This is a genomic window from Burkholderia singularis, from assembly GCF_900176645.1.
GTDB classification, from domain to species: domain Bacteria; phylum Pseudomonadota; class Gammaproteobacteria; order Burkholderiales; family Burkholderiaceae; genus Burkholderia; species Burkholderia singularis.
Window position 1 is genome coordinate 57672 of the sequence record NZ_FXAN01000094.1, and the last position, 93388, is coordinate 151059.

Genomic DNA, 93388 nt, shown 5'->3' on the forward strand with positions numbered 1-93388 from the left:
GTATTCGACGCTCGCGACACCGCACCGCGCATCCAGCGCCAGGTTTGACGCGATGGCCTCGTGCGTCGACGCATCACCGACCACCCATCCGCCACCATGAAAATAAACGAGCAACGGCAAGTTACGCGCGCCTGCCGCAGGACGATAGAGATTAGCCGACAACGTTCTGCGTTCGAGCGGAATGCGGATTCGCTCGCGCCGGACGCCAGCAGAAAGCGGCACGCTGAACGCGGCCGCCACTCGCTCGAATCGCGCGCGAACGGCTGCCGCACCCGCCGTCCTGGGCACCGGAGCAAACGCACGGCTCGCCGCTGCGTAATAATCGATCAGCGCCCGATCGATCCCATCTGTACGCGTCGAAATCATCGTTGCCGCACCCTCATTCGAACTCGGCATGATGCGGCCCGTCGACTGCCGCCCGCGCACGCGCCAGCGCCTCGCCCGCCGCAGCAGCATCGCGAACCTCCGGCCCGCTGCCCTTGAACGGCGGCCGCGCGACAGCACGCGCCGCGCTTGCAGTCACCCGCTCGCCGGGCGCGACAGCTTCCATCACCACCGCGTTCGGCCCAACCTTCGCGCCAGCGCCAACCGTAAATGGCCCGAGAATCTTGGCGCCCGCGCCGACGACGACGCCATCGCCCAACGTCGGATGGCGTTTGGTGCCGCGCCGCAGCGACGTTCCCCCGAGCGTCGCGCCCTGGTAGATCGTGCAATCGTCGCCCACTACGGCCGTCTCGCCGATCACGACACCCATCCCGTGATCGATCAGCACTCTGCGCCCGATCACTGCCCCCGGATGAATCTCGATTCCGGTTAGCAGTCTGCCCAGATAACCGATAAAACGTGCCGGCCAGTGAATGCGCATGCGCCACAATCGATGGGCCATCCGATGCAGTATCACCGCGTGCAATCCGGGGTAGCACGTCAATACTTCGAAACGGCCGCGCGCAGCCGGATCCCGCCGCCGGATTGCGTCAATGTCTTCTCTCAACCTAGCCAATAACATGATCGTCTCCGTTGATAGTCATCGAGTAATGGCTGTTTATTTGCTTTTTTTTCGCTGGCCGCCTGCCGCCCGCACGGCGCCGGGTCATCCAAACTCGCGCAATCCGCAGCGGCGGGCCAGCGTGCTCATTGCATCGAAAAGCTCGTGATAGTCGCGGCATACGCCGATCTCCGGATGCGCCGCTGCAATCAATTCGGGCACGTTGATGAAACGCGCAGCGTCGGCCGCCTTCAACATACCGATGTCGTTGAACGAATCGCCGGCCGCAAATACGGAGTAACCGAGATCCTGCATCGCCCGCACTACTTTCGGTTTCTGATCGTCCAGACGCGCAGCCCAGCCCGTGACCCTGCCGGCCGCATCGAGCGTCAAGCGGTGGCAGATCGCCGGCGCACAACCGAGCTTCGCGGCGAGCGGCCCGAGAAAGTCCCGATACGAATCGGATACGAGCAGCGTGGGCCAGCGCGCGCGAACCTCGTCAAGAAATTCGCGCGCGCCGGGCAAAAGCTCGACCTCGCGCACGATCGACACCAGGCGCTCGATCGACAAGCCATGCTCGTTCAGGCTGCGGATGCGCGCGGCCATCAACGCGTGATAGTCGGGCTCGTCCCGCGTCGTGATGCGCAGTGCCGCAATTCCCGTGGCTTCAGCGATTTTGCCCCACAGCTCCGGCAAAAGCGTTCCTTCGATATCCAAACAAACTAGCATCGGTATCCTCGACAGTTCAGGCGGTTTGCATCGCGGCGACGCCGTCGATACAGCAAAGCACGGCCCGGTGAGCATCGCTGACGGCACGCGATGGCGCACCCGGCGACGGCACGTAATGGTTGTAGTAAGACGCGCCTTCGACGCACGGGCCGAAAATCCACAGGTTGGACGCAACCTCGCCGGCAATGCCGATCGGATGACCGTCACTGTCCGTGCGCACGCCGTCCAGCCCCATCGCCGGCTGTACCGGCGTGACGATTCCCTTTACGTGCAGCGAGGCCAGCAGTGCGGAGCCGGACTCATGCACGCCGGAGCTGTCCACCCGCGCGGCAAGCACTCGCGACACGACACGCGGCCGTATATCGGCAGCGGCGGCGTCGCGGCTTGCGATCGTGTACGAGCCGGTTCGTTCGTCGCGCCGCACGTCCGGATTCACGCCGGGGAAAATCTCGACGATTCCGGCGTCGATCAACGCGACCAGATCTTCGTGCCGCTCTTTCTGCGGGCCGGCAACCATCCGGTTGATCAACGCACTGTACGGCCCATAGAAAAGCGCGTGCGATTGTGCCGAGAATCCGCCGTAATTCGCGAGATCGCGCAATGCATCGCGCAAATCGCGCCAGACTTCGAGTGCCGCTTTGCGGGGGCTCGCAGCGAGCCCCTTGCGGCTTTCCGCGATGTCGTCTTTCAAAAAACTCAGCAACCATTCCGGATAGCGCTGCCCCGTGCCGCACGCGGGCACACTCAAACGCAGCAGCGTGTCAGGATCGAACGGTCCGAAACGCGACGCGCATGCGCTGAAGATGCGCTCGATCGACGCCTGCCCCTGCGCGCCGGTCATTTGCCCGCGCAGTGCGACCACGCTGGCAGGTTCCGCCAGCATCGCAGCCGTCAAATAAAACGCGGCTCGCATTTCATCCTTCATGATCGGCAGCACGTCTCGCACGAAATCGAGCGATCCCGCCCGCCGTCTCAACATCGCCACTCGCTCGGCAGTCAGGAAAACGGGCTTGTGCCGCTCGCGCGTGAGCGTCGTGTCCGGCCGGCTGAAAAAAGGCAGCCCCGAGCGCGAATAGACCAGCATCCGCGGCTCACGTCCCGAGCGGACATAGCGAAGCCCATTATCCGCACATCGGACAAAACGGCCGCCACGACCGAGCGTCAACGCCGAAATCAAATCCGCGCTGGTCAACCCAAGGCCCGCTATCGCGATACGTTCGCCGGCCGAAACATCGGCCAGCAGCGTCTGGGTCGCAGTGCAACCGACAGGTCCGGGGATCACATCGATGAATGCGTCGCCGCTCTTGCGCTTTCGCCCCGTGTGGCCGATGGTGACGAACGCATGCGCGACCTTGCAACGCTCACCGTCGGCGCCGTGCAGCGTCAATCCGCTTGCATCATCCAACGCAACGATATCGATCACCTTCTGCCGATGCAGCACGATCCGCAGATTCGGTGGTGCGAGCGTGCACAAATGCTCGAACGACCATGCGAGATATTGGCCGAGCCGCCGCCGCGGCAAGTAGTCGAGTTCCGATGCCCTGCGTTCGGCGCAGTGCGCATCCCGGTCCTCGCGCATCCGGACGTCGCGTGTGACGCACCACTCATGGAAGGTCGGCCCTAGGCGCTCAAGCCGGCCGCCGGCTGCGCCGAAATCCGCGAAGATGCTCAACTGCCCGGCAATCGTGTTGAGCATCAGGTAATCGGGCTGATCCGGCGAGTGCACGCCTACCCCAGGCACGCCGGGCTCGAAGATGACGGCCGTGACCGAACGATGCGGCCGCTGCCTGGCCGCCCAAACCAGGCGTTCGAGCACGACGAGCCCGCGCGGGCCCAGACCGACGATGCCGATCGCCGTTTCCGAATCCGCGCGGTCTACCATCTCGCGACCTCCGGAAAGAAACCGGGCACGGACAGTGCCAAATTGTCGGCCACCGCGATGTCATAGACCTGCTTGCCGATCGCGAGATCGAGAACGCCCAGACCGAACGGCGAAAACACCGTGGCTCGCGCCGGGTCCAGCGCAATCTCGCCACGAATCAATTGCGCGATCGTTCCGTTGATGAACGTGCGGCCGCCCGACATTTTTTCCGCGAGATGCGGCGACGTGTCGGCTTTCAGGCAATGGTCGACGTCGTCGACGACGTTGTTGGCCTCCATGAGTAACGAGGGCGCAAGATCGCGCAGCGAGATGTTGAGGATCGTCTGGCCGGCGCGCAAGCGGGTCGGCGTATCGACGTATGGCGTGCCAGCGTTCGTCGCGAACACGACCAAATCGGCATCCAGTGCCGCCGACAGCGTGTCGACGCGAACCTTGGCGGCAATACGTCTTGCCGCATGTGCGCTCAACGATTCGGAAGACTGAAGATCGCGATCATGGACCACTACCTCGTCGAACGTCCATTCGTCCGCCACGAACATGTCGAAGATGTTCTTCGCAATGACGCCTGCGCCGATGAAAGCAACCGACGCCGCACGGCGCACATGCCCGGTACACCAGTTCGCGGCAAGTACGGCCGAGGCGGCCGTGCGCACCGCGCTGATCTGCGACGCCTCGAGAAACGCAAACGGATAGCCGGTGGCCGGATCGTTCAATACCAACGTGGCGGACGCACGAGCGAGACCCTTGCCGAGATTCGACGGATAGCTGGCAATCCACTTGATGCCGGTGACGTTGATCGAACCGTCGACCGCTGCGGGCAATGCAATGATCCGATCCGACGGCCGCTGCGGGAAGCGCAGAAAATAGCTGTCCGGATTGATCGTCTGTCCGTCATGATGCGCAAGGTACGCTTGCTCGACCGACGTGATCGCGCGTCGCAACGTCCGGTCCAGAATGCGGCGCACGCTTACGCCTGTTACGACGTGAAACGGCAATGAATCATGTGTCATTGACGCAACTCCTCTACGAATGTGCCAACAGTGAATGAAAAGACGGAATCTGCGAAATATCGCCGTCAAGCGGAGCCGCGCCGAATCGCTCGCGGACCCAGTCGTCGTCATAAACCGTGTCGAGATATCGCTCGCCGAAATCCGGTGAAATGGCAACCACGGTCGCGCCACGCGCGATACGCTCACGCCAGCCGAAGAGCCCGGCCAGCACGGTGCCGGTCGACGCGCCGACCAGCAGCCCGCGCGTGCGCGCGAGATAGCGGCACATCGCAATCGTGTGCGACTCGGGAATCTGTTCCATCGCAAAGATGCCGTCTGCCTTGAAAATCGGCGGCATCCGGCTCGAGCCCAGCCCCGGCAAATAGCGTTTGCTTGCCGGCTGACCAAACGTCACCGAGCCGATGCTATCGACCGCGACGATCCGGGTGCCGGGCCGGTACGCACGGAAGTAGTCGACGCAGCCCATCAGCGTGCCGGTCGTACCCGCGCCGACGAATAGATAGTCGATTTCCGGAAACGCGTTCGCGATAGACGCAGCGGTCAGGCGCCGATGAATCGCCGCATTCGCGGGATTCGAATATTGATTCAGCCATACGTATCGAGCGTCCCGCGCGAGGCAGTCCTGGACATAGGCAATTCGCGTGCCGAGGTAGCCGCCGTTCGCATCCTTTTGCTCGACCATCACGATGGTCGCCCCATATGCCGCCATGATCTTCTTGTTGTGCGCAGACGTGTTCGGATCGACCACGCATGTAAAGCGCAAGCCGCGCGATGCACACACCATGCTCAGCGCAACGCCCAGATTTCCGGACGACGATTCGATCAATACGGTATCCTGATTGATCAATCCCCGCTCATCCAGACTTTCGAGCAAACCCAACGCGGTCTTTAGCTTGATGGAGCCGGCCAGGTTCAGTCCTTCGAGCTTCAGATGCACGTCGGCGGAAACGAGGCCCGCCAGCGTCAGGAACGCGCCGTCGTCGACGAATTCGGCCACCGAGGCGCGCGAGCGGCGCGCGACGACGTCCATGCTCGCAATCAACATGATCGCACCTCCTGCGGCTGCTCGTTGGGCTCCAGCAGCGACGCGAGTATCCGCTCGGCCCGCATCGCCATCAGCGAGAAAGACTGCCCGTCGCCGATACCGTGCGCGCGCTCCGACAAGCCGTTCGCAAAAATTTCGACATCGGCATTTTCCGTCTCGATCCGATAGTCGCGGCCGATCGTGATGCCGCCGTCGCCATCGATCGCAAGCCACGGCTGCAACTCGGCAAGCAGGGGTGGAATCAGCGGTTGCTCGTAACCGGTCGCAATGACGATCGCGTCCACGTTCAACCATGTCACGCTGCCGTTGAACACATCACGCACCGCCACGCGATAAGCCGCGCCATCCCGCTTGATCTCGATTGCCTCCTGAAACACCTGCACATTCAGGCGCTCGCGTCCCGCCAGTTGGTCTTCGTAGACCAGCGAATACAGCGCGAGACTTTCGTCGGGGTCGATACCCGAGTAGTTGGTCGCCTTCACTTCGGCGAGCAGACGTCGCCGCGCGTCGGGCTCGAGATCGTGGAAGTAATCGACGCGCTCCGGTGAAAACGCCAGATTCGGGAAATGGCCAAGCTGCGTGATCTTGAAGCCGCTCGACCGATGCAGCGACTCGATCAAGGCGTCCGGATGACGGCGCAGCAGATCGGCAATGGCCTCACTCGCGCTCTGCCCCGAGCCGACGACCAGCCAGCGCTTACAGTCGGCAAGCGCAGGCGCGGCGACGGCGCTTAAATACTGGGCGGTATGAAACACCCGTTCACCGAGATGCGCGCGAAAGACTTCCGGCACACGCGGATGACTGCCGTTCGCGAGCACCAGCCGCCGGGTGCGCCGCACGCCCTTGGACGTCACGACCTGCAAGCCGGTGAGGCGGCCGTCGGCGGTCTGCGGCAGAATCTGGCGAACCGGTTCGTCGTAAGCCACGTATTGGCTCAACTGCCCCGCCACCCAGCTTACGTAGTCGGACCACTCGAACCGGCTCGCAGGCCGCCCGAGTTGGCTGAACCGGTACAAGCGGCCGTTCTCCTTCAAATACATCGCAAACGAATAACGGCTGCGCGGATCGCGCGGCGTGACGAGATCGCGCAGCGGATGGTGGTTGATGTCGGTGCCGGGCAGCAACAGCTCGGGCTGCCACTGCGTGCTCGACGCGCGTTCGAGAAACGTGACGGCCTCGTAAGGCGGCCTGCCGTTCGCTTCGCTCCAATCGGCGATCGCGCACGCGAGCGCGATCGCGGCAGGGCCGAAACCCACGCAGATCAGATCTGAATCAAATGCACTCGGTAGATCTCTCTTCATTACAGGTTCCTCATATTGACTCATTGGATGCGCCTGCTTCGATCACCTGCTCGAGCATCAAACGCCCGGATTTCAGCGACCAGATCGCATGCGCGGTATCGCGGTTTTGCCGCGCCGAAAACCGGACGCGCGCGACCGGGGTATCGAAGCTCATGTCACCGATGCGTTGCGGATCGACGCCCGGTCCGGCCGCCAGCTGCGCGGCGATATGCAATGCGGCAAACGTCTCCAGCGCGTTGACGCCGGGGTTTTCCGCATACCAGCGGACGTAGCTGCGCGCGAATGCCTCGCCGCGCGCCAACGCATAAGCGGGTGCGAAACCGACGATGCGCACGTGCGCGGCGTCTCCGATCCGCTCGGCCAAGCTCGCCGAAGCAGCGTCGTCGGTCAGGAAGATCGGCTCCGTGCAGCCCGCGTCGCGCCGCTTCAGCACATAGTCGGCGCTCGCCTGCGCACTGCCGACGAAGACCGAGCACGTCCCAGGCGAAGCGTCGCCGTCGTTCAATACGGCAATGCCATGCAACGACGCCGCATCCGCGATATCGGCCGCGAGTTGTTGCCCGTGACGGGTCGGCTCGCAAGCAACGCGCAACCGTCGCCACCCGTTCGACGCAAGATGCGCGACGAGCCGGCTCGCCAGCACGCAATCGGGCGCGCACAGGCGCAGCACGGGCGAGCCGTTGGCGGTCAGCGAACTGGCCGTTGCGGTCGGCAGCAGCAGTAACGTTCCGGATTGCGCGTAGCGCGACACGACAGCCTGCGCCGCATCCGATGACATATGACCGATGACGATGCGCGCGCCGGCCCGCTCGAATTGCTCGGCCGCGCGCAATGCCCCTTCGCGCGTGCCGAGGTCGTCGGCAAACACGAAGCGCAACGCGGCGATTCGCGGATACTCGTTTCTCGCCAGCGCGAGCGTGCGAAAGAACGTGCGTGCATGCGGAGCGGCCTGCAAGTCGTAGCGGATGGCCACGCCGATCGTCGGCGAAACACGCTTCATCTAGACGCCCTCCGCCTGGCCGATCACGCGGATTGCCGAAAAACGGTCCGGCGCGAAAGGCACGAGCAAATCGGGCGTCGCCGAGACCCCATTGCGAAGCCGCTGTGCAATCTGCTGCGCGATAAGCTGTGACAGCGGCGATGCGAGCTTGTAACCGATTCCGTTCATCGCCGTGGCCGCATAGCGCGTCGCCGCGGCGTCGACGAATCCGACGATCGGTCTTCCGTCAGGCGAGTAGCAATCGTGCCCACGCAGGATGTCGATCACCGGGCCGCGCTCCCGCACGCCGGTCATGACGCTCAACCGATGCAGCGCGTCTTTCTTGATCGCATCGCCGAATCGCCATTGGAGCTGCTCGGGCAGGCGCGCGCCCTCCCGGACGCGCGAGCCGGCATGAATCAAACCGCCGCTCAGCGGCACCGCATAGCTGTCCGCGATCGCATCGATCACAGGCAGCTCGAGCGGTTTCGACGCCGCCACCCGCATCAGCGGAATCGAGCGCGCGGTCAACGGCAGATCGCCCAGCAACGAAGCCGACGATGCACCGCATGCAATCACCGCGACACGGGCAAACAGCGTCGCGCCGTCAGTCTCCACGCACACACTGTCGCTGCTCGAGTGAACGCTGCTGACGCCGAGGTTTTCGAGCAGCACGCCGTGATCCTTGACGTAGTTCGCAAGCCCTCCCGCAGCTGCCCGAACATTGCCGATTCCCGCATTCGGTTCATACAGCACGGCCTCGTCCGAACGTGGCTGCGGAAACGACGAGATCGCAGCCACTTCGCTTCGCGTCAGCAGTCGCATCGGATATTCCGCGCTCGCATGCGCCGCAATACAGCGGCGCAGCGACAGATCGGACTCGTTCAGGCCGAGATACAGCATGCCGGTCTTGCGGCGGGTCGCGGCGATCGTGCGCGTGACGACCGAATCGGCGCACCGGAATTCATGGGCCGCGAGCGAAGAGATAGCCGGATCGCGGTCGTAGATGCGCGAAATACCGCCGGAGTATCGGCTCGCGCCGTGGTTACCGGCACTGCCTTCATCGATCAGCGCGGTGTGAATGCCTTGCTCGACCAATGCGGCGGCGATGGCCGAACCGATGATGCCGGCCCCGAGCACGGCGGCTTCCACGCGCAACATGACGTCGTTCGCTTGCAATTGGCGGTCCTCGTTCAGGCTGTCAGATCGAATATTCGGCGGCCGTGCCGTTCACCAGATAGGCGGTTGCATCACGCTCGCCAACCCCATAGGCATCGAAAACCCGCGCGGCAAACTTCGGCATCAGCGGCTTGCCGAACGCGGCAATCGCGACGATCAAGTCGATGTCCAGACGCTGCGCCGCATGCCGCTCGCGCGCGACGGCAATCAAATCCAGCACGACGTGAGCGAGTTGCCGCATCGAGAAACGCTCGGACGATGTCGCACTCAGCCAGCGCTGCCGGAATCCGGCGATCAGCAACGCGACGTCCTGGGGCGCGCTTGGCGTCCACGGCTCGGTCGCGCGCTCGAACGGCAGCGGCAGCGTCTCGAGAAATTCCGTGAATACGGATTGCCGCCAATCGCGAAAGCCCTGCCGGCTGAAATCGCCCTCGCCCTCCTCCGGCGAGATCGACGCGAGGTAGAGCCGCGCACTGTCCGAGCACGATTCGGCGACCAGATCGCGCATCCAGATCGCGTGATTACGGCTCGTCGACAAGTTCAGGCCGTCGAGCGTCAGAAATTGGTTCGGATAGAAGTGCTGACGAATCCGCAATTCCGGCATATTCGCAAGCAGCGTCGGATAGACGATCGCGTGGCTGAATGCGCAGTCGAAACCGAGAAAATGCACGAGACGGCTGTCGTCCGAATGCCAGTACCGCTCGAACAAACCGGGGTCGTGTTGACGAACTTCCGCGTATTCGCGAAATGCCGCCATGTATCCGGCCAGCCCCATGAACCACGTGTGAACGCGCCGGCTACCGTCGGCCGCCAAGTCGAGGCCGCCATCCTCCGGACGTGTCACGCCCCAGTCGTGCAGCTTCGTGTCGATCGTGTCCGCGATCCAATCGCCCATTGGGCGGCGCAACGGCATCTGCCGGAACGTCGAGCGCAACAGCGACTGGAATTTCGGCAAGCGCAAAAAGACGCGCTCGACGGGCCGCCACGTGTGCCGGCCGCCGCAGAGCTTGCAACGGAAGTTGGCCATCTGCTTCGAATCGGGCTCTTGCGCACAACCTTCGCATTGGCTCGCATCCGAATCCGCGCCGCAGTAGTTGCAATTGCCGCGCCCGAATGCTTCGTATCCCCAAACATTGCACGACGGACAATAGGGTTCGTCCGAAATCCTGATGTCGAACGCCTGCTTGTCTTGCGCCGCCCGATAGACGCGACGCACGGCTTCGGCGAAATACGCGTTCTCATAGGGCTGGTGCCAATGGTCGATCTGCACGTCCGCAGCCGCCAGAGTCGCGTTGATCTTCTCGGTATTGGCACGCGCCAGCGCGACCGGGTCGGTTGCCAACTCGCGGCCCTTGCGCAGCATGTACGACTGATAGTCGTCCGAATACGAGATCAGCACGCACTCGTGCCCGCGTTGACGCTGCGCCCTCGCAAATACGTCGGCGGCCAGGAACGGGCCGGCGAGATGGCCGATGTGCAGATCGCCGTTCGGCGTCGGCGGCGTGATGGTAACGACGAATTTAGTCATTCAGGCACCCCGTCTCGTCATTGAGTTCGTTCATATAGCGCTTGACATGCGCTTCGTCCCACCAGATCACGTAAAAATGAAAGTCTTCGTCCGAATCGTTGATCACGTAATGGTTCGTGTGCTTAGGAATCACGACGATGTCGCCCATCTCGAACGGATAGGTCGTCTCGCCGATCACTACGGAACCCTTACCCTTGATCGCGATGAACAATTCCTGGTCGATCTGCGTGTGCGGCTCGCTGACCGTATGGGGACGCACGACGCACCAACCGCCGCCGAACGGCATCGAATATCCGTCCCACGGCAGCAGGCGCTGGCCGTCGAGCCCGTATTCGTGCACCAGCGCGTGCCATCTGATTTTTCGATAAAGATCGAATTTCGGCATGATGTTCATCCACCCTATTTGTGTTGAAGATGAGCTGCCGATTCTGAGCGGGCGCCTTTGCGCGAACAACCGATTGCGCTAATAACTCATTTCCAAGCATTAATGGAAATGCTTGATATGCCGGTTTTAATCGTGGGAATATGCAGGCACGGCCCGATTTGGCATGCTTATCACGCGTGGGCAAACCCGTTTTGTGCAGGGCGAAAACCTGCTATGCTGCCCATCGCCTCAACGCCACATCCGAGCCCGGTGATGCGTTACCCGGATCGCCAGGCACGCACGTTTTTTCACCACCTCGATAACAAAGGAGAAGCCGATGCTGGAACTCAGACCGGGATGTGAATGCTGCGACAAGGATCTGCCGCCGGATGCCGATGCGCGGATCTGTTCTTTCGAGTGTACGTTTTGCGCGGACTGCGCAACCAACGTACTGAAAGGCAAATGCCCGAACTGCGGTGGCGAATTGGTGGCCCGGCCGCGCCGCCCGGCGAACAAGCTGGCGAACAATCCGCCGTCGACCAAGCGGGTGTTCAATCCAGCGTGCGCTCAGCAGCAGCCTTGAGCGCACGCTTCGGTCAAGCTCCCGCGCGATGAGCCGCACGCATGCCCATGCAGCGGCTGCGGCGGCGAAACCGCACCGCGCTCACGCCGCCAGTTCGATCACCTGGCGCCGATAGGCCGACGTCTTGCGCAGCGTCGGCTTGTCGCAAATGAAATCCAGCACCGTGCGGGCGGCATGGCTCAGCATCGAATAGGGTCGACTCAACACGACCAGTTCGCGTTCAATCAATTGCGGCAACACGGCAATCCGGTATGTCTTCGGATTCTCCGGCAATGCCAGTTGCGGCACGATCGAAAAACCCACCCCATTTTCCACCATCGACAAAATGCTGTCGACGCTGGCGATCTTGTAGAAGCTTCGCAAATGCACGCCGTAATTGCGCAGGCTCGCCACCGCCTGAATACTATGCGGGTTGTTCTGCTGAATGAAATTTAGCGACTGCAATTGATCCCAACGCAGCGTGCCTTGCATTGCGATATCGGGTGGCAACACGGCGACGTATCGGTCCTTGACGAACGCGCGCGAAATATACTTCTCTGCCTCCATGTTGGTGACGATCGCGATATCAGCACCAAGCTCGTTGAGCACATCGAGCACGGATTCCTCTCGCTCGGTGTCGTCGAGGATTTCCACCCGGATGTCCGCACGCACCTTACTCAAATCGGACATCAGTTGCGCAAGCAATCCGGTTCCGACGCTGCGTAGCGTCGAAATGCGCACCGGCCGCGACGACAGTGTTTTACCAAGCATGTCGTTGACGATATCGAGCAGATTGCCCGTCTTGATGATTAACTCCGCACCCGCGTCGGTCAGCACGCAACCAGCCCGGGAGCGCACGAACAGGCGCTCGCCGACGAATTTCTCGACTTCGGATATCGCATGACTGATATTGGATTGCGTACAGCCTAATTCAGCCGCCGCCGAACTGAAGCTGCCCGTTTCCGCTACTGCCCTGAACGCATTAAAATGACTTATTCTCATAAATTCGTCAAATCTCTGGCGTAATTTCTTAGATACTGGGGTTATTCGCACTGATTCTTACGCCCAGGAGAAACCGGGCTTTTTCGTAACCAGTACGAAAAGCCGTTTGCGACAGGAATCGAATGCGCGGTCACTTACGCAATCGAATCCCATGTATCGCGATAGCCTCGCCTCGGCCCGGCGCAGGCATCAAAACATCCCTCGAACGATTTCCAAACGATGACGGAAAAAAGCGGTGCCGCCGGCCGGCGAGCGGAGCGCCGGCGCGGCCATGGACGGATCAGAGCACGCCGTCCAATGCGCAATCCAGCAATCGACGGTAATAGTCGGTCGACACCGCTACCGGATTCGTGTTCGAACAACCGTCAGCCACGGCCATCCGGCAAATCAAATCGGTCTGCGAACCGTCTATGCCCAACGTGCGCAGCGTGTGCGGGATGCCGCCTTCGCGGCGCAGCGTTAGCACCCATTGCAGGATCGCCTCGAGCCCCGTGCCGGGCAGATCCAAATAACGGGCCAACCGCTCGAGCGGCTCCTGTGGCATCGCCGCATTCGCGCGAAGCACATACGGCAACAGCACTGCATTGAGCAAACCGTGATGCGCGTCGTACAACGCGCCCAACGTCTGCGCCATCGCATGCACCGCACCCAGTCCTCGCTGGAACGACGCAGCGCCAAGCGCCGACGCAACCAGCATCTGCTGGCGCGCATGCACGTCGTTGCCGTCGCTCAGCACCGCCGGCAGTGCATGCCGAATCAGACGCATGCCTTCGGCGGCAATGCCTTCGGCCATCGGGTGATACACCGGCGAACACCACGCTTCGAGACAATGGGTCAACGCATCCATGCCAGTGGCGGCAGTCAGCCCGGGCGGCAAACCCAGCGTCAGTTCCGCATCCAGAATCGCGACGCGCGGCATCATCTTCAAGTGCAGCATGGTGCGCTTCACGCGCGCCTGCTCATCGGTGATGACCGCTGCGCGGCCCGTTTCCGAGCCCGTGCCCGCCGTGGTCGGAATCGCGATCATCGGCGCGATGCCGGCGGCGTTGATCGTCGCCTCGGGGTTGCCGACGTCCTCGTAGTCCCACAGTTGCCCCGTCTGCCCCGTCATCAGTGCGATAGCCTTGGCGGCGTCGATCGGCGATCCGCCGCCGAGCGCAACCACGCCGTTGCGCTCGCTGCGCCGATATACGTCCAACCCGGCTGCGACGTTGCCCCCGGTCGGGTTGCCCTTGATCTGATCAAACAGTTGCACGTCGATCCCGGCAGCGCGAAATCTCTCGATCAGCGTGCCGGTATACGGCTGCTCCGCGATGAACGGGTCCGTCACTAGCAGCGGTCGGGTGATGCCGTGCTGAAGGCACCAGTGCGGGGTTTCGCGTATACGGCCCGGACCGACCTTGATTGCGGTGGGGTAGTGCCAGTCGATACACGGTACTTCTTGATATGTCATGGTTCGCGCTCCTTGATTGCGACGACGAAATGGTCAGGCATGCAAATGAATCGGCAGCATGCTGACGAGACCCCAGATCAGCTTGACGCCGAATACCGTCAAGCATGCGGCGGTGATCTGATCGATACGTGTCTTTGCGAGGCGATAGACGTGCTGCACGCGGTTCACCGAGAACAGCGTCGCAAGCGTGACGAACCACGATGACGCCAGCACGGCGATCAATGCGATCGCGGCCGGCTTGGTCCACGGCGCGAGACCTGGAATCAACAGGCTGGTGAATACGCTGGTGTAGAAAACCAGTGCTTTCGGATTGGTCAGGTTGGTGGCCAGGCCGAAGCGGTACGCCTTGAACAACGATTGATAAGCAGACTTATCGACTTTCTTCTGCCCCAACGGCTGATGCGCGTTACGCCATATTTTCAGTCCCACATGCACGAGATAGGCTCCTCCCAATAATTGCAGCGCGGGTTGAGTCAAAGGCCACCGCGCAAATACCAGACCGAGCCCGGCGGCGGCGGCGCTTGCCCATAGCACGCTGCCGGACGCGACGCCCAATCCCGTGCAAATCGCATGAAGCCGGGATTCGTTAATAGCGATTTGGGTGATGACGAGAAAATTGGGCCCTGGGCTCGCAATGAGCACGAAAAATACTGCAGCAAGGCTGCATAACACCGCGATTTCCTGCATGACGACGAAGCTCCTTGGAAGAATGGTTTTGATAGAGCCAACGGCTTCAGCTCCGTTGCTCATGTTTGCCGCTCGTCAGCATCGCAACAACTCATTCCATGCATACTTTCTCGCCAGCTATCGATTCTTTTTATGTTGATTTCAGGTGCATAAATGCAGCCAAAAAAATTGCGTCGCGTGTGCCGCCGATGACTTACGCATCCCTTTCATCAATTCGCATTGAGTCGCCGAAATCACGCACCGCGCCCTTTTGCACAAGTTCCAAATGCGGCGGCGTGTGCCGTCGATACGCAATGGTTTTTAGGCACGTTCAGCGCGCCACGGAGAAACCCGGAGGAAATGTTCGATTCGGTCAGCAAGCGCTCGATGATGTCGCGTGCGCGCCCCAGCGCACGGCTGGATCAGCGCGTTCCTTCGAGAGCCGAGCAAAGCGGATGACGGCCGGCTTTCTGCGCGCATGCCCGGCACGATAGCCTGCGCACACCCAATGCCATGAGCCCATCTGTCGATCTCGATCGACCCACAGTGGTTTTCCCTATGTATCCGCCGACAAACACCACTCGGCGCTGAGCCAGGCTCGGAATTGCCCGAGCGCTTGCAGCCAGCTTTTTTGCGCATCGACCGAATGTGAAGGGGCGCGCACGATCGTCGAATCGATCAAACTATTTCCGATTCCTTCGATTGCCCCCACAGGAAGATCAATTGATTCGTCAGTTAATTGTTTATTTAATGAATCTCAAAATCCGAGATCGTCTCCCCCAGAAATAGGGCATCGCGAATTCGATCCGGCACATGCTACCGACGTCAATTTTAATGAGCAAGCGGGTTCTTATTAAAAAATTAGAATGACTAAACGCTATCGTTTGCTAAAGCAGACACCGGCAATACAAGCATGTCCGCCAGGTAGACGCGCCGATCGCAGCATGCGAGCGATCAGGCAAATATCTGATGATTCGGGGAAAATACGGCGGTGTGACAAATGGGCACGGCGCCGTGTAAAGCGGGCAGTTGGCAATGAGCAGCTTTTGATTCATCCGCGCCACGCGGTGAATATCGGGGCCGAGGCCATATATCCGCAGCGCCGGTCATCGAAACGATTCGGCATGCCGGCCATCGCTGCGAACCGACGGCGCCATTGGGCGCCGGCCCCATGGTTTCCCATGCGCCGGCGCCCTCTCACATCATGACGGTTCGTGCTGCGGCGGCACAGCGCCGCCCGCGTTCGAACCGGCCGCCGGCGGCGCCGGCTTCACATAGCGATCGAACCAGTCCAGCATATCGGCAACCAACTGCTCGTTTGATTCGAACGCCGTATACCAGTGTGGCTCATGCGGCAACATCACCAGACGCGCCGTGCCACCGTTGCCGCGAATCGCTTCGTACAGCAGCGTCGCCTGCAGCGGCGTCGTGCCCGGATTTGCGTCGTCCGCGCCATGCACGATCAGCAGCGGCGTTTTCAGCTTGTCCGCATAAAAGAACGGCGACACCTTCAGGTAAACATCCTGCGCCTGCCACACGGTTCGTCTTTCGTTTTGGAATCCAAACGGCGTCAGCGTCTTGTTGTACGAGCCGCTCGTCGCGGCGCCGGCGCGGAACAGATCGGAATGCGCGAGCAGGTTGACGGTCATCAGCGCGCCATGGCTGTGGCCGGTGACACCGATGCGCTGCGGATCGACTACGCCGAGCCGAACCGCCTCGTCGACGGCCGCCTTCGCATCGGCGACGAGCTGCTCGTTATAGGTGTCGTAGGCCCGCTTGGGATCGCCGATGATCGGGAACGACACGTTGTCGATCACGGCATAGCCAGCAAGCAGCAGAAGCTGATAGCCATGCAGCCGCGTAAACGTTTCCTGCGAACCGCTGACCTGCCCGGCCGTCGCGGCGTCCGCATAATCGAGCGGATAGGCTGACAGCACCGCAGGCACTCGCGTACCTTCCCGATAGCCGGGCGGCGTGTATAGCGTAAACGAAAGCTCGAGTCCGTCGGCACGCTTGTATCGAACGAGACGTTTATGAATTTGCCGCACGATCGGCGTCGGATCGCTCAGATGTGTGACAGGCGTGCGGTTCGATGCATAGATCGCCTCGCCCGCGGGCGCGTCGATACGCTCGCCCAGCGAACGCAAAAACAGATTCGGCGGCTCGACCGACGACTGGCGCCAAGTCAGCAGTGTATGCAGATCATGCGGTGCGAATGCGACGAACCACTCGTATGCAGCTTTCTCGCTGCGGAACAAACGCTCCGTTTTCAGCGTGCCGAGGTCGAGCCGATCGAGAAACGGGCGGCTGCCGTCCGGCGACGCGCCCGCGCCACGCAGGAAAATCGCGCCGTCAGCGACGCGGGCAACGCGAAACCCGTTCGGCAACACGCGGCTGACCGGATTGCCGGGGTCCGCGTACCGCTCATTGACGGACATATCCCACAACAGGCGCGGCGCGGGACTCGGCGTATCGACATCGACGATGAAGCTGCGCTGCCATTGGCGGTTCTCGTCGTATTCAGTCAGCAGCGCGAGATCCGGCCGTTCGGTCCACGCGAAGCCCGCATAACGCTGCCGCAACCGCAGCACTTCACGCGGCGCACCATCGAACGGCGCTTTCAGCATCATCACCTTGTCGCGCTCGGGCACGTTGACGTTCCAATCGCCGCTGTCGAGCGCTTCCGCCCAGACCAACGTTGCCGGCTCGGTCGGTCGCCACGAGAAATCGCGCGGCCCGGTCGGCACGCCGCGAATCGGCACGCGGTCCGCGAGCGGGCGCGCCGCGATCCTGCGTGTCACGATCTTGGCGCGATCCGCGATATCCCAGACTGTATAGTCGTGCGGAAAGCGGCTGGCCGTCGTGATGTACGAATAGGGGCGGCGAATCGTCGACACCAGGAGGTGGCGACCATCCGGCGCCGAAGAAAGCCCGTCGTAAAGCGCCGGTTCGCCGAGCAGCGTGACCGCGCCGCTGCGCGCATCGACGAGTGCGAGTTGCGACGTGCCGTAATAATCGAACAGCGCCTCGTCGCGCGCGCTCTTCAGCGTGTCACGCGCTTCATACGTGCTGCTCTGGCCGGAGCGGCCGTCGGACTCCTGCACGCTCGGGCCGGCCAGCGCATCGCCGGCCGCTGGTGCGGGCCCCTGCCCCGGCGGCACGAGCTTGACGAGCAGCGTCTTTTGATCAGGCATCCAAAAGACGTCTCCACCGAACATCGGGTTGAGTTTGACGCCGCGAACCTGATGCACCGCGCCCGTCTCACCGTCGCCGATCCATAGCTCAACCGCGTTCGTCGTCACGTTCGAGAACGCGAACGATCGGCCGTTCGCATTCCATAACGGCTCGCTCGCGCAGCCGTTCGCCGGCAAGTTGACGGGACGCGAGTCCCCGCCGGGGATACGAGCAAGCGAATAAGCCGTCGCGCATTTCGGGATGCCATAGCCGCCTGGCGTATCGTGCCGACTGCGATTGCCCGGCTCGATGCGCACGCCCGCCAGCGGCAGGAACGGTGTTGCGACGCGCGTGATCGACGGATATTCCTGCACCGACACCAGCAACATCCGGTCGGTAGTCGGGCTGATCACGGGCACGGGCGGAAGCGGCGCGCGCATCACGTCCAGAATCGCCTTCGGCGGCTGCCGATAGCCGGACGGCGGCGATGCATTGTCGTTGGACTGAGGCGGAGTTTGCGCACACACCCATGCTGTCGCGAGCGACAGCACGCATCCGGCAAGCGCGGTGCGAATGGAGGGAACGTATCGGTTCATCGTCTGCAATCGCCAATAGTCAGAAAAAAACGGTCAGCCTGCGAGCCCGCGCGCGAGATCGCCGCGGATGTCCACCGGGTCCTCGAGGCCGACTGCAAGCCGGATCAGCCCTTCGGTGATGCCGGCCGCTTCGCGCGCTTGCGGCGTGATCCGGCTATGCGTGGTCGTCGCGGGATGCGTGATCGTCGTGCGAGTGTCGCCCAGGTTCGCGGTAATCGACACGATCGTCGTGCCGTCGATCACGCGCCAAGCGTTCGCGCGCTGCTGCTCGGGCGTGTCGCCCTTCAGTTCGAACGACACCACCGAGCCGCCGGATTTCTGCTGGCGTTTCGCGAGCGCATATTGCGGATGCGACTCGAGCCCCGGATAGAACACGCGCTTGACGGCAGGATGCGCTTCGAGCCATCGAGCAATGTCGAGTGCGTTTTCCGACTGCTTGTTCACACGCAGCGACAGCGTCTCCATTCCCTTGAGCAACACCCACGCATTGAACGCGGAAAGCGTCGGCCCCGCAGTGCGCACGAACGGAAACACTTTTTCCATGATGAACGCCTTCGAGCCGACAAGCGCGCCGCCGAGCACGCGGCCCTGACCATCGAGGAACTTGGTTGCCGAGTGCATCACGACGTCGGCGCCGAGCTTCAGCGGCTGTTGCAGCACCGGGCTGCAGAAGCAGTTGTCGACAACAAACAGCGCGCCCGCTTCCTTCGCGATCTTGCCGATCGCCTCGATGTCGGCGAGTTCGGTAAGCGGATTCGACGGCGTCTCGACGAACAACAGCTTCGTCTCGGGCCGCACGGCGGCGCGCCACGCGCCGAGATCGGCCGGATCGACGAAAGTCGTTTGGATACCGAACTTGCTGAAGATCTGCCCGAACAGGCCGAGCGTCGAGCCGAACAAGCTGCGCGAGCTGACGATGTGATCGCCCGCCTGCAACGCCGCCATGACGACAGACGTGATCGCCGCCATTCCGGAAGCCGTCGCAATGCACGCCTCGCCGCCTTCGAGCGCCGCAAGCCGCTCCTGAAACATCGTGACGGTCGGGTTCGTGAAGCGCGAATACGTGTAGTAGTCCTCGGAGTGTTTGAACCGCTCGGCCGCCTCGGCGGCGTTCGCGTAACAGAAGCTCGATGTCAGAAAGAGCGCTTCCGAATGCTCGTTGAATTCACTGCGCAGCGTACCCGAGCGGACGGCCAGCGTATCGAAGTTCAGGGAGTCGTGCATGTTTCGTTTTCCGTTTTCGAGCGCATTTGCGTCGCGCGCCGCGCGCGGCGGGCAAAGACGAAATGCGCGGACCCAACAAAAAGCCCGCTAATGCGTCGGCATCAGCGGGCTTGGTGCGGTACGACAGCTTATCGACTCAGGCCGGCGGAATACTGCCGGCCTTCGCTTTAGCTGTTTCGGGTCGCCCCGCGTCCGCAAGCTGAAATCAAATCGACGCAAAGTGTCATCGTATCACGCCTTTCCGGTACGCGCGGCCAGCCGCTCATTGCGCCGATAATTGCAGGTTCATCTGCGAACGCGCACCGTCGCTGCTCGAATCGCGGTCGGCCTGCGACGCCGGTGTCAAACGCGCCCGCTCGATCGAATCGAGATACTCGGGAGTGACATCGCCGGTGATGTACACGCCGTCGAAGCACGACGCCTCGAAACTCTCGAGCTTCGGATTGATATCGCGCACCGCGCGGCGCAAATCGCCGACGTCCTGATAGATCAGATAATCCGCGCCGATGATCCGCGCGACTTCGTCGTCGCCGCGGCCATGCGCGACGAGTTCGCCACGCGTCGGCATATCGATCCCGTAGACGTTAGGAAACTTCACAGGCGGCGCGGCCGACGCGAAGATCACTGATTTCGCGCCCGCGTCGCGTGCCATCTGCACGATCTCGTGCGACGTGGTGCCGCGCACAATCGAATCGTCGACGATCAGCACATGCTTGTCCTTGAACTCGATGCTCATCGCGTTCAACTTCTGGCGCACCGATTTCTTGCGTACCGCCTGGCCCGGCATGATAAAGGTGCGGCCGACATAGCGGTTCTTGAAGAAGCCCTCGCGATACTCGACGCCGAGCTTCGCCGCCACCTGCATCGCGGCCGGCCGCGACGAGTCGGGGATCGGCATTACGACATCGATCGGCACGTTCGGCAACTCGCGCATGATCTTCTCCGCGAGATAGTCACCCATGCGCAGCCGCACGTTGTAGACGGGCACGCCGTCGAGGCACGAATCGGGCCGCGCGAGATACACGTACTCGAACATGCACGGGTTCAGGCTCGGGCGCTCCGCGCACTGACGGCTATGGAACTTGCCGTCGTTGTCGATGAACACTGCCTCGCCCGGCTGCACGTCGCGGACGAACTCGAAGCCGATACCTTCCACCGCGACCGATTCCGACGCGACCATCCATTCGGTGCCGCGCTCGCTCTCGAGCTTGCCGATGCAAAGCGGGCGGATGCCGAACGGATCGCGAACCGCGAGCAGCCCGTAGCCGGCAATCAGCGCGACGATCGCATACGAGCCGTGCGCGCGGCGGTGCACGCCCGCAACTGCCTTGAACAACGAATCCGGATCGAGTTCGAGGCCCGTCGTCGACAGTTGCAGCTCGTGCGCGAGCACGTTCAGCAGCACTTCGCTATCGGAATTCGTATTGATGTGTCGGCGATCGATCCGGAACATCTCGTCCTTCAACTGTTCCCAGTTCGTCAGGTTGCCGTTGTGCGACAGCACGATGCCAAACGGCGCGTTCACGTAGAACGGCTGCGCCTCAGCCTCACTCGACGCGGAACCCGCCGTCGGATAACGGACTTGACCGATCCCGGCCGTGCCGGGCAGGCTGCGCATGTTGCGCGTGCGGAACACGTCGCGCACCATGCCGTTCGCCTTGTACATATGGAAATTACTGCCGTCCGCCGTCGCGATGCCCGCCGCGTCCTGACCGCGATGCTGCAACAGCAGCAGGCTGTCATAAATGAGTTGGTTGACCGGAGACTGGGAGATAACGCCTACGATGCCGCACATGGCATGTCCTTCAAGGATACAAAAATCGGTTCGGCTTGCCGCGTATCAAACATGGATGTACGTGGCGAGCCCGTCGGGCAAGAACGGCTTCAGCTCTCGCACGCCTTGCTCGGCGTAGGGGCGCAACAACGCGTCGCGCCAGAAATCCTGTTTCGGCAATTCGGTCAGCCCGCCGGCGGCAACGAGCAGCAGTACCAGCAGCACGCCGCGCACGACGCCGAACATCATGCCGAGCGAGCGGTCGACGCCGCCCAGGCCCGTCGCCTGCGCAATGCGCGACAGCAGCGCATTCGCGACGCTCGCCACGAGCACGACCCCGATCACGATCAGCGCAAACGCGACGACCCATTGTGTCAACGCGCCACCCGGCCAGTTCGCCGGAATATACGGCACCACCGCGCCGACGAAGCGGCATGCGATCAAAAACGCGGCGATCCAGCCCACCAAGCCGAACACCTCGCCGACGAAGCCGCGCCAAGCGCCGCGCAACGCCGACAACGCAACCACCAGCAAAACAGCGTAATCGAAAGCGGTCAGCATCGTCCCGTCGTCCGTGACTGCCGGCCGTTACTGCGTCAAGCCCGCGTCGCGGACCTTGGCGATCGCGGCGGATGCGGCGGCGCGATCGGCGAACGGCCCCGCGCGCAACAGTGTAGCCGTACTGCCATCGGCCTGCTTGCGATGCTCAACATAGGCGGGCACGCCCGCAGCCTTGAGCTTTGTCGCCCAGTCACGGGCGGCCGTATCGTCGTGGAACGTGCCGAGCTGCACCGCGAAGCGCGCACCGGATGCCGACGCGGACGGCTTGGACTCGCCGTTCGCGTCCGCGCTCGCGCGCGCCGCCGGCTCGGCGGACTTCGGTGTGGCGGCCGGGGCGTTGACGGCAGCATCGGCCTGCTTCGCAACGGATTTCGCTGATTTCGCTTTCGCGGGGGCAGCCGGCGCAGGCGCTGTGTCCGCCGGCGCGGCTGTCTCGGACGCCGCAGGCTCGTCCTGCGCGGCGCCCGACTGAGCGTCGGACGCGTCCTCGTCATTCGCGGCGGCCGCCTGATGCGACGGGCGATTCGGGATATCGATCGCGACATCGTCGGTCACGGGCTTCGGATGCGAGTCGAGCACCATCGGCAGCACGACCACCGCGGCGATCACCAGCGCGATCGCGCCGACGAGCCGCCGGCGCGCGCGCTGTTTTTCAGGGAGGGTCGGATCGAGCATCAGCGCATCGGTATCGGGCCGCTCGGTGCGGCGCGCACGACGCTCGACGCGTTCGACACGTTCGCTGCGAACGCTCCGAGAACCGGTTCGCGAGCCGCGCCGTTGCGGCGCGTCATCATCCTTCTTGCCGAACGAGAAAATTCCCATGAATGGCTGAATCCGAAACGACGACCCGTGCGTCAAGCCGGGCCATGGCGGCGGTCCACGACGGGCATCACACCCGCTACCGTGTAGAAGCTGCCGAAAACCACGATTCTATCATTGTCGGATGCACTTTTTAGCGCGCCGATGAACGCTTCGGCCGGCGTCGCATAACGCTTGACGCTGTGCTGCTCGCCGTCGTCGACGCCCGCGCCGTGCAGCACGCGCTCAAGCACGTCCGCCGCTGCCGCACGCGGCAGCGGCAGGTCGGTCAAATGCCAGTGATCGATCACGCCTTTCAGGCGCGCGACGATGCCCGGCAGATCCTTGTCGGCCATCGCGCCGAACACCGCATGCGTGTATGGGTAATAGCCCATGCTGTCGAGGTTTTGCGCGAGCACGGCGGCCGCGTGCGGGTTGTGCGCGACGTCGAGCAGCACGAGCGGCTTGCCGGCCAAAACCTGGAAACGTCCCGGCAGCTCGACGTTCGCGAGCCCGAGCCGGATGTCCTGCGCGGACACCGGCAGCGTCTCGCGCAACGCCTCGAGCGCGGCAAGCGCGGCCGACGCGTTGAGCAGCTGGTTCGCGCCGCGCAGCGCCGGGTAAGCGAGCGACGGATAGCGCCTGTCGCGCCCGACGTAAGACCATTGCTGGCGCTCGCTGCCAGGCTGCGTGACGAAGCGGAAGTCGCGCCCGACGAGCCACAGATCCGCGCCGATCGACTGCGCATGATCGACGAGCGTGGACGGCACGGCCGGATCGCCGCAGATCGCGGGCCTGCCCGGCCGGAAAATGCCCGCTTTCTCGAACGCGATTTGCTCGCGGGTGCCGCCGAGATATTCGATGTGATCGATATCGATGCTCGTGACGATCGCGCAATCGGTGTCGATCACGTTCACCGCATCCAAACGGCCGCCGAGCCCGACTTCGAGGATGACCGCGTCGAGCCCGCGCGACGCGAACAGGTGCATGATCGCCAGCGTCGTGAATTCGAAGTAGGTAAGCGTCACCGGCTCCGGCAGGCTCGCGCGCGCGGCCTCGACCGCATTGAAGTGCGGCAGCAGTTCGTCGTCTTCGACGATCCTGCCATCGAGCCGCGCACGCTCGTTGAAGCGCAACAGATGTGGCGACGTATGGCAGCCGACCTTGTAGCCCGCGCGCACGAGAATCGCCTCGAGAAACGCACAGGTCGAACCCTTGCCGTTCGTGCCGCCGACCGTGATCACCGGGCACGCGAACGCGAGTTTCAGCGCGTCCTTTACCTTGCCGATGCGGGTCAGGCCCATGTCGATGCCGACGGGATGCGCGCTTTCGAGATGCGAAAGCCACGCGTCTAGGGTGGGAAAAGTGTTCATCGTTTCAGCCGGGAATCAGAGTGGCATCGCGGGCGGCGGCAACAGGCTCGAGCGGAGGCCACGTTGGGAAGAACGCTCGCCGCACCTGCGTCGGCGCAGCGGCAGCCAAGCCCGGCCGCGTCGCCGGAATCCGGTCCGGCGCGCCCGCACCAAAAGCAAACGCGCCGCCCGGCGCGAACCAGACGGCGCGCGGGTGCCGTCGCGTCACGCGCGGCGGCATGCGTCACGCAAGCGCGTCGACCGGCTGACGCTGCAGCAGCGCGAGCAACTGCGCGATCTCGTCGCGCATCTTGCGGCGATCGACGATCATGTCGATCGCGCCCGATTTGAGCAGGAATTCGGCGCGCTGGAACCCTTCCGGCAGCTTCTCGCGGACCGTCTGCTCGATCACGCGCGGGCCGGCAAAACCAATCAGCGCCTTGGGCTCGGCGATCACGACGTCGCCCAGGAATGCGAAGCTGGCGGACACGCCGCCCATCGTCGGATCGGTCAGCACCGAGATGAACGGCAGCTTCGCGTCGGCGAGCTTGGTCAGCATCGCGGTGGTCTTGGCCATCTGCATCAGCGACAGCAGGCTTTCCTGCATCCGCGCGCCGCCCGAAGCGGCAAAGCAGATGAACGGCACCTGCTGCTCGAGCGCGTTCTGCGCACCGCGCACGAAACGCTCGCCGACGACCGAGCCCATCGAGCCGCCCATGAACGAAAACTCGAAACACGCAGCCACGACGGGCAGCGTATGAATCGCGCCGCCCATCACGACGAGCGCATCGGTTTCGCCCGTGTCGTCCATCGCTTCCTTCAGACGATCCGGATACTTGCGGCTGTCCTTGAACTTCAGCGTGTCGACCGGGAGGATTTCCTGGCCGATCTCGTAGCGGCCTTCCGGATCGAGCAACGAATCGAGACGCTCCCGCGCGCCGATGCGCATGTGATGATCGCACTTCGGGCACACGTGCTGATTCGCGTCGACATCGTTGCGGTACAGCACCGCCTCGCACGACGGGCATTTGACCCACAGGCCCTCGGGAATCCCCTTGCGGCTTTTCGGATCGGTCTGCTTGATCTTCGGCGGCAACAGTTTGTCGAGCCAGCTCATCGTATGGTTTCCTGTTCGGTGACGGGCCGGACGAACGGCGTCCGGACCCGCGATTCTTTTGCTATCGGTTGGCGCCGCGCACGCGCCGCGCCGCTCGCCACGACTACGCGGCCGGCTTGTCCGCGCGGTCGAGCGCCGCACGCACGCTGGCGATGAACGCCTTCAACTCGTCGGCCGCGCGCGCCGGCTCGGCCTGCTCGAGCAACTGGACGAGACGGCTGCCGATCACGACGGCATCCGCGACGCCCGCCACCGCCCGCGCGGTTTCGGCATCGCGAATTCCGAAACCGACCCCGACCGGCAGCGGCACGCGCGACTTGATGGCCGGGATTTTACCCGCAATGCTGGAAACATCCAGATTTGCGGCGCCCGTCACCCCTTTGAGCGACACGTAATAGATATAACCGCTCGCCACCTTGCCGAGCGCGGCGATCCGCTCGTCGGTCGACGTCGGCGCGAGCAGGAAGATCGGATCGATGCCCGCCGCGCGCATCGCCGCGGCAAAATCGGCCGATTCCTCGGGCGGATAGTCGACGACCAGCACGCCGTCGACGCCTGCGTCGCGCGCGGCGGCGGCGAATGCCGCCGAGCCCATTCGCTCGATCGGATTCGCATAGCCCATCAGCACGACGGGCGTGTTCGCATCGCGCTCGCGAAAGCGCTTCACGTCGGCAAGCACGCTGCGCAGCGTCACGCCTTTCGCGAGTGCGCGCTCGGACGAACGCTGGATCACCGGGCCGTCGGCCATTGGATCGGAGAACGGCACGCCAAGCTCGATCACGTCGGCGCCGCCATCGGCCAGCGCGTGCATCAGCTCGACGGTCAGCGCCGGATCAGGATCGCCCGCGGTGATGAACGGAATCAGCCCTTTGCGGCCTTGGGCGGCGAGTGCGGCGAAGGTGTTCTGAATACGGGACATGAAAAGTTCCTGTGTCGATTCGGAGCGGGCGCGTCAGCGCGCCGCGCTCCGATGCAAAGTGATCGTGCGCGCGCGTTTCGCACGGCACATCGCGGCTCACGCGCCGGCCGGCGCGACCAGCGACGCGACGCGCGCGCGCGCGATCTCGCAATAGCTTTCGTTGATCTCATAGCCGATGAAGTCGCGCCGCTGCCGCGCGCAAGCCACCGCGGTCGTGCCGCTGCCCATGAACGGATCGAGCACGCGGCCGCCCGGCGGGCAGCTCGCGAGCACCATCCGCTCGATGATTTCCAGCGGCTTTTGGGTCGGATGATCGACGCGCTCGGCGTGCTGCCGGTGCAGGCGCGAAACCGACCAGACGTCCTTCGGGTTGTAGCCCAGCTCGAGCCACTTGCTGCCTTCGAACAGCTTGCGCGAGCGCGCCTTCTTCGTTTCGGCGTCGTATGGGATGCGGACCGGATCGAGATCGAAATAATAGCTTTTCGATACCGCGAAAAAACCTATGTTGTCGTGCACCGACGTGAAGCGGCGCGTCGTGCCGCCCATGCTCGGCACGCGCCGGTCCCAGATGATCTCGTTGATCATCGTGAGCTTCGTCTTCAGGAAGCTGAAGATCTCCGGCGCGTACTGCCATGTGCAGAACACGTACAGCGACCCGCTCGGCTTGAGCTTCGGAATCGCCAGCCCCAGCCACTCGCGCGTCCACGCAAGATGCGCGTCGGCCGAGCGCTTGTCGGAGTCATTGCCGTAGTCCTTGCCGAGCCCATACGGCGGATCGGCGACGATCAGGTCGATCGATGCGTCCGGCAGCCGCGCGGCGTCGGTCAGGAAATCGCGGTTGTAAAGTTCGACGCCGGCGGGCAGCACGCGCTCGGGCACGGCGGCGAGCGTCGCCTGCGCTTCGCTCGCCGCGCCGCCGGCCGGGTCTTCGATCAGATCACGCATCGTTTGGATTCAGGATTCAGCTCAAAGCGCGATGCCCGATCGCTCGGCGACCGTGTGCATGTCCTTGTCGCCGCGCCCGGACAGGTTCACCAGCAGAATCTTGTCCTTCGGCAGCGTCGGCGCGAGCTTGGTCGCATACGCGAGCGCGTGGCTCGATTCGAGCGCCGGGATGATTCCTTCGATATGGCAGCAGTCGTGGAACGCGTTGAGCGCCTCGTCGTCGGTGATGCTCACGTACTGCGCGCGGCCGCTGTCCTTCAGCCACGCGTGTTCGGGGCCGACGCCCGGATAATCGAGGCCCGCCGACACCGAATGCGTCTCGATGATCTGGCCGTTCTCGTCCTGCAGCAGATACGTGCGATTGCCGTGCAGCACGCCCGGCGTGCCCGCGAGCAGAGAAGCCGAATGGCGGCCGGTATCGATCCCGTCGCCGGCGGCCTCGACGCCGATCAGCCGGACCGACTCGTCCTCGATATACGGATAGAAAATTCCCATCGCATTCGAGCCGCCACCGATGCAAGCGATCACCGCGTCCGGCTGGCGACCGACCAGCTCGGGCATCTGCACGCGGCATTCGTCGCCGATCACGCGTTGGAAGTCGCGCACCATCATCGGATACGGGTGCGGACCCGCGACCGTGCCGATGATGTAGAACGTGTTCTCGATGTTCGTGACCCAGTCGCGCATCGCTTCGTTCAGCGCGTCCTTCAACGTGCGCGAGCCGGATTCGACCGGCACGACGGTCGCGCCGAGCAGCTTCATCCGGTATACGTTCGCCGCCTGCCGGCGCACGTCCTCGGCGCCCATGTAGACGACGCACTCCATCCCGAAACGCGCGCAGATCGTCGCGGTCGCGACGCCGTGCTGGCCCGCGCCCGTCTCCGCGATCACGCGCGGCTTGCCCATGCGTTTCGCGAGCAGCGCCTGGCCGATCACGTTGTTCACCTTATGCGCGCCGGTGTGGTTCAAATCCTCGCGTTTCAGGTAGATCTGCGCGCCGCCGAGCTGCTCGCTCCAGCGCTGCGCGTGATAGACCGGCGACGGTCGGCCGACGAAATGCTTCAGCTCACGGTTATATTCGGCGACGAACTCGGGCTCGCCCTTGAACTTCTCGTAGGCGGCGCGCAGCTCGCCGAGCGCGTGAATCAGCGTTTCGGCGACGAACACGCCGCCATAAGGGCCAAAATGGCCACGATCATCGGGAAGGTTGTACATGACGTCACTCTCGGTTCAGCGCGCGGCGACCGGCCGGCTTCCGGGCTTCCGGCATGCCGCGCGGGCTGGGATCAGTTGGCGTCCGCGTCGCGCACCGCGCGCACGAACGCCGCCATCCGGGCGCGATCCTTCACGCCCTTCGCGCCCGGCGTTTCGATGCCGCTCGAGACATCGACCGCAAACGGACGCACCTGACGAATCGCGTCACCGACGTTTTGCGCGTTCAACCCACCACTCAAAACGGCCCGACGCGCGAGCTCTGCTGGAATAAGTGACCAATCGAAGACTTTGCCGCTGCCGCCATAATGTTCGACGAGCGTGTCGAACAACAGGCCGCGGGCTGCCGAATAGTGAAGTGCCGATTCTACCAAATCGGCCGGGCGCGCCGACGCGCCGACACGCAGCGCGCGCAGCCACGGCCGCCGCGCGGCGGCAGCCAACGCCGCGCATTGCGCCGGCGTTTCGTCGCCGTGGAATTGCAGCAGCGCCAGCGGCACGGCTTGCGCGATACGCGCCACCTCGTCGGCGCTCGAATTGACGAACAACCCGACGATAGACACGAACGGCGGCACCCGCTTCGCCAACTCGGCCGCCTGCTCGAGCGTCACCGCGCGCGGGCTCTTCTCATAGAACACCAGGCCGATCGCATCGGCGCCGAGTTCGGCTGCCCATTCGACGTCGCCCGGCTGCGACAGCCCGCAGAGCTTGATGCGCGTGCGGTGCGGCAGACCGGCGGCGCCCGCCAGGCCGGCTTCGGACTCGGTTTGGGCCGCAGTTGCCGCTCCGGCTCCGGCATGCGCGGGCGCGCAATGACGGGCGGCCGACGGCGAATCCAGCGTCGTGCCGCCCTGCGGCGCTCCGTTTGGCGCTTCGCCGCTCACGCTTAGCGCGCCGTTTAGTACGCCGCTCGGCGCCCCGTTCGCGCCTGGCCGCGCGTCTTGCACAAGACTGTCCGCCGCGTTGCGTGCCGGACCCGCGTAGTCAATCGCGTCGTGCATCGCAGCCCGTGTGCGGTGTTTCGTGTCCAAGTCGCTCATCATAGTCGTCCGTCAAGATCGGCCCACACGCCACTCCACGGCACGCTGCCGAGTTGCGCGGGGGGCACCGCGAATTCCGCAGGATAGCCGACCTGCGCCAGGTACAGCCCATCAGGCATGAAAGTCGGCGCGGCGCGATTGCGGTCGCGGCTTTCGAGCACTTCGGCCAGCCACGGCGGCGGATAGCGGCCGCGCCCCACCGCGACGAGGCAGCCCATCAGGTTGCGCACCATATGATGCAGGAATGCGTTCGCGCGAAAGCGGAAATGGATGAAATCGCCGTCGGGGCGGATGCCGATCTGATACAGATGCTTGACGGGCGACTTCGCCTGGCATTCGGACGAGCGGAAAGCCGAAAAATCGTGCTCGCCGACGAGACAAGCCGCCGCTTCGCGCATGGCGTCGACATCGAGCGGCGCATGCACCCAGCCCGCACGCGCGGCGAGCATCGGCGAGCGCACCGGGTGAACGTACAGCGCGTAGTAATAGGTGCGCTCGAATGCAGCAAAACGCGCGTGGAACGTATCCGGCATCGGCTTGGCCCATTGCACGGCGACCGTCGAAGGCAGAAACGCATTCGTGCCGCGCACCCACGAAAAATCCGCGCGATCGAGGTCCGTATCGAAATGGACGACTTGGCCGAGCCCGTGCACGCCCGTATCGGTGCGGCCCGCGACCGTCGTGGCGAGTGGCGTCTGCGCGAATTCGGCAAGCGCGCGTTCGAGCGTGTCCTGCACCGTCCTGCCGTGCGGCTGCGACTGCCAGCCGCAAAACGCCGCGCCGTCGTACTGGATGCCGAGTGCGATCCTCATCGCGACAGTTCGTCCAGCTTCGCGAGCATCGCGCGCGCTTCGTCGCGCGTGCCGGTGTGATTCGCTTCGATCACTTCCTGCAGCAACGTACGCGCGCCCGCCAGATCGCCCAATTCGACATACTCGGCCGCAAGTTCGAGTTTGTTGCGCGCGATTTTCGCGAGCGCCTCCGGCGTGAACGCCGGCAACGACGCGCTTGGGCTGGCTGGCAATTCGAGGTCGAAATCGAGGTTCAGCGGGCCGAACTGCGCGACACCGGGCGACGCGGGAGCCGGTGACGGCGCGGGTGCGGGGTTCGATTCGGTGTTCGGTTCGGATGGCGCAATCGGCAAAGCCGACGCCGTCGTGTCGGCCGACATCGCGCCGGATTGCAGTGCGGGGCGTTGCGGGAGCGCACCGGGGTCAACCGGCGCAGCCGGAGCCGAAGGTGCCGCCTGCGACTGCTCGGCCACCGATCCGGCGTCGGATTCGCTCCGCTCGCCACCGTTGGGCACTTCCACCGGCTGCGACTGCGACGGCACGTTCGCATCCGGCACTGCCTGCGGCCGCGCCATCGGCGACGGCTGCGCGCCAGATTCTCCATCGGACGCCAGTGCCGATCCGTGTCGACGCGATTCGCCCGTCTGCGGCTCCCCTGGCCGCTCCGCCTCTTGCTGTCCTGCTGTTCGTAGTGGCTGAGAATCATGCGGGTCAGTCGCACCAACTGGCTGACCTGCGGCGGGTTGACCGTTAGTTGCATTTTGACGAGTCAGAGAAAGACTCGAATCGGCGGGCCGCGATAACGGCCCATGATCCGCATCGGCCGCAGCCGACATGCGCGGCGGCAGCGGCATATCGAGGCTATCGAGCGCGGCGATCGCATCACGCGGGAACACTGGTCGCCATGCATGCGCCGGCTGCTGCGCAGCGTCCGGTGACGCGCCGGAATGCTCGTCGGCGTCACGCGCGAGCGCGCCGCCGCCTTGCTCGTTCGGCTCCGGCGTGGCTGAGCGCGCCGCTGCGAGCGGTGGCGCATCGTGCGATTCGCGCGCCGCTGCCGCCTCAGACTCGGACGCCGCATGCGCGGCGGACCTCCCGCCGGCCCCTTCACGGCGAGCCGCAACCGAATCGTCATCGGCTTTTCTCGCTCCGTGTACGCTGCCGGCAACATCCGGCGCGGCGGCGGCCTCCGGAGCCGGCATGGCAGCCGGCTCCAAGGCGCTCGGCCCGACGGCCTCATCGGCCGACGAACGCTTCTTGCCGCGCCGGCGCAGCGCAAGACCGACGATCAGCGCGAGCGCGGCGGCACCGGCAGCCGCGGCCACGCCAATATCGAACGGCAGTTGATGCACCACGGCCGCGCGCGACGGCGCCGCAGGCGCGGGCGCAACGGCCGGCGGCGCGGACGACGCATCGCTCGACACCGACGCCGGCGTCACCGCAACGGAACTCGCGATCGCCGACGCCGACGCCGACGCCGACGCCGACGCCGGACCCGCCGTATCCTGCGCCGACTGGCGCGCGCCATCGGCATTGACCACCACCGCCGGCTTCGCGTCCCCCGTCGGCTTACCGATCCCGTGCTTTTGCAATTCCATCAGCACGCGATTCTTCAACGCGAGTAGTTGCTGCAAACTGGACGGACGCGCCTGCGACACGCCCACGGCAGCCGAACCGGCGAGCGACGGATTTGCCGCAACGGCCGAAACCGCCCCGTCCGCGCCGGCCGCCGACGTGCCGTTCGGTGCGGGCGTTGGTTGAATCGAACCGTTCCACACATGCGGGCCACCCGTGTCGGGCGAAGACGAAGCTGCGGCAACGCCCGGCGTGGCCGGCTGCGCGTGCGGCGGCACGGCTTCGGCCGCCGACGCCCCGCTCGCTCCCACTGCCGGGCGCGCGGAAGCAGCCGAAGAGGCCGCATATGTGCCATGAGCCGCGGCAGCGCCCGTCACAACGGCATGTGACGCGCCTACCGGCTCCCCCGCCGAGGGCGCCCCCGCGCTACCGGCCGATGCAGTCACCGCCGCCACTGCGCTCTGCGCATGCGCACTGCCGCTCGCCGTCACGCCGCTCGCCGCTGCGCCGCCGGACGCCGCGTGCGCATTGAGCGCCGCGCCCGTTGCATCGAGCGCCGGCACCGTGAGCTGCGCGCCGATTTTGAGCCGGCTCGGATCGCGCTTCATGAAGGCTTGCGGATTCGCATCGAACAGCGCGCGGCCCGCACGGGCCAACACCGCCGGATCACGCGATTGCGTGACGGCAATCGCGATATCGTTGAGCGACTGCCCGGGATGCACAGTGATTGCGAGCGGTGCGGCTTGCTCGGCCACACTGGCCGTGGCGGCCGCGCTCGCCGCCGCATCAGTCTGTGCATGTGCGCCGCTCACGCTGGCCAGCGCGAGAACGGCCATCGCAACGGCGTGCCGCACGCACGGAGATTCGCCGCCCATTGCCGCCGGAGTCTGTAGGAATTGAAGCGTCATCGGCTTACTCGCCGCGGCAGCGCGCGGCCTGGTTTCGCGTTTGGAATAAGACAAAATCGAACCGCAAATAAAAAAGCGTCGCGTGAAACGCGACGCTTTCGGGTTGTATACGCGTCGTAACCGCGTAGTCTACTTTACTTGTCGAGCAGAATGCGCAGCATCCGGCGCAACGGCTCCGCTGCGCCCCAAAGCAACTGATCGCCGACCGTGAATGCCGACAGATATTCGCCGCCCATCGCCAGCTTGCGCAACCGGCCGACCGGCACCGACAGCGTACCCGTGACGACCGACGGCGAGAGATCGCGTATCGACGCTTCGCGCTCGTTCGGCACGACCTTCACCCAATCATTGGCCGATGCAAGGATGCCGTTGATCTCGTCGAGCGGCACGTCCTTCTTCAGCTTGATCGTGAGCGCCTGCGAGTGGCAGCGCATCGCGCCGATCCGCACGCACAGCCCGTCGACGGGAATCGACCCCGCTTCGCCCATCGCCGGCTTGCCGAGAATCTTGTTGGTTTCCGCGCCGCCCTTCCACTCTTCCTTCGACATCCCGTTGCCGAGATCCTTGTCGATCCACGGAATCAACGAGCCGGCGAGCGGCACGCCGAACTGGCTCGTCGGCATTGCGTCGCTCGTCATCGCGGCCAGCACGCGGCGGTCGATGTCGAGGATCGCCGACGCAGGATCGCCGAGCTGCGCCGTCACCGCACCATGCAACGTGCCCATCTGCGCGAGCAGTTCGCGCATGTTCTGCGCGCCCGCGCCCGATGCGGCCTGATACGTCATCGCCGTGATCCAGTCGACGAGGTTCTCGCGGAACAGGCCGCCCAACGCCATCAGCATCAGGCTGACCGTGCAGTTGCCGCCGATGAAATTCTTCGTGCCCTTGACGAGCGCATCCTTGATCACGTTCTTGTTCACCGGATCGAGAATGATGACCGCATCGTCGTTCATTCGCAGCGCCGATGCTGCGTCGATCCAGTAGCCGTTCCAACCGGCCGCGCGCAGCTTCGGGAACACGTCGTTCGTGTAGTCGCCGCCCTGGCACGTGATGATGATGTCGCACTTTTTCAGATCGTCGATGCTCGCCGCATCCTTGAGCGTGGTCTCGTTTTTCGCGAGCGACGGCGCTTGGCCGCCCGCATTGCTGGTGCTGAAAAACACCGGCTCGATCAGATCGAAATCGCCTTCTTCCTGCATGCGCTGCATCAGCACGCTGCCGACCATGCCGCGCCAACCTACGAGACCTACGTTCATGACTCACCCTTTGCTGGAGCTTCCCCGCCTTTTCCGCCCCCGGCGCGACCGCGCGGGGAAACAGGCGGGCACGACGGACGACGATCAGGTTTTCGTGATCGTTTTCGTGATGATGATTTTGCCGGCGACAACGGCAATGGCGCGCGCACCCGCACGGGCTTGTTTGCCGTGGAGTGTCAGGACCGGGGAGATCGGGGAAATTGGCGCCATCGTTCGAGTCTACACAAACCTCGCGGGCCACACAACGGCTAATGCCGCAGCGCACATGGGGTACGAACGCATCGCCTGCGCCGCGCGTTCATACCCTTTTGCCGAAATATTCAAGCCCGCGATTCGAATCGCGTCGCGTCAGAGCGCGGCCACAACCGCGTCGCCCATCTGCGCGGTGCCGATCGTGGTGGCGCCCGGCGTCGCGATATCGGCGGTGCGGCAGCCCTGCTCAAGCACCTTCTGGACTGCGCGCTCCACCCGGTCCGCCTGCTCGGCGCGATTCAGCGAGTAGCGCAGCATCATCGCGGCCGACAAGATCGTCGCGAGCGGATTCGCGATGCCCTTGCCCGCGATGTCCGGCGCGGAGCCGTGCGACGGCTCGTACAGCCCCTTGTTGTTCTTGTCGAGCGACGCGGACGGCAGCATGCCGATCGAGCCCGTCAGCATCGACGCCTCGTCGGACAAAATATCGCCGAACATGTTGCCGGTCACGATCACGTCGAACTGCTTCGGCGCCTTCGCAAGCTGCATCGCCGCGTTGTCGACGTACATGTGCGACAGTTCGACGTCCGCGTATTCCTTCGACACGTCGATCATGATGTCGCGCCAGAACTGCGACGTTTCCAGCACGTTCGCTTTGTCGACCGACAGCAGTTTCTTCTGCCGCTTTTGCGCGGCCTGAAACGCGACGTGCGCGATGCGCCGCACCTCGGGCTCCGAATAACGCATCGTGTCGAAGCCTTCGCGCGCGCCCGCGAATGGGCCATCCGGCGCTTGGCGGATGCCGCGCGGCTGACCGAAATAGATGTCGCCGTTCAGCTCGCGCACGATCAGGATATCCAGGCCCGCGATCAGTTCGGCTTTGAGCGGCGACGCGTCGACGAGCTGCGCATAGCAGATTGCCGGACGAAAGTTCGCGAACAGCTCCAGATGCTTGCGCAGGCCGAGAATCGCCTGTTCGGGGCGCAGCGCGCGTTCGAGCGAATCGTATTTCCAGTCGCCGACCGCGCCGAACAAGACCGCATCCGCTTCGTTCGCGAGCTTGAGGGTCGCATCCGGCAGAGGATGGCCGCTCGCCTCGTAGCCCGCGCCGCCGACGGGCGCGGTTTCCAGTTCGAATTTCTCGTCGAGCGCGTTCAGCACCTTCACGGCTTCGTTGACGATTTCCGGACCAATGCCGTCGCCCGGCAACACTGCAATCTTCATGCGCAATCCCTGATAAAAACGGATGATGACCGTGGAGAGTCGAGCAAAAGGCGCGCGGCCCGCGCCTTCGCGATGAAAACGGCTCGGTTGATCAGCCGATCAGCTTGTTGTCGAGCCACGGCTGCTGCGCGAGCCGCTGCGCCTCGAACTGGCGAATCTCGTTCGCATGACGCAGCGTGAGGCCGATATCGTCGAAACCGTTCAGCAGGCAGTACTTGCGAAACGCGGCGATCTCGAACGGATATTCGCGGCCGTCCGGCGCGCGCACGAGCTGCGCGTCGAGATCGACGCTCAACTGATAGCCGTTGAAAGCATACGTTTCATTGAACAGATGATCGACCTGCTGCTCGGTCAATACGATCGGCAACAGGCCGTTCTTGTAGCAATTGTTGAAAAAGATGTCGGCGAAGCTCGGCGCGACGATCGCGCGAAAGCCGTACTGCTGCAGCGCCCACGGCGCATGTTCGCGCGAGCTGCCGCAACCGAAATTCTTGCGCGCGAGCAGGATCGACGCGCCCTGATAGCGCGCCTGATTCAGCACGAAATCCGGGTTCAGCGGACGCTTCGAGTTGTCCTGGCCCGGCTCGCCGTGATCGAGATAGCGCCATTCGTCGAACGCATTCGGGCCGAAGCCCGTGCGCTTGATCGACTTCAGGAACTGCTTCGGAATGATCGCGTCGGTGTCGACGTTCTCGCGATCGAGCGGCGCGACGACGCCGGTATGCACTGTGAATTTTTCCATGATCGGTCAACCAGATTGGAGGCCGGCCGCCGCCACGGCGACGTTCCGGCGAAATCGAATCGCGGGCCGCGGCCTAAGCGCGCGCCCGCATGCCGTCACTGCGCGGCCTTCTTGATCGCATGGCCGGCGGCGTCGATGTCCTGCCCCATGCCCGCGACGGTGTTGCAGCCGGCGGCCGCCCACGCGAGGCCCGCGAGCGCGAGCCACGCGACGATCCGTTTCAGCTGATGTGCGTTCATCGGCTCACCCCAGCTTGCGAATGTCGACGAAATGGCCTTCGATCGCCGCCGCCGCGGCCATCGCCGGGCTGACGAGATGCGTGCGGCCGCCCTGCCCCTGACGCCCTTCGAAATTGCGGTTCGACGTCGACGCGCAGCGCTCGCCCGGCTCGAGCCGGTCGGCATTCATCGCGAGGCACATCGAACAGCCCGGCTCGCGCCATTCGAAACCCGCGCCGGTCAATATCTTATCGAGCCCCTCGCGCTCGGCCTGCGCCTTCACGAGCCCCGAGCCCGGCACGACCATCGCGAGCCGCACGTTCGGCGCGACACGGCGATTGAGCTGCTTCACGACATACGCGGCCGCGCGGATATCCTCGATCCGCGCGTTCGTGCACGAGCCGATGAAAACCTTGTCGATCTTGATCGATTCGATCGGCGTGTTCGGCTCGAGCGCCATGTACGTGAGCGCGCGCGCCATCGCGTCGCGCTTGACCGGATCCTTCTCGCGCTCGGGATCGGGCACGCGGCCGTCGATCGACGTGACCATCTCCGGCGACGTGCCCCACGTGACCTGCGGAACGATCTCGGCCGCGTTCAGCTCGACGACGCGGTCGAAATGCGCGCCGTCGTCCGACTTGAACGTCTTCCAGTACGCCACCGCCTGATCCCATTGCGCGCCCGTCGGCACGAACGGACGGCCCTTCAGGTATTCGATCGTCGTGTCGTCGACGGCGACCATGCCGGCGCGCGCGCCGGCCTCGATCGCCATGTTGCAGACCGTCATGCGCCCCTCCATCGACAGCGCGCGGATCGCCGAGCCGCCGAATTCGATCGCGTAGCCGGTGCCGCCCGCCGTGCCGATCTTGCCGATGATCGCAAGCACGATGTCCTTCGCGGTGCAGCCGCGCGGCAATTGGCCGTCGACTTTCACCAGCATGTTCTTGCTCTTTTTCTGCAACAGCGTCTGCGTGGCAAGCACGTGCTCGACTTCGGACGTGCCGATGCCGTGCGCGAGCGCGCCGAACGCGCCGTGCGTCGACGTATGCGAATCGCCGCAAACGATCGTCATGCCCGGCAGCGTCGCGCCCTGCTCCGGCCCGATGATGTGGACGATGCCCTGGCGCACGTCGTTCATCTTGAACTGCGTGATGCCGAACGCATCGCAATTCGCATCGAGCGTGTCGACCTGCAGCTTCGACACCGGATCGGCAATGCCGTGGCTGCGGTCCGTCGTCGGCACGTTGTGATCCGACACGGCGAGATTCGCGCTGATCCGCCATACCGGGCGCTCGGCGAGCTTCAACCCTTCGAACGCCTGCGGGCTCGTGACTTCATGCAGCAGGTGCCGATCGATATAGAGCAACGCGGTGCCGTCCTCCTCGGTGCGCACGACGTGCGAATTCCACAATTTGTCGTAGAGGGTCTGGGTCATGGGATCTTCGATATGCGGGGATGGTGTCTACGTACAAGCCGTCAGGATAGAGCCGATTATGCCACGCGACACGCTCGCCATTACGCTCAGAAATCGAAAAAAACCATAAAAAACAGCGAGTTGAGTGGTAGCGCAAGTACCTGTATCAGCACTACCCGGCACATGCGGCGCACGGGCCGCGCGCTGCCGCCACGCTCATCGCCGCAACCGATGCCGCAACGCGTGAACGCGCGCGTCGCCCATGACAATCGGCAGATATCTCGCTAAATATTCATATTTATCGACTATTTAATTCATTTTTCGCCATACAATAGGAAATCAATCAAATAACTCACCATCGGATCGCAGCCATTTTGCGGCGCGATCCGCCGCCATCACACATCACGGGGTTGTTCCGATGAAGTTTCGTTGTACCGCTGTCCTCGCACGCGCCGCAGCCACCGTCAGCGCAAGCGCATGCGTCACTGTCTCGTTCGCCGCGTTGCAGCCGATCGACGAGGCCCCCGTCGCGCAACGCGTGGACCAGACGTGCCGGATTCGGCCCGATACCGGCACCGATTGCACGACCGTGCGGCGCTTGACGATCTTGCGGCCGGTCGGTCGCGACCTGCTGTCCCGCCTCGACTTCGACTATCGCGAGCAGGACCGCTTCGAGCTCAAGGACGCCGCGGTAATCGGCCCGGACGGGCAGCGCACGCCGGTATCCGGCGCGCAAATCGACACGCGCACCGCGCCGAACCCCGCCGCCGGTTTCATGCGCAACAAGCGGACGTCGGTCGCGTTTCCCGGCTTGCGGGTCGGCAGCACCGTGGTTTTCACGACGCTCGAGCACACCGCGCCGCTGCCGCTCGCGCGGCAGTTCCATGAAGCCATATGGTTGCGGCCGATGCCGATCCGCAACGATGCGTACCGCATCGAATACACGGCCGAGCAGCCGATCCTCTGGCGCGCCGAGCAGATCGACGCGTTTCGCGTTGCGTCGTCGAACGGCGGCAAGCGGCTCGTCATCGAGCAAAAGCAGCCGCGCTACGTCAACGTCGTCGACGAGGACGGCACGACTTTGCGCCGCGTGCCGCGCATCGAGTTGGCGAGCAGCCTGAACGCACAGGATCACTTCGGCGCCTATGCGAAGCGCTACAACGAGATTCTCGCCGCGCCGCTGCCCGGCGCCGCGGCGGCCGCGGTTCGCGACGCCCGGGCGTTGCCCGCCGCCGCGCGCGTGGCCGAGTTGATGAAACACATCGATGCGCATTACCGCTATCTCGGCGACTGGCGCGCGAGCGAGCGCGGCTATGTGCCATTCGAACTCGCGCAGATCGAAGCAAACGGCTATGGCGACTGCAAGGACCTCGCGATCCTGCTCGCGGCGATGCTGAACGCGAGCGGCATCGCCGCGCGCCCCGCCTGGGTATACGCGGGCTCGTTCGCGCCATCGCTGCTGATTCCCGGCGCGCAGGCGCCCAATCACGCGATCGTGCGCGCGGTCGTCGACGGCGAGACCTGGTGGCTCGATCCGACCCAACCGGTCCGCCTCCCCGGCCGCACGCCGGCGGCTCTCCAGGATCGCTGGGCGCTCGTCGTCGATGCGGGCGGCGGCGTGCGCAACGAGCACATCGGCGCCGAAGCGCCGATCGTGAGCATCGATGCGACACTGAACAGCCGCCCGAAGCCCGACGGCAGCGCACAAGTCACGGGGCATGCGTATTTCGGCGGCGAGGATCGGCTGGGGCTGATGGATCTCGACCGTGATCGTGGCACGAGCGCCGGCGACCAGGCGCTATGCAAGAAATGGCTCAACGAACCACGCGCGTGCGAGATCAAGCGAATGCGCAGCGACGACGCGCCCGGTGCACGCTACCGCGTCGAAATCGACGGCATCGACGGCCGCGCGCTCGAACAGCTATCGGGCCAGCACGTATACGACGGCGGGAAGCTGCGGCAATTGTGGGAGCAGTATGCCGACTACCGGCAGACCAGCAAGGTCGGCGACGTGTTCTTGCACGACGCGTCGATCATGACCGTCCGTGTGCAGCTTGACGGCGTGAAGCCCGTGCGGCCGCTCGCCGCGTGCGCCGCGCGCTCGCCATGGTATGACCTCGACGTGACGCCGCAAGCCGCGAGCGGCGGCATCGCGTACCGCTATCGCGTCGCGCAAAAAACGCGCTGGCTGAATCACGACGACTTGACGAGCGACGCGTTCGGCCGCTTCCTCGACGACGCCCGGCGCTGCACGGATACGCTGCGTCAAAGCATATCGTTCTGACGAGTACGGGCGCGCGGCGCAAGCCGCGCTCTACGCACCGCCCGCGCACGCCGTGCACGCTCACCCGCGCTCACGCTTACATGCGGCTGCCCATCTGCTCGCGGCCCAGCGCGGTCAGATCGTCCGGCCGCGCCCGCCCGGCAAAATCCGTCTCGAAGTGATCGGCCGGAAAGTCCGGCGGGCTTTCACCCTGCACGAAGCTCGGCCATTGCCGCCGTAGATACGCATCGTTCTTCGCGCAAGCGGGAGCGGCCGCGATATACATCACGTTGCTATGGCCAGTGCCACGATGCGTATCCTCGACCGCGTGCACCACGTCGCCATGCCAGAACACCGCATCGCCAGGCTGCATCGGCGGAATCGGCACGAGCGCGTCGAGCAGCAACGCATGCCATTCGGGCAGCATCGACAGTGCGCGCCCAGGGCGAGCGCCGCACAGATCGTCGTCCGGCACGTCGTCCTGTAACGCGCGCAGCATCACATAGGCCATCGCGTTCGCGATCGGAATCAATTGCAGCGTGCCGTCGCCCGGCCCTTGCGGCGTCAGCGCAGTCCAACCCTGGAACGTGCGGAACATCGAACACACCGCCGGCGACGCAATCTCCTCGACGTCCGGCCGGAACGCGCCGTCGAACGGATCGTACTCGCGCCAATGGCCGGCAAGCACATGCCGGTACACGCGGCGGAAATTCGGACCGAGCCAGCGCTCGACCGAACCGCCGTCGACATGCGGCGACAAGCCCAGCGATGACGAGCCCGGCGGCCGGCGGCGAATGCGGTCCGCATACGCGGGCACGCGGTCGGGATCGAAATGCGTGCGCCCGTCGCTTTGCGCACGCCACAGGCGATTCAGGAACACGCGCACGCGCGTAAGCTCCGGCGACTGACGCGCGTCGACTTGCGGCCGCGACCAGTAAATCCCGTAGATCTGCGGCCGGCTCGACGCCAGCGTGCCGAAATATTTGTCATCCGCGCGGCGCAGCAGCTTGTCGTCGAGCCGGTTCGATTCGACGTAGCGCGTGATTTCGTCGTTCCAGTCGCTTGCGCGCCGCGCATCGAACACGCCCCGGATCACGCATGCGCCGCGCGTGCGCAGCGCCGCGACGGCCGCGGGATCAACGCGCTGCGCCGCGATATCCGCGTAGCGCAGCACGGGAATCGTGTCGGCGCCGCGGTCCCGATCGCTGCGAATCGCATCGACTTGGCGCGCGATCTCGCCTTCCAACTCGCGAAACACCCGCGCCCGGCCAGGCAGCGCGGCGCGCAACGCGGTTTTCGCCGTGCGGATCGCGCTCGGCAGATCGTCGTCGATAACAAACGGCATTGATGTCTCCTTCGTTGGGCTGAGTGCGTGCCGTGAGCTTAGGTCGCGCGGCACAGCGAAAGCGATGGCATTCCGACGAATTTCGATACTATTGCGTCAATGGCGAAGATCGGCAGTTGGCCGCGTAGCGGGCAGGTTCACGGCGACAGATGCGCCCCCGATTGTTGCCGCTGGAATCGCGAAAATACGCGCCGTAGTCATCCTGGCGGTAGTGCGGCCGCAACCCCGGCGAGCCCTCGGTGGTTCCATCCGCCGGCAGCGCGAGCGCATGGCAGCGCTCGGCGATCGGCCGCTCGCGCGCAAGAAACCGGGCCATTTGCCCGTTTCCAGACGACGCAGGGCCGCCGTCGTGCGGCCGGCCTGTCAGAAACAGCAGCCGCGATGCGCCGCCCGGCATCCACGCCGCCCAAGTTGCCGGATCGCCCAACCTGAGCCGACGCCCGAGCGCATCCATCAGCGGTGCATAAAACGCGTATGCGCGGTCGACATCGCTTACGTCGACGGCAGATATGTGCAGCAATCACCCTTTTAAGGGCCGGCATGCACGGCCCTGTTACAGAGAGCTTTCGATGAAACCGCAGTACGAACGTGTCACGATCCCCGCCGGCTGCTCGATCCGCGTCTATCACCGTAGACTCGCCGCGATCCCCTTCGAATGGCACCATCATCCGGAATATGAACTGACGCTCACGCTGAACAGCCGCGGCCGCCGCTTCATCGGCGATCACGCCGCCGACTACGATGGCGACGATCTCGCTCTTGTGCCGCCGAATCTGCCGCATACATGGGCGTCGGAAGAACGCATCGATCCCGATGCGCCGCAAGTCGCGCTCGTCGTCTGGTTCACCGGTGACTGGGCGCGCCGCGTCGCCGACTGCTGCCTCGAATTCGGCAAGCTGCACTCGCTGCTGCGCCGCGCCGCGCCGGGACTGGCGTTCGGCCAGCAGGCCGCCGCCGCGATGCGCGCGCGGCTGCCGGCGCTGCTCGATGCCTCGCCGCGCGCACGGCTGGCGGCGGTGCTCGACTCGCTCGCGGAACTCGCCGAAGCCGCCGCGCAACCGCTCGCGACCGCGGCCGCATACAGTGCGAAAGCGGCTGGTGTAGCGGCAAGCAAAGGGCAAGCGCAAGCAGCACGGTCCGCTACCGGCCAACTGTGGACCGAGCCTGCGGCGGCCTGGCCGCGTCTGACCGACGGCGGCTCGGACCGAGTGGCTTCGCGCGGAACCGAGTCGCGCGAAACAAACCCAGCCCAGACCTTGGTGACCGTATCTATTCCGGCCAACTCGAACTGCGCGCAAAGCTCGGCGACACCGGCCGGCCCCGTCGCGGCAAGCCCCATCCCCGAAGCCGAGCGCCTGGACCGCGTGCTCGATCTGCTCGAGCGCCGCTTTCACGAGCCGCTGCGCATCGCGGAACTCGCCGCGGCCGCGCATCTGTCGGAGCGTTCGCTGCAACGCCGGTTCGCACAGCACGTCGGCGAAAGTATCGGCCGTTATCTGCAACGCGTGCGGATCGCTTACTCGTCGCGCCAACTCACGGCCACCGATTGGCCCATTGCCGTCATTGCCGCTCGCGCGGGCTTTTCGAATCTCTCGAACTTCAACCGGCAATTCCGCACAGTGCGCAACATGACGCCGCGCGAATACCGGCAGTGGTTCGCCGCGCATGGTCGCGTAGCCGATTCGCCCGAAGAACCGGCCCCACTGAACGTGCGCTCGCCGTCGCTCGAACGCCGTTCATCTCGGCAAACGCGTCGCTGAAAGCCGCTGCGCCGAAACGCCAGACGAACGCCTGCGCAGCTAGATCGCGGCCATGCCCGCCGCGCAAAAAAGAAAACGCCTCGACGGCGAAACCGTCGAGGCGCGAATCAAACAGCGCGCGCGGCACATCGCCCGCGCGCAATTCCGGCCGCTTAGCGCTGCGCGATCGGCTTCGCGGTGCGCTGCGTTTCGCCGATGAAGAGCTGGCGCGGACGGCCGATCTTCTGCTCGGGATCGGCGATCATCTCGTTCCACTGCGCGATCCAGCCGACCGTGCGAGCCATCGCGAAGATGCAGGTGAACATCGACGTCGGGATGCCGAGCGCGCGCTGGACGATGCCCGAATAGAAATCGACGTTCGGATACAACTTGCGCGACACGAAGTATTCGTCTTCGAGCGCGATCTTCTCGAGCTGCATCGCGAGCTTGAACAGCGGATCGTCATGCAGACCCAGCTCGTTCAACACTTCATGGCAGGTCTCGCGCATCAGCTTCGCACGCGGATCGTAGTTCTTGTACACGCGGTGGCCGAAGCCCATCAGCTTCACGCCCGAATTCTTGTCCTTCACTTGCTTGATGAATTCGGGGATGTTGTCCGGCGAGCCGATCTGCTCGAGCATATTCAGCGCGGCTTCGTTCGCGCCGCCGTGCGCCGGCCCCCACAGACATGCGATACCGGCCGCGATACACGCAAACGGATTCGCACCCGACGAGCCCGCAAGACGGACCGTCGACGTCGATGCGTTCTGCTCGTGATCGGCATGCAGAATCAGGATACGGTCGAGCGCGCGCACCAGCACGTCGTTGACCTGATATTCCTCGCACGGGTTCGCGAACATCATCCGCATGAAGTTCGCGCTGTACGACAGATTGTTTTGCGGATAAACGAACGGCTGACCGATGCTGTATTTGTACGCCATCGCGACGAGCGTCGGCAGCTTCGCGATCATGCGGATCGCCGACACCTCGCGGTGACGCGGCTCGTTGATATCGAGCGAATCGTGATAGAACGCCGACAGCGCGCCGACTGCGGCGACCAGGATCGCCATCGGGTGCGCGTCGCGGCGAAAGCCTCGGAAGAAGAACTGCATCTGCTCGTGCACCATCGTGTGCTTCGTGACGGTGGCGACGAATTCCTTCTTTTGCGCCGCGTTCGGCAGTTCGCCCTTCAGCAGCAGGTAGCAGGTTTCGAGGAAGTCCGCATTCTCGGCGAGATTGTCGATCGGGTAGCCGCGATACAGCAGCTCGCCCTTGTCGCCGTCGATGTACGTGATGGCCGAGTTGCACGACGCTGTCGACATGAAGCCCGGGTCATACGTGAACTTGCCTGTCTGGCCGTACAGCTTGCGGATGTCGATCACATCCGGGCCCAGCGTACCCTTGTAGATCGGCAGTTCGACGCTCGGCGAATTATCGCTGAACGATAGCGTGGCTTTAACATCAGACGGGGTCATGGCACATCCTCAATCGAAAAAAGAAATGGTTTTCGATAACGGGCACAACGCTCTCAAACGCTGCGCAGCATCTCCAGCAGCCTGGACATTTCCGGGCCGGCAAGGTCGCCCTCCGGTTCCTTGCGCGCAAGCAGCAAGTCCATCAGGTCGTTGTCGCTCAGATCCAGCAGGCGCGACAGTGCGCTCACGTCGGCGTCGCTGAGGTCATGCTCGTGTCTTTCGAAGAAACGCTCGAAAATGAGATCGTTCTCCAGCAGACCGCGCCGGGCGCGCCAGCGAAGACGCGCGCGGCGGTGCGGATCGGATTGATGCGACTCGCTCATGGCAGTACGCGTCGCGCCGCGCCAAGCCGGGCCGCGCCGAACGAACACGCGGGCGCGCAGCGGGCGGCGGACGAAGCGAGCAAAGATTGTTTCATATTAAACCGCACGGCGAACCATCAGTTCCTTGATCTTGCCGATCGCCTTCGTCGGGTTCAGGCCCTTCGGACACACGTCGACGCAGTTCATGATCGTATGGCAGCGGAACAGGCGGTACGGATCGTTGAGATTGTCGAGGCGCTCGCCCGTCGCGCGATCACGGCTGTCCGCGATGAAGCGGTATGCCTGCAGCAGGCCGGCCGGACCGACGAACTTGTCCGGATTCCACCAGAAGCTCGGGCACGACGTCGAGCAGCTCGCGCACAGAATGCACTCGTACAGGCCGTCCAGCTCGTCACGCTCCTCCGGCGACTGCAGACGCTCCTTCTCGGGCGGCGGCTCGTCGTTGATCAGGTACGGGCGGATCGAGTGATACTGGTTGAAGAACTGCGTGAAGTCGCAAATCAGGTCGCGCACGACGGGCAAGCCCGGCAGCGGACGCAGCACGATTTTCTGCGGCAGGTCGTTCAGGTTCGTCAGACATGCCAGGCCGTTCTTGCCGTTGATGTTCATCGCGTCCGAACCGCACACGCCCTCGCGGCACGAGCGGCGGAACGACAACGTCTCGTCGAGCGCCTTCAGCTTGACGAGCGCGTCGAGCAGCATCCGCTCGTGCTGAATCTCCAGCTCGTACGTCTGCATGCGCGGCGCGGCGTCCTTATCCGGATCGTAGCGGTAGATTTCGAAAATGCGTTTGGCCATTTCAGATTCCTTTGCGCTGGCTTAGAACGTACGCGCCTTCGGCGGCACGGACTCGACCGTCAGCGGCTTCATATGGACGGGCTTATAGTCGAGGCGATCGTTTTCGCTAAACCACAGGGTGTGGCGCAGCCAGTTGTCGTCGTCGCGATGTTCGTAGTCGCTGTGCGCGTGCGCGCCGCGGCTTTCCTTGCGCGCTTCGGCCGACACCATCGTCGCGCGCGCGACCTCGATCAGGTTCGCCAGTTCGAGCGCCTCGACGCGCGCGGTGTTGAACACCTTCGACTTGTCCTTCAGATGCACGTTGGCGACGCGCTCCTTCAACTCGGCCATCTTGCCGACGCCCTCGGACAGCAGCGCCGACGTGCGGAACACGCCCGCATGCTTTTGCATCGTCGAGCGGATGTCGTTCGCGACGTCCTGCGTATATTCGCCCGACGAAGATTTCTCGAGCTTCGCGAGACGCTCGAGCGAGAAATCGCCCGCGTCCGCCGGCAGCGGCTTGTGATCGCGCTGGTTCTTCACATGCTCGACGATATGGTTGCCGGCCGCGCGGCCGAACACCACGAGATCGAGCAGTGAATTCGTGCCGAGACGGTTCGCGCCGTGCACCGACACGCACGAGCATTCGCCGACCGCGTAGAAGCCGTTGATCGGCTCCTCATGGCCGCGCGCCGTGCCGACCACTTGGCCGTGAATGTTGGTCGGAATGCCGCCCATTTGATAATGGATCGTCGGCACGACCGGAATCGGCTCCTTGATGCAATCGACGTTCGCGAACTTCAGCGCGATTTCGCGGATCGACGGCAGGCGCTTCATGATCGTCTCCGCGCCGATGTGCGACAGGTCGAGCAGCACGTGATCCTTGTTCGGACCGACGCCTCGGCCTTCCTTGATTTCCTGGTCCATCGAGCGCGACACGAAATCGCGCGGCGCCAGATCCTTCAGCGTCGGCGCATAGCGCTCCATGAAGCGCTCGCCGTTCGCATTGCGCAGAATGCCGCCTTCGCCGCGCACGCCTTCGGTGATCAGCACGCCCGCGCCCGCGACGCCCGTCGGGTGGAACTGCCAGAACTCCATGTCCTGCAGCGCGATGCCCGAACGCGCGGCCATCCCGAGGCCGTCGCCCGTGTTGATGAACGCGTTGGTCGACGCCGCGAAGATGCGGCCCGCGCCGCCCGTTGCGAAGAGCGTCGTCTTGCCTTCGAGGATGTAGACGTCGCCCGTTTCCATTTCGAGGGCCGTCACGCCGAGCACGTCGCCGTCCGCATCGCGGATCAGGTCGAGCGCCATCCATTCGACGAAGAATTGCGTCTTCGCGGCGACGTTCTGCTGGTACAGCGTGTGCAGCAGCGCGTGGCCAGTGCGGTCGGCCGCCGCGCACGCGCGCTGCACCGGCTTCTCGCCGTAGTTCGCGGTGTGGCCCCCGAACGGGCGCTGGTAGATCGTGCCATCCGCGTTGCGGTCGAACGGCATGCCGAAGTGTTCGAGTTCGTAGACCGCGTTCGGCGCTTCACGGCACATGAATTCGATCGCGTCCTGGTCGCCGAGCCAGTCGGAGCCCTTGATCGTGTCGTAGAAGTGATAGTGCCAGTTGTCTTCGCTCATGTTGCCGAGCGACGCGCCGATCCCGCCTTGCGCGGCGACCGTGTGCGAACGCGTCGGGAACACTTTCGACAGCACGCAGACGGAAAGGCCCGCGCGCGACAGTTGCAGCGACGCGCGCATCCCCGAGCCGCCCGCGCCGACGATCACCACGTCGAACTTGCGACGCGGCAGGGAATTTTTGATTGCAGCCATTCTTTACACTCTCCAGAGAATCTGCGCAGCGTAACCCGCGCTCGCGAGCAGCCAGACGATCGTCAACGATTGCAGCACGATACGCACGCCGACGGGCTTCACGTAGTCCATCCAGATATCGCGCACGCCGACCCATGCGTGATAGAAGAGCGAAAGCAGCGTGACGAAGGTGGCGAGCTTCATCCATTGCGTGGCGAAGATCGACGCCCAGCCTTCATACGAGAAATCGCGCGCGGTAAAGAACCACACGAGCAGGATCACCGTGTAGACCGCCATGATCGTGGCGGTGATGCGTTGCGCGAGCCAGTCGCGCAGACCATAGTGAGCGCCGACGACGAGGCGCTTCGAGCCGATACGATTGTGGGCTGCCATTTTTTAGAATGCTCCGAACAGTTTGAGCGCGACGGCGACCGTGAGAAGCGTCGACACGGCGAATACGACGACCGACGTGCGCTTGCCGCGCTCCTTGGACACCGCATCGTGATTCATGTCCATCAGCAGATGGCGCACACCCGCGCAGAAGTGGAACAGAAACGCCCACGACAGCGCGAGAACGATCAGCTTGACGATGATGTTGGAGAGAAACGCCTTGAAGACTTCGAAGCTGAGTTCGGAGGTCAGGCTTTGATCGAAGAGATAAAGCAGGAAAGGAAGAAACAGGAACAGCAGCGCACCGCTGACCCGGTGCAGGATCGAAACCTTGGCCGCGAGCGGCAAACGGTACTTCAGCGTGATATCGCCAAATCCGATGTTCCGATACTCCGGCCTCGGCTTTCTAACTGCTTCAGTCATGCTAGACCCCTACGATGTTGTGACACTAATCCGAGATTTTAGCGCCTTTTTATTTCGCGCTGCAGCGAAAGTCAGCGCTGAAGCGTTGCATTTCACAGCGGTAAACAAGGCGCGAAACATGCTTGACGCGTGGGGCGCGCAATCACCTATTGTTTTGCCTTACGCTGATTCAGGCTCAGCCTGAGTTGCTACCGATCTTCAGTTCAACTGTTCAACTTTCAACTCAAGTCGTTCTGATAGTAATACCCGGTCGTGACATACCATCCGCGCCGCACCTCGACAGGGCGATCGCCATACGTATATGACACGCGCTCGACCGACAGCAACGGAAAGCCCACCGGCACGCCAATTGCGTCGGCAACCGCAGGCTCCGCCGCCACCGCGCGGACCTTCTCGGTCGCACGAATCATCCGCGTGCCGAACTCGCTTTCGAACATCGCGTAAAGCGGACCCTTGTAATCGCTCAGGCGCTCGAACGTGAGTCCGCGAAATATCGCGCCCGGCAACCAGATCTCGTCGAGCACCGTCACCGCACCGTCAAACTCCAGGACGCGCCGCACCTGAACGACCGGATCGGCCGGCTTCAGATCGAGTTGGCGCGCGATCTCGGCCGGCGCCCGCATGCGCCGGCACTCGAGCAGCCGGCTCACATGCGGATGCTCGACGCCGTCGTCGGCCAGAAGCCGCAGGAAACGGAACTGCGCGCGCTCCTCGCTATGAGTCGCAACGAACGTGCCCTTGCCCTGGCGGCGCACGAGCAGATTGTCGGCGGCGAGTTCGTCGATCGCCTTGCGCACCGTGCCCTGGCTGACTTTGTAGCGCGCCGCGAGTTCGACCTCGCTCGGAATGATTTCGCCCGGCTTCCATTCGCCGGCCTCGAGACTCTGCGTGATCAGGGCCTTGATTTGCTGATAGAGCGGGCTGAAAGTCGGCGAAGGCGCGGCCGCGGCTTCGCCGCCGGGCTGCGAAGCGCCGGCTGCGCCAGTCGGATTGGGTGCGCTCGCCTGATTGGAAGTCATGGCGCGCATTTCAACATAAACCCCGCTTTTCCGTCTAGATTTTTCCTGCAAAACATCTGTCTTATATAAGACATAAGATAGGGTTTGACTTTGCCTGCCGCGACTCCTAAACTCCGGGGCGAGCAAGGGTTCGCGGGTTGCCGCACGCATGTCGGCCGCGCCCCGAATCGGGCCCGCTCACGCTAATCACGGGCTTGCGCCGGCTGCCTGCCCCGCAAACGGATTTTTAGGATCAGGCAAACCTGCGTTGCCTGTCATTAGCGTGAGCCGGCCCCGGCGCTCCCGTCTGTTTTCAGGCAGCATCGCGCCTGCAACCGCGAACCCTCCCTGCTACAACGCAACGCTTCGCATAACGCGCATAAAATGGCGTTTTTCCTAGCGTTCCACGCTCATCGTCCTGGAGATTTCAATGGCTAAGCCCGCAAAGCGCGTCGCCGTCACCGGCGCCGCAGGTCAAATCGGTTATTCCCTGCTATTTCGCATCGCCAACGGCGATCTGCTCGGCAAGGACCAGCCGGTCATCCTGCAATTGCTCGATCTGCCGCAAGCGCAAGCGGCCGTCAAAGGCGTCGTGATGGAGCTGGAAGACTGCGCGTTCCCGCTGCTCGCGGGCGTCGTGGTGACAGACGACCCGAAGGTCGCATTCAAGGATGCCGATGTCGCGCTGCTGGTCGGCGCCCGTCCGCGCTCGAAAGGCATGGAGCGCAAGGATCTGCTGTCGGCGAACGCCGAAATCTTCACGGTTCAAGGCCGCGCGCTCAATGAAGTCGCGAGCCGCGACGTAAAGGTGCTGGTCGTCGGCAACCCGGCGAACACGAACGCATACATCGCGATGAAGTCGGCACCGGATCTGCCGAAAAAGAACTTCACCGCGATGCTGCGCCTGGACCACAACCGCGCGCTGTCGCAGCTTGCGGCGAAGTCCGGCAAGCCGGTCGCGTCGATCGAGAAGCTCGCGGTATGGGGCAACCACTCGCCGACGATGTACCCCGACTTCCGCTTCGCGACGGCCGAAGGCGAATCGCTGCTGAAGCTGATCAACGACGACGACTGGAACCGCAACACGTTCATCCCGACCGTCGGCAAGCGCGGCGCGGCGATCATCGAGGCGCGCGGGCTGTCGTCGGCGGCGTCGGCGGCGAACGCGGCGATCGACCACATCCGCGACTGGGTGCTCGGCACGAACGGCAAGTGGGTCACGATGGGCATCCCGTCGGACGGCTCGTATGGCATTCCCGAGGACATCATCTACGGCGTGCCCGTCACCACGGAAAACGGCGAATACAAGCGCGTCGAAGGCCTGGAGATCGATGCGTTCTCGCGCGAGAAGATGGACGCGACGCTCGCCGAGCTGCTCGAAGAGCGCGATGGCGTCGCTCACCTGCTGAAGTAAAGCACGTGCGACGCGCCGGGCCTGCCGCGCCGAAGTCGCGCGGGGCGGCCCGGCAACCGGCCGGCCGGGCGTCGCGCCCGGCCGGCTCCGGCGATCCCGAGCCCCGCGATCCGATCCGCACGGCCTCTGCGCTCAACGCTGCCCGCGCCGCCAGAGCCCGTTCGAATCGGATTTTCCCAGTTGGCCCAGATCCTGACGACCTGACGCAGAAAAGATGTCCGCGCTTACCCCCGCAGAAGTGCTGTACGAAGGCGTTACCCCTCCGGCGATCCTGCCCTGCTGCGATCACTACGCTGGCAGCGAAAAGCTGATGCTGAAGTCGCTTGCGCTGCAAGCGGAACTCGGGCCGGTATTCGACGTCACGCTCGATTGCGAGGACGGCGCGCGCGTGGGCCACGAGGCCGAGCATGCGGAACTCGTCGCGGCGCTCGTCGGCGGCGACGCGAACCGCTTCGGACGCGTCGGCGCGCGCATCCACGACATTTCCCATCCGCACTGGCGCGACGATGTGCGCATCATCCTGCGCGCGGCGCGCCCGCCCGCGTATCTGACGCTGCCGAAGGTCGGCAGCGCGGCCGACGCAGCCGAAATGTGCGCGTTCATCGAGGCGTCGCGCCGCGAACTCGGCATTGCGCAGCCGATTCCCGTCGACGTGCTGATCGAAACCCACGGCGCGCTCGCCGACGCGGCAAAGATCGCCGCGCTGCCGAACGTCGCGACGCTGAGCTTCGGCCTGATGGACTTCGTTTCCGCTCACCACGGCGCGATTGCCGACGCGGCGATGCGCACGCCCGGCCAGTTCGATCATCCGCTCGTGCGCCGCGCGAAGCTGGAAATCGCCGCCGCATGCCATGCGCATGGCAAAACGCCGTCGCATAACGTGACAACCGAGGTCCGCGACGTACAGGTGGTCGCCGGCGACGCGCGGCGCGCCCGCGACGAATTCGGCTACACGCGGATGTGGAGCATCCATCCCGCGCAGATCCGCGAGATCGTCGCCGCCTTCGCGCCGCGCGCCGGCGAAATCGCACGCGCAACCGAGATCCTGCTCACCGCGCAGGCGGCCGGCTGGGGGCCGACGCGCCACGATGACGCGCTGCACGATCGCGCGAGCTACCGTTACTACTGGTCGGTGCTGCGCCGCGCGCAAGCCACCGGCCAGCCGCTGCCGGCGGATGCCGCGCCGCTCTTTCGCGGCACGGATGAACGGACGCCAACGATGGGGAACATCAAAATATGAATCGTGCAGGATCGCGCAAAAGCTGATTTTGCACGGCTAAATAGGTGAAAATAGCGGCCGCTGTGCGTTCCGGGGCGCGTGCAGTTCAACCCGGTGGACGTGCGTGTGTCCGCCGTTGCTAACTGATTAACATAAGGCTTTGATTCCATGAAGAAACTGCTGATCGCCACTGTCATTGGCGCGCTGTCCGCCTCGATGCTGGCCGCGGCGCCTAGCGCAGTCGCGCAAACTTCATCGTCCACCGCCAAGAAGGCCACGCCGAAGCGCCCCGCGCCGAAGCGGCGTCTGATTCCGCGCAGCAAGAAGGCGCAAGCGGCCGCGGCAGCCAAGGTGGATCCGGTGCCGGAAGGATCGGTCAAGTGGTCGTGCAAGGAAGGCCTGTCGTATGAACTCGCCGGCGACATGAAACGCGACCAGATCGTCACGGTCCACTGGGCGAGCAAGAACTACAAGCTGCCCCGCCAGCAAACGACGACGGGCGCGGACGTGTTCTACGATCCGGCAAGCGGCATGAAGCTCGTCGTGATCCCGACCAAGGGGATGCTGTTCAGCGACAAGGACGACAGCCGCCTCGCCGACGAATGCAAGACGGCCGAGATGGCCGCGGCCGGCACGGCCGCGCCGACCCAGTCGAACGAACTGAAGACCGGCAACTGAGGCCGCGCTCGGCAGTCAAGCTATCTTGCATGGGACCGGAATAAGCGCAAAAACGCCGATTCCGGCCAACCGCCGCAGGGCGGGACTAGGCGCTGAAGCGCTAATTCCCGCCAACTGCGGCATGGGACCGGAGTAGGCGCTGAAATGTCGACTCCGGCCGACCGCCGCAGGGCGGGACTAGGCGCTGAAGCGCCAATTCCCGCCAACTGCGGCATGGGACCGGAGTAGGCGCTGAAGCGCCGACTCCGGCCGACAGGAGCCTAGATGTCCGCCCCGATTCCGAACGTCCGGCCCGCGCCGGATCCAGTGCTGGTCGATATCGCCGACTACGTGCTGAACCATCGCATCGACAGTGCGCGCGCGCTCGATACCGCGCGCCACTGCCTGATCGATACGCTCGGTTGCGGGCTCGAAGCCCTCTCGTATCCCGCTTGCACGAAACTGCTCGGGCCGATCGTGCCGGGCACCATCGTGCCGAACGGCGCGAAAGTGCCCGGCACGTCGTTCCAGCTCGATCCGGTGCAGGCCGCATTCAACATCGGCACGGCAATCCGCTGGCTCGACTTCAACGACACCTGGCTCGCCGCCGAATGGGGCCATCCGTCCGACAATCTCGGCGGCATCCTCGCCACGGCCGATTGGCTGTCGCGCACCGCCATCGCGGCGGGCAAGCGGCCGCTCGCGATGAAAGACGTGCTCGTCGCAATGATCCAAGCGCACGAGATTCAAGGCTGTATCGCGCTCGAAAATTCGTTCAACCAAGTCGGCCTCGATCACGTATTGCTCGTAAAGGTTGCGTCGACAGCCGCCATCGGCCGCCTGCTCGGCCTGAGCCGCGACGAATTGATCAACGCGCTGTCGCTTGCGTTCGTCGACGGCCATCCGCTGCGCACCTACCGCCAAGCGCCGAACACGGGCTCGCGCAAGTCGTGGGCGGCAGGCGACGCGACGTCGCGCGCGGTGCGCCTCGCGCTGATCGCGAAAACCGGCGAGATGGGCTATCCGTCGGCGCTGAGCGCGCCGACATGGGGCTTCTACGACGTGCTGTTCGGCGGCAAGCCGTTCACGTTCCAGCGCCCATACGGCACCTACGTGATGGAAAACGTGCTGTTCAAGATTTCCTATCCGGCCGAGTTCCATGCGCAAACGGCCGTCGAAGCCGCGATCGCGCTGCACGCGCAATTGGCCGCCGCGGGCCGCACGACAGACGAAATCCGCCGCGTGACGGTGCGCACGCATGCGGCCGCGATGCGGATCATCGACAAGCAAGGCCCGCTCGCGAACCCGGCCGACCGCGACCACTGCATCCAGTACATGATCGCCGTGCCGCTCCTCTACGGCCGCCTGACGGCCGCCGACTACGAGGACGGCGCCGCCGCCGATCCGCGCATCGACGCGCTGCGCGCGAAGATCGCATGCGTCGAGGACCCGCAGTTCACGAAGGATTACCACGATCCGGACAAGCGTTCGATCGCCAATGCGCTGACGATCGAATTCGACGACGGATCGAGGCTCGCCGAGGTGGCGGTCGACTATCCGATCGGCCATATGCGGCGCCGCGCAGATGGCATTGCGCTCTTGATCGACAAGTTCAAGACGAATCTCGCGCGCCGCTTCCCGGCCAAGCAGCAACAAGCGATTCTCGACGTGTCGCTGGATCAGGCAAAGCTCGAGGCGATGCCGGTCAATGAATACGTCGATCTGTATGTGATCTAGCCGTCAAAGCCGTCAAATACAGAATTCTTTCCTAGCCTCAAACCCAGGAAGACACCATGGCCCACAATCTCCACAAGACTCTCAAGGAATTCGACACCGGTTCCGGCAAAGAAGGCAAATTCTATTCGCTGCCGAAGCTCGGCCGCGAACTGAAGACGAAGATCGAGCGGCTGCCCGTCTCGATCCGGATCGTGCTCGAATCCGTGCTGCGCAACTACGACGGCAAGAAGATCACCGAAGAGCATATCGAGCAACTCGCTAACTGGAAGCCGAATGCGAAGCGCGTCGACGAAATTCCGTTCGTCGTCTCGCGCGTCGTGCTGCAGGACTTCACCGGCGTACCGCTGCTCGCCGACATCGCCGCGATGCGTGGCGTCGCGAAGCGCGCGGGCAAGAATCCGAAGAAGATCGAACCGCTCGTGCCGGTGGATCTCGTCGTCGACCATTCGGTGCAGATCGACTACTTCCGCCAGAAAGACGCGCTCGATCTGAACATGAAGCTGGAGTTCCAGCGCAACAACGAGCGCTACCAGTTCATGAAGTGGGGCATGCAGGCATTCGACACGTTCAAGGTCGTGCCGCCGGGCGTCGGCATCGTCCACCAGGTGAACCTCGAATACCTGGCGCGCGGCGTCCATAAGAAAAAGAACGGCGACGATACGGTCTACTACCCCGACACCCTCGTCGGCACCGACAGCCACACGACGATGATCAACGGCATCGGCGTGGTCGGCTGGGGTGTGGGCGGCATCGAGGCCGAAGCGGGCATGCTCGGCCAGCCGGTGTATTTCCTGACGCCGGACGTGGTCGGCGTGGAGCTGAAGGGCAAGCTGCGCGAAGGCGTGACGGCCACCGACCTGGTGCTGACGATCACCGAAATGCTGCGCAAGGAAAAGGTCGTTGGCAAGTTCGTCGAATTCTTCGGCGAAGGCACCGCGTCGCTCGCGCTGCCGGACCGCGCGACGATCGCCAACATGGCGCCCGAATACGGCGCGACGATGGGCTTCTTCCCGGTCGACGAGAAAACCATCGACTACTTCAAGGGCACGGGCCGCACCAAGGCGGAAATCGCCGCGTTCGAGAACTACTTCAAGGCGCAAGAGCTGTTCGGCATTCCGAAGGCAGGCGACATCGACTATACGAAGGTGCTGACGCTCGATCTGGCCACTGTCGCGCCGTCGCTCGCGGGCCCGAAGCGCCCGCAGGACCGCATCGAAATCGGCAACGTGAAATCGACGTTCACCGAACTGTTCTCGAAGCCGGTCGCGGAAAACGGCTTCGCGAAGAAGGCCGCCGATCTGACGGCCGACTACAAGACGTCGAACGGCGTCAACGTCAAGAACGGCGACGTGCTGATCGCCGCGATCACGTCGTGCACGAACACGTCGAACCCGAGCGTGCTGCTCGCCGCCGGCCTGCTCGCGAAGAAGGCCGTCGAAGCGGGCCTCACCGTCGCGCCGCACATCAAGACCTCGCTCGCGCCGGGATCGCGGATCGTCACCGAATACCTGACGAAGACGGGCCTGCTGCCGTACCTCGCGAAGCTCGGCTTCGAAGTGGCCGCCTACGGCTGCACGACCTGCATCGGCAACGCGGGCGACCTCACGCCGGAGCTGAATGAAGCGATCACGAAGAACGACATCGTCGCGGCGGCCGTGCTGTCGGGCAACCGCAACTTCGAGGCGCGCATTCACCCGAACATCCGCGCGAACTTCCTCGCTTCGCCGCCGCTCGTCGTCGCGTATGCGATCGCCGGCAACATCACGAAGGATCTGATGACCGAGCCGGTCGGCCAGGGCAAGGGCGGCAAGGATATCTACCTCGGCGACATCTGGCCGTCGAGCGACGAAGTCCACGCGCTGCTCAAGTACGCGCTCGATCCGAAAAAGTTCGAGGAGAACTACGCGCAGCTCACGAAGAAGGGTGACCTGTGGAGCAAGATCGAAGGCGAAAGCGGCCAGGTGTACGACTGGCCGAAGTCGACCTATATCGCGGAGCCGCCGTTCTTCGGCAAGGACTTCTCGATGGCGCCGGCCGCATCGATCGCCGCCGTCAAGGGCGCGCGCGCGCTCGGCATCTTCGGCGATTCGGTGACGACCGACCACATCAGCCCGGCAGGCTCGATCAAGGAAGACTCCCCGGCCGGCAAATGGCTGAAGGAGAACGGCGTGCAGAAGGCCGACTTCAACAGCTACGGCTCGCGCCGCGGCAACCATGACGTGATGATGCGCGGCACGTTCGCGAACGTCCGGATCAAGAACCTGATGATCCCGGCGAAGGCAGACGGCACGCGCGTCGAAGGCGGTCTGACGATCCACCAGCCGAGCGGCGAGCAACTGTCGATCTATGACGCCGCGATGAAGTACATCGATGCCGGCACGCCGACCGTCGTATTCGCAGGCGAGGAATACGGCACCGGCTCGTCGCGCGACTGGGCGGCAAAGGGCACGCAATTGCTCGGCGTGAAGGCGGTGATCGCGCGCAGCTTCGAGCGGATCCACCGCTCGAACCTCGTCGGCATGGGCGTATTGCCGCTGCAGTTCAAGGGCTCGGACAGCGTGCAATCGCTCGGCATCACCGGCGATGAAACTTACGACATCGAGGGCCTCGGCGACAATTTCAAGCCGCAGCAGGACGTCACGCTCGTGATCCATCGCAAGAACGGCGAAACGAAGCGCGTGCCGGTGCTGCTGCGCATCGATACGCCGATCGAAGTCGACTACTACAAGCACGGCGGGATCCTGCCGTTCGTGCTGCGCTCGCTGCTGGCCGCATAAGCCAAGCTGCTTGCGCGGCAACGCCGCGGCCCGCAGCGATGCGGGTGCGCGGCCGATCATCGAAAGCCCGGCCCCGGCCGGGCTTTTGTTTTTCTCGTGCATTCTCGCGCCCGGTTGGCGGGCCGGCGGTTACGCCGATCCGGACTTCCGGCCGAACCGCGACGATGCTCGACGATGCGCGGGCGTCATCGTGCACGCCGGCACATCGCGCATGCCGCCGCACTGCCCGGCATGGACCGCGTTCAGCGCGGCCAATGCCGGCGCGAAACGACGGCGAAGCTGATGGCGATCGCGCCGGTCGCCCCGCGCGGCGGCATGTCGGGTATCGCATCGCCAAAGCGCCGGCGGCCGCGCCGGTGCGACGAGTCGGCATCCAATGCCGAAGGCGTTTGTGGCGCGTCGCGGCGGGCCGGCGCTTCGGGCGGATCGGCGCATACCTGCATCGCACGCGGCAGGCAACCGGTCGAGCTTCGGATAGACATGGCGGGAGACGGTTTCAAGAAGAGCGTCTGCATATTGAACGCGCTTCGAATCGATCAGTAAAATGAATGTTTTGATCGATATAATCGCTTTTTAGAATGGAACTGAAACTGCTGAGAGCCTTCCTGACGGTGGCCGAACTGCGCCATTTCAGCCGCGCGGCCGATGCGCTGCACATCAGCCAGCCCGCGCTCAGCAAGCAAATCGGCATGCTGGAGGCGAGCGTCGGCGGCAAACTGTTCGAGCGCGGGCGGCATGGCGCGGTACTCACTTCGTTCGGCGAAACGTTTCTGCCCGATGCGCAAATGCTCGTGCGCGACGCAGACGAGATTCTGTCGCGCGCACGGGAATCGAGCAGTGGCCGGCGCGGTCATTTGCGCATCGGCATCTGTATGTCCGTCCTGACGATCGTGCCGCGGCTCATCGCCGACTTCCGCGCACGGCATCCCGGCGTCGCAATTACACTGAGCGATCTTTCCTCCGCCGAGCAAACTCGCCGCCTACTCGCGGGCAAGCTGGACGCCGGTTTCATGCGTCTGCCGCCCGCGGACGAATTGTCGTCGTTCAAGGTCATTGATGAGGGGCTGGCGCTGGCGCTGCCGTCGCACCTTCGCCATACACAGGTGCCGGGCGACCTCGGCATGCTCAATGAAATCGGCTTCATCGCTTTGCAGCGGGCGCGCGGGCCCGGCCTCGCCGCCCAGATCGACCGGTGGTGCGTCGAGCGCCGGTTCGTGCCGAATGTCACGCAGCAAGCCGAAGACGTTCAGTCAGTGCTCGCGTCGGTCGCTGCCGGCGTAGGCGCCGCATTCGTTCCTTCGAGCGCGCGGCATCTGCTGCGCGATGCGACGATCTTGCCGCTTCCCGGCAAGAACGCGAAGTGGCGCGTGGGACTGGCCTGGCCTGCGACGCGGGACGATGCCGTGACAAAGCAGTTCGTCTCGTTCATGCGTGCCGCGCTGAAAAATGCTTGATCGATATTGCGTTTTCCGTCTGCCGGACGCTTGATGTTTCGGCCACTGATGCGGCTAAATCGACTCGCGCGTCCGCGCCATGCAACCGCCGTTGCGCGGCCTGCTCACGATAGCGCTTGACCAGTCGTGCGCCCGCGCCGCCCTCACGCGCGCCGCTCGACCCGGAAAACGCCCCTGCCGTCGCGCTGCGCCCGGCTTATGCATCGCTCCTACTCCCGCTTCGCCTCCGGCGCGACACCCTCGCCAGCGCGATGCGACGGCGCCAACAGCCGCAGCCCGCTTGCCAAACTCGCCGCGCCTGCGAAAAATGCGCCCAGCGTCAGTGCAAGCGTCGGCCCATGCGAGCCCGCGATGCCGAAGCACAGAGCGACGAGCGCCGCGCCGGTGGCCTGTCCGATCAAGCGCGCGGTCGCGATAATGCCGCTCGCACCGCCGCTGCGCTCGGGCGGCGCACTGGCCATCAGCGCTTTCAGATTCGGCGACTGGAAAAAACCAAACCCCGCGCCGCACAACATCATTCGCCAGCCGATATCGATCACATGCGGATAAGGCGGCAACGCCGCAAGCCACACCATTCCCGCACTCAACAACGCCAGCCCGAACGCGCCGAGCAACCCTGGCGGATAGCGGTCGGACAACCGGCCGGCAACCGGCGCGGCCAACGCGACGACAGCCGACCACGGCGTCATCAGGAATCCCGTCTCGACAGGGCTTCGGTGCAACACGCTCTCGAAGTAAAACGGTAGCGATACGAACGCGAGCCCTTGTGCGGCAAACGCGCACACAGCAGTCACCGCCGATAGCGCGAACACCGGCCGGCGAAACAGATCGACGGGCAGCATCGGCGCGGCCCGGCCCGCCTCGCGACAGATCAGCAGCGTGCCGAAAACGAGCGCGACGGCCGCCGCAATCAGCACGGCATGCGCGGAGCCGCGCTGGGCCGCCTCGCCAAGCGCGAAGATCAAGGCCGCAAACGTCATGACATTGAAGCCCGCGGCAAGCGGATCGAAGCCCTGCGCACTGCGCTGCGTCCGCGGCAATGACGGAATCGCCACCGCGAGCGCAAGCACCCCGAGCGGCACGTTCACCGCGAACAACCACGGCCACGCGGCTACCGACAGAATCAGCGACGCCACCGTCGGCCCGACCGCGAACGACACGCCGACGATCAGCGCATTCAGCCCAACACCGCGTCCGAGCCGATGCGGCGGGTACAGATAGCGGATCAACGCGGTATTGACGCTCATGATCGCACTCGCACCGAGCCCCTGCACGATCCGCGCGGCGATCAGCATCGGCAACGTCGACACGAGCGAGCATGCGAGCGATGCGAGCGTGAACACGAACAGCCCACCGACATAGATACGCTTATGACCGACGATATCGCCGAGCGCGGCGAACGGCAGCAGCGTCGCCACCATCGCAAGCTGATACGCATTGATGATCCAGACCGACGCGGCAGGTGCGGTATGCAGATCGGCGGCGATCGCGGGCAGCGCGGTATTGGCGATCGCGGTATCGAGCGTGGCGAGCGCGACGGCAAGCATGATCGCGGCCATCGCACGCCAGTTGAACGCCGGCTGCACGGCACCGGCGGCAAAAGCGGTTTCGGACAAGATTGGACTCGGCAGACAGGCGACGCGCCGCTACATCGCAAATCGAGCGGCAACACGGCATGGAATCGTGCCGTGTCCTGCATTGTTGCAGAGGCGTCCGGATTCTGCAGACGAACGTCCGAACCGATTAGAAAACCGAAAGCTTGATAAGCGGCGGGCAGCCTTGCACAAACAGGCAATCGGCCGGCCGGCGGCAGCCTGCCTGCCGCTCGCGCCGACAAAAACCAAGGGAAAACCCTATAATAACGACCACACGTATCGCATCCGATGCGGGGCGCGCGCCACCGAGCCCCTCCGCAGTTCATTCTGACCGGGCAATTCCGCCATCCCTCCATCATGAAACGAATCGGCATATTTTTCGTCGCGAGCTGGACAGCCGCCGCGATGCTTTATCTCGGCCGGCACTCGGTGCCGATGATCGCGCTGAGCGGCGTAGCCGCGCTTGCGGGGTTTGACCTGCTGCGCCCATGAATCGTGACGGCCTCATCGCGCAGGCTGCTCCAGCGGGCGCTTGCGGCGGCATGCCGAAAAGAAAGCTGTCGCATTCACGCATCACTTTCTTTCATTAGCCATCCCGATCATTTTCATCTTCCCTTCTTTTTCCTTCCTTCTTCGTTCACGCACCAGATAGTGAACAGCCCCCCCATTTTTCCTCCGTTGAAACTAGCAGTTATCTGAAACAAGGCGCTCGCATACGCTTGGCGCGCTCACGTCCCCATAAGGGCCGTCGAGCCCAATAACGTCGCACTTTCTCAAAAGGACACACCCGATGAAAAAGAACGCCTGTTTCGCCCTCCCCTTTTCGTCGTTGTGCAAGCGCGTTGCGTGTGGTTGGCCGCTCGCGCTGGTCGCCGGCGCCGCATACGGCGCAACGGATTGGGTCGACACGCACACTCATGCATTCCTGAACCACGCGCAGACCGAAGCGCTCACGCGCAACGCAAGCCCTGCATCGCTCGAACTCGTCCCCGGCGAAGCCGTGCGCATCGTGGTCAGTCTGAAGCTGCGCCATGCCGAGCAATTGCAAACGATCGCACGCAACGTCAACAATCCGCATAGTTCGCAGTACCGGCAATTCATCACGAGCCGGCAATTCCTGTCGGATTACGCGCCGACCGACGCGCAGGTCAAGCAAGCCGTCGATTATCTGCGCAAGAACGGCTTCGCCGATATCGCCATCGCGCCGAACCGGCTGCTGATCTCCGCACGCGGTACGGCCGGCGCGGTCAAGCGCGCGTTCAATACGCCGCTCGTCCACTATCAATTCGCCGGCCGATCCGGCTATGCGAATACCGCCGCGGCCCAGGTGCCAAGCGCACTCGGCGGTGTCGTCGACGCCGTGCTCGGGCTGCAAAACGTCGCACGCGCGCGGCCGCTACTGAAAACCGGCACGATCGCGAAACCGCAGGCGGCCGCAGCCGGCACCGCGACCGGCCACTACCCGTCCGAATTCCCCGCGCTATACGACGCATCGGGCGTGCCGACGGCGGCGAACGCGACAGTCGGCATCGTGACGATCGGCGGCGTTTCGCAAGCAATTCAGGATCTGCAGCAGTTCACAAGCGCGAACGGCTATCCGGCGGTCAACACGCAGACTGTACAGACAAACGACGCCGGCACGAGCGGCAGCTACAGCGACGATCAAGAAGGCCAAGGCGAATGGGATCTCGACAGCCAATCGATCGTCGGCGCGGCAGGCGGCCGGGTCGGCCAACTGGTGTTCTACATGGCCGACCTCAACGCGCCCGGCAATACCGGGCTCACGCAGGCATTCAATCGGGTGGTGTCGGACAACGTCGCGAAGATCATCAACGTCTCGCTCGGCTGGTGCGAGAACGATGCGAATGCGGACGGCTCGCTCAGCGCCGAGGAACAGATCTTCACGCAGGCAGTCGCGCAAGGACAAACGTTCTCGGTGTCGTCAGGCGACGAAGGTGTTTATGAATGCAACAATCGCGGCTATCCGGACGGCGCGAATTACTCGGTATCGTGGCCTGCTTCATCGCCGCACGTGCTCGCGATCGGCGGCACGACGCTCTACACGACGTCATCCGGCGCGCTGTCGAGCGAGACGGTATGGAACGAGGGGCTCGATAGCGCAGGCAAGCTGTGGGCGACGGGCGGCGGTGTCAGCACGATTCTGCCGAACCCGTCGTGGCAAACTGGCAGCAACCGCCGGTTGCCCGACATCTCGTTCGACGCTGCGCAAAGCACCGGCGCGTACATCTACAACTATGGGCAAATTCAGCAGATCGGTGGCACGAGCCTCGCCGCCCCGCTTTTCTCCGGTTTCTGGGCTCGCCTGCTGTCCGCGAACGGTGCGGACCTCGGCTTTCCCGCAGCGAGCCTGTACAACTCGATTCCATCGAATCCGTCACTCGTGCGGTATGACGTCGTATCCGGCAATAACGGCTACGACGGTTATGGCTACAACGCCGGCCGAGGCTGGGATTACACGACCGGCTGGGGCAGTCTCGATATCGCGAATCTGAATCGGCTGATTCAGTCAGGCGGTTTCAGATAAGCGGCGGTCACGGGCGGCGCGTCATGCGCCGCCCGCGATGAGGCGCCGATACGTCGTAAAGGCCCACCCTCCTAAAGCAGATTGAAATTTAGTCATGCGGATCATCATGCCAGTTGCCTGCTTCCTTCATCGGCAATGCACGACGTCACGGAACCCGTTCGGCACACGGCGGCTCACTCGAGCCGCCGCCCGCTCCATTTTTCCGCTATCGCGCGCTCGATGACGCGCCGCCACGATCAAACGATGCCGCGCGCATCGCTTCGCCCGGTTCCGTGAAGTAGCGTTGCCGCAATTGCGCGATCTGTGCGTCGCGATCCTGCGGCGACAAATTCTGCGCCTCGATCTGCGCACGCTGCGCCGCATACTCGTTGTATTTCGCACGCCACGCGTTATCCGCCTGCTGCATCTTGGCCACTCGCTCGGCAGCTTCCGGCCCGAGCGTCTGCGTAAGCTGCGCACGCATCTCGTCGGGTGTCGCGTTCGATTTCTGCAATTTTTCGATTTGCGCGATCGCGTTGTTTTGCTGCTTCTGACGCTCCAGCTCGGCACGTTGATCGGCCGGCAACTGCTGCTCGAGCGCAGCAAGGCGCGCTGCCTTCTGATCGTCGTTCAACGACCGGTCGCGAACAATCTTCAAGCGGGCGAGATCGTAGCGCTGCCGCTCCTGCTCCACGCCGAAGAACGGCGCGTTCCAATCGCCGAGCGTGCGGCTCGCGATCGTCGCGCGCTGATCGAGCGCGAGTTGCAGTGCCGCGAGATCCTCCTTGTTGTCGACTGAACCACCGCCCGGCAACTTCGCGAGTTCGGCGAGATATGCGCGATAGCGCTTCCAGACGTCGAGCGCTTCGCCCTGCGCAACCGTGCCGTCAAGTTGCGCGGCAATCTCGCGGACGACGAGCGCATCGAGCGCCGTAGCGCTCACCTGATTTTGCGCGGTCAGAAAATAGTCGAAGAAGTCACGCACGGCCACCACCTTCGACAGATGGCCCTGCGCATCAAGCGGCAGGCGTGGCGCGGTCGAACCGGCGAGCGCAGGCGGCAAGCCGCTTGCGCCGGAACCCGCATCGGCGCTCGCCGCCACGACGCCCGCCGATGCGGCCAATGCAGCGGATGCGGCGCTCGGTGCGCCGGCATCGCCGGTCTTCCTGGCACCAACTCCGTACCAGACCGCACCGGCCGCGACAGCGGCGACCACCCCGTAAAGCGCGACGCGCCGCGCGACGCCGCTCTGACTACCTGTCATCGATTACACGCCTTGAGTTTTCAGCCGGTTCGCGTGGGTACGAATCGCCGCCACCGGATCTTCGGCAAACGCGCCCCGCACACCGAGCAATTGGTTGATTTCGTCAATGTGATTCCAATGATAGCTCGTGCTGAGCACCTGGCCATACAGCGCGCTGCAACGCGAGACCAGTCCATCGTTGGCACCCGAAGCGCGATTGACCATCACCGTGCCGGTGGTGAGCAACGAGAGCGTCGATGCATCGAGCACGTTCGCTGGATCAACGACGGGAATCGTGCTCGTATCCGCTGCGCCGGTCACCACGCCAAGCAACGATATCGTCGGCTGAATCGCCGTTCCCGTCCACGAATAGAGCAGATGTTTGTTGCCATTGACCGTCTCCGTCGCCGCGCCCGTCTGGCATGCGGCCAGCGACGAACCCAGGCCGGCGCTCGGATAGTTTTGATTGAAAATCGCGGTCTGCGACGTCTCGAGCGCCTTCAGCGCAGCAAGCGCATCCTGATTCGTGTTGAGATTGCTGCTCGTCAGTGTTCCGAACACATTGGCAAACGCCGCAATCGCACCCTGCAGCAAGCCGGTGGGATCGACGCTCGTGACTTGCTGCACGAAATCCGCGAATTGCGAGCCCCAGTGCGGCGTGCCGATCGTCGTCACCGAAGCGACGAGATCCGGCGCAACCGCCGCGACATAACGCGACGTCAAACCGCCTTGGCTATGGCCGATCAGATTCACCTTCGTCGCACCCGTGGCCGCCATCACCTGCTTCACATATGCAAGCAATTGTTCGCCGCGACCGTCCGGGCCGTCGTCGCTCTGGAAGCCGGACAGATTCGCAACATAGACCTTCGCGCCGTGCGCCTGCAGGTCTTGCTGAATCCCATACCAATAGTCGAGAACGTTCGCGTACTTATCAGTGCCAGTCAGGCCATGCACCAAAATGATCGGGTATTGGGTCGCCGCGTAATTGTCGACCACGGTCGTCGCAGCGGATGCCGATTGCGCCCCCGCCAGCGACAGGAACGTGCCGACGCTTGCTGCAGGTGCCGCGCTCATTGCGAATGCGACTGCAGCCGCCATTACTTTGGATCGAATCGGTTTGGCCATCACTGTCTCCAGATTGTGGATTATGGGTCAATAATATTGAGAAGCAACGAGCGAAGTCAGTTGGCTCGCAGACATTTCTCGGGGGCCGCATCGCAGCCCGCATACATACGCAAATACGAGGCTGACGGTCCAACATAGACATATCTATGTTCGGGCATACATTTAACATGCGAACATAGGTATGTCTATGTATTGAAGCACGCCTAACTAAATTTGACCAACCGTTTGAAACCAACTCTCTATTAAATCGTCAGACCACTCGCGGTCTGACGATTCCGATGACGCGCCGCATCACGATCGGCGTCGACGCGGCGCAGCATATCGCGCATGCCGCGCCAAACAGATGCACCGAGTCGATTTCACCCGCTATATGCCCTGCGCTTTCAAACGGTTCGCATGCGTGCGGATCGCCGCGATAGGATCTTCCGCATATGCGCCATGCAGGCCGAGCACATGGTTGATCGCGTCGCTATGGTTCCAGCGATAAGTTCCGAGCACTTGACCGTACAGCGCGCTGCACTGCGACACGACGCCGTCGTTCGGCCCCGAGCCACGGTTGATCATCACCGTGCCGGTGCCGAGAAAAGCCAGCGGCGAAGGGCTGAGCAGATAAACCGGATCGACGAGCGCAATCGTGCTTTTGTCGATCGCGCCGGTCACGCCCAGCACCGATCCGGTCGGCTGAATCGCCGTGCCGCCCCATGAATAGAGCCGCTGCGTATTGCCGTTGACGGTTTGCGTCGCCGCGCCCGTCCGGCATGCATCGAGCGACGCACCCAGACCCGCGCTCGGGAATTTCTCGTTATAGGCAGCCGCCTTCGCCGTCGTCAGCACCGACAGCGCTTCGAGCGAATCCTGATTCGTGTTGAGGCTGCTGCTCGTCAAGGTTCCGATGACATTGGCGAAGCCGGCAATCGCCGACGTGAGCAGACCTGTCGGATCTTTCTGCAACAGTTCCGACACATAATCGGCGAATTGCGAGCCCCAGTGCGGCGTGCTGATCGTCGTCACCGACGCGACCAATTCCGGTGCGACAGCCGCCACATAGCGCGACGTCAAACCGCCCTGGCTGTGTCCGATCAGATTCACTTTCTTGGCGCCCGTCGCGGCAAGGACCTGCTTCACATATGCCAGCAACTGTTCGCCGCGGCCGTCGGGGCCGTCGTCGGCCTGGTAGCCGGACAAATTCGCAACGTAGACCTTTGCGCCATGCGCCTGCAAGTCCGCCGGAATGTGATACCAGTATTCGACGACGCCGCCGTACTTGTCCGTGCCGGTCAAGCCATGCACGAGGACGATCGGATATCGGGTGGCAGCGTAATCGTCGGCCGCTGCCGTCGCGGCAACCGCCGTCTGCGCGCTTGCCAGCGATAGAAAAATACCCGCCCCTGCCGCAGGCGCTGCGCTCATCGCACATGCGAGCGCCGTCGCCGCTACCCTGCTTCGTATGGTTTCGATCATGTTGTTTTTAAAAATCGCTTTGGAAATAGCGATATCAAAGCACTAGGCGAAATTCGTTCGATACAGCGTCGAGATTTGCCGCGTGCTTTTTCATCGCCCGGTTAATGGCCGATCCTGCCGACCTGCCGTCGGACCGCGCCGACAAGCACACACGGCCCGCCGCTTCGCACGGCGCATCGCGTCACGCAGGCCCTGAAACCTTCGCGATGCATCGTGCAAGACTGCCTTGACCGGCGATCACACGCCGGCCGTCTTCAACCGATTCGCTTGCGTGCGGATTGCCGCGACCGGATCCTCGACATTCGCGCCCAGCACGCCGAGGGTCTGGTTGATCGCATCGGTATGGTTCCAGTGATAGGTGCCGAGCACCCGGCCATACAGCGCGCTGCACTGCGACACGACGCCGTCGTTCGGGCCGGCGCCGCGATTGATCATCACCGTGCCGGTGCCGAGCAGCGCAAGCGTCGACGGATCGAGCAGATTCGCCGCGTCCGTGGGGCCGCTCACGCTCGTATCGACAACGCCCGTCGCCGTCGGCTGAATCGCGCTGCCGCCCCACGAATAGAGCAGATGGGTGTTGCCGTTGAGCGTCTCGCGCGCCGCGCCCGTCTGGCACGAGCCCGGCGCGCCGAGTCCCGCGCTCTGGAATTTCTCGTTATAAGCAGCCGCTTTCGCCATCGTCAGCACCGACAGCGCTTCGATCGCATTCTGATTCGTGTTGAAATTGCTGCTCGTCAACGTCCCGAGCGCATTCGCAAACGCGCCGAGCACCGTCGACGACAGGCCGGTCGGGTCCTTCTGCAACAGTTCAGACACATAGTCCGCGAATTCCGAACCCCGGTGCGGCGTGCTGATCGTCGTCACCGAAGCGACCAGGTCCGGCGCGACGGCCGCCACGTAGCGCGACGTCAGTCCGCCCTGGCTGTGGCCGATCAAATTCACTTTCTGCGCCCCCGTGGCCGCGAGCACCTGCTTTACGTATGCAAGCAATTGCTCGCCACGGCCGTTCGGCCCGTCGTCGCTCTGATAGCCCGACAGGTTCGCGACATAGACCTTCGCGCCGTGAGCCTGCAAGTCCGCCGGAATACGATACCAGTATTCGACGATGCCGCCGTACTTGTCCGTGCCGGTCAAGCCATGCACGAGGATGATCGGATATTTCGTCGCAGCGTAATCGTCGGCGGCGACCGTTGCCGCGGACGCAGCGCGCACGCCGGCCAATGACAACAACGTTCCCACACTCGCGGCAGACGCCGCACTCATTGCGAAAGCAACCACACTCGCCAATGCCTTCGCTCGCATCGATCTGCCCATCTTTCTCTCCTTGCTTTAAATGCGTATCAATGATTCGAGGATGAGGATGCAACTACCGCAGATGCGACGATGCTTCCGGCTACGAAGCATCGCCCGTGCGCTGCCTCGGCGACACCGCTCTCAACGGCATCGCTCGAAACACTCCGATACGAGACAAATGAACAAAAACGAACATAAACGAACGTTTTCGCACCGGAGAGCGAAGTGAATCACGTTTGGCAAAATTACGCAGACAATTAGATAGGGCGTTCCAATCTATTGACAGCGATTTGTAAGTAAAATTAACCGCCCTCTTTTTCAGCCGGGCCCGACGAAACTCGACGTTACAGCTTTGCGCTGACGCGCACCCACGCGGTACGCCCCGGCTCCGTCACCGGCGCATTCGCCGGATACCCGAACCCAGCGTTCCCCCCAAGATTCAGGTGCTCCGCATAGGCTTTATCGAACACATTGTCGATGCCGACCGAAATCTGTACGCCCTTGCTGACGTTGTATTGCGCATGCAACGACAGCACGCCGAAGCCGGCGCTCGGCCCGAAATCCTTGCCGACCACGTTGCCCTCATTCAGCGCATAGCGACGCTGCGGCGCAACCACGCGCCACAAGCCGCCCGCCGCCCATGCGCCGCGCGCGTATTCGATACCCAAACGCGCTTCGAGCGGCGGCATCTGCGGCAACGGCGCACCGCTTTGCACATTGCGTCCCCACGCATAGGCCAGCGACGAATCGAAGCGCCACGGCGCGGCCGGCCGCCATGACGCGCCGATCTCGCCGCCCATGATCTGCGCGTTCACGTTCGTCGCCCGCGTCGTCTGCCCCATCGTGCCCGTCATGTAATCGAACAGAATGAAGTCCTGCACATAGCCCGCATAGGCGGACACCCATGCATCGAGTGTGCGGGTCTTGTACTGCGCGCCGACGTCGAGCTGCGTCGTCCTTTCGGGCCGGATCGCGGAAAACGCATTGATCGAGCCGCTCGGGCCGCGCCGCGCCGAGAACAATTCCCAGTAATCGGGAAAGCGTTGTGCATGGCCCAGCCCCGCATACCAAGTGAGCGGCAACGACACGAGATCATGCTCGTATCTGACGAAGCCGCTCGGCAACACGCGCGAGCGCACATCGTCGAACGTCGGGTTGCGCATGCTCATATGCATGCCGCCCGCCGTTGCGCGTTTGTCGCGCGCCGCCGCGTAATCGAGCCGCGCCCCGCCGATCACCCGCGACGCGCTGCTCGCATGCCAGGTCAGTTCGCCGAACACCCCCGCGTTCCACATGTTGGCCTGCTGACTCCACGGCTGGTCGCCGTAGTTTTGGGTGCCCATTGCCGAGCGCGAATCGAGCCGATGCGATTGCGCGTCGACGCCCGTCACGAGCTTGAGGGCATCGGCAAAACGCAGCGTCGCGGCCACGCGCGCGCCGGCCGTGCGCCGCCGCACTTCCGAGGCCATCCGCATCGGCATGCTGCTGGTGGGATCGGGCATGCGCAATGTGTAGTTGTCCATCACATGATCGGCGACGTTGTAATAGACCTGCGCTTCGAGCCGATCAAGCACGCCGGCGATATGCTTCTTGTCGAATTTCAGGCCGTAGGTCTCGCGCCGGAAATGCGCGCCGTCCATCCCACGGCCCGCGTAGCGGGCATAGCCGTCGCCAGTGCCAGCGCTCAGCTCGATGCGCGTGTTGTCGTCAGGCGTGAAGCCCAGCGCCGCATCCGCATTCCACTTGTCCCACTGTGACGGCACCGTGCGGCCATTGCCGTCCTTGTAATCCTGCGCGTGCGCGTGATTCGCGCTCACGCGGCCGTAGAAGTCCGGCGTACCTGCGGTCACGTCGACGTTCTGATCGTTGCGCCCGAACGAGCCGCCGACCACGCTGCCGTCGAACCGTATGCCCGGCGCCTTGAAGCGAGGCGTCACCCGTTCGAACAGCACCGTGCCGGCCGATGCGCCCGGCCCGTACAACACGGTCTGCGGCCCTTTGACGACGGTGACTTTGTCGTAGCTCTCGGGCGCGATATACGAAGTCGGCGCATCCATCCGGCTCGGACACGCACCGAGCGTCGGCAGTCCGTTCGCGAGAATGTTGAGCCGTGAGCCGAACATGCCGCGCAGCACCGGATCGCCGTTGGTGCCGCCGCTCCTGATCGACGCGAAACCCGGGATCGTCTTCAGATAATCGGCGCCGTCGCTTGCGGGCAACGGTTGGCGCGGCGTCTTGGGATGGCTGATCACGACCAGCGGCGTCGACTCCGGCGCCGCGACGACTTCGATCGTCGGCAAAACGGGCGCGACCGGAATGTTGATGGCGTCATGCCGCGGCGCGGGCCCGGCGGTTTGCGCGGCAGCCGTGGCGTAATGGAAAGCGAGCGCGCCGGCGACGAAGGCAGGCGCACTCAGCGGCGCGACGCGCCGATGGCTGCGTGCGCGAACGGCACGCGCGGCAAGCGCGGGACGCGGAAATCGGATTGACATGGATCTAAACTCGAAAGGCTCCCGTTCGCTCGATCGAAGCATCGAGCGGATAGGGGCTTGGATGAACGGAAATGGCGTCGAACGTTCAGGCGTTTCGAGGAGGCGCACGCGGGTACGCGTGCGAATGGCGTTCGGGCGAACGCTCGATCCTGTCGAAGAAAGCAGGAAGCGCGGCTACCGCCGAATAAGCGGCGAATATCGGCGCTGCGGCAGTGCCGAGCGGCGGACTGTGAGCGAAGAAAGCGCAATATCCGCATGCGTCGAGATGCAACGCATGGTGCCCGGCGCCGTGTCCGGATGCATGCACGCCAGCCGCGTCGTGCCCGACGCCGCAGATCACGGCCTCGGGCTGCACGGCTGGCCGTGCGTATGCCTGCGATACGAGCGGCGCGGCGATCGCCAACCAGATCGCAAGCATGCCTAACCAGGCAGTCAATTTGCGAAATCGGTTGGGCATGAGGCGAGCAGGCGTAAAGGGAATGTAATGCCGCCCGAATGTTACAGAATATTTACCTGCTTGGATAGCGCGCCGGCGGCACGCCGAACGCGTATCGCGTTACCGGAAGCGCATCGCGCGTTGCATATGCCACGACGCATGCGCTCGCGGCACGATCGTCAGAACATCATGCGGCGCAACGTCGCATCCCGCTTGACGAAATGGTGCCAAAGCGCGGCAAGCGCATGCAGCCCGATCACGTAATAAAACACGTTACCGACGGTCTCATGCACTTCCTTGACCAGCGGCCGCAGATCGGGATTCGGACCAAACAGCGTGAACGACCAGTCGACCCATGCAAGCGTGACTGGCTTTCCGCCGAAATTCAGCAGCATGATTCCGAGCAGCGGCTGAGCGACGATAAACACGTAAAGCGCGACGTGAGTGAGTTTGGCCAGCAGCGAGAGCCATGCCGACTGAGGCAATGCCTGCGGCGCGCGGCTCACGAAACGCCAGACGGTCCGCAGGACGGCGAGCGTCAGCACGAGCGTGCCGGCAAAAAAATGGACGTTCGACCAGAACACGCGGCTATCGGTACCTTTCGGCCCGCGAATCTCGATCGCGAGATACGCAAGCGCGACCAGCACGAAGATTGCCCAATGAAAGAACACGGCGGGACGGTTGTAACGTGCTTGATCGGCAAAAATAGAGTTCATCGTGAATCGCATTCCTGTTGAGATAACCACCGCACGTTGTGCGGCATCGATTGCGCTATCCTCGAACAACACCCTGGCCGTCGCGTGCGCCGCGACGGCGTCATTCATCGCATCACGTGAGGTTCGTCGGTGCAGAAAGCCGTTTTCGTCGCAGCCTACCGGCTCCTCGGCTGCATGCTGATCCTGTCCGCGACGTTGTATAGCCTCGCGCTCCGGTGGGGCACGCCGACGTTCCGGCTCAGCAATTTCTTCAGCTACTTCACACAACTGAGCAACCTGCTCGCGGCGGCCGTGCTGCTTGCGGGCTTGTGGCTCGCCGCGCGGCCGCCGTCACCGCGCTACGAATCGGCGCGCGGCGCGGTCGTGCTCTACCTGGCGATCACCGGCATCGTCTATGCTCTGCTGCTGTCCCGCCTGGATTCGACCCACCATGTAACGCCGCATTATACGAACTGGATCCTGCATCGGATCATGCCGATCGTCGTATTTCTTGATTGGGTCTATGTCGCGCCGCGCGTGAGGATCGAGTGGGCGCATCTCGCACGCTGGCTCGCGTTTCCGATTGCCTACCTCGCCTATACGCTCGTGCGCGGAACACTCGTCGATTGGTATCCATACCCGTTCGTCGATCCGCGTGCACATGGTTATCTGAATGTCGCCGTGTATTGCGGCGCGATCACGGCGGGCAGCGTGATGTTCGCCGCGATGATCGTCCTGCTCGGCAATCGATCCGGCGCGTCGGCGATGCGCTTGGAAAGCAGTTGAGCGCGAACCGCCCGATACGGGACAGCCGTTGAGGTTCATGCTTGCGACGATCCGCGCGCCGGCGCGGCCGGGCGCGGCGCGTAAACGATGCGCCGCCGGCGCGCGTCCTGTGGCCACGCATCCGGCTTGTCGCCGGATGCGGCGAAAACGCACACACGCCTGTCGCTTCCGGTGTTCAAGAGCCATTGCGCGGCAGCAGCCCGATCGGATCAACGGCCTTGCCGTTGCGGCGCACTTCGAATTCGAACGTCGCGCGGCCGCTCACATCGGTGGCCATCTCCGCGACCGGTTGGCCCGCGCTCACCGCATCGCCTTCATTGACGAGCAGCCTGTCGTTATGGCCATACGCGGTGATGAGGCCATTGTCGTGCTTCAAAATCACGAGCGGCCCATATGCGGCCACGCCCGAGCCTGCATAAACGACCCGGCCGGGCGCGGCCGCACGCACCGTGTGATCGTCGCCGGTGGCGGTGATCTCGATGCCGTGGTTCCTGCCCGCGCCGAACGGCGCCGTTACGGTGCCGCGCGCAGGCCACGCGAGCATAGGCGTCGTGGCTTCGGGCTGCGCGCTGGCGGCCGGCGGCTCGAGCGTCTGCGCGCTCGGCGGCGGCGCCGGCTCCGTGAGGCCGGGCGGAGGCGCCACGCGCAGCACCTGGCCGGGCGTCACCATATCGGTGGGCGCGATGTGGTTCCAGCGCGCGACATCCTGCGTGCTTTGTGCGAACGCGGCTGCCACGCTCGCGAGCGTATCGCCCGGATTGACCCGGTAATAGCCGGCAAGCACGCCGGGCGGTCGCGCAACCGGTTGCGCAGGCTGCTGCGCATGCTCGGGTTGCCACATATCGGTCCACGGCGTCACCGTGCAGCCGCCGACGAGCGCCGCGCCCGCCGCCACGAGCATCACGCGCATCGTGTGGCGCGTGTCGAGCCAATCCGGGAACAGGGTTATTCTCAAACGTACCTCCGTCGTTTCTCCACACTTGCGGCCGCGCATTCAATGCAACGGCCCAACCAGCCAAACCGTCCGCTCCTATCGGACCTTAAATACCGCCGTCGGGTTCGATGACGGAAATCCCCGCTTCGCCGAACGGATGCGCAACACGCTCCATTCATTCCGACGCATGAAAGATGCCGCCAGTATCGGAAATTTCCGCATATTCGCAGTCACATCCCGACAACGCATCTCGGCACCCGATCGAGTCCGGCAATGGCTTGCTCACCGTCGTTCACATTGTCATGGATACGGCTGACCAGCCCAATCCGCGCGCGCTGAGGACGCCCGCGCAGGCGATATCGACGGCACCCCATGCACGCAATATGGCATTGCGTTGACCGTGAACGACCTTCATAGGCGCCCCGATGCCGCCCGAGCCGGGCGCGCCTTCCTATGGCATGGATAGTAACCCGCTCGGCCGGCACGGTGTAAATCGCCGGCGGGTGAGCGCTTGGAGGCTTGCGCCTTCGTTCGCGGAAGGGCAAAAGAATCAGCCCGCACGCTCCATTGATCGGAGCGTGCGGGCTGACGAGAGGATGATGCGTACAACTGGAACCGCTGCCGCCAAATCGAACCGCGGCGCGCGGCGATGCCGCTCAATGGCCCTTGTAGACCGGCGCGCCATCGGCGATGCGGTTGACCTTCCACGGCGAGCCGGATTCGACCGTCGCGGCCGGTTGCGCGCCATAGCCGCTCGTATCAGCCTTCGCGGCGACATTGCTTTGCGCATGGACGCGCGCTTCGGCGGCCTGGATTTCTTCCGGGTAGTTCACGCGGTCGCTGGCCGGGTTGTAGCCTGCCTTCTCCAATTGGAGCAGTTCGGCCTTCACCTCGGCGCGGCTCACCGCGCCATTGGCCTGCTGGGCAAACGAGACGGCGGGGACGGCAAGAGCGGCGGCAACTGCGACAGTAGCGATCAACGATTTCATGATGGAACCTCCGTAACTTTTTTGGCGTCGCGGCACACACCATGTGTACTGCGATTGACTGTAGTCTAGTCACCGAGGCACTTAGGGAAAACCATGAATCAACGAAAACACTGTTTCCTACTTAATAACAATCGCTGCCCGGTCTTAGAAAAACTCTATCGATAAGATAGATGATTGCAACAATTACCGATTCCGCCCCCATTAAGACCAATTCGCGTGGAAACTGCCCGGCTTGTCGGTCCGCTCGAACGTATGTGCACCGAAGAAGTCGCGCTGCGCCTGAACGAGGTTCGCAGGCACCCGCGCGGAACGGTAGCCGTCGAAGTACGCAATGGCCGACGCAAACGCCGGCACGGGCACGCCCGCCTTTACCGCGGCAATCACGACATCACGCAGCGCTTGCTGATAATTCGCGGCGATCTCGCGGAAATACGGATCGAGCAGCAAGTTCGCGAGCGCCGGATTGGCCGCATACGCGTCGGTGATTTTCTGAAGGAAGCGCGCACGGATGATGCAGCCTGCGCGGAAAATGCGCGCGATCGCGCCCAGGTCGAGATTCCATCCGTATTCCTTCGACGCGGCGCCGAGTTGCGCGAAACCTTGCGCATACGAAATAACCTTGCTCAAGTACAGCGCGCGGCGCACCGCTTCGACGAACGCATCGCGATCGCCCCCGAGCGGCGCGGCTGCCGGTCCGCTCAACACTTCGCTCGCGGCAACGCGTTCCTGCTTCAGCGACGACAGCACCCGCGCGAACACCGATTCGGTAATGAGCGGCAGCGGCACGCCGAGATCGAGCGCATTCTGGCTCGTCCATTTGCCGGTGCCCTTTTGCGCCGCGCGATCCAGAATCACATCGACGAGATGTTGGCCCGTTTCGTCGTCCTTCTTGCCGAAAATCTTCGACGTGATCTCGATCAGATAGCTGTCGAGCTCGCCTTGGTTCCATTCGGTATAGACCGCGCCCAGTTCCTCGTTCGTCAGCCCCGCAACCTGCTTGAGCACGGCATAGCTTTCGGCGATGAGTTGCATGTCGCCGTACTCGATCCCGTTGTGCACCATCTTCACATAATGGCCGGCGCCGTCCGGGCCCATGTACGCGACGCACGGCTCGCCGTCGGCAGGAGCCTTCGCGGCGATCTGCTTGAGGATCGGCTCGACCAGCTCGTATGCGTCGCGCTGGCCGCCCGGCATGATCGACGGGCCGTGCAGCGCCCCTTCCTCGCCGCCGGACACGCCCGTGCCGATGAAATGCAGCCCGGCTTGCGCAAGCTCCTGGTTGCGGCGGATCGTATCGGTGAAGTGCGTGTTGCCGCCGTCGATCAGCACGTCGCCCTTGGCGAGCAGCGGCTTGAGCGCCGCGATCGTCGCGTCGGTCGCTTCGCCCGCCTTCACCATCAGCAGAATCCGGCGCGGAGTTTCGAGCGACGCGACGAATTCCTCAAGCGTATAGGTCGGCACGAGTTTGCGATCGGGAAATTCGGCGATCAGCTCATCGGTCTTCTCGCGGCTGCGGTTGTATACCGACACCGCGTAGCCACGGCTTTCGATATTCAGCGCCAAATTACGCCCCATCACCGCGAGACCGACCACACCGATTGCTTGCTTACCCATTATTCAATTCTCCGGAAAAAAACGGGGCGCGACTTGTGCAAGTCGCGCGTACAGGCGCAAGGATAAGGGAAACCGTGCGAGTCCGTCGCAAAGGCCGAATCAAAAGTGTCCGGTCGCGCGCAGTTTGCGAACAGCAACGGCGACATGAAGGCGTGGCGTGGATTGCGTCGGCAGGCAAAGCCATGCGCGGCCCAAACCGGCACGCGCAGGCGGCAACAAGCCGTGGATCAGGGAACGTGGCGCGCCGCGGCGCATGACGCCGTACTCGCGGCAGCGCGCGCAACACGCCCGCTCATCCGAGCCGCGCGACGAGCGCCTCGAGCATCTGCCCGCACGATGCCTCGATCTTCAGCGACAGCAACGGATCGGCGCGCGTGCGCCCGAGATTGAGCGCCGCGATCGGCTTGTGCTGCGCATGCGCCCACACGCAGAACCGATAACCCGAATACACCATCAGCGATGAACCCACGACGAGCACGGCATCCGCGTCGTCGAGCGCTTGCGCGGCCTGCGCGACGCGCTCGCGCGGCACGTTCTCGCCGAAGAACACGACGGCCGGCTTCAATAGCCCGCCGCATGCGGGACATGCCGGCACGCGAAACGTATCGAGCGCGTGCCACTCGATATGTGCGTCCCCGTCGGCGGCCGGCGCCGCCCGGGCATCGAGCAACGCCGGATTGTCTGCTTCGAGAGCGCGTTGGATGGCCGCACGCGCATGATGCGCCCCGCAATCGACACACGTCACGCCGCCGATGCCGCCGTGCAATTCGATCACGTCCGCACTGCCCGCGCGCTGGTGCAGCCCGTCGACGTTCTGCGTGACGAGCCGCTCGATGCGCCGCACCGCGCCGAGCCGCGCGAGCGCATGATGCGATGGGCCCGGCCGGGCGTGCGCGACCACCGGCCAGCCGATCATGCTGCGCGCCCAGTAACGGCGGCGCGCATGGTCGGAATCGAGAAATTCGCGCAACTGAATGGGCTGCGAGCGCATCCATTCGCCGTTTCGATCGCGATAGCCGGGAATACCGGAATCGGTGCTCACGCCCGCGCCCGTCAGCACGAAAAGGCGCGGATGACGTTCGACGAACGCATGCAACGCATCGAGCGAATGCGTATCGGCGGCCGGCTTGGCATCCGTCAACACCGGCGATGGGGCGAGGGAATCAGTCATGGCATCGAAGGTTCGTCCGGCAGGGTCAGCCGCTCGGGAATATGCGCCGCTTGCCTGCGTGCCATCAGATAATACAGAACGCCGGGCACGACGAGGCCGATGATCCATGAAATGTCGGTGTCGCCCAGCTTCGCGACAAGCGGACCTGTATAAAAGCTCGTCGCGAGAAACGGCAGCTGCACGAGCACACCGATCACATAAACCGTCACGCCCACGACATTCCAGCGCCCGTAGCGGCCGTCGGGATCGAAGAGCGCGGGCACGTCGTAACGCTCTTTCGTCACCCAATAGAAATCGACCAGATTGATCGCGCTCCACGGCGTAAAGAACGCAAGCAGAAACAGGATGAATGCGGAGAACTCCTTCAGGAATGCGTGACGGCCGACGAGCGCGAGCCACGCGACCGCGGCGACCATCGCGAGCACATAGCCGATGCGCGCGCGCTGCGAAATCTGCGCGCGGCCCGAGAAGCCCGTGACGATGGTCGCCACCGACATCACGCTGCCATACGCATTGAGTGTCGTGATCGTCAGCTTGCCGAACGCAATCGCGAAATAAAGCAGCGCGGCCGTCGCGCCGCTCGCGCCGAGGCTCACGATGAACTGCACCTCGTGGCCAGCGAACTGCCTGCCCGCGAGCGCGGCGGCGAACACGCCGAACACCATCGCCACCTGTGCGCCGAGCACCGAGCCAAGGCCGATCGCCCAGAACGTGCGGCGCGCCGACGTCGTGCGCGGCAGATAGCGGGAATAGTCGGCCACGTAAGGCCCATACGAGATCTGCCACGACGCGGACAGCGAAACCGCGAGCAGGAAGTGCGCGAGCGAGAAATGCCGGATGGCAAGCAACGCGCCGATCTGATGCCCTTGAAGCAGCCGCGCGAACATATAGAGGAACGCGAGCACGCCGAGCGCGCTCGAGACGCGGCCCAGCGCATGAATCGCCCGGTAGCCGAACACCGCGAGCACGACCACCACTGAGATGAACATGCCGATCCCGAGCGCATCGGCCACGCCGAGCAGTTGGGACAGCGCCTGCCCGGCCAGCACCGTGCCGCTCGCCGAAAAGCCGACATACATCAGGCAGACGAGCACGAGCGGGATCATCGCCCCGTAGACGCCGAACTGCACACGGCTCGAGATCATCTGCGGCAAGCCGAGCCGAGGGCCTTGCGCGCCGTGCAGCGCCATCACCGCGCCGCCGAGCAACTGGCCAAGCGCGAGGCCGATCAGCGACCAGAATACGTCGCCGCCAAGCACGACCGCGAGCGCGCCCGTCACGATCGCAGTGACTTGCAGGTTGGCGCCGAGCCACAGCGTGAACTGGCTCAGCAGCTTGCCGTGGCGTTCGCCGTCGGGAATATAGTCGATGGTACGGCGCTCGCGCAGCGCCCGCTGACGAGCAGTCGAGGAAGTCGGCATAGTTGTCGGATGAGCGGCAAGGCATTCGGAGCGCTCAAGATAGCCGCGTCAAATTGTATAGACAACTCTGTCAAAAACCGGGTTTACACGGCATTGCTTTGCCAGCGAACCCTGACTTGGGCACATGGAGCGGCAACGCGGCGACTGGGCAGCCTCAGGCATTCCGATTGCTCCGCTTGCTCCGACCGAATCACCGACCCGCCGGATCGCAGCGATAACGCGAAGCGCGCGCGAGCTGCACATCGGTTGAATTTGCTTTCGGACCTATATCGACCTTACGGTCGGTTATTACATTCCCCCCTCCCGTCATTACATATTCCATTTATTCCGCCAAGCATATTCATAATCGTTGGTTCGATTTATTCCAATCATATTATCATTGAGTAGGCCAGCGCACTTTTTTCATTTAGTAGTTTTTGATACTTTTACCCACCCGCAAAAACCCAAATCGAACCGATTATATTCTGATTTTGACGAATCAACACCGCTACTGCATCACCGATAACAACGATATCTATTCAAAATAGGAATTAATGAATATCGAGTTTCAATCAGGCACCACGATGTGAATTAACACCTTGCCAGATCCAATATCTGGTCCTTTTGGAGAAACATGATGCAAGATTCTGATCGCCAAGCAGCCGTGAACGTTTTCGTCAACCAGGATGGTCGAAATAAAAAAGCACCGTTCGGCAATATGAAAAAATGGGTGCGCGCGCTGTCTTTGAGTGCCGCAATCGGCGCGCTTTTCATGACGGCCGCCCCGGCGGCTCGTGCCGATATCGCCGTGCCGGTGGTCATCGGAGGAACCTGGACGACCGTATCGGGTTCGTCGATCGGCCAAATCAGCCCGATCGTCGTGGGTGGGCAATCGAACGTCAACGTCATTCAGGGTGACGGCAATCTGAGCCAAACGTCGAGCCCGCTGAACCTCGCATTCACGTCAGTCCAGGCAAACAGCTCGGTCACCGTGCGCGTTACGTATGGCACGAGCAACGTGGCCAGCATCTCCGCGGACAGCAACATCCTTCCTTACGTATCGGCGAGCGTCAACAGCCAAGGCGTGCTGAGCGTCGGGCTCGCGCCGGGCAATTCTTACGTGTTGAAGAACCCGGTGACCATCGAAGTGCAGACGACCAACCTCAACGCGCTGACGGCGCTGAACGCGGCATCGGTGAATGCGCAAGGATTCTTCGGTAATCCCGCCGGTACGGTCACGATTGATGCGGAAACGGCCGGCAAGATCAATCTCGATTTGCAACGGCAGCAAATCAACAACTTGACGCTGAAGGCAAACGCATCCGGTTCGTTCAATGTCGCCGACATCGGCAACGTCAATCAGATCAGCGCCAATCTTTCGGCGACCGGCAATGGGAAAATCTCGGGCAATGGTCCGAACGCCTCCGCCAATATCACGGTGACGACCGCCGCCTCGTTTGATTCGACCGGATTGCCGATCAATAGCGCGACGGTCAATGCATCCACCACCGCGCAAGCCCTCGTGAATGCGAGAAATGTCAATGCCACCGCCTCCCTTCTCGGCAGAATCGGTTATATCGGCACACCGGCATCTCTGCAGCAATCCACCAGCCTCGGCGGCACGATTTATCAAATTCGATAAATCACAAAACTGAAATCCATTTCTGATCCAGAAAATGTGATTCCCGGTTCGGCTTGGCCGGACCGGGGCGTGCCCCGTTGACCAGCCAGCGCTGAGCGCATATGACCGGCCCCGCTTCGGCGGCATGGCGTGAACCGCGGGCGGCCGGGCCGCCCGAGCCAGCCAGATCGAGCGTCCGAAGCGCGGCGGCGGCGCACCCGCGCGGTTGCGACGCCCGACCCCGAGCCGGGCCGTGCGCCGCCCGTATCGCCACCCACGGCTCCCAGCGGCTACGGCTCCACCCCGCCGCCGTTGCACTCGCCGTCATCATCAATGGACCGTGCCGCTGCGTGGCCATTGCGCCCGCGCTCGCGAATTCGGCCGTCTCCCGCTCCTCGGGCGGCGGCAACATCGGCTCGAAACCCATCGACTCGATCCATAGCTCGCGCGCCCACCCTTTCGCGTGATACAAGTGGCGCGCCTCGTCGGCCCAGATCGATGCATAGGCGTCCTTCAGCACCTTGGCGACGGCGCCGGACAACGCATCGGCGGCAAAGCCGATCAGCGCCCAATTTTGGCGATCCTTGGCTTCGGCAAGCATCACGCACTCGGCGGCAATCAATTGCGCCATGGCCGGCTCCTTGCTCCGCCGCGCGTAGGCAACGACCTCGAACAACGCCCGGCAGCATGCGGACACCGCGGTACGCCCGCGGGTCTGCGCCATCGGATCGAGCCCGAGCGCTTCGAACACGGACAGCAGCACCTGCTGATGCACCTGCGTCTGCGCGTGACGCTTCGTCCATTCGTCACGTAGCGCCGTGCGGCCGGCGCATTCCAATGCGGCCGCATAGATCGCCGCGCCGCAAAGCGCCGTTTCGAGCGTCTGATACAGCAATTCCCGGACGCCCTCTTGCAAATTGGCGTGATCGTTCCGTTTCGACATAAAAAGTCTCCCATCGAGTGCCGCCTATCGGCCGCCGACATTCAAAACGACGCGCCGGTACGCGCGCCTCGGACCGGTCTCATCGTTGCACTTCGCGGGCGAGCGCCTGCGCGGCCCGCAAATGCTGATGCAGCGTCGGCAACGTCTGTTGCGCAAACGCACGCAAATCGGCATCGCTGCCCGAGCTTGCTTCCTGCTCGAACAACTGGATCACCCGGCGGTGCGCGGCGGGGCCCGCCGCCGCCAGATACGCCACGTCGAAATCGTGCCCACGCTTGCCGCGCAGCACCTCGATATTCGGATCATGAACCTGCGAAGTGCGCGGCGTGATCCGCTTGTGCGACGCGATGGCGCGAAGTGCTGCGTCGATCTTCGAGTGATCGTCGATCATCATTTTCGCGAATGCGCGCACGTCGGCAGTGGCGGATTGTTCACCGGCAAGCTGGCTTGCCTGGATCTCGCTCTTGCCGGCAAGCGCCGCTTCATCGACAAATTCGGCGTCCGTTATCCGCGGCGGCTTCGCGATCCGGCTATCGCCGACGTCCGGTGCCGGATTGACGACGTCCGCGCCAAGCGGCGCGTTCGGTGCCGCGTCCGTACCGGGCATCTGCGCGTGCGCGTCGCCCAACGCGAACGCAATGACCGCGGCGGCCGCGCGCCACGTCGATCTGCATGGGTTCATGTTGTGTGCCTCCTTATGCGTTGTGACTACCGTGCCGTTTGCCGGGGCGCCGCGCTTCGATTCCCAGAGAACCTGCCGCATCGCTGCCCCGTCGCCGTGCCAGCACGTCGGCCTAGGCAATCGTGCGAGCCGGCGGTCATGAATGCCGCCGTCACACTGCAGGCCACGGCGGCGGCAGGCAAGATCGGATGCATCGCGAAGTCGCCGCTGATTGACCGGCCCCGCCATCGTGCAATGCGTATTCCCGCGCGCTCGATGCGTTACGCGCAGCACGCGCGTGCGCGCCGGCTTGCCGTTTTTTCGACGAGCGCCGCGCAATCACCGCGCTGCGGCGAAACAGCGAAATGCTCGCTGGCCCGGCCGCAGGTGCTGTACCCCGGCGAGATCGGCGGCTCATGCGCCTTTGCCGCCGCCGAATTGCGTGAGCCGGTTGGAAATCGTCTTCAGGCTGATGCCTGGCGTTTCAGCCGCATGCGACTTCATACCGCCGCAGCGCGCCAGCGTGCCGAGAATGATCTGTCTGTCGACCTCGCTGAGCGGCGTGCCGAACGGCACGCTCACCGTATCGCCGACCGCACTTGCCATGCCCGGCACTTCGACGACGACCGGCGGCGGCAGCGTGTCAATCACATCGCCGTCGTTGAAGATGCACGCGCGCTGCACGAAGTTGCGCAATTCGCGGACATTGCCCGGCCACGCGTAGTGGCTCAGTGCCGCGAGCGCCGCTTCGGAAAAAACCATCGACCGGCCGCTGTCTTCGTTGAGCTTGCGCAGGAACGCTTCGGCAAGCATCGGCACGTCGCCCCCGCGCTCGCGCAGCGGCGGCAACGCAACCGGAAACACGTTGATACGGTGATAGAGATCCGCGCGCAGCTTGCCCTCGGCTACCGCCGCTTCGGGATCGCGATTCGTCGCGGCAATGATCCGCACATCGACACGGATCTCGCGTGCGGAACCGAGCCGCGTCAGTTGGCCGGTTTCAAGCACGCGCAATAGCTTGACCTGCGAGTCCATCGGCATCTCGGTGATCTCGTCGAGAAACAGCGTGCCGCTGTCCGCACGCTCGAAGAAGCCCTTGTGCTGCCGCTGCGCCCCGGTGAAACTGCCGCGATCGTGACCGAACATCTCGCTCTCGACGAGGTTCGCGGCAATCGCGCCGCAATTGACCGCGAGAAACGGCCCGCAGCAGCGCGGGCTCAGATCGTGAATCGTCTGCGCGGCCAGCTCCTTGCCGGTGCCGGACTCGCCTGTGAGCAGTACCGACGCATCGGTGCCGGCAACGCGGCCGATGGCGCCGTACACCATCTGCATCGCGGGCGAACTGCCGAGCAGGTGCCCAAAGCGTTCAAGCTGCTTGCGCTCGGCGCGCACCGGCGCGCACCCATCATGCGACGCACCGGTGCGCGGCACGCGCTCGAGGATCGCGTTCAGCCGCTGCATATTGAGCGGCTTCACCAGATAATCGGCTGCGCCGCGACGCAATGCGTCGATTGCAGTATCGAGACTGGCGTATCCGGTCATGAGCACCACCTCGCAATGCGCCCCTTTCGGCAGCGCATCGAACAACATCATGCCGTTACCGTCGGGCAACACGAGATCACACAATATGAGATCCGGCATGTGCTTGGCGACCCGTGCGCGCGCCGCCTCGAGCGTTGTGACGGCATCGCATGCAAGCCGTCGCGCGCGCGCCAGCTCGCTCAGCAACGCTCGCGCGGCGGGGTCATCCTCCACGACCAGGATATGTGGCATCGGCACTCCATTTTCTGAATAAATAAATTATTTCTTTATAATCCCCTTTAATTTAAAGAGATATTTTTTATGAATGTCACGGAAAAAATTAGATGAATTTCACATGAAAAATTCGAGCTAATGATAAGCCGAAAAAGCGCCATCAAGGCATTTCTACGCATCAATAAACGATCAAATATTTCTATTCGAAATTACAATTTCAATGTAATTTTTTATTTTTACTATTCAATTTCACATTGAATTTTTCGCATACGGCGACGGTTATGAAAATCGAATCGATCGATTAGATGCATTGAAAATATTCGATTGACGGAAGACTTATACCGGCATGCGGCGGCGGCGCAGCGGTCATCCGCCGAGCGTCTACGTATTATCGAGCGGTCGCCGGAAAGCGACTGCCAAGCGCGGAGGCGTTGCTGGCCGGCAGCAAGAACAGCGTCGCAACCGGCCGTTCGTGCCGCTCAGCGGCTCGGCGACTCCCGCCGCGCTTCGGTAGCAAAACCCGCCTCGCCAGGGCAGCCGCGCGACATATCGCCCTTTTCGACGCTGCGCGCGAGCGCATGGCCCGATACCCACGGAATCGGCATCGCGCCGCCGCCATGCCGCCCGTCTTGCCGGCCATTCGAGCGGAACGCAAATTGCGAAGCAATGACAAAGCCGCTAGCGGCCCCACGCGCACCGTTTACCGGAGGCCGCACCATGCGCCATTCACCGGCAGCGAAACCACGCAGCAAACGCCCGACCAAACGTCCCGGCCGAAGCCGCGGCGGCGCCCCCCGGCCGCGCAAGCGCTGGTCTGCCAAGGTGACGCAAACGAGCCATGCGCTCGATCTCGAGCCTGATATCTTCAAATCAGACGATCCCGGCAAAATCGCCGCGTCGCTGAAGCGGTCCGCCGAACGCAGCACGCGCCGCCGCGCATCGCCGTTTCAGTCGGCCATGTCGATGCTGAATTTTTACGCGAACCGCGCGGGCCGCAATCTGTCCGCATCACAACGGGCCACGCTCGAACGCGCGAAGCGGAAATTGCGCGAGGCGTTCGGCCGCAAGCGCTGACTTGATTCGCGCGAACGGGGTCGCGCATGCGCACGGGCGGCCGTCTTCGCATGGCGCGCTGTCCGCGCCAGCCGCGCTGCTCTTCGTCATGCCGCTGGCGGCAACGCAGCCCCAGCGGGGAACCGCGTTGCCGTGCCCGTCATTTCGCGACACGCGCCGGACGATATCGACCCACGATGCCACCGTTCATGCATCGTGTTTGCGCTTGGGCTTGCCTTTTGCTGGCGTCGACGCCATCTCCTCAAGTTGCTGCTCGCTCATCGATTCGTACATCGACTTCGACGGCGGCTTCAAACGCTTCACTTTCGTCCGGCCGCGCTTGGCCGCAAGCGCGGCGCCTGCCGCGCGCTGCTGCGCCTGGGATTTGGCTGGCATGGTTTCGCTCCTGTCGCGGGTGCGATCATGACGCGCGCATTGCGCGCCATTGTTCGGATTGCTACGTTTGCGGATATTGCGCGCGGCGCATCGATGCCGGCAGATTCGTGCCGCCGCGCGCACGGCGATGCGCCCCGTCCGCCTGCGGCCCCGACGGCAGGCTAGCGCTTCGCATCGCTGCGCTCGACGCTCGAGCGTTCGAGAAATGCCGTCGTAATGTCCGGCAGTTGGCGCGCGAGCCACGACGCCATATCGAATTCCTGCTGCCGGATCCGCTCGCAGTTCGCGCGGATCTCCGACTCTCCTGCGGCATCCGCCGCGACGATCAGCACCGTATAGGCGGCGATTTCGACCTGCTCGAACATGTAGCAGGCCATTGCATGCTTGACCACCTCGTCTTCGGCCAGCAAACCGCCCGCGACCTGCCCATATGCGGCAATTCGCGCAGCGAGATCCTTGATCGCAGATGGCGTCGTACCGAGCCGGCGCAAGCAACCTTCGACAAGCGTTTGCTGAATGCGCGTTTCGTCGAGATGCTGCCTGAGCTGCGCGTGCAGCAACGGATAGTTGTCGAGCCGGCTCAACTGAGCACTGAGCATCGTCTCGGCCTGGCGCTCCATGGCATATGCATCCCGCAGCCAATCTTCGAGATATTCGCGCGGACTGGTCATCGCTTTGCTCCTTACCGCATCGCGGTGCGGCACACCGTGCGACGCAACATGCGGCGCGCCAATCCGCACGCAATGCGCGTGCCGCTTCAGTCGAGCGGTTCGAGACAGATCACGTGCTCGGCGCGCCTGCCGTCGCCGCGCTCGACTTCCACGGCGCCTACGTAACGGACGCGCCAGCCGCGGCGCAACGCGATTTGCGGCACATTGCCGGCGGGGCGGCTCTCGAATCCGCCAAGGCCGTCGTCGGGCGTATCGACGCTGTCGTCGAGCGACGCATTCGAATAGATCACATTGTCCTGCCACTCGGACGCACCCTGGCGCGCTTCCATGCCCTTGCCGTCCACGTCGACCGAATTGTCGGTCGCGGCCATGTTTGCGTTGTCGATCGACACGATGCGGCTCGCCGCCCGCCGAACCGGATCGCCGCTGTCGGCCGAATATGCATCGCGGTCGATCGGCGGCAGTCCGGTTGGCAGTTTCGCCGCCGCCCGCTCGGGCGACAGCTTCGGCGCACGCGGCGCTTCGTTTGCCTGCGCGGCGTCGGGCGTATCGCGCCTATCGCGCGCTGCCGCAGAACGCTTCACCGGATTTCGGGCGGGCATTCCATCGTGCGTCGCACGAGCGGGATTCGAATGGGCATTGGACATCGGGTCCTCCGTGTTTCGGGTCAGGCGCCGGCTGCATCGAGCCCGCGCTAGAACCGATAGCTGATTGAAACATCGACCACCGCCTGCGTCGAATGTGTGACGAGCGGGCTGCGCGCCGCAGCGCCGACGAGCTGCTCCACGGCGCCGGCGGCGGTAACGAACCAGTGCTTGTCGACAAACCAGACGGCCGTCGTTCCGAACGCCACCGAGCGCAGGCCCGCCGAAGGCGCATAGCCGCGCCGTTCTCCGGCACGCGCCTGAACATCGGACACACCGAACCACGCATTCATGTAACGCGCATCGGCGAACGTCACGCTCGGCCCCGCGAACCAGAAGAACCGCTCGTTGCTGCCGGGCAGCGGCAAATACGCAGATAGATCGCCACGCCAACCGTTCGCCCCGCCGACGTCGCGCCGCACGGCCACACGCGCCACCCAAGGAAACGGCTTCGTGATCACATAGTCGGCCGCCAGCCTGACTAACGCAGCCGCGCCGATGTTCGGCATGCCCCTGAGGTGATCGAGATCGTCCGCGGCGCGCCTTCCAAGGTCGTAGCCGGCAGATATCGCCACGCGCCAATTCGGCCCTCGCAGCACATTGACGCCGATGCCCTCGCCCGTCGACGCAAAAAACAGATCGCGATAACGGATGTCGATGCTCGGGCCGATCCGCACGCGATACGCGGACGCGCCGGGATACGACGGCCGCAGATCCACCGCCGCTCCCGTGTCGATCTGCCAGACGGGCTGCTGCGCGGGCGCAAGGACTTTCGCGAGCGGCACGCCCGCCGAGTACTGCCATTCCGCCAGCGGCGACGGCGTCTGCGCGCGCACGGTGTCCGCAGCCGAACCGCATGCGCAGCATGCAGCGAACCATGTCCCTGCAATGCGCGCCGACCGCCGCGGTCGGGATCGCAGGCCGGGCATGCCGATACTGCTGAAAACGCGCCGGGTTCCGATCATGCTTGCCGCGCCACGCAAAGGGCGCCGTGCGTGCGTGTCATTGCGCCCGATACCGGCAACAGAGGCGCATCCGTTGGCGACAGCGCGCCCGAAGGCGGCGCGGCGGCGCGTGGCGCAACCGGCGCGCTCGCGCCGCCCTCGCCGCCTTCGCGGCCCGGCCAATCCGCCGCACGTGGCAGCGGGCCGCAGCCGCGTCCCGGCTGCGCGCACGCAGCGCCGAGCACTGCCGTCAGCACGACGGCTGCCGCGCGCGCATCGAAGCTGGCACGCCATCCACGGGTGCCGCCGCTTGCATCCGCCAGTGCGTCGCCCTCGGAGGCCATCTGCCTAGGCCGCCGCTGCCGCGAGTACGCACGCACCGGCGGCTGCCGCTCCGGCGGCTCGTGTTCGGGCGGCGGATGCTCGGGCGGGTCCCCTTCCGGATGCCGATACGGTTCCGGTAAGTCGGGCGGCGGATTGTCGGGGTCCGGAAGCTCAGGATCGGGGTCGACGTCCGGCATCGGCGGATCGGGCCGGTGCAGCAATATCGCGAAATTCTGTTCCATTTGACTTCCCAATTGCGAACGCTTCGCAACCGCCCGCAATCCGCGTGCCGGCCCCGCGGTGTGCCGCCGCTGACCGTGGCATCGCTCATTGCGTGGCGGCACGGCCGTTGATATTCGCGATTCACGCCAGCATTACATCGGCCTCTGCAAATCTTTCATGCCGTGTCGGCATCCGCGTGCCGAGCGGGCCGGTCATAGGCCGCCGTCACGCTCCCGCGCTTGATGCGGCCGCGCTTCGCCGCCCATTACCGCGGATACGGGCACGTCAATTGCGTCGTTCCAACGAAGCAGACTTCGTCCGGAGCCTCCGACATGACTCATCCCAAACACCCCGACCGTGACACACCGGCCCGTCAGCACGGGGCTTCGCCACCGCTAAAGAATCAGGAACGCGCCCGCACGCGTCACTCGGAACGGCACATCGACGAAATGCTCGAACAAACCTTCCCTGCCAGCGACGCGCCCGCGACCGGCGGCATCACGCGTATCGAACCGTCGGCGCCGGCTGACGAGCACGAAGATCGCGAGCAGCACGATACCGATGCTCGTCATGACCATGCGTCGCACGCGTCAGCTATACGTGATTGACATACTCGGCAGGAAAACGAATGGGCCGCGAAGCCGACCGCATGGTGCGAAATGGAAGGCGATCGCGGCAGTCGCGCGGTTTCGCGCGGCCTCGATTATGCGGCGCGATGATGATCAGGCCGGCTGCTTATTGACTACGCTGGAGTTGGCGCCGCACGAAGCGTGGAGACACGTGACTCGCGGGCGTCCTGCCGCTCTGCCATGTTGCCGCGCTGTTGGTGGGATGTTGTTGCCCTCTCTGTTGGCGCCTCCGCTGTCAGTCAGTGCGCTGTGGTTGGGCTATCGTTTGCACGCATCGTCCTGTCAATTGCCGCCGACGCCAGCCGCCGACGCCACGACGCGCACCGGCAACCCGCCGCCCGGCACGAGCGTCGGCACGCTTGCGGGCCTGCCACCGCCCACACCAATTCGAGCGACTCGAGCGACGGACCCGTGCACCGGCCACGCGGCACGAACGCGCCGCCCGGCACCGCCGTCACGCCGCGGTCATTGCGATGCGATCGTCAGTTGATCGTGCACGCCCCGCACACCGTCGATCTGTTTCACGACGTCGATCGCAATCGCGCGCTGGCGATCGTCCGGCACGCTGCCCGTCAGCGTAACGTTGCCGTGGCGTGTCCTCACGTGAATATCGCCGGATGACAGTCCCGCCGTTCCGGTAAGCGCTGTCTTCACCTTCGCGGTCAGCGTCGCGTCGCGGCCCGCCATCGGCTGCCGTCGCACTCGGTGCGACGGCCACGCATGACGCAGCCGCAACAACGGCCAGCGTGACGCTCAGCCGTCCCGCCAAACAGCGCCGCCGCCGGCTGGCATTGACCCGATTCTCTTTGACATCCATCATCACCTCCGTTCATCCATCGTGCGTCCGATCGGTAACCGCCAACCGGACGAATCCGCTGCAATCGTCATGCCGCTCGCCTGTGCCCGATACGCGTTCCCACCGCGGTTCGGCGCACGGCCGTCGCAGCCCGGCTTCCGTCGAGCGCCGATAGCCATTTCGACGGCTCCCTGCCCCGGTTCACGTGACAGCGCGAAATCGCGGCACACCGCACGCCGATGCGCGCACCAATCGAAGCCGGCGGCTACGGCCGACAATGCGCGACGACTACACCTCTCTGCAATCGATTGAAGCTTTTGCCTACTCGCCGCAGGTCCGCGCCGGCGCGGCCGATGCTCGGGCCGCCGGGCACGGCTTGGGCGCCACCCCGCCGCGATGCCCGTTCACTGCCCACTCGCGCCCGGCATGGAAGCCGCGCCCGACGCTGCATTCGGCACGACAGGCGTGGCCGGCTGCGCAGGCTGCGCGGGCTGCAAAGCGCCCGCGCCCGAACTCGAATTCGATGTGTCGTCGCGCTGCTTCGAACATCCGGCGCTCATGACAATGCCGGTCATCACCAGACCGGCGACGAGCGCACGCGACACGATGCGAAATAGATCAAATGCCATGACATCTCCCAGGTTGAAGGTAACCGACAGGGCGCAATTCGCATGCCGCATCCTCCATCGATATTTCGGGCGCATCGCGCGCGCCGGACGATGCCGTCTACGCTCGTTCGACCGTTATGAATTCCGTCGATACGCGATTTGATTCGAACGGGAACGATTCCATGCGGCCGCGCCACGTCGATTGACGCTCACTAAAAGGAATTGAATAACATCTGCCGATAGATGCCCCGGCGACCACCATCCGAGCGCGGCCCGCGAGCAGCCGCATGCGTCACCCCTTGTCGGCCAATGCGCGCTGAATTGCTGCTTCGGTCTGCGCGTAAGCGCCCTCCCCGAAATGCGAATAGACGATGTGCCCGCGCCGGTCGATCAAATACAACGCCGGCCAGTACTGGTTACCGTAGGCATTCCACGTCGCATAGCGGTTGTCCTGAGCGACCGGAAAGCTGATGCCAAAGCGGACGATCGCTTTCTTCACGTTGTCGGTTTCCTGTTCGAACGGATACTCCGGTGTGTGTACCCCGACGACGACGAGGCCCCGGTCTTTGTATCGTTCATGCCAGCGCTCGATATATGGGACGGTATGAATGCAATTGACGCAACCGTAAGTCCAGAAGTCGACCAGCACCACCTGGCCGCGCAGTTGCTGCATGGTGAGCGCTTTGCTGTTGATCCATTGGTCGATGCCGGTGAATTCGGGTGCCGCGCCGGTGTTGCCGATCCGGCCTTGAGCGAACGGAATAGGGCTGAGCGCGGCTGCGGCGCCGACCCAGGCGGCAGTACAGACGAGTTTGATTCGCTTGAACATTTCAGTGTGCCGTGAAGGTAGGAAGGTGCGTGGAAAGAACGCTCAGGGCGAGCGTGTCGAACTGAAAGTCGATCGCGGCGGCCGTGATGATCCCGAGAACGCCGAAACATGGCTGCAATCGGGGCGAGATTCGCGCAACGCTGCGCGATTGCCGCAGCGCGCGTTGCCCGTGGCCGCGACGGGTAACGGCAGCCGTGCGACGAGCCGATCGAAGGGCTCGTGCCACTGCCGCAGCAGGCCGAACAGCGCCAACAAGGCTGCTGCTGCGGCGCAGACAGCGTGCTGTACGGCGTGCACAGCGCTCGGCACCGCGCCCGACGTCAGCGCCAGCGACACCGAGGCCACGATGAGCCCGGCGACAATGCACAGCGGCCGCACGCAGCCGGCGCGGTCGGCACGCTCAGCGCCCGCGCCCGGCAGAGCGGGCATCCCAGGCAGAACGCAACGCGACGCAATGGTGAACAGACCCGCGAGTCGCGCTAACGGCGGTTCGAGCAGGCTGGGCATGACGAGGCTCCCGTTGTCCGATTGGACGGCATGGCGCCATTGAAAGCCTGCTCTGTATCCCGGTTGTGTCGCCCCGACCGGCCGAATGCAAGGTGTTGTGTCCGGTCGCGGCGCGGATACATTAGGATACGTATCGGCTCGCCCGTTGCGCTATAAAGCTCACGTCATCCACATGGAGAGCGACATGAGCGCCGATCGCCTCGAAATGAAACGCGTCATCATGGCCGTTTGGGTAGCGGCGGGGGCGATTTTCACGGAAATCATGCAGCCGGCGTATTGTCCGTGTATTCAGGAGCGTGCCTGGCGGACGGAAAAACGAAGAGAGACGAACCGATGACGGAGAAGCCGGATCATGTGCTCGTGGTCGACGATGACCGCGCCATTCGCGAACTGGTGGGAAGCTACCTCGAAAAGAACGGCATGCGCGTCTCGCTGGCCGCCAATGGCCGTGAAATGCGCAATGTGCTCGAAAGCGGCGCACCCGACCTGATCGTGCTCGATCTCATGTTGCCGGGCGACGACGGGCTGGTTCTGTGCCGGGATCTGCGCGCGGGCAAGTTTCGCGCCGTGCCCGTGCTGATGCTCACCGCGCGCGGCGACGAAACTGACCGCATAGTCGGCCTCGAAATGGGCGCCGACGACTATCTTGCCAAACCGTTCGCCGTTCGCGAGCTGTTCGCGCGAATCCGCTCCGTGTTGCGTCGCACCCGAATGCTGCCGCCCGGCATGCAGGTGACGGAGGTCGCGCAATTGCTGGCGTTCGGCGACTGGCGGCTCGATACCACTGCGCGTCACCTGCTCGATGCCGAGAACATCATGGTCGCGCTGAGCGGCGCCGAATACCGGCTGTTGCGGGTCTTCCTCGACTATCCGCAGCGGGTTCTGACACGAGATCAACTGCTCAATCTGACCCAGGGCCGCCAGGCCGACGCGTTCGACCGTTCGATCGACTTGCTGGTCAGCCGCTTGCGGCAGCGTTTGCGGGACGAGGCGCGCGAGCCGCGCTACATCAAGACGCTGCGCAACGAGGGATATGTGTTTTCGTCGGCGGTCACCGTGATCGACGCGCTGCAATGAAACCGTCCGCGGGTTGGCATTGGCCGCGCACGCTGTTTGCCCGGCTCGCCGTCATACTTTTCGCGGGACTCGCGCTCGCGCAGGCGCTGTCGTTCTGGCTGACGTGGATGGAGCGCGATCGGGCCACCGTCGACCTGATGACAGGCTATGTCGAGCGCGAAGTCGTGAGTTCCGTTGCGCTGCTCGACCGCTTGCCGCAAGCAGAGCGCTCACGGTGGCTGCCACGGCTTTCCCGGCGCAGCTATCAATTCATCCTCGGACCGGGGGAGAACGGCGTCCCGATCGATGCGAGCCTGTCCGAGCGTTTCGCGCAAGCAATAACGGACGGAGTCGGCCGCACGTATGCGGTGAAGGTGAACGCGATCCCGGGCGGCCGCGAGCGCTTTCAGGCCCATCTGACGCTCACCGACGGCACACCGCTCACGATCGATTTCCGGCCGATGTCCGGCGTGCCGCTTTCGAATTGGCTGCCGCTCGTGCTCGTCGCGCAGCTTGCGATGCTGGCCGGTTGCTGCTGGTTTGCGGTCAGGCTCGCGACGCGGCCGCTGCATGAGCTTGCGCGCGCAGCCGACGGATTGGGGCCGGACCTGAAAGGCGCGCGGATGTCGGAAGCGGGCCCGTCCGAGGTGGCGCGCGCCGCGCGGGCGTTCAACGCGATGCAGGAGCGCATCGCGGCCTACACGGCCGAGCGCGTGCAGATACTCGCCGCGGTGTCGCACGATTTGCAGACGCCGATCACTCGAATGCGCTTGCGCGTGGACGTGATGGACGACAGCGACGAGGCCGCGAAGCTGCGCCAGGATCTGTTCGAAATGGAAAATCTGGTGCGCGAGGGGGTGACTTACGCGCGCACGCTGCACGGCGTGGCGGAAGCGCCGTGCCGCATCGATCTCGATGCACTGCTCGACAGCCTCGTCTGTGACTATGTCGATGCCGGCCACGACGTGTCGCTCACGAAGCGGGTGACGACGCCTATCGTCGTGAGGCCGCAGGCGCTGCGCCGCGTGATCGGCAACCTCATCGACAACGCGCTGAAATTCAGCTCGGCGGCAACGCTCGAGGCGACGCTGCTTGCGGACGGAAGCGTCGCCATCGACGTGCTCGATCGCGGGCCAGGCATTCCGGCAGAGCTGCTCGACAAGGTATTCGAGCCGTTCTACCGGATCGAGACGTCGCGCAACCGGGGCACGGGCGGCACGGGGCTCGGGCTGGCGATTTCCCGTCAATTGGCGCAGGCGATAGATGCTACGCTGGTGCTGCGTAATCGCCCCGGCGGCGGGCTGAGCGCGTTGCTGACGCTCAACGGGGCGCAACGCGCGCCCGTCCGCCCGCAAGCGGAGCGCCGCGCGGGCGATTTCTGATGCTCGAACCCGCTTCGCCGATGTAACCGGCGGTATGGTCAAACGCCCGTCGCCCGCCTGCAATCTACTTACCCGCCCCCACCC

Annotated in this window: 82 protein-coding genes and 3 pseudogenes (1 of these 85 running past the window's edge); 17 read left to right on the top strand and 68 right to left on the bottom strand. The window is 63.9% G+C overall.

Features of this window, described 5'->3' with window-relative positions; translation table 11 throughout:
- The 11 genes and pseudogenes from BSIN_RS20270 to BSIN_RS20315 form a co-directional block, all read right to left on the bottom strand.
- Nucleotides 1–396, bottom strand: partial view of an alpha/beta hydrolase gene (locus tag BSIN_RS20270; protein WP_256583895.1) — the 5' end (the start) only. 594 nt of this gene lie to the left of the window's left edge; only the first 396 of its 990 coding nucleotides appear in the window; its start codon is at nt 394–396; its stop codon lies off the left edge, out of view.
- 100 nt (nt 397–496) lie between these two features.
- Nucleotides 497–1006 (bottom strand): annotated as a pseudogene (gene cysE, locus BSIN_RS20275) (serine O-acetyltransferase); the annotation flags it as partial.
- Between the two features lie 84 nt (nt 1007–1090).
- Nucleotides 1091–1714, bottom strand: a complete 624-nt coding sequence (thrH, locus tag BSIN_RS20280; RefSeq protein ID WP_159936014.1) for a bifunctional phosphoserine phosphatase/homoserine phosphotransferase ThrH — start codon at nt 1712–1714, stop codon at nt 1091–1093.
- A 16-nt stretch (nt 1715–1730) separates the two neighbouring features.
- Nucleotides 1731–3596, bottom strand: a complete 1866-nt coding sequence (locus BSIN_RS20285) for an FAD/NAD(P)-binding protein (protein WP_089341770.1) — start codon at nt 3594–3596, stop codon at nt 1731–1733.
- Nucleotides 3590–4606 (bottom strand): 2,3-diaminopropionate biosynthesis protein SbnB, encoded by a 1017-nt coding sequence (gene sbnB / locus BSIN_RS26275; RefSeq protein WP_218192436.1) that lies wholly within the window; start codon nt 4604–4606, stop codon nt 3590–3592. The genes BSIN_RS20285 and sbnB overlap by 7 nt, the downstream gene beginning before the upstream one ends.
- 13 nt (nt 4607–4619) lie before the next feature.
- Nucleotides 4620–5651 carry a 2,3-diaminopropionate biosynthesis protein SbnA gene (gene sbnA / locus BSIN_RS26280; RefSeq protein WP_256583896.1) on the bottom strand — a complete coding sequence of 344 codons (1032 nt, stop codon included), beginning with the start codon at nt 5649–5651 and terminating at the stop codon, nt 4620–4622.
- Nucleotides 5645–6952, bottom strand: coding sequence for a SidA/IucD/PvdA family monooxygenase (locus BSIN_RS20295; RefSeq protein WP_089341771.1), 1308 nt, complete (start codon nt 6950–6952; stop codon nt 5645–5647). The genes sbnA and BSIN_RS20295 overlap by 7 nt, the downstream gene beginning before the upstream one ends.
- A gap of 10 nt (nt 6953–6962) precedes the next feature.
- Nucleotides 6963–7952, bottom strand: coding sequence for a type 1 periplasmic-binding domain-containing protein (locus tag BSIN_RS20300; RefSeq protein ID WP_089341772.1), 990 nt, complete (start codon nt 7950–7952; stop codon nt 6963–6965).
- Entirely contained in the window at nt 7953–9110 is a 1158-nt protein-coding gene (locus BSIN_RS20305; protein ID WP_059514899.1) for an NAD(P)/FAD-dependent oxidoreductase, read from the bottom strand. It abuts the gene before it with no gap.
- Nucleotides 9111–9132: 22 nt separating this feature from the next.
- Complete coding sequence (locus BSIN_RS20310) at nt 9133–10638, bottom strand: methionine--tRNA ligase (RefSeq protein WP_089341773.1); 1506 nt, start codon at nt 10636–10638, stop codon at nt 9133–9135.
- Entirely contained in the window at nt 10631–11023 is a 393-nt protein-coding gene (locus BSIN_RS20315; RefSeq protein ID WP_089341822.1) for a cupin domain-containing protein, read from the bottom strand. Before BSIN_RS20315 ends, BSIN_RS20310 begins: the two co-directional genes overlap by 8 nt.
- Nucleotides 11024–11339: 316 nt before the next feature.
- Here BSIN_RS20315 and BSIN_RS20320 point away from each other — a divergent pair, with 316 nt between their 5' ends.
- Entirely contained in the window at nt 11340–11585 is a 246-nt protein-coding gene (locus tag BSIN_RS20320) for a DUF1272 domain-containing protein (protein WP_059514903.1), read from the top strand.
- Between the two features lie 81 nt (nt 11586–11666).
- Here BSIN_RS20320 and BSIN_RS20325 read toward each other — a convergent pair whose 3' ends face one another.
- The 21 genes from BSIN_RS20325 to leuC all read right to left on the bottom strand — a co-directional run bounded on the left by BSIN_RS20325 (nt 11667) and on the right by leuC (nt 37738).
- The gene (locus BSIN_RS20325; RefSeq protein ID WP_143757502.1) at nt 11667–12617 is read right to left on the bottom strand and encodes a LysR family transcriptional regulator; all 951 of its coding nucleotides are present in this window, start codon (nt 12615–12617) and stop codon (nt 11667–11669) included.
- 229 nt (nt 12618–12846) lie between these two features.
- A complete protein-coding gene (locus BSIN_RS20330) occupies nt 12847–14019 on the bottom strand; it encodes an iron-containing alcohol dehydrogenase (RefSeq protein ID WP_089341774.1) in 1173 nt (390 codons plus the stop codon).
- 33 nt (nt 14020–14052) lie between these two features.
- Complete coding sequence (locus BSIN_RS20335) at nt 14053–14769, bottom strand: LysE family translocator (protein ID WP_218192437.1); 717 nt, start codon at nt 14767–14769, stop codon at nt 14053–14055.
- 1118 nt (nt 14770–15887) lie between these two features.
- The gene (locus tag BSIN_RS20340; RefSeq protein WP_089341776.1) at nt 15888–18455 is read right to left on the bottom strand and encodes an alpha/beta hydrolase family protein; all 2568 of its coding nucleotides are present in this window, start codon (nt 18453–18455) and stop codon (nt 15888–15890) included.
- 33 nt (nt 18456–18488) lie between these two features.
- Nucleotides 18489–19679 carry an O-succinylhomoserine sulfhydrylase gene (locus tag BSIN_RS20345; RefSeq protein ID WP_059572728.1) on the bottom strand — a complete coding sequence of 397 codons (1191 nt, stop codon included), beginning with the start codon at nt 19677–19679 and terminating at the stop codon, nt 18489–18491.
- A 262-nt stretch (nt 19680–19941) separates the two neighbouring features.
- On the bottom strand, nt 19942–21474 hold the full coding sequence (gene purF, locus BSIN_RS20350; protein ID WP_059572727.1) for an amidophosphoribosyltransferase: 1533 nt from the start codon (nt 21472–21474) through the stop codon (nt 19942–19944).
- A gap of 45 nt (nt 21475–21519) precedes the next feature.
- Nucleotides 21520–22014 (bottom strand): CvpA family protein, encoded by a 495-nt coding sequence (locus BSIN_RS20355; protein ID WP_059572726.1) that lies wholly within the window; start codon nt 22012–22014, stop codon nt 21520–21522.
- Between the two features lie 27 nt (nt 22015–22041).
- Nucleotides 22042–22836 carry an SPOR domain-containing protein gene (locus BSIN_RS20360; RefSeq protein ID WP_089341777.1) on the bottom strand — a complete coding sequence of 265 codons (795 nt, stop codon included), beginning with the start codon at nt 22834–22836 and terminating at the stop codon, nt 22042–22044.
- A 32-nt stretch (nt 22837–22868) separates the two neighbouring features.
- The gene (gene folC / locus BSIN_RS20365; protein WP_089341778.1) at nt 22869–24185 is read right to left on the bottom strand and encodes a bifunctional tetrahydrofolate synthase/dihydrofolate synthase; all 1317 of its coding nucleotides are present in this window, start codon (nt 24183–24185) and stop codon (nt 22869–22871) included.
- 223 nt (nt 24186–24408) lie between these two features.
- Nucleotides 24409–25281, bottom strand: a complete 873-nt coding sequence (accD, locus tag BSIN_RS20375) for an acetyl-CoA carboxylase, carboxyltransferase subunit beta (protein ID WP_059514926.1) — start codon at nt 25279–25281, stop codon at nt 24409–24411.
- A 103-nt stretch (nt 25282–25384) separates the two neighbouring features.
- Nucleotides 25385–26200, bottom strand: coding sequence for a tryptophan synthase subunit alpha (gene trpA, locus BSIN_RS20380; RefSeq protein WP_059514928.1), 816 nt, complete (start codon nt 26198–26200; stop codon nt 25385–25387).
- Nucleotides 26201–26296: 96 nt separating this feature from the next.
- On the bottom strand, nt 26297–27145 hold the full coding sequence (locus BSIN_RS20385) for a DNA-methyltransferase (protein WP_059514930.1): 849 nt from the start codon (nt 27143–27145) through the stop codon (nt 26297–26299).
- A gap of 21 nt (nt 27146–27166) precedes the next feature.
- Nucleotides 27167–28360, bottom strand: coding sequence for a tryptophan synthase subunit beta (gene trpB, locus BSIN_RS20390; protein ID WP_089341780.1), 1194 nt, complete (start codon nt 28358–28360; stop codon nt 27167–27169).
- A gap of 71 nt (nt 28361–28431) precedes the next feature.
- A complete protein-coding gene (locus tag BSIN_RS20395; RefSeq protein WP_369828222.1) occupies nt 28432–29196 on the bottom strand; it encodes a phosphoribosylanthranilate isomerase in 765 nt (254 codons plus the stop codon).
- 200 nt (nt 29197–29396) lie between these two features.
- A complete protein-coding gene (truA, locus tag BSIN_RS20400; protein WP_059514934.1) occupies nt 29397–30209 on the bottom strand; it encodes a tRNA pseudouridine(38-40) synthase TruA in 813 nt (270 codons plus the stop codon).
- The gene (locus BSIN_RS20405; protein WP_089341824.1) at nt 30206–32671 is read right to left on the bottom strand and encodes a FimV/HubP family polar landmark protein; all 2466 of its coding nucleotides are present in this window, start codon (nt 32669–32671) and stop codon (nt 30206–30208) included. The genes truA and BSIN_RS20405 overlap by 4 nt, the downstream gene beginning before the upstream one ends.
- Before the next feature lie 134 nt (nt 32672–32805).
- Nucleotides 32806–33927: an aspartate-semialdehyde dehydrogenase gene (gene asd, locus BSIN_RS20410; protein ID WP_089341781.1), complete on the bottom strand. Its 1122-nt coding sequence runs from the start codon at nt 33925–33927 to the stop codon at nt 32806–32808.
- A 348-nt stretch (nt 33928–34275) separates the two neighbouring features.
- The gene (gene leuB / locus BSIN_RS20420; RefSeq protein WP_089341782.1) at nt 34276–35343 is read right to left on the bottom strand and encodes a 3-isopropylmalate dehydrogenase; all 1068 of its coding nucleotides are present in this window, start codon (nt 35341–35343) and stop codon (nt 34276–34278) included.
- 91 nt (nt 35344–35434) lie between these two features.
- On the bottom strand, nt 35435–36085 hold the full coding sequence (gene leuD, locus BSIN_RS20425; RefSeq protein ID WP_059514944.1) for a 3-isopropylmalate dehydratase small subunit: 651 nt from the start codon (nt 36083–36085) through the stop codon (nt 35435–35437).
- A 95-nt stretch (nt 36086–36180) separates the two neighbouring features.
- Nucleotides 36181–36324, bottom strand: a complete 144-nt coding sequence (locus BSIN_RS20430) for an entericidin A/B family lipoprotein (protein ID WP_069235597.1) — start codon at nt 36322–36324, stop codon at nt 36181–36183.
- Nucleotides 36325–36328: 4 nt separating this feature from the next.
- Nucleotides 36329–37738, bottom strand: a complete 1410-nt coding sequence (gene leuC, locus BSIN_RS20435; protein ID WP_069235596.1) for a 3-isopropylmalate dehydratase large subunit — start codon at nt 37736–37738, stop codon at nt 36329–36331.
- 397 nt (nt 37739–38135) lie between these two features.
- Here leuC and BSIN_RS20440 point away from each other — a divergent pair, with 397 nt between their 5' ends.
- On the top strand, nt 38136–40001 hold the full coding sequence (locus BSIN_RS20440; protein ID WP_089341783.1) for a DUF3857 domain-containing transglutaminase family protein: 1866 nt from the start codon (nt 38136–38138) through the stop codon (nt 39999–40001).
- 76 nt (nt 40002–40077) lie between these two features.
- Here BSIN_RS20440 and BSIN_RS20445 read toward each other — a convergent pair whose 3' ends face one another.
- The gene (locus BSIN_RS20445) at nt 40078–41325 is read right to left on the bottom strand and encodes a DUF1479 domain-containing protein (protein ID WP_089341784.1); all 1248 of its coding nucleotides are present in this window, start codon (nt 41323–41325) and stop codon (nt 40078–40080) included.
- 88 nt (nt 41326–41413) lie between these two features.
- Nucleotides 41414–41779 carry a VOC family protein gene (locus BSIN_RS20450; RefSeq protein ID WP_256583901.1) on the bottom strand — a complete coding sequence of 122 codons (366 nt, stop codon included), beginning with the start codon at nt 41777–41779 and terminating at the stop codon, nt 41414–41416.
- Nucleotides 41780–41894: 115 nt separating this feature from the next.
- Between BSIN_RS20450 and BSIN_RS20455 the strand changes: the two genes are divergently transcribed.
- Entirely contained in the window at nt 41895–43085 is a 1191-nt protein-coding gene (locus tag BSIN_RS20455) for a helix-turn-helix domain-containing protein (RefSeq protein ID WP_089341786.1), read from the top strand.
- Between the two features lie 152 nt (nt 43086–43237).
- On the opposite strand, the gene gltA is transcribed toward BSIN_RS20455, so the two are convergent.
- The 7 genes from gltA to BSIN_RS20490 form a co-directional block, all read right to left on the bottom strand.
- Nucleotides 43238–44539, bottom strand: a complete 1302-nt coding sequence (gene gltA, locus BSIN_RS20460; RefSeq protein ID WP_059514957.1) for a citrate synthase — start codon at nt 44537–44539, stop codon at nt 43238–43240.
- 53 nt (nt 44540–44592) lie between these two features.
- On the bottom strand, nt 44593–44862 hold the full coding sequence (locus BSIN_RS20465; RefSeq protein WP_059515530.1) for an FAD assembly factor SdhE: 270 nt from the start codon (nt 44860–44862) through the stop codon (nt 44593–44595).
- Between the two features lie 96 nt (nt 44863–44958).
- The gene (locus BSIN_RS20470) at nt 44959–45660 is read right to left on the bottom strand and encodes a succinate dehydrogenase iron-sulfur subunit (RefSeq protein ID WP_069235593.1); all 702 of its coding nucleotides are present in this window, start codon (nt 45658–45660) and stop codon (nt 44959–44961) included.
- A 21-nt stretch (nt 45661–45681) separates the two neighbouring features.
- Complete coding sequence (sdhA, locus tag BSIN_RS20475) at nt 45682–47457, bottom strand: succinate dehydrogenase flavoprotein subunit (RefSeq protein ID WP_089341787.1); 1776 nt, start codon at nt 47455–47457, stop codon at nt 45682–45684.
- Between the two features lie 3 nt (nt 47458–47460).
- The gene (gene sdhD, locus BSIN_RS20480; protein WP_059514963.1) at nt 47461–47829 is read right to left on the bottom strand and encodes a succinate dehydrogenase, hydrophobic membrane anchor protein; all 369 of its coding nucleotides are present in this window, start codon (nt 47827–47829) and stop codon (nt 47461–47463) included.
- Nucleotides 47830–47832: 3 nt separating this feature from the next.
- A complete protein-coding gene (gene sdhC / locus BSIN_RS20485; protein WP_059514965.1) occupies nt 47833–48249 on the bottom strand; it encodes a succinate dehydrogenase, cytochrome b556 subunit in 417 nt (138 codons plus the stop codon).
- Between the two features lie 218 nt (nt 48250–48467).
- The gene (locus tag BSIN_RS20490; RefSeq protein ID WP_082711822.1) at nt 48468–49268 is read right to left on the bottom strand and encodes a GntR family transcriptional regulator; all 801 of its coding nucleotides are present in this window, start codon (nt 49266–49268) and stop codon (nt 48468–48470) included.
- Nucleotides 49269–49677: 409 nt separating this feature from the next.
- Between BSIN_RS20490 and BSIN_RS20495 the strand changes: the two genes are divergently transcribed.
- The 6 genes from BSIN_RS20495 (at nt 49678) to BSIN_RS20525 (ending at nt 58505) form a co-directional block, all read left to right on the top strand.
- A complete protein-coding gene (locus tag BSIN_RS20495; protein WP_059514969.1) occupies nt 49678–50661 on the top strand; it encodes a malate dehydrogenase in 984 nt (327 codons plus the stop codon).
- A 214-nt stretch (nt 50662–50875) separates the two neighbouring features.
- On the top strand, nt 50876–51901 hold the full coding sequence (locus tag BSIN_RS20500) for an HpcH/HpaI aldolase/citrate lyase family protein (RefSeq protein WP_089341788.1): 1026 nt from the start codon (nt 50876–50878) through the stop codon (nt 51899–51901).
- A gap of 147 nt (nt 51902–52048) precedes the next feature.
- Complete coding sequence (locus BSIN_RS20505) at nt 52049–52558, top strand: hypothetical protein (protein WP_059572700.1); 510 nt, start codon at nt 52049–52051, stop codon at nt 52556–52558.
- Between the two features lie 264 nt (nt 52559–52822).
- Complete coding sequence (locus BSIN_RS20510; RefSeq protein WP_089341789.1) at nt 52823–54274, top strand: bifunctional 2-methylcitrate dehydratase/aconitate hydratase; 1452 nt, start codon at nt 52823–52825, stop codon at nt 54272–54274.
- Nucleotides 54275–54330: 56 nt separating this feature from the next.
- On the top strand, nt 54331–57051 hold the full coding sequence (acnA, locus tag BSIN_RS20515) for an aconitate hydratase AcnA (RefSeq protein WP_059514976.1): 2721 nt from the start codon (nt 54331–54333) through the stop codon (nt 57049–57051).
- Nucleotides 57052–57629: 578 nt separating this feature from the next.
- Complete coding sequence (locus BSIN_RS20525) at nt 57630–58505, top strand: LysR family transcriptional regulator (RefSeq protein ID WP_089341791.1); 876 nt, start codon at nt 57630–57632, stop codon at nt 58503–58505.
- Between the two features lie 209 nt (nt 58506–58714).
- Here BSIN_RS20525 and BSIN_RS20530 read toward each other — a convergent pair whose 3' ends face one another.
- The gene (locus BSIN_RS20530; protein ID WP_089341792.1) at nt 58715–60121 is read right to left on the bottom strand and encodes an MFS transporter; all 1407 of its coding nucleotides are present in this window, start codon (nt 60119–60121) and stop codon (nt 58715–58717) included.
- A gap of 336 nt (nt 60122–60457) precedes the next feature.
- Between BSIN_RS20530 and BSIN_RS26590 the strand changes: the two genes are divergently transcribed.
- Together BSIN_RS26590 and BSIN_RS20540 are read left to right on the top strand one after the other, a co-directional pair.
- Nucleotides 60458–60592 carry a hypothetical protein gene (locus BSIN_RS26590; protein WP_089341793.1) on the top strand — a complete coding sequence of 45 codons (135 nt, stop codon included), beginning with the start codon at nt 60458–60460 and terminating at the stop codon, nt 60590–60592.
- A 298-nt stretch (nt 60593–60890) separates the two neighbouring features.
- A complete protein-coding gene (locus BSIN_RS20540) occupies nt 60891–62645 on the top strand; it encodes a S53 family peptidase (protein WP_089341794.1) in 1755 nt (584 codons plus the stop codon).
- 205 nt (nt 62646–62850) lie between these two features.
- On the opposite strand, the gene BSIN_RS20545 is transcribed toward BSIN_RS20540, so the two are convergent.
- The 7 genes from BSIN_RS20545 to BSIN_RS20575 form a co-directional block, all read right to left on the bottom strand.
- Complete coding sequence (locus BSIN_RS20545; protein ID WP_089341795.1) at nt 62851–63888, bottom strand: lipase secretion chaperone; 1038 nt, start codon at nt 63886–63888, stop codon at nt 62851–62853.
- Between the two features lie 3 nt (nt 63889–63891).
- Nucleotides 63892–64992, bottom strand: coding sequence for a triacylglycerol lipase (locus BSIN_RS20550; protein WP_089341796.1), 1101 nt, complete (start codon nt 64990–64992; stop codon nt 63892–63894).
- A gap of 366 nt (nt 64993–65358) precedes the next feature.
- On the bottom strand, nt 65359–66453 hold the full coding sequence (locus BSIN_RS20555; RefSeq protein WP_089341797.1) for an esterase/lipase family protein: 1095 nt from the start codon (nt 66451–66453) through the stop codon (nt 65359–65361).
- A gap of 237 nt (nt 66454–66690) precedes the next feature.
- Nucleotides 66691–67767, bottom strand: coding sequence for an esterase/lipase family protein (locus BSIN_RS20560; RefSeq protein WP_173678725.1), 1077 nt, complete (start codon nt 67765–67767; stop codon nt 66691–66693).
- 323 nt (nt 67768–68090) lie between these two features.
- Entirely contained in the window at nt 68091–70238 is a 2148-nt protein-coding gene (locus BSIN_RS20565) for a TonB-dependent copper receptor (protein WP_089341798.1), read from the bottom strand.
- An 85-nt stretch (nt 70239–70323) separates the two neighbouring features.
- Nucleotides 70324–70695 (bottom strand): DUF2946 domain-containing protein, encoded by a 372-nt coding sequence (locus tag BSIN_RS20570; RefSeq protein ID WP_089341799.1) that lies wholly within the window; start codon nt 70693–70695, stop codon nt 70324–70326.
- Between the two features lie 158 nt (nt 70696–70853).
- Nucleotides 70854–71390: a cytochrome b gene (locus tag BSIN_RS20575; RefSeq protein ID WP_089341826.1), complete on the bottom strand. Its 537-nt coding sequence runs from the start codon at nt 71388–71390 to the stop codon at nt 70854–70856.
- 129 nt (nt 71391–71519) lie between these two features.
- Here BSIN_RS20575 and BSIN_RS20580 point away from each other — a divergent pair, with 129 nt between their 5' ends.
- Nucleotides 71520–72155, top strand: a complete 636-nt coding sequence (locus BSIN_RS20580; protein ID WP_089341800.1) for a Pr6Pr family membrane protein — start codon at nt 71520–71522, stop codon at nt 72153–72155.
- Between the two features lie 175 nt (nt 72156–72330).
- On the opposite strand, the gene BSIN_RS20585 is transcribed toward BSIN_RS20580, so the two are convergent.
- From BSIN_RS20585 to BSIN_RS26595, 6 genes are all read right to left on the bottom strand, one after another.
- Nucleotides 72331–73149: a peptidoglycan DD-metalloendopeptidase family protein gene (locus BSIN_RS20585; protein ID WP_089341801.1), complete on the bottom strand. Its 819-nt coding sequence runs from the start codon at nt 73147–73149 to the stop codon at nt 72331–72333.
- Between the two features lie 596 nt (nt 73150–73745).
- Nucleotides 73746–74078, bottom strand: a complete 333-nt coding sequence (locus BSIN_RS20595) for a DUF4148 domain-containing protein (protein ID WP_089341803.1) — start codon at nt 74076–74078, stop codon at nt 73746–73748.
- 201 nt (nt 74079–74279) lie between these two features.
- The gene (gene gnd / locus BSIN_RS20600) at nt 74280–75692 is read right to left on the bottom strand and encodes an NADP-dependent phosphogluconate dehydrogenase (protein WP_089341804.1); all 1413 of its coding nucleotides are present in this window, start codon (nt 75690–75692) and stop codon (nt 74280–74282) included.
- Between the two features lie 292 nt (nt 75693–75984).
- On the bottom strand, nt 75985–76863 hold the full coding sequence (locus tag BSIN_RS20605) for an NAD-dependent protein deacetylase (RefSeq protein WP_089341805.1): 879 nt from the start codon (nt 76861–76863) through the stop codon (nt 75985–75987).
- Nucleotides 76860–78284, bottom strand: a complete 1425-nt coding sequence (locus tag BSIN_RS20610; RefSeq protein WP_089341806.1) for a purine-cytosine permease family protein — start codon at nt 78282–78284, stop codon at nt 76860–76862. The genes BSIN_RS20605 and BSIN_RS20610 overlap by 4 nt, the downstream gene beginning before the upstream one ends.
- 547 nt (nt 78285–78831) lie before the next feature.
- Nucleotides 78832–79197 (bottom strand): hypothetical protein, encoded by a 366-nt coding sequence (locus tag BSIN_RS26595; RefSeq protein ID WP_256583904.1) that lies wholly within the window; start codon nt 79195–79197, stop codon nt 78832–78834.
- On the opposite strand from BSIN_RS26595, the gene BSIN_RS20615 reads away from it, so the two are divergent.
- Nucleotides 79144–79905 carry a GIN domain-containing protein gene (locus BSIN_RS20615; protein WP_256583903.1) on the top strand — a complete coding sequence of 254 codons (762 nt, stop codon included), beginning with the start codon at nt 79144–79146 and terminating at the stop codon, nt 79903–79905. The genes BSIN_RS26595 and BSIN_RS20615 overlap by 54 nt on opposite strands.
- A 316-nt stretch (nt 79906–80221) precedes the next feature.
- Here the strand turns inward: BSIN_RS20615 and BSIN_RS26600 are convergent.
- The 3 genes and pseudogenes from BSIN_RS26600 to BSIN_RS20630 form a co-directional block, all read right to left on the bottom strand.
- A pseudogene (locus tag BSIN_RS26600) lies at nt 80222–80827 on the bottom strand (hypothetical protein); the annotation flags it as partial.
- Nucleotides 80828–80906: 79 nt separating this feature from the next.
- Nucleotides 80907–81509 carry a DUF4142 domain-containing protein gene (locus tag BSIN_RS20625; protein ID WP_089341827.1) on the bottom strand — a complete coding sequence of 201 codons (603 nt, stop codon included), beginning with the start codon at nt 81507–81509 and terminating at the stop codon, nt 80907–80909.
- Nucleotides 81510–81902: 393 nt separating this feature from the next.
- On the bottom strand, nt 81903–83261 hold the full coding sequence (locus tag BSIN_RS20630; protein ID WP_089341808.1) for a sigma-54-dependent transcriptional regulator: 1359 nt from the start codon (nt 83259–83261) through the stop codon (nt 81903–81905).
- A 699-nt stretch (nt 83262–83960) separates the two neighbouring features.
- On the opposite strand from BSIN_RS20630, the gene BSIN_RS20640 reads away from it, so the two are divergent.
- Nucleotides 83961–84317, top strand: coding sequence for a DUF3175 domain-containing protein (locus BSIN_RS20640; RefSeq protein WP_059515056.1), 357 nt, complete (start codon nt 83961–83963; stop codon nt 84315–84317).
- Nucleotides 84318–84503: 186 nt separating this feature from the next.
- Here the strand turns inward: BSIN_RS20640 and BSIN_RS20645 are convergent, their stop codons facing one another.
- The 10 genes and pseudogenes from BSIN_RS20645 to BSIN_RS20690 form a co-directional block, all read right to left on the bottom strand.
- The gene (locus BSIN_RS20645; RefSeq protein WP_069235577.1) at nt 84504–84692 is read right to left on the bottom strand and encodes a DUF3008 family protein; all 189 of its coding nucleotides are present in this window, start codon (nt 84690–84692) and stop codon (nt 84504–84506) included.
- 161 nt (nt 84693–84853) lie between these two features.
- Nucleotides 84854–85363 (bottom strand): ferritin-like domain-containing protein, encoded by a 510-nt coding sequence (locus BSIN_RS20650; protein WP_069236374.1) that lies wholly within the window; start codon nt 85361–85363, stop codon nt 84854–84856.
- 86 nt (nt 85364–85449) lie between these two features.
- Nucleotides 85450–86010 carry a DUF3005 domain-containing protein gene (locus tag BSIN_RS20655; protein WP_173678726.1) on the bottom strand — a complete coding sequence of 187 codons (561 nt, stop codon included), beginning with the start codon at nt 86008–86010 and terminating at the stop codon, nt 85450–85452.
- A 47-nt stretch (nt 86011–86057) separates the two neighbouring features.
- On the bottom strand, nt 86058–86972 hold the full coding sequence (locus BSIN_RS20660; protein ID WP_256583898.1) for a MipA/OmpV family protein: 915 nt from the start codon (nt 86970–86972) through the stop codon (nt 86058–86060).
- A complete protein-coding gene (locus BSIN_RS26605; protein WP_256583905.1) occupies nt 86969–87517 on the bottom strand; it encodes a hypothetical protein in 549 nt (182 codons plus the stop codon). Before BSIN_RS26605 ends, BSIN_RS20660 begins: the two co-directional genes overlap by 4 nt.
- A 375-nt stretch (nt 87518–87892) precedes the next feature.
- Complete coding sequence (locus BSIN_RS26845) at nt 87893–88069, bottom strand: hypothetical protein (RefSeq protein WP_159936018.1); 177 nt, start codon at nt 88067–88069, stop codon at nt 87893–87895.
- Between the two features lie 522 nt (nt 88070–88591).
- Nucleotides 88592–88943: pseudogene (locus BSIN_RS20675) on the bottom strand (BON domain-containing protein).
- Nucleotides 88944–89326: 383 nt separating this feature from the next.
- Nucleotides 89327–89551, bottom strand: coding sequence for a hypothetical protein (locus BSIN_RS20680; RefSeq protein WP_089341812.1), 225 nt, complete (start codon nt 89549–89551; stop codon nt 89327–89329).
- A gap of 271 nt (nt 89552–89822) precedes the next feature.
- A complete protein-coding gene (locus BSIN_RS20685; protein ID WP_089341813.1) occupies nt 89823–90359 on the bottom strand; it encodes a thioredoxin family protein in 537 nt (178 codons plus the stop codon).
- A gap of 42 nt (nt 90360–90401) precedes the next feature.
- Nucleotides 90402–90866 (bottom strand): hypothetical protein, encoded by a 465-nt coding sequence (locus BSIN_RS20690; RefSeq protein WP_256583900.1) that lies wholly within the window; start codon nt 90864–90866, stop codon nt 90402–90404.
- Between the two features lie 184 nt (nt 90867–91050).
- Here BSIN_RS20690 and BSIN_RS25880 point away from each other — a divergent pair, with 184 nt between their 5' ends.
- The 3 genes from BSIN_RS25880 to BSIN_RS20705 are packed head-to-tail and all read left to right on the top strand — an operon-like array spanning nt 91051 to nt 93304.
- Nucleotides 91051–91203 carry a hypothetical protein gene (locus BSIN_RS25880; protein ID WP_159936020.1) on the top strand — a complete coding sequence of 51 codons (153 nt, stop codon included), beginning with the start codon at nt 91051–91053 and terminating at the stop codon, nt 91201–91203.
- Nucleotides 91200–91943 carry a response regulator gene (locus tag BSIN_RS20700; protein WP_089341815.1) on the top strand — a complete coding sequence of 248 codons (744 nt, stop codon included), beginning with the start codon at nt 91200–91202 and terminating at the stop codon, nt 91941–91943. Before BSIN_RS25880 ends, BSIN_RS20700 begins: the two co-directional genes overlap by 4 nt.
- Nucleotides 91940–93304: an ATP-binding protein gene (locus BSIN_RS20705; protein WP_089341816.1), complete on the top strand. Its 1365-nt coding sequence runs from the start codon at nt 91940–91942 to the stop codon at nt 93302–93304. Before BSIN_RS20700 ends, BSIN_RS20705 begins: the two co-directional genes overlap by 4 nt.
- Nucleotides 93305–93388: the final 84 nt, after the last annotated feature.

Bases quoted from the DNA above. Each gene is read 5' to 3' on its own strand.
- thrH (WP_159936014.1), bottom strand. From the start codon at position 1,714: ATGCTAGTTTGTTTGGATATCGAAGGAACGCTTTTGCCGGAGCTGTGG.
- BSIN_RS20285 (WP_089341770.1), bottom strand. From the start codon at position 3,596: ATGGTAGACCGCGCGGATTCGGAAACGGCGATCGGCATCGTCGGTCTG.
- sbnB (WP_218192436.1), bottom strand. From the start codon at position 4,606: ATGACACATGATTCATTGCCGTTTCACGTCGTAACAGGCGTAAGCGTG.
- sbnA (WP_256583896.1), bottom strand. From the start codon at position 5,651: ATGTTGATTGCGAGCATGGACGTCGTCGCGCGCCGCTCGCGCGCCTCG.
- BSIN_RS20295 (WP_089341771.1), bottom strand. From the start codon at position 6,952: ATGAAGAGAGATCTACCGAGTGCATTTGATTCAGATCTGATCTGCGTG.
- BSIN_RS20300 (WP_089341772.1), bottom strand. From the start codon at position 7,952: ATGAAGCGTGTTTCGCCGACGATCGGCGTGGCCATCCGCTACGACTTG.
- BSIN_RS20310 (WP_089341773.1), bottom strand. From the start codon at position 10,638: ATGACTAAATTCGTCGTTACCATCACGCCGCCGACGCCGAACGGCGAT.
- BSIN_RS20315 (WP_089341822.1), bottom strand. From the start codon at position 11,023: ATGCCGAAATTCGATCTTTATCGAAAAATCAGATGGCACGCGCTGGTG.
- BSIN_RS20320 (WP_059514903.1), top strand. From the start codon at position 11,340: ATGCTGGAACTCAGACCGGGATGTGAATGCTGCGACAAGGATCTGCCG.
- BSIN_RS20330 (WP_089341774.1), bottom strand. From the start codon at position 14,019: ATGACATATCAAGAAGTACCGTGTATCGACTGGCACTACCCCACCGCA.
- BSIN_RS20335 (WP_218192437.1), bottom strand. From the start codon at position 14,769: ATGAGCAACGGAGCTGAAGCCGTTGGCTCTATCAAAACCATTCTTCCA.
- BSIN_RS20340 (WP_089341776.1), bottom strand. From the start codon at position 18,455: ATGAACCGATACGTTCCCTCCATTCGCACCGCGCTTGCCGGATGCGTG.
- BSIN_RS20345 (WP_059572728.1), bottom strand. From the start codon at position 19,679: ATGCACGACTCCCTGAACTTCGATACGCTGGCCGTCCGCTCGGGTACG.
- purF (WP_059572727.1), bottom strand. From the start codon at position 21,474: ATGTGCGGCATCGTAGGCGTTATCTCCCAGTCTCCGGTCAACCAACTC.
- BSIN_RS20355 (WP_059572726.1), bottom strand. From the start codon at position 22,014: ATGCTGACCGCTTTCGATTACGCTGTTTTGCTGGTGGTTGCGTTGTCG.
- BSIN_RS20360 (WP_089341777.1), bottom strand. From the start codon at position 22,836: ATGGGAATTTTCTCGTTCGGCAAGAAGGATGATGACGCGCCGCAACGG.
- folC (WP_089341778.1), bottom strand. From the start codon at position 24,185: ATGAACACTTTTCCCACCCTAGACGCGTGGCTTTCGCATCTCGAAAGC.
- accD (WP_059514926.1), bottom strand. From the start codon at position 25,281: ATGAGCTGGCTCGACAAACTGTTGCCGCCGAAGATCAAGCAGACCGAT.
- trpA (WP_059514928.1), bottom strand. From the start codon at position 26,200: ATGTCCCGTATTCAGAACACCTTCGCCGCACTCGCCGCCCAAGGCCGC.
- BSIN_RS20385 (WP_059514930.1), bottom strand. From the start codon at position 27,145: ATGCGTGATCTGATCGAAGACCCGGCCGGCGGCGCGGCGAGCGAAGCG.
- trpB (WP_089341780.1), bottom strand. From the start codon at position 28,360: ATGTACAACCTTCCCGATGATCGTGGCCATTTTGGCCCTTATGGCGGC.
- truA (WP_059514934.1), bottom strand. From the start codon at position 30,209: ATGAGGATCGCACTCGGCATCCAGTACGACGGCGCGGCGTTTTGCGGC.
- BSIN_RS20405 (WP_089341824.1), bottom strand. From the start codon at position 32,671: ATGACGCTTCAATTCCTACAGACTCCGGCGGCAATGGGCGGCGAATCT.
- asd (WP_089341781.1), bottom strand. From the start codon at position 33,927: ATGAACGTAGGTCTCGTAGGTTGGCGCGGCATGGTCGGCAGCGTGCTG.
- leuB (WP_089341782.1), bottom strand. From the start codon at position 35,343: ATGAAGATTGCAGTGTTGCCGGGCGACGGCATTGGTCCGGAAATCGTC.
- leuD (WP_059514944.1), bottom strand. From the start codon at position 36,085: ATGGAAAAATTCACAGTGCATACCGGCGTCGTCGCGCCGCTCGATCGC.
- BSIN_RS20430 (WP_069235597.1), bottom strand. From the start codon at position 36,324: ATGAACGCACATCAGCTGAAACGGATCGTCGCGTGGCTCGCGCTCGCG.
- leuC (WP_069235596.1), bottom strand. From the start codon at position 37,738: ATGACCCAGACCCTCTACGACAAATTGTGGAATTCGCACGTCGTGCGC.
- BSIN_RS20440 (WP_089341783.1), top strand. From the start codon at position 38,136: ATGAAGTTTCGTTGTACCGCTGTCCTCGCACGCGCCGCAGCCACCGTC.
- BSIN_RS20445 (WP_089341784.1), bottom strand. From the start codon at position 41,325: ATGCCGTTTGTTATCGACGACGATCTGCCGAGCGCGATCCGCACGGCG.
- BSIN_RS20450 (WP_256583901.1), bottom strand. From the start codon at position 41,779: ATGGATGCGCTCGGGCGTCGGCTCAGGTTGGGCGATCCGGCAACTTGG.
- BSIN_RS20455 (WP_089341786.1), top strand. From the start codon at position 41,895: ATGAAACCGCAGTACGAACGTGTCACGATCCCCGCCGGCTGCTCGATC.
- gltA (WP_059514957.1), bottom strand. From the start codon at position 44,539: ATGACCCCGTCTGATGTTAAAGCCACGCTATCGTTCAGCGATAATTCG.
- BSIN_RS20465 (WP_059515530.1), bottom strand. From the start codon at position 44,862: ATGAGCGAGTCGCATCAATCCGATCCGCACCGCCGCGCGCGTCTTCGC.
- BSIN_RS20470 (WP_069235593.1), bottom strand. From the start codon at position 45,660: ATGGCCAAACGCATTTTCGAAATCTACCGCTACGATCCGGATAAGGAC.
- sdhA (WP_089341787.1), bottom strand. From the start codon at position 47,457: ATGGCTGCAATCAAAAATTCCCTGCCGCGTCGCAAGTTCGACGTGGTG.
- sdhD (WP_059514963.1), bottom strand. From the start codon at position 47,829: ATGGCAGCCCACAATCGTATCGGCTCGAAGCGCCTCGTCGTCGGCGCT.
- sdhC (WP_059514965.1), bottom strand. From the start codon at position 48,249: ATGACTGAAGCAGTTAGAAAGCCGAGGCCGGAGTATCGGAACATCGGA.
- BSIN_RS20490 (WP_082711822.1), bottom strand. From the start codon at position 49,268: ATGACTTCCAATCAGGCGAGCGCACCCAATCCGACTGGCGCAGCCGGC.
- BSIN_RS20495 (WP_059514969.1), top strand. From the start codon at position 49,678: ATGGCTAAGCCCGCAAAGCGCGTCGCCGTCACCGGCGCCGCAGGTCAA.
- BSIN_RS20500 (WP_089341788.1), top strand. From the start codon at position 50,876: ATGTCCGCGCTTACCCCCGCAGAAGTGCTGTACGAAGGCGTTACCCCT.
- BSIN_RS20505 (WP_059572700.1), top strand. From the start codon at position 52,049: ATGAAGAAACTGCTGATCGCCACTGTCATTGGCGCGCTGTCCGCCTCG.
- BSIN_RS20510 (WP_089341789.1), top strand. From the start codon at position 52,823: ATGTCCGCCCCGATTCCGAACGTCCGGCCCGCGCCGGATCCAGTGCTG.
- acnA (WP_059514976.1), top strand. From the start codon at position 54,331: ATGGCCCACAATCTCCACAAGACTCTCAAGGAATTCGACACCGGTTCC.
- BSIN_RS20525 (WP_089341791.1), top strand. From the start codon at position 57,630: ATGGAACTGAAACTGCTGAGAGCCTTCCTGACGGTGGCCGAACTGCGC.
- BSIN_RS26590 (WP_089341793.1), top strand. From the start codon at position 60,458: ATGAAACGAATCGGCATATTTTTCGTCGCGAGCTGGACAGCCGCCGCG.
- BSIN_RS20540 (WP_089341794.1), top strand. From the start codon at position 60,891: ATGAAAAAGAACGCCTGTTTCGCCCTCCCCTTTTCGTCGTTGTGCAAG.
- BSIN_RS20545 (WP_089341795.1), bottom strand. From the start codon at position 63,888: ATGACAGGTAGTCAGAGCGGCGTCGCGCGGCGCGTCGCGCTTTACGGG.
- BSIN_RS20550 (WP_089341796.1), bottom strand. From the start codon at position 64,992: ATGGCCAAACCGATTCGATCCAAAGTAATGGCGGCTGCAGTCGCATTC.
- BSIN_RS20555 (WP_089341797.1), bottom strand. From the start codon at position 66,453: ATGATCGAAACCATACGAAGCAGGGTAGCGGCGACGGCGCTCGCATGT.
- BSIN_RS20560 (WP_173678725.1), bottom strand. From the start codon at position 67,767: ATGGGCAGATCGATGCGAGCGAAGGCATTGGCGAGTGTGGTTGCTTTC.
- BSIN_RS20565 (WP_089341798.1), bottom strand. From the start codon at position 70,238: ATGTCAATCCGATTTCCGCGTCCCGCGCTTGCCGCGCGTGCCGTTCGC.
- BSIN_RS20570 (WP_089341799.1), bottom strand. From the start codon at position 70,695: ATGCCCAACCGATTTCGCAAATTGACTGCCTGGTTAGGCATGCTTGCG.
- BSIN_RS20575 (WP_089341826.1), bottom strand. From the start codon at position 71,390: ATGAACTCTATTTTTGCCGATCAAGCACGTTACAACCGTCCCGCCGTG.
- BSIN_RS20585 (WP_089341801.1), bottom strand. From the start codon at position 73,149: ATGCGCGGCCGCAAGTGTGGAGAAACGACGGAGGTACGTTTGAGAATA.
- BSIN_RS20595 (WP_089341803.1), bottom strand. From the start codon at position 74,078: ATGAAATCGTTGATCGCTACTGTCGCAGTTGCCGCCGCTCTTGCCGTC.
- gnd (WP_089341804.1), bottom strand. From the start codon at position 75,692: ATGGGTAAGCAAGCAATCGGTGTGGTCGGTCTCGCGGTGATGGGGCGT.
- BSIN_RS20605 (WP_089341805.1), bottom strand. From the start codon at position 76,863: ATGACTGATTCCCTCGCCCCATCGCCGGTGTTGACGGATGCCAAGCCG.
- BSIN_RS20610 (WP_089341806.1), bottom strand. From the start codon at position 78,284: ATGCCGACTTCCTCGACTGCTCGTCAGCGGGCGCTGCGCGAGCGCCGT.
- BSIN_RS20625 (WP_089341827.1), bottom strand. From the start codon at position 81,509: ATGAACCCATGCAGATCGACGTGGCGCGCGGCCGCCGCGGTCATTGCG.
- BSIN_RS20630 (WP_089341808.1), bottom strand. From the start codon at position 83,261: ATGCCACATATCCTGGTCGTGGAGGATGACCCCGCCGCGCGAGCGTTG.
- BSIN_RS20640 (WP_059515056.1), top strand. From the start codon at position 83,961: ATGCGCCATTCACCGGCAGCGAAACCACGCAGCAAACGCCCGACCAAA.
- BSIN_RS20645 (WP_069235577.1), bottom strand. From the start codon at position 84,692: ATGCCAGCCAAATCCCAGGCGCAGCAGCGCGCGGCAGGCGCCGCGCTT.
- BSIN_RS20650 (WP_069236374.1), bottom strand. From the start codon at position 85,363: ATGACCAGTCCGCGCGAATATCTCGAAGATTGGCTGCGGGATGCATAT.
- BSIN_RS20655 (WP_173678726.1), bottom strand. From the start codon at position 86,010: ATGTCCAATGCCCATTCGAATCCCGCTCGTGCGACGCACGATGGAATG.
- BSIN_RS20660 (WP_256583898.1), bottom strand. From the start codon at position 86,972: ATGATCGGAACCCGGCGCGTTTTCAGCAGTATCGGCATGCCCGGCCTG.
- BSIN_RS26605 (WP_256583905.1), bottom strand. From the start codon at position 87,517: ATGGAACAGAATTTCGCGATATTGCTGCACCGGCCCGATCCGCCGATG.
- BSIN_RS26845 (WP_159936018.1), bottom strand. From the start codon at position 88,069: ATGACGAGCATCGGTATCGTGCTGCTCGCGATCTTCGTGCTCGTCAGC.
- BSIN_RS20680 (WP_089341812.1), bottom strand. From the start codon at position 89,551: ATGGCATTTGATCTATTTCGCATCGTGTCGCGTGCGCTCGTCGCCGGT.
- BSIN_RS20685 (WP_089341813.1), bottom strand. From the start codon at position 90,359: ATGTTCAAGCGAATCAAACTCGTCTGTACTGCCGCCTGGGTCGGCGCC.
- BSIN_RS20690 (WP_256583900.1), bottom strand. From the start codon at position 90,866: ATGCCCAGCCTGCTCGAACCGCCGTTAGCGCGACTCGCGGGTCTGTTC.
- BSIN_RS25880 (WP_159936020.1), top strand. From the start codon at position 91,051: ATGAGCGCCGATCGCCTCGAAATGAAACGCGTCATCATGGCCGTTTGG.
- BSIN_RS20700 (WP_089341815.1), top strand. From the start codon at position 91,200: ATGACGGAGAAGCCGGATCATGTGCTCGTGGTCGACGATGACCGCGCC.
- BSIN_RS20705 (WP_089341816.1), top strand. From the start codon at position 91,940: ATGAAACCGTCCGCGGGTTGGCATTGGCCGCGCACGCTGTTTGCCCGG.